The following is a 115,343-nucleotide window of genomic DNA, read 5'->3' as shown; positions in this document are numbered from 1 at the left end:
TTCTATGTATCATCAAGGTGCCAAGATAAATGATTCTGTATTTATCATATTTTTCGTAGCAATTATTTGTTTGCCTACCATTCATTCATTTATGCATATTTTACCATTAATCATTTTAAATAGAAAAATAAAAGTGAAGAGTCAGCGAAAGATTGGATTACCACCAATATTTACTTTTTATACGAATTCGCATTTAAGAAAGAAAACCTATATTCTAACTGCTATTTCACCTACTATATTCATTACGATACCAGGGATAGTAGCATCCTTTCTATTTCCAAGCATCTATGTATATTTTCTCTTGGCTACATCTTTAAACATCGGCATTTCATTTATTGATTTCTTATCTATACGTCACATTTTAAGCGCACCAAAGAATGCTTATGTTGAAAATGGTGATGAAGGATTTGATATATTACTAAAAGCAGAGTAATAGTAGAGGGAATTCCTCCCTCTGCTTTTTTAATTTTCACTATCCATATTGTGAATTTTTTGTTACAGTAAACTATAGTAATCTTACTTTAAATAGTTGGATAAGCTGACGGCATATAAGATAATATTGCATATGTGGGGAGGTTCAAGATATGATTATTATCTTCTTGTTCTATGCGTTAATTATTTTGTTCATTTTCAATACCATGACTGAAAAATTTTGTTCAAAATTAGAGATGAATGCTAAGAAACAAGCAAATGTATTTCGGGTAACAAATATTATGATTCTTATCTTACTCGTTTCCTCTTATGTTAGCGTGCTAAATGTTATGATGTAAACTAGAATTTTTTCGTGAAATGTGTAAAATGTTAGTAATTCCACTTTTAGCTATTATTTTTAGTACAAACTATGGTATATTAATCAATGCAAGAGAAGTAACCATAAGATTAGGAGTGTAATTTGATGAAAAAATTAACAATCGCAGCTACAATTACAGCTGGCGTACTACTATTATCCGGATGCTCAAATGACAAAGCAGAGGTTGTTGTAAAAACTGATGCTGGTAACATTACCAAAGAAGACTTCTTTAACGAAATGAATGAATATATTGGTCAAGATGTTCTATACAACTTGGTTCTTATAAAATTACTAGAAGAAAAATATGATGTGTCTGATAAAGAAGTAGATCAAGCTGTTCAAGAAGTAAAAGAACAGCAAGGTGACATGTTCCAATATTCCCTAATGCAACAAGGCTTAACGGAGGATACTTTCCGCGAACAAACCTATCGTCGATTATTACAAGAGAAATTTGCATTTGAAGGTATTAAAATAAGTGATGAAGAATTACAAAAGAAATTTGATGAAATGAAGGAAAACAAAGAAATTGCTATTCGTGCAAGCCATATTCTTGTAGAAGATGAAGCAAAGGCAAAAGAACTTAAAAAACAGTTGGATGAAGGAGCTGACTTTGCGAAATTAGCTAAGGAAAATTCAACTGATGAGGGTTCTGCAGCAAATGGTGGAGATTTAGGTTATTTTACAGCTGGAAAAATGGTAAAAGAATTTGAGGATGCTGCATTTAGCCTAAAAGAAGGCGAAATTAGCGAACCGGTAAAATCTAAATTTGGCTACCACATTATTAAAGTAACAGATGTTCCAACCTTTGATGAGAAAAAAGAAGAAATTCGCAAACAGCTTGCATCTGAAAAAATCGATAATGAAAAGGTTCAAGAAAGACTTAATAAACTAATTAAAGATGCTGATATTGACGTGAAAATGGACGAGTATAAGGATTTATTTACTATTCCTGAAGCTAACACAAATACAAATTCAGACAAGTCCACTGACACCAAAACAGATAAAGAAAAGGCTTCTGACAAAGACACTACTAAGTCAGAAGATAATAAATAAGAAGTTATTCACTTAGAACAATAAAAAGGCCAATCTCCCTATAATGATTCTTCATTTGGAGATTGGCCTTTTTTTAATTCACTTCCTCAGCCTGCTTATGTCGACGTTCACGTTCTTCTTCCATTCGCTGTAGAAAAACTTGACCATCTTGCTCAATATAGTGATTTTCCAGCCTTCTTTCGGCTCGCATTGCTCGGAAAGACATATAACCACTAAAGAAAATAAACAGAATGATCATAAAAACCCACCAAGGCATTCCAAAGATCATGTCATTACCCCCTTGTCCAGCATGTCTAACACATATATATGTACAAGTGGTTAAAATAATGACGAGTTTCTCTTATTCCTCGAAGGTAGGCTTATAAAAAGCACGATTATCCATAGCAAAAAGTTTCTCTGTAAATTCACCTGGTTTTACCTTATCAAGTGCCCGATTTAACATATTCATCTTCGCATCAATTAAATCAATAAAATGAAGTATTTCTGCCTCCCGCACTAAAGGTGGAGTCGGACTACCCCACTCCGCTTTCCCATGATGGCTTAATACTAAATGCTGTAAGATTAGTACCTCTTCACCATCTATCTTTAATTCTTTCGCAATATGACCAATTTCTTCTACCATCATAGGGATATGACCTAATAATTTTCCCTGAAGGGTGTATGAGGTTGAAACCACACCAGACAATTCCTTTACCTTTCCAATATCATGAAGAATAATCCCGGCATATAATAAATCCTTATTTAGCTGAGGATATAATTCACATAACTCTTTGGCGATTTTTAACATACTAGTGATATGATGTGCAAGTCCTGATGCATATTCATGGTGATTCTTAGTTGCAGCTGGGTATAACAATAAGGGCTCTTGATATTTTTTAACAACTGCACGAACAATGCGCTGAATGGTAGGATTTTTCATTTCAAAAATGGCTTCCGTTAATTTTTCCATTAATTCCTCTCGATCAACGGGAGCCTTTTCAATAAAATCCGAAACCTGAACGCCATCCGTAGTTTGAGCAATTCGTATGGCATTAATTCGCATCTGTGCTTTACCACGAAACTGATTTAATTCACCTGTAATGTGAATAATTTGTTCCTGGATAAAAATACTTTCATCTTCCTGTGTTATATCCCATAGCTTGGCTTCAATTTCGCCGGTTGCATCTCTTAATACTAATGTTAAAAACGGTTTTCCATTGCTAGCTGTTCCCTTGGTTGATTCTTTTATCAAGACAAAGCCTTCAAAGGTATCACCAATTTGATAATGCCCAATTCCCCGCTTCATACAATATCCTCCCCTTTAATAGAAATGAGATTGACAAGGTTTACTATTTCTCACTGTCAATCTCTGTCGTAATGTTTCTTATTCGTTTTTGGGAATATATTCAAATATCTTCCCGGATTCGATAATCTGAATAAATTTCATTAGCCAATCATAATAATTTTTCGCATATTTCAATCGTTCTAAATCATGATTGATTTTTTCTTTTAATTCCTCATCATCAGTACTACTTTGAAGCTCGCTTAAAACTTCTATTGCTTCATCCGCTTCCTCTATATTCGATTCAGTGTACTTTCTCCAACGACTTCCAAACAGGGAAGTAAATGACTTATACCAGTCCTCCTCCGATTGGTATAAGTCCTTTCGTATCCCTTTTTTATATGTAGATTCCACCATCTTCATATCGGATAGTGCTCTCACACCTGTTGACATACTTGTCTTACTCATCTCTAGAGCATCACGCATATCATCCAATGTCATCGGCTCGTCTGAAAAATAAAGTACACCATATAACCTTCCAATAGAAGAAGTTAATCCATATAGATTCATATTCTTCGCGATTGTTTGGATGAATTTTTCTATTGTTTCCTCGTACTTATCCCATTCTTTTCGATGCTTTTCCTCAGGCAATGGATGTCCCTCCATAAAGTGAAACATTCTATTTGTTTGAAACATGGCATTCATCAAAGCTTTAGGCAATGTATCTTTCATGATGCATTCCTATAACCTAAAAATCAGTTTACCACTAATTTTCCATTATTGGAACTGGATTTGTCAACTTGATTCTATTCTTTTCTCCAAATTCTTCTAATACTTCTTGCTTACAAGTAAATAAAAGTATTTGATGATTCTTGGATATGCCTTCTAGAATCCCTATCATGCGATTTAAACGAGCTTTATCGAAATGAACAAAAGCATCATCCATAATAAATGGAACACGTAATTCTTCCCCCATCACTTCGCTAATTGCAAGCCGGAGTGAAATATAGAGCTGGTTAATTGTACCCTGTGATAACTCCTTTACCGAATATCGAATATGATTTCGATCTTCCACAATAAATGGCTTCCCATTTGCTGGTGGATAGATCATTTGATAGGTTCCATCTGTAAGTATTTCAAAGAATGTCAGCGTCTTTTCAATCACTCTTGATAAATATTTCTCCTTATATCGGTCTTTCGTTGCGGATAATAATTCCTTAGCTGCTTTATAAACGGCCCATTCCTTTGCAAGCTTTTTAAGTCTCTCCTGTTCCTGCTGGAATTTATGTAAAGTAAGAGAATAGTTTTCAGAGGATTCTAATCGGTTAAACTCCGCTCTTTCTTCAGCTAATAATTGAAGCGTCCTCTCTTTAATTGCTTCATTTTGTTTCATTGATTCCTTTACTTCATTTATCTTTAACTCGATGGTACTTCTTTTGGGTGGAGAAATAACTAATTCTTCCCATTTATCCTTAGGAAAGTATGAAGCAGTTTGTATTTTAATTCTTTCACAAGCTAAAATAAGCTCCGATCGCTCTATTCCTTCCTTATTCCTTTGGTAAAATTCTTCCTCACTATCTACGTTTGCCATTTTCCATAGCTCTATTATTTCCCGTTCAATCGTTACATATTGCAGCTTATTTGTCTGTAGTTGTTCTTTAATAGTTTCTAGTAAATCCTTTTTCTGCTGTATTTCTCTTTCAATATCTTTAAATTTCTCTAATTCTTGAGCCAACATATCAAGTTTACCAGAGAAGGTCTTTGGAACTGTCTCGTAAGCATTAATTTCAAAATGAGTATTTACTAATGTTTGAAATTGTAGTATATTCCTTTGAAGCTCTTCCTCATCATGCTGAAGCAAAGGTAGTTTTTTCATTTCTTGTATAATTGCCTTTAATGAATGATAGAGATCCGGCCAATAGGTTACATCTATGTGTTGAAGAAATGGATAAAGTTCCTCCTGATGGAATAGCTCCTTAGAAAAACTCGCTTCTTGATTATCAAGTAATATTTTCTGTTCCTGTAAACTATTCTCCTGTAATTCACAGTCTTTTAATTTTTCCTCGAGTAATTGTAGCTCTTGTTTGCATTTAGCATCATTCTCTAATAGCTCTTCGGCATCACGGATTTCTTCTGGAGAAGCAGACGAAACAAGCTGCATTGGAAAAGCTTGCTGTAACATCCATTCCATTTTTTCAGCAGATTTTTTATTCCAAAGCCATTGAACACAACCAAAAACGATACTAATTAGCGTTATATTGAGAAATAATTGATATTTCGTAAAGAACGTCAATACGAGAAAAAAAGCCGCTACCAAAGAGCTCATTCCCAATAGAACGTTGGCGATTTTTGCTGATTTCTTTTTTCTTTTCTCCCATGATTGTTGTTCTTGCTCAGCCTCAAGCTGCAGACCTTCTAACACCTTATTTTCCTTAGCAGTATCTATTAAATCTTCAAGCTCTCTCCGTTGAGAAATGGGTAACAACTTAGAGGAAATACTCTCCTTTTGTTCCTCCAATACCATTTTCCGAGATTTTATAAGCTGTAGACTTTTGGCTAATGCTTCATATTCTCGGGAAAACTTCTCCGCCTCTGTTTTTAATCCACTCCAATGTTTCTCTAAGTGAAAGGGAAGATTTAACTGCTGTACCTCTTTCAAGCTTAGCCCAATATGTAAATCCGTTATTCTACTACTTAATTCATCCTGAAGCCTATTGATAGTTTCTTTTAACTTCTGTACCTCTGTTTCATTGCTATTATGCTTTGAAGCTTGTTGCAAAATTTGTCTTATTTCTTCATAAGGAAAATTAGTTATATGTTGCTCAAGCTCTAATATTTCTTGTTTTAATCGATCATGATTATTTTTTAGGACACTCATTTCACTTTGCAAGGGCAATTGCTTCTCTTTAAGTAATTCATATCGCTTCCTGCCATCCTCAGGAAACGGGATTTCCTCTGGCAATTTTGCGAGCTTTGCTTGATTTTCATTGTATTCTTCTAATTGTGGTAAAACTTGTACAATTTTTTCAAGCTGATATAGCTGTTCTCGTTCTTTTTTTATTGTATCTATCAATACATTGAGCTCGTCCTCTAGAGTCAAGAGAATATTTTTCTTTTCTCGATAGGCTGCCTCCTCATGCTGATGGTGAGATAATTCTTTTTGAATATGCTCAAGCTTAGCTAGTTGCTGATTAACTATCGGATTTCTCCCATTCGGTTTAAAATACTCATTCACTTTTTGTTCAAGACGCTTTTCTATATTCTGAATTTGTGCCGAACCTGTTAAACCTATACCGAGCAGTACTTCACTTAAATCATCCTCAGTCATTCCTTGAATTGTCATTAAATCCAGTGCTGAAAAAGAAAAAATTGCTTGATAGGTAGCTTTATCAATTCCCGATAAGCGTTCTTGTAGCCAGCCTTCATCAAATTCATTGCCATCAGGCGTATAACATTTAGCAGCACCATTTCGGTTCTCATGAAAACGTTCAATTGTAAATTCACCAATCTTAGGATCTCTCACTGTTAATATGCCACCCATTTTACTACTTGTCTTTGGCTGATAAAAATCTCGTTCCTTCGGTGGTAGCCCAAAAAGCATGAACATGAGAAAGCGTTGAACAGTTGTTTTTCCTGATTCATTTTCCCCATAAATGGTAACAAAGGATTCATCTGTAAAGTCCAAATGGAAGTCTACCCATTTTCCAAATCCATATATGGTTGCCTGTAAAAATTTCATTCTCTCACCTCACATTTTCTGAAGTTCATAAGCAAGGAGTTGATAGGCATCTAGCTTAATTTCCTCTTCTTCTTCCTTCGTTAATGAATCTAAATATTTTCGTGCTTCTCGATGTTGAAAAAGCTCCCCCATATAGTCTGATATTGAAACATCATCTACGTTTTTCATTAATTCTCCAATAAAGTGCTCCCCCATGATGATATTATTTTGTCGATTTCTTTGCTTTGTGGTGAGACGAAATACGTATAGCCAATTCCGCTGATAGCTTAATTCCTCATTTACTACACCGATAATTTCTTCTAATAAATGTTCATTTTTCCAAATAAATAAATTATCCTGTCCACTAGTTAAGGATAGATCTATAAGTTGAGGTACGTAGGAATGGTTTTGTATTAAATTATTTTTTAATTCTGCCACAAAATCATGAATCTGTTCACAATCAGATACATCTAGTTCTATATTTGTAAATTGAATAGCCTGAAGAGGAATGAACTCGGTACTTGTTCCTAGACTAGTCATCTCAACGTAATAGCAACCCTTTTCACCTGTTTCCTTTCTGTTTCTTCCTTGTATATTGCCAGGATATAAAATAGTAGGGTTCTCCTTTAAAACTTCCCGTTTATGAATATGACCAAGTGCCCAATAATGGAAGTCCTTTTCAATTAAATCACGAAGCAGAAAAGGTGCATATAAATCATGCTCTGTATTGCTTTCAATACTGCCATGTAACATAGCAATCCGAAAAGGAATGTTGGAATTATTAACTGTAAATTCCTCAGCCTTTCTTTCTATAACTGCTCGGTTCTCATAGCTGAAACCAGTAACGGAAGCAAGCTCTATATTGTCTTTTTCAAAAATAAATGTTCGTACCTGTTCATCTGGGAAAACATAAACATTTTCTGGATAAGTAATCGGAAAAATATTGCCCTTTATGTAATCATGATTCCCATAAGAAAGGTATACCTTTATATCATGTTGAGCTAATAACTCAAACGCATGACGAAGCTTTATCTGTGCTTTTAAACTTGGTTTGTCATTGTCAAATAAATCTCCTACAAGTACAACGAAATCTACCTTTCTTTTAATCGCAGCTTCTACTAAATGATCAAGTGCGTGAAAAGTACTTTGACGCACCTCCTGTAAAATAGTTTCATTAGCAATAGATAATCCTTTAAATGGACTATCTAAATGTAAATCCGCAGCATGGATAAAGGAGATCTTTTGTTCCATATTCCATACCTCCTTCCTTCGTATCTATTTTATCAAAAAGGCAAAACGAATGCACGTTCGTAACAACAGGATAAAAATACTACTTCCTTAGGATAAAGAATGTATAACCAATAAATCGCTATTTGGTTGAAAAAACAAAAAGATAAGTGCATTAACTAAAAACGATTAAAATGAAAAATCCGAACTATTTCTAATTCTTTTTAAAGAATTATGAACTATAGTTCGGATTTTCAATTCACTTTTTCAGATTTTTGGAGATTACAGTCTATTTTACATTCGTTTCGCTAGTATTAACCAAGAAGTCCAAATAGAAATAATAATAAAAGATATCATCATCCGTATTATTGTAATAGCATCCATCTCTATAACCTCAAACCGTATAAGAGCTAACAATGAAACAAGTACAAATAAAACAATAAATACCGAATAATACATTCCTTTTTGCTTTATTTGTTTTGTACGTTCATCCTCCTCTTTAAATTGGGGATATAGATATGCAATTACAAAAGCCATATATGCTATCGATCCCCAATTTAATATTTCCACAAAAGAAATGTCATGGGTGATAACAGATAGAGTCAATCTCGTTAGAAAAATAATTGTTAGTAAAGCACCTACAAAGACAAAATTCTTATTAATAGCCATACCTTTGCCCTCTTTTCTACGTAATTACATATTCCCTATTCACGTTTTGTTAACTGTAATGCCTTCTTAATATCCTTCAATGAACTTGATTTTCCATATAATAGTACCCCGCCTTTATACACCCTAGCACCAATAACAGCGAATATAAGAATAGTAGCAATCAATATACCAATCGATAGTAGAACCTCCCATATAGCTATATCTAGAAGACCTACACGAATAAACATTAGCATTGGTGAGAAAAATGGGATATAGGATGTTATCGTTACGATGGTTGCTTCTGGCGCTCCCATTCCAAACATAGCTAATAAGAACGCGATAACAATTAAGAAGGTCATCGGTATAATCATTTGATTAACCTCTTCCACTCTACTTACTAAAGAGCCAAGCATTGCTGCTAGTGTTGCGTAAAGGAAATAACCTAAAATAAAGAAGAGAACACCGTATAGAAGAATACTTACGGATACATTTTGTAAGCCGAGGGATTCCAGCATCCCACCCATTTCCTCTTGCTTCGCTTGTAGCATGAAGAAACCAACTAAAATAAATATAGCAACCTGTGTCAAACCTAATAAAGCTATCCCCACAATCTTTGCAAACATATGAATAACTGGAGATACACTGGAAACTAATACTTCCATTACCCGTGAAGACTTTTCTGTCGCAACATCTGTAGCTATTAGTGTGCCATACAGTAACACAGCAAAATATAATAGCATTAACATGACATAAACTATCCCGCGAGCATGGTTTAATTCCTCCTCTGATTTACTACTTTCATCTAATGCTACAGCTTTCATTGATACAGGAGAAAAGATCTCCATTACTTGAGCTTGCTCAATTCCTAATTTTTCAGTCGCTAGACGCCCTTTTAGTTGCTGTAAATGTTGCTGTATATCTGATTGCAAATTTGTGTTCGATATGTTCTTCGCATAGTATGTTGCCTCTAGAACTCTGTTTTCATCTAATCCAAGTGTTAGGAGTGCAACATATTTTTCATCCTTAACTGCAGCTTTCCCTTCCGCTACAGAACCAGAGAACGGTTCTAGTTTTAACTCTGTCTCACTAGCTTGCAAACTAGAATTCAATGGAGCTAATAGTTCACCAGTTTCATCAATGACCGCTACCTTCCCTTCATCTTCTCCAGAAAGTACACCTATGATAGAATCAAAATTTGTCATGAGAACAATAAAAACTAGAATTAGAATGGTACTTATATAAAACATTTTTGATTTTATTCTAGATAAATACGTATGTGATGAAATAATCCAAAACTTATTCATAGGTTGCACCAACTTTCTCAATAAAAATATCTTGTAAGGAAGGCTCTTCTAATGCAAACTTGCGAACAAATCCCTTTCCTTGTAGTGCTTGAAAAATTTCTTGTGAAACAGCTTCACTTGTAATCTGTAATAAACATCCCTCTGTAGTTTGTTTATAACGGACTACCCCTTGAAAGTCTTTTAAAAAATCTAATGCTATATCTGCATGTATGGCGAGATTCTTTTTCCCAAAGGATCGTTTAATCTGTCGGAGTGATCCTTGAACAACTGGATTGCCCTTTTGTAAAATACACAAATTCTCACATAACTCTTCCACATGCTCCATTCTGTGTGATGAAAATACGATAGATGTACCTTCATTTTTCAACTCAATAACGGCTTCCTTCAACATTTCTACATTAATTGGATCCAACCCTGAAAAAGGTTCATCCAAAATTAGTAGTTTTGGCTTATGAATAACAGAGGAAATAAACTGGATTTTTTGCTGATTTCCTTTTGATAGCTCCTCTACCTTTTGGTTGAGATAATCTGGAACTTTAAACCGCTCTAACCAGTATTCTAACTCCTTCAATGCTTCATTTTTTCCCATTCCACGTAAGCGAGCTAAATAGACAATTTGTTCCTTTACCCTTAACTTTGGATAAAGTCCTCTTTCTTCTGGCAAATAACCAATAGAACTACTAGTTTCATAATTTATTGGACTTCCATTCCAAGTAATCTCACCAGCTGTACGGTCAAGTAATCCTAATATCATACGAAAGGTTGTTGTCTTTCCTGCACCATTCCCCCCTAGAAATCCAAACATTTCATTAGCCGGTATTTCTAGTGATAGATTGTTAACTGCAACATGTTTTCCAAAGCGTTTTGTAACCTGATTTAATAGTAATGTCATATGTTTACCTCTATTCCTTTGATTGATAAAAAGCAGCCGCAACGCCAAAAATGATACAATGAAGCATATATAATATCGTTAATAGAAAGAAAGCAAATGATATTCCGTCAAAAATAATGACAATGGGCCAAGTAATCAACATGATGACAAGCATAATATCCCATGTTCGACCCTTCGCTCGGTTATTTACTTGATAATATCGTTCATCATAACGATGCTTTTTCTTTCCTACATTTCGTTGCACAAAAAATATAGTAAGCATCAACAAATAATTAGCGATTAAAAGCAAAATGACCCATGGTGACTGTAAAAACTCTTGGCTAAGCATCATATTCCTCCAATGTTATCGTTCAATTTTCTTTAAAATGATAATAAAGTGCCGATACCCCCATAGTAATACCGTGAAGAAACAGTATTGCCATTAAGAAAAAATAGCTAAAGGATACCCCATCAAACATTACAACCACTGGCATAGCTATCAGCATCACTATTAACATGAAATTCCATGATCCACTCTTTGCCCGATTAAATATATACTTAGAGCGTTCATCATCTGCATATGTTTTTTTAATTATCCTTCGTTGGTACATATATCCAATTATTAGGGCAACAAATGTCCAAGCAAAAATTAGCAAAATCCACGGATTTTTCAGAAACTCATCACTAAACATTTTCATCCCCCTCAAAGATAAATAAATCTTCAATCGTACATTCAAAGATCTGTGCTAGTTTATGTGCTAATACAAGAGATGGCTTATATTTTCCCTTTTCCAACGAAATGATTGTCTGTCTAGATACCTTCAATGCCTCCGATAATTCTTCTTGTGTCATATTCCGTTCTGTCCGTTTTTCACGAATTAACGTTTTCATTTTATCTCCTACTTTTTTGTAAAGTAAACTTTACGTAAAGCGTACTATACATCTCCGTTTATGTCAAGGGTACTTTACATATATTTTTATTTTTATTTCTAGCAGGATTTTTCAGAAAAAAGTCGAATATTATGGTACGGAGTATACTTCAGGAGGTTAACGATATGAAGAAATACGTTTTAACAGTATTTGATAAAACAGGGGAAAAATTATTGGATGAGTCCTTTGAGGCAGCAAATGATGAGGAAGCTAAAATCCTTGGTGAAGAGCGATTAGCGAAAGATGGATATTTAGAGTATACACATCGTTGTGTGTCTCCAGAGGCAAAATTAGTTTTATTTCATCGGTAAGTAAGTATCGATTAACTAGTAACAAACTTACTGAAATTTTTGTAGAACTTTAATCCAAATAAAGCTGTCTATTAAGCACAATCAATTGCTATTAGACAGCTTATTTTAATAAGTAGTGGTTCCTATTTTCTTAGAAAGCACTATCCCGCCATTCTCTATTTCCCGATGAACGTAGGCTTTCTTTTTTCCAAAAAAGCCTGAACCCCTTCTTGATGATCTAATGTACTTCTAAGCTCCCATTGATTTTGCTTTTCCTTCTTCAAATAGTCATTTAGAGTTTCCAAATGGCTTTCATGATAAGTCAGCTTAGTTTTTAACATTGCTTCTAATGGTGATGTGAGGAGGGTATGAGCTAACTTTTGTGCCCCAACTAGAATATCTCCTTCTACTAACAAATCAGCTAATCCCAGATTTTTTGCTTCGTCACCAGTAACTTGTTTTGGGTTTCCCCAAATAAATTGCTTTGCTTGTTGAGTACCGAGACGCTGCTCTGCCCAAAAATGGCCACCACCATCTGGAGCAAGGCCAACGCCGGCAAATAACATTCCGAACTTTGCTTCTTTGTTCGTTACAACATAGTCTGCTGTTAATGCTAAGCTTAAGCCTAAACCAGCAGCTGATCCCTGAACAGCCGAAATAACTATCTTCGGCATCATATAAAGCTTCCGTACGATATCAGAAATCGTATCCATCACATCATCAAAAAATTCCTTATTGGAAAAATCCTTCATCATCGCGATGTCACCGCCAGCACAAAAAGCATTACCTTCTCCTCTTAGTATGACGACTTTATCAGCCCTTTTTTCTACTTCCTTTACAACCTGTAATAATTCCTCAAGCATTTCCAAATTCAATGCATTGTAGCGATCCGGCCGATTTAATTGAATATAGGATATATTTAGTTTGCTTTCACAAGAAACATAATTCATTAAGTACTCCCCCTTGTCTATCGTGCATATTCAACATATTCGATATCGATAGCAATAATTCCTGCAAGAACGAGTATAATGAATACTCCTTAAAGTAAAATAATTTCGGCAACTGGAAGCTACTCAGTTTGATAAAACATAAAGAACGCAAGAATATACTCCTTGCGTTCTAAGAATAAATAATTTTAAAGTTATGGATAATTATTGACCACCATAAAGCTCTTCTAATGGCTTCGTAATAATTTGACTAAGTTCATTTATAACCACGTTTAAGCGTTGTTCCTTTTCCATCAAGTTAGCAATTCCTTCATGCTGCTGGACAAGCTCAACTATTTTACGTGCATTTTCTACCTCTTGTTCTGTAATATTTAAACCCTGCATCTGTTTTTGTTGCAATTCCATTTGTGTATTACGAAAATCCTCGAACATTTTACGAGAGGTTGGATCATTCATAACCGCTTGAAACGCAGTTTTTAGCTCATTAAATTCCACACTTTCACGAATTGCTTTTTCTAAATCATAGGCACTATCATACAAATTTGCCAAAACAAATTCCTCCTTGCTGTCGGTTACACCCACTATAACAAACCCATAATCTAATGTATACCAATAACTATCCATTTGTGACACACAAAAAAAGCTTAAAGTTTTCAACTATTGGTATAATGGAGAAAAGACTAAAGTAAATGAGGTTTTACTATTGATTGAGCAATTAAAAAAACTATTTCCATCACTTCAATATTATGAAACTATTCCAAATAAACTTGATAATCGATTCGTATGGTATGTAACAAATAATTCACATGTCATAAGCATTGATCCAAAGGAGTTAGATAGTAAAAACGAACAATTGCTTAACTTATTTCTAATACCGTTTGAACATCTTTTCCCACCAAAATCGAAGGAAGAAATAAAATGGGAAATGTATCTTCAGGAAACAGAAATAAACACGGATATCATTAGCAAGTACCGTTTAGTTTACTTTTCTATTGAATCCAATCATATAAAACCAGTTGATTTTAAAGAAGCAGTAAACCAAATCTTCGAAAAGGAAACAATTATACTTTGGGAAAATGAACGAGAAGGGATTCTAGTTGATATCATGAAGGATCATGAAGAGGAATCCATTTCATATAAAGAAATTATTGATATATTGATTACCGATTTATATGGAAATATCAAATTTTTCATTGGGCCATACCGTGAGAATTTAATAGGAATTAAACAACATTATGAATTCTTGAAAAAAGGTGCAACAATTGCCTTACCAATAGCGGAAGAAAATGTAGTAACATACCTTGACGGAATTCCAATCATTTTAATGAACCATGCAGATTATCAATACAAAAATGAGATACAAAAGATGATACTGCAGGAATTTCTTAACGATAGAGAATTTTTAAATATGATAAAAGTATTATTTGATAGTAATCTCAACATTTCTGTCGCTGCGAAACGACTTTATATGCATCGAAATAGTCTGCAATATCGTATCGAAAAATTTCATGAAAAAACAAAGTTAGATATTCGTGAATTTCATCATGCCTTAATAGTTTACTTGGCTATTTTAGCCAAAAATGAGTAAACAGGATTAGTATTTGTAAACCTGCACAAAGTTGTACATATTCTTTGTGCAGGTTTACCATTTTGCTTAATAAAGTTATCTACTATAATAAAAACAAATAGATTAAACGCTTTCATTATAGAGGGGGACTTTACTATGGCAGAATTGCGATTAGAGCATATTCAAAAGAAATATGATAAGGATGTTGTTGCAGTAAGTGATTTTAATCTTCACATTGAAGATAAGGAGTTCATTGTTTTTGTCGGACCTTCTGGCTGTGGTAAATCAACTACGTTACGTATGATTGCTGGACTGGAAGAAATTACAGAGGGTGAACTATATATTGATGATAAAAAAATGAATGATGTTGCCCCAAAAGATCGCGATATTGCGATGGTTTTCCAAAACTATGCGCTTTATCCACATATGAATGTATATGATAATATGGCTTTTGGACTTAAATTACGTAAATTTAAAAAAGATGAAATCGATAAGCGCGTACAGAACGCTGCCAAAATCTTAGGTTTGGAAGCGTATTTAGATCGTAAACCAAAAGCACTTTCTGGTGGTCAACGTCAGCGTGTTGCGCTTGGACGTGCCATTGTCCGTGATGCAAAAGTATTCTTGATGGACGAACCTTTATCAAACTTAGATGCAAAGCTTCGGGTACAGATGCGTGCAGAAATCCAAAAACTGCACAAACGTCTCCAGACAACAACTATTTATGTGACACACGATCAAACAGAGGCAATGACAATGGCCACTCGTTTAGTTGTTATGAAGGATGGCGTTATTCAACAAGTGGGAGCACCAAAGGAAGTATATGACAATCCAAATAATGTTTTCGTTGGTGGATTTATTGGTTCTCCGGCAATGAACTTCCTAAGAGGAGTCATTAAGGATGACGGAATTGTCATGGATGATGTAAAAATTAAGGTTCCTGAAGGTAAATTAAAACTGTTAAAAGAGAAAGGCTATATTAATCAAGAAGTCATTCTTGGAATTCGCCCTGAAGACATTCATGATGAATTAATATTTATTGAGTCTTCCCCAGAGACAAATATATCTGCTTTCATTGATGTTGCTGAATTAATGGGTGCAGAAACATATTTATATTCCAAAATTAATGACCAAGACTTTATAGCACGTGTCGATTCCCGATCTGATATAAATAGTGGAGAAACCATTAAACTAGCATTAGATATGAATAAAGCTCATTTCTTTGATGCAAATACAGAAGAACGAATTAAGTAAGAGGGCCTAATGCTCTCTTTCTTTTTTTATCTTGATTGATTTAAGCTGTTTCCATTCCGACCTAACACATACATACATATCTTAGCTTAAATCTTATAGAAACTTTTTTGCAAAGAAGGGAATTATTTCTATAAATTAGTAAATAATACAATTAACTTTCGAGGAACAATGTAAAGGGAAAGCCTAGAAGACTTTCCCTTAAAGAGGTTTACACCTCGATGCCATTATTATTGAATTTTACCAGATAATTGTTGTTGAGCAGTTTGTACTAGACGCTTCGTGATTTCTCCACCAACAGAACCGTTAGCACGAGAAGTAGTGTCAGCACCTAGGTTTACACCAAACTCAGAAGCGATTTCATATTTCATTTGATCTAGAGCTTCTTGTACACCGGGAACAAGTAGTTGGTTTGAATTGTTGTTGTTAGCCATGTTTATCACCTCCTGTAACTATATTGTTAGCAGAAGAGAAAATCTTATCACAAAAAAGCGTTGGTAAATTGTGGTTTGCTTATGGTTTTCTTGAAATATTGGTGGCTCTATACGCCATACTTTTTTCCAGAATGAATAGCTTATCTATTCCCTAATTACCGTATTTCATGCTCCTCAAGAATTGATTACTACTTCTCAGCTTAATCGAAAAAAATCCTGCCTCATCATAAGGCAGGATTTTCTATTTTATTTTGGATGTGTCATTTCTCTTGGATTCACATATTGATCAAATTCTTCAGAAGTTAGTAGGCCTAGTTCAATAGCAGTCTCTTTCAGTGTTGAATTATCTGCAAATGCTTTTTTAGCAATCTTTGCTGCATTTTCGTAGCCAATATAAGGGTTCAATGCTGTCACAAGCATTAAAGAGTCATTTAAATACTTTTCAATTTGATCATGGTTTGGTTCAATACCCACAGCACAACGATCATTGAAGGAAAGTATGCTATCTGCTAATAACTGACAGGATTGTAGGAAGTTCATCGCAATTACAGGTTTAAATACATTAAGCTCGAAATTCCCTTGACTTGCTGCAAAACCAATTGTTGCATCATTACCCATTACTTGAGCGGCAACCATTGTTACTGCTTCACTCTGTGTTGGATTCACTTTACCTGGCATAATAGAGCTACCAGGCTCGTTTTCTGGTATTGTAATTTCGCCAATTCCACAGCGTGGGCCGCTGGCTAACCAACGAACATCATTTGCTATCTTCATCATATCTGCAGCTAAGCCCTTTAATGCACCATGAGCAAATACCGTTTCGTCATGACTTGTTAATGCATGGAATTTATTCGGTGCAGAAACAAATTCTCTACCAGTAAATCGGCTAATTTCTGCGCATACACGCTCTGAAAATTCAGGGTGAGCATTCAAACCAGTACCAACTGCAGTACCACCAATAGCTAATTCCTTTAGATAAGGAAGGCTGGCTTCTATCATGCTTTCTGATTTTTCCAGCATTCGGTGCCATCCACTAATCTCTTGTCCAAGTGTTAAAGGTGTTGCATCCTGTAAGTGTGTACGACCAATCTTTACGATATCCTGGAATGCATCCATTTTGTTTTTAAAGGTGCTTTTAAGTGTACGTAAAGCAGGTAATACAACATCCTCAAGCATTAAAACTTCAGCTACATGCATGGCTGTAGGATATGTGTCATTAGAGCTTTGGGATTTATTAACATCATCATTTGGATGTAATGTTAGATCACTGCCTTGCTCCTTTAACCACTCATTTCCAACATGAGCAATCACTTCGTTTACATTCATATTGGATTGTGTTCCACTACCAGTTTGCCAAACAACTAGCGGAAAATGTGCATCTAAATTTCCATTAATAACTTGTGTCGCTGCATATTCAATGGCTTCTGCTTTTTTCGCATCAAGCAGGCCTAGATCACTATTTGCTTTTGCAGCACTCATTTTCAAAACTGCAAACGCTTTTATAATTTCTGTTGGCATTTTCTCATGACCAATTGGAAAGTTTTCCTTACTGCGCTGTGTCTGTGCACCCCAATATTTATCAGCAGGTACCTTCACTTCCCCAAGGGTATCGTGCTCTATACGAAATTCCATATGTATTTCCTCCCAATTTGATTTTCAAATCCCTCTCTATTGTACCAAATTTTTTAAAAATGAAAATCATATTCATTGCACGCGTATAAAAAAATTATTATGGTAGAACTATGAATTATTCACAAAATTGTAATCCTTACATAGTTAATTTAGCCTTATACTTATTAATGTATTAATTAGTTGTTTAGGAGGGCTCTCCATGCCTAACATTTGGACACATATGCTCTTTTGTGAAGATATGCTTGATGCTATAAGTAAACCAGAGAACATACCAAGCCGTAGTTATATATTAAATTTAGGTGCACAAGGACCTGATCCTTTTTTCTATTATAATTTTTGGCCATGGATAAAGGATACATCCATTCCAAACATAGGGAATCTTCTTCACAGGAAAAAATGTGGAGATTTTCTTATGGATATAATTGTATCTGCAAAGGACAGCTCCACAGAAATAAAATCGTATGTATTTGGGTTTGTAACCCATCATATATTGGACCGAATCGCACATCCTTTTATCAACTATTATGCAGGATATGAAGGGAATAATCACTCGAAATACGAAATCATTATTGACACCTTAATGATGGAACGCTATAAGAATCTAAAAACCTGGAAAACACCTGTCTATAAAGAAATCCTTTTAAATAAACAGCAAAAAAATGAAATCGCTAATTTTCTTTATCAAGCAATTCGTAAGCACTATCCTGAGGTCACAGAATCTTCTTCAAGCTATATTAAAAAAGCTTTAAAAGATATGAAATTAGCTTTAATGATACTATCTGATCCATATGGTTGGAAAAACAAATTATTGAAAAAGGTTATTTCTGCTTTCTCCCACCAACCGATTACCAACCATAAGGATTATTTAAACTTAGAACACCATACCTGGTATCACCCTGCGACGAAAAAACCTAGTACAAAAAGCTTCATTGATTTATACGAGCAGGCTCGAATTGAGGGTATAGAAATTATGAAGAAAGTGATTGATTATTGGTATAACAACGGTACTAGTAGGGAAGATTTAGAGGGATTAATTGGAGATATTTCGTATGATACTGGATTGCCACTCAAGCTAAAATTAGAGAACCAGTATAGTGAGCCTATTCTGTAATAAAAGCCGCAAAACCAGTGAGGGTTTGCGGCTTTTGTGCATACTTCTTTTGTATCTAAGCAGTCTTTTTCCTAGCAGCTTCTACTCCCTTTTCCACATTTACAAAGCTTAAAATGAGTATTCCAGCAATAAAGAATACGATTAACGATAAAATACCAAACCGATTATTACCCGTTATTTGCCCGATAAATCCAAATACAAACGGGCCAAATACTGCCGAGAACTTGGATGAAATCCCGTAGAATCCAAAGAATTCACCCTTTTTATTCTCTGGTACCATACGACCAAAAATAGATCTACTCAAGGCCTGTGCACCACCTTGGACCAGTCCCACACATGTTGCCAATAAGTAAAAATGCAAGGCTGACTTCATGAAGTAACCTAAAATAACAATCCCTAAATAAACAAATAATGTAATCATAAGTGCCTTTTTGGGCTTTATTTTTCCAGCTAACCAACCAAAAAAGAAGGTACAGGGTATGCCAACAAATTGTGTAATAAGAAGAGCGATGATTAAATCATTTTGTCCAATGCCGATTTCAGTTCCATAAATAGTTGCCATCCTGATAATTGTAGAAATTCCATCGTTATATAACCAAAAGGCAAATAAGAAAATTAATAAATGCTTAAACTGACTTATTTCCTTAAAGGTATTACCGACTCTCGAAAAGCCGATTGCCACATATGACCTATCTCGTTTTATCGGACTTTTCTTCTCATCATGAATATTTTTCAATAAAGGAATGGAAAAAATAAACCACCATATTCCAACCATTGCGAAGGAAACCTTCATTGCCATTACTACATCTGATAATCCAAACCACTCAAATTTAAGAATCATTAAAACATTTATTAATAATAAAATTCCTCCACCAACATACCCCAGGGCAAATCCTTTTGAGGATACCTTATCCATATCCTTTTCCTCTGCTACCTCAGGTAAAAAGGCGTCATAAAAAATATTACCTCCTGAAAAACCAATGGAACCAACGATGAATAATAACGCAACAAAGAGGTAGTCTCCTTCTCCAGTAAATGCAAGTAGGATACTTGCTATCATTCCCATAAAGGCAAAGAACCGCAAAAACTTTTTCTTGGCTGCAGAGAAATCACTAATAGCACCAAGAATAGGAGCTAGAATTGCCACAATTAGTACTGCAATGGAGTTAGCATAACCCCAATAACTAGTTGCTAGGCTAGATTCTATTCCTTTTGATGCCACGTTGGAATAGAAAATCGGTAGAACTGCCGCTAGCATCGTTGTAGCAAAAGCAGAATTTCCAAAATCATAAAGTGCCCAGCTTAGCTGGGTCTTCTTATCCTTTTTCAACTAATAAACACTCCCCTCAACATAAGAATAGCAGATCAATGTACTCCAATTGTAAATTTACAGTAAATATTACATTTTTTCTAAAGATGCAGCTACTTCATTTGTTTCCTCAATCACTCCTGCTAAATTAACCATACGATTGACTTGTTCATCTACGATTGCTTCAAGCTCTTCAATTGTTGCAGTAGTTACTTCGATAATTGATGCAAGATTATCCACGGATTGTTCAATAGACAGGGAGGATCCTTTTATCTCCTTTGCCTGTTTGTTTAGGTATTGCAAATAATGAATAAAGTTATTTAATTGTTCTGTAATAGTTTCAAAGTTCTGCTTAGCCATTAATGTAACTTCTGTACTGGCCACTAATTTTTGCTTGTTGTTATTCAATTCTATTTGTGTATACCTAGCATCTTTATCAATCATCTGTAGGTCTTCACGAATTTGTTTTGCTGTGTTCTGGGAAACCTCTGCAAGCTTACGGATTTCCGATGCTACAACAGAGAATCCCTTTCCAAATTCGCCCGCACGTGCAGCCTCGATACTTGCGTTCAAGGCAAGCAAATTAGTTTGCTCAGCAATATCTTGTATCTTCTCTGCATTTGCATTATTTACATCTATTCGATTAACAAGTACCTCCATATTATTTGTTAAACCATCAAAGGAAACGTGAAAGTCATTTATCGTTTCATATAAATTTCCCATAGAGATTTTTCCTTTATTTGATAAATTAACAAGCTCCTCACCATCCGCCATACTACGGGAAAAAGATACAATCATTTTTTCCAGTAATCGGTGGGTTGAATTAACCGTTTCAGTTATACCAAAAGCAGTTTCAGACTGGGCTTGACTTGCTTTTGAAATTTCTCGAAAGCTAGTAAGCATTTCTTTCATTTGCTCCTGGTTAAGACTACTATCCCCTTCAATAACTTCCATCTGCTTCCGAACCTTTTCGGCACCACTTTGAATTAGTAGAGTACGATTAGCCTCTTCTTTGGACTTCTCTTCTATTTCACCCATTGTTTGAAATAGAGTTAACAGAAAACCACGTGATACTTTAATTTGTATATATAAAACAATAAAAACTAGAGTAAAAAAAACCATTGTAATTGCTATAGATCGGGTATTAAATCCCACTGCCTGTCCGTTGAATATAATAAATAATACTAATAAACCAATTCCTAGGATACCACCAGTGGTTAATACAGCACGGGATAAGGATATAGCGGCGACCGCTAATAAAAAGAAGGTAAATAATATATTCGTCACATAACTAGAACCTAGCATTACAATTAGTGATACTCCAGCTAAACAAAAAATAGCAATATAAGGCACTGCAAAACTATATATCCTCTTAACATTAAAAATGGCAATTAACAAAATTCCAATGCCACCGCCAATTGATATTGCTATCATATTTATTGCTGGTGCTCCGACAATGAATTCAGCACCTAATCCGAGAAACAATGAGAATAATAGTATGTATAGTAATAGCTTATTTTGTTTTTGCAAAATGGTAACATCTAACTTCATAAGCTCCCCCCAACTTATTTTTTATTCTATTTCTTCCATAAAAATAGCCTTACCATACTCAGTGTGGGCAAGGCTGGTCTATTACTTTTCCGATTTTATTCCCAAATATATTGTAGATATCTTTCTCGAACTTTCACAAAATCTTCTTTATTACCCTTTTGAATCGAAGAATTAATTTTTTCCTCAAGCATTTTCTTATTCCAATTAAAACAGATTTCATCTAAAATCATCCGTGAAGATAATTTAATTTCAAAGGATATCTCTCTTTTAGCGTTAAGGACATTTCCTTCGTACGGATAAAAGTGGTAAACTACCCTTTCCTTTTTCATGAAGTACGCCCCTCCTGCTCCTTTATGTTTATTATCCTAAATTTTTAGAATAATTGCAATGGGATTTAATAAAAAAGCATTAAAAACTTAGGTCTATTTCTTGTACGAAGGAAACAAACTTAAAACATACCAATTGATATTGACAAACGCTTATTAGTTGCTCTAGACCCACCCATTTCCTATCTGATATAGTGATAAAGTTAATGAAATTAGCTGGAGGCATTATCATGAATCATACACCAGATTTAAGAGAAGGAGAAAAAGGTGCATGGATTAGTATCATTGCTTACCTATTTCTTTCCGGAACAAAATTAATTATTGCCTATATAGGGAATTCAGAAGCATTATGGGCCGATGGATTAAATAACTCTACGGATGTTATTGCCTCCATTGCTATCCTTATAGGACTTCGAATATCTCAAAAGCCACCAGATCAAAATCATCGATATGGCCATTATCGCGCAGAAACAATTTCTTCCTTACTAGCAGCATTTATTATGGCAGCTGTCGGCATACAAGTAATATTCTCTACCATTACAAAGATATTAGATAAAGGAAGTACCGCACCAGATATGGTAACGGCCTGGACTGCCTTGGGTGCTTCTGTAATCATGTTTATTGTCCATCGCTATAATTTAGCTCTATCGAAGAAAATAAATAGTAGTGCCCTATATGCTGCTGCTCAAGACAATCGTTCAGATGCACTTGTTAGTATTGGTGCATTTATTGGTATAATAGGAGCTAAATTTGGCATTGGCTGGCTAGATCCATTAGCTGGGCTTGTAGTGGGAGTCGTCATCTGTAGGACTGCTTGGGAAATTTTCAAGGATTCTACCCTTGCACTTACCGATGGTTTTGATGAGAAAAGGTTAACGGAGATAAAACAAACGATTACAAAATATCCTGAAGTTAAATTAGTTGCGGATATAAAAGGACGTGTGTTAGGAAATCAACCAATCCTTGATGTTACGATAAAGGTTAATCCAGAGCTAAATGTTCATCAAAGTCACGATATTACGGTTATGATTGAAAAAGAATTGGTTGAAAAGCATGGGATTTTGTATACTCATATTCATATAGAACCTTATATTGAATGAAACAATGGCCAGCACAGTATTTAGAATTAAACTGTGACTGGCCATTTTTCAGAAAGTAGTTAATAAAAATACAGACAGGATTGCCCCTACCACTACAAAAATTACATTTAATCCGATATAAGCTAATCCAATAGCAACTAATCCACCTACAAGTCCAATATAAGGTTTATCAGGATTGACAGAAAGAATCCCTGGAAAAATCAATGCCCCTAAGGCAGCATATGGAATCGCATTTAACCAGCGATTAACCCAATCTTTAAACTGTAATTTATCTACGATGAAAGCAGGAATAATTCTAGGGAGCATGGTCACAAGAGTCATTCCAATAATAATAAGGAATATCATGCCTGTTCCTCCTTCAGTAACAATACACCACTTAATCCGCCTAATACTGTACCTGAAACTATCGCCCAGCCGCTACTCATAAATTGCAAACAAATAACATTTATGAACATAGCAATAATAGCAATTAATCCAACTTTAAGCTCTTTTTTTACGGATGGGATTAATAATCCAATAAACATCGCATAAAGTGCTATACCCATACTTTGACTTAATGTCTCGGGTATAATTTCTCCTACTAAACCCCCTAGAAGCGAACCGAATACCCATGAAAAATATGCCGTTAACGTAAGGGCACCATAAAACCAGTGGCCATTTTTCTCTTTAGCCTCCTTAATATGTAAAGAAGAAACTGCGAAGGTTTCATCCGTTAACCCTAGTGCTAATGGTACTTTCCATCTAATAGGAACAGACCTAAGCTTATTCATAAAGGAAAAGCTCATTACAAAGTGACGGAAGTTTAAAACAAAAGTTGCAATTATAATTTCTACTGCCCCTGCACCTAAAGCAATCATATTTGCACCCATAAATTGACTTGCCCCAGCAAATACGAGCACACTCATTAATGTCAACTCCAATAACGATAGTCCTGATTGCTTTGCTAAAACTCCATATGTAACTGCTATCGGAAGATACCCAAGCATGATAGGAAAGCCAACTGTCATCCCTCGTTTAATCAAAATAGCACGTGTTGTAAATTCTTTCTTGTTTCCATTTACTGTCTCCACTTTTTCTTCCCCCCTTAGTTAAATTTCTACCATTATAACTGATTTTTCTAATATAAGAATGATAAATGCCTATAAAAACACACGGGATTCTTAACAAAAGAATCCCGTGTGTTATTTCTTCTTACCGATCTTGTTCTGTCAAAATTATCGGATCCCCATCGGTAATAACAATTGTGTGCTCATATTGAGCGGAACGTCCTCCATCAATTGTCCTTGCTGTCCAATTATTGCTATCTACCTTACTTCGCCAATCACCTTCATTTAACATTGGTTCAATGGTTATTACCATTCCCGGCTTTAAGCGAAGGCCTTTATTAGGAAGGCCGAAATGTGGAACATGTGGGTCCTCATGGATTGATGGACCAATGCCGTGACCCGTGAAATCTCTTACTACAGAAAAGCCTTCTCCCTCTGCATACGTTTGAATTGCATGACCGATGTCGCCAATACGATTTCCCGCTCTCGCCTGCTCAATTCCAATATAAAGTGATCTCTTAGTAACCTCCATCAAACGTAGACCCTTTTCATCCACATTTCCGACTGCGTACGTCCATGCAGAATCCGCTAATCCTCCATTAAGATTGACAACCATATCGATTGTCACGATATCCCCGTCCTGTAGTAAATCTTCACGTGGAAAACCATGACAAATTTCATCATTTATTGATGCACAGGTTGCAAAAGGAAAACCATTATATCCCTTCTGCTCTGGTATAGCTCCGTGCTCTTCTAAAAACTTATCAACAAAAGCATCAATTTCCAATGTTGAAATACCTGGTCTAATCATCTTAGCGATTTCCTTGTGTACCTCCACTAGCAAATCTGCAGCTTTCTGCATTTGTTCAATCTCACGTTTGCTTTTTCTGTTTATCATGTAATCGCCCTTTCTATTTATTCAGCATACGCCGTTAACTAATTTAGTTTCCATTAAATAAGTGTATCACAATTTAGGATCACTTACATTAAATCAACCAGTTGTATAGTATGTTAAAGCTAATACATTATAAACCACTTTAGCCTAGTTTTCTGTACATTCGCCCTGTCATATCTGGGGAAATATCATACATTATAAGTGAGGAGGTGGAAAGATATGAGTAATGTAGTAGGTGGCTACGGCTCTGGCTTTGCTTTACTAGTAGTGTTATTTATTCTACTAATTATCGTTGGAGCGAGTGGTTATCATCGAGGCTATGGATATGGTGATGGCTGGTACTACTAGTCATCATAAATATATGAATTTAGTAATATGGAGGTGACTTATTAATGAGTCGCGGATATGGCGGTGGATTTGCATTTATCGTTGTCCTCTTTATCCTATTAATTATTGTTGGAGCAGGTGGATATGGTAGGGGGTACTATTACTAGTATAGAGAATAAGGTCTGCATATTTGCAGACCTTTTCCTCCTTTTCATAACACCACAATAGGCTCTCCGTGTTCAATTCTTCTTCTTATTTGTTCCATACTTTCCTGTAAGCCTTGGTTTCGATCCTCCGGTGCAATCTTTTTATTTAAGGCCGCATACAGTGTAATATCACGTACCTTTAAAAATAATGTTAGTTGTTCCTTCCATCTTTCCGGAGGCATAAATTCTTTTTGATAGCCAATCATAAAATTATCAATAAATCGATTGGCAAATACTCGCTTTTCATCTAAACGCTCTTCATTCTTAAATAATGAGTAACAAGCATAGTATAGTGGAATTGCAATATCGGAAACATACCAAAAATAACAGGCATCATCAAAATCAAAAATATAAATATTATCATTATCGTAAAAGAAGTTGCCATTATGCACATCATTATGGATTAATCCATAGTTTGTTTCTGGTAATTCATTTAATTGCTTAATAATTTCATTCTTCCGTTGAATAACCTTTAATTCGGTTGGTACATATTTTTCTAACGCAAACAAGTCATCCTCAAACCAATGTTTTCGATATCCATGCTTAGATTCGTATTGATCAGTCAAACGATGTATTTTGCCTATTTCTCTTCCCCAGCTTTGGAAAAGCGTATCATTAAATTGTTCATCCGTTGAACGTACCCCTATTCCTTCAACCTTGGAAAAAAGACAGGCAAAAAAACTTGTTTGATCGGTAGCGGTTTGTTCCTCTATTATTTGGTTATTTTGCGATGGAAAAACAGTAGGAACATTTGAACCATGATGAGACAAATAATTAACCCAGTCAATTTCCCCAAGAATTTCTTCCATTGATCGGTGAGAGCTATGAGTTACCCTAAGTATGAAAGGTTTGTTCCCTTTATATACTTCATATACATAATTCTCAAAGTCTCCTAGCAACTTATATTTCTGTTCCAGCCCGAATGCTTCAAAAAATTTATTCAATATTCCCTTTTGATAAACATTATCAACAGCTTTTTCCATTTCTTTTCCCCCATTAAAAGTGACCAATATCCCTCTATATTTTGCATTAGAATCAAAACATCTAACCGTTTGTTATCTCATGCCAATAGTAAACTAATGTCTCCATCCCCTTATCAAAACTATCTAATGGAAAGCTTTCATTTGGTGAATGTAGTCGATCCTCAGGTGTACCGAATCCTAATAAGACAATTGGAATAGTATAAAGATGATCAATCCATTCCACAACTGGAATAGATCCACCCATTCTAACATAGACCGCCTCTTTACCGAATGCTTTTGTATAACTCGTTGCCGCTTTTTGGATTAATGGATGATTCGGCTCAACCTTGTAGGCTTTAGCAGAGAGCTTTTCTTTTTTCACTTCTACAGTAACACCCTTTGGAGCAACCTTTTTAATATGGGCTTCTAATAAACGTTGAATCGTTTCTGGGTCTTGACCTGGCACTAGTCTGCACGTAATCTTCGCAGTTGCCGACGTTGGAATAATCGTCTTCGTACCTTCTCCCTGATACCCACCAAATATCCCGTTCACTTCAAATGTAGGTCTAGCCATCGTATGTTCTTTTGCTGTATACCCTTTTTCCGAAACAGTCTCTGTAATACCAGTTGCCTTAACAAAATCCTCACTTGGAACTTGTTTAATTAATTCCTTCTCCTCACTAGTCAAAGCTTCTACACCATCATAGAAACCTTCGACTGTTACAACTTCATCGTCATTTTTCATTGAAGCGAGAATATGGGATAAGGCCATAATGGGGTTACGTACTGCCCCACCATACATACCAGAATGCAAGTCATGATCTGGTCCCGTAACTGTAATTTCAATACCTGTAAATCCCTTTAATCCATAAAGTATGGTTGGTTGATTTTTCGCTACCATACCTGAGTCTGATATCACAGCAAAATCTGCCTGAAATAGCTCTTTTTTCACTTGGAGCATGGTATATAGGTTTTCACTACCAATTTCCTCTTCCCCTTCAAGACAGATCTTCACATTTAATGGGAGCTTTCCTTCCGTTTTCATTAATGCTTCAAATACAGCTAGATGCATGAACACTTGCCCCTTATCATCACTTGAACCGCGTGCATACAATCTACCTTCTCTTATCTCTGGCTTAAACGGATCACTATCCCATAATTCGATCGGATCGACCGGTTGAACATCATAATGCCCATATAATAGTACAGTAGGAGAATCAGGACCCGCTTCCATATATTCCGCATATACAATTGGATGTTTATTTGTTTCAATTTGTTGAACTTGTTGAAAACCAATCTCTGTTAAGTAAGTTTGTAGATACGTTGCTGCTCTTTGGACATCATTTTTATGTACACTATCTGTACTAACACTAGGTATTGACAAGAATTCTTGTAACCTTTCTAATAATCTTTCTCGATTGTCAGACAGATACTTCAATGCTCTTTCACTCATTTTTTGCCATTCCTTCCATTTTAATATTGTGTTCATTTTAGCATATTTGGATTAAAAGTAACTATACTGTGTTTCCTGAAAAATAAAAAAGCAGCTAAAAGCTGCCTGTCACTTAAGCATCCCCTAAAGCCTGTGCCAAATCTTCAATGAGGTCTTCTACATCCTCAATCCCAACCGACAATCGTATTAACCCATCAGAAATACCAAGTTCTAGCCTTCTTTCGGATGGTATAGATGCATGAGTCATTTTTGCCGGTAAGGAGATTAGACTTTCTACTGCACCTAGGCTTTCTGCTAGTGTAAAATAGTTAACTCGCTTAAGGATCTCTTCGGCATAGTTTCCATCCCCGACATCGAATGATATCATTCCACCAAAACCTCTAGTTTGACTTTTAGCCAATACATGGCCCGGATGAGTAGGCAATCCTGGATAATACACCTTCATAACCCTTTTATGCTTTAACAAGAAATCGACTATCTTCTTAGTACTTGCTTCTATAGCCTCCATTCGCAGAGCTAGTGTCTTAATTCCACGCATTAATAACCAAGAATCCTGTGGACCCAATACAGCTCCCACTGAGTTCTGTAGAAAATGAATTTTCTCTGCTAGTTGCTCAGATTTAACAGATACTAACCCGCCAATCACATCACTATGTCCGCCAATATATTTTGTTGCACTGTGAAGTACAATATCTGCTCCTAAATCTAACGGGTTTTGCCAATACGGTGAAGCAAAGGTATTATCTACTATGAGCAGCTTATCATTATTGGATGTTATCGCCGCCATTTTCCTTATATCCGTTATTTTCAGTAAAGGATTGGTTGGGGTTTCGATAAGGATTGCTTTCGTATTTTCTTTTACAGCATTCTCCACATTTTCAATGTTACTTGTATCAACAAATGTATACTCCAAATTAAATCGTTTTAATACCTTTGTTATTAATCGGTAGGATCCACCGTACACATCATCTGTTAGAATTATATGGTCTCCCGCACTGAATAACAGTAAGATTGTCGTAATTGCGGACATACCGGAACTAAAGGCAAAACCATGTGTTCCATTCTCCAATTCGGCAATTACCGATTCTAATGCAGTACGGGTTGGATTCCCAGTTCGGGAATATTCATAGCCCCTCAGCTTTCCTATACCATCTTGCTTAAAAGTACTAACCTGATAAATTGGAACAGAGACAGCACCAGTTTGCTCGTCACGCGTAATTCCACCGTGGACCATCTTTGTTTTTGAACGCATTTATATCTCCCCGCCTTTTACCTTAGAATAAATATCTTTACTTAAATAACGATCGCTGCCGTCAGGAAAAATCGTAACAATATTCGTGCCCTCAGGTGCAACTTTTGCCTCTTCTAGCGCTGCATACATAACGGCACCGGAAGAACTCCCTACCAGTAAGCCTTCTCTGTTAGCAAGCTCTTCTACTAGTGCGAAGGCTTGCTGATCTTGGACGGTATATATTTGATCAAAATAGGACGAATCTAAAAATGGAGGAAAAAACTCCATGCCAATCCCCTCTGTTCGATGTGAACCAGGCTTACCTCCTGCAATAATGGAACCCTCGGGCTCGACAATAATTGTCTTTATCGTTGAATCTCTTTCCTTGAAAAATTGTGCACACCCCATAAATGTCCCACCTGAACCTGCTCCTGCGATAAAAATATCGACATCCCCCTTTAAATCCCTCCAAATTTCAGGCGCTAACGTGCTGTAATATGTTTTCGGGTTTGCTGGATTCTTAAATTGCTGGGGTGAGTAACTACCTGAAATTTGCTGAAGTAGTTCATTGGTCTTCTCAACGGCACCAGTCATACCAGCCTCCTTCGGTGTATGAATTATTTTTGCACCTAATGCCTGCATAATAAGCTGCTTTTCCTGACTAAAATGCTCTGGAACGACAAATATTGCCTTTAGCCCAATCTTTTTTGCGGCTAGTGCCAAGCCAATACCCGTATTACCAGCTGTAGGTTCAATGATAGTGTCACCTGGAGACAGCTTGCCTCTACGTATTGCATCCTGAATAAGCTCGACACCTAGCCTGTCTTTTACACTTCCACCTGGATTGTAATATTCTAGCTTTGCAAAAATATGAACATTTTCTGGAAGATGGAAATGGTTTATCTTAAGAAGTGGTGTATTCCCAACTAATTCATGTATGGAATTATAAACCACCTGTCTCCCCCCATTGTTAAAAGACTTCTCGCCATTCATCCTTTTTTAAAAGCATTTCCCTTGCGATTTCCTGTGCTCCCTTTAAACTGTGATTATGGGCCCAGCCACACTGAACCTCATTACATGCCGGTACCTCATCAGCTTCTAGAACATCCTGTAAGGTCTTCTCTAACGCTTTTAAAACCTCCTCATAGGAATCATGATTTAGGATCGATAGATAAAATCCCGTTTGACATCCCATTGGACTAATATCCAATACTTGATCCATATGATTTCGAATATTCTCTGCCATTAAATGCTCTAATGAATGGAGACCTGCCATTTCCATATGCTCTTTATTAGGCTGTTTAAATCGAATATCATACTTATAAACCTGATCCCCATTCTCCCCAACTGTTACACCTACTAATCGTACATAAGGAGCTTTTACCTTTGTATGATCCAAATTAAAACTTTCAACGTTCATCTTCTTCAAAATGATTCCCTCCTCTTTTTTCCCTTTATAATCTGCTATGACAAACCAAACGAAATCATTCATTTGCTTCGTATAAAAAGTAAAATTTTGTTTTGTAAACATATTCTTTACGTTGTTAATTATAGGATAATACTCTCGTTCTAAATCCTCTGAAAGTGTAAAAAAGCCAGCATCTTTTGCTTCGTTTATTTTTCTGTTCTTTTCAAACTCTGATGCAAACATTGTATCCGCATAGACAACTTTTCCTCCAGGTGATAAAATCTCTGAAAACCGTTTTATAACTTTAGCTTTTTCTTCATCTGTCAAATGATGAAAAGCATACGTATTTACAATCGTGTTAATTGGTCTCGTGATTTGAGGATAGATTAGAAAATCCCCATCCAGTATTGTCATATGAGGTAGTTTGGACTCAGCAATTATCCGCATTGCCTCTGATGGCTCAATACCAATTACATCCAACCCTTTTTCAAATAGCTTCTCCGATAAATTACCAGTTCCTACACCAAATTCCAGTACTGTTCCAGAAGAATTATCAGCAACTAATGATAAGATTTCCTCATAGTTACGGAAGACCTCCTGATACTCTGGATTCTCTCCTGCAACAGTCCGATCATAACCTTCTGCCCAATCCTCAAATATCTCTACAAACTCCCGTCCCATTTGTAACAACTCCAATTTCTTATTACATAGTAATCAACTATGTTTAATAAGAATTATATGTCTAAGATTAAATAAGTTGAAAACTTTTATTTCGCTCATAAAAAATAGTGCTTCCAAATTAGTGGAAGCACTATACAATTATCTACCTTTATTCTGTGGGAAAATACGCTCAATCATATTTCCCATCTCTTCAAAGAAACCTTCAACAGGTTGCCCCTGATCAACATCATTAACATAATTATTTGTCAAATTCATAAAATCTGGATTGGTTGAGACATATACATTGTCAATATCATTATCAACAGATTTGACGATAGTAGAAATTTTATTTTTGACATCGTCTGTTAATGCATCCCCATTATCGCTTAGACGGTTTCTGTTATTATTATCATCTAGCTGTGCAGCAACATAAGCATTATTATCTGTTGTTAGAACATAAGCACGCTCAATGACATCAATTTGATCGACGATTTTGTCTGCCGCCTCATTAGCAACATCATATCGATTCCCATTGTTATTATCGGTGCGATTGTCATTTGTCCTGTTGTTGACATTATTGATATTTCTGGTATTGACATTATTCGGCTCTTCTAAATCACGTTGAAGCGTGTAATTTCGATTATTATCATTGGCATCATCATGGTCTTGATAACGGACAGGATCTACATTTTGATTAGTGGTTCCTCGTTGACTTTCTGCATCATCATTATTACCATTTCCACAACCTGCCAAAACAATTAGAGCTGACGCCGCAATACCAAACAAGCTCTTTTTCATGGTTGTTTCCCTCCCTTTTTCACTTTTTAGTATGTACCTCGTCATTTTGATTATGCTAAGGAAGGCAATCCTTAATATGGAATCAACACCAATATGATTGTCATAGTTCATTAAAAAACCCATCCTTTAATTGGAAGCCACACCAAACTGTTATTAGAAAATATATATATATTAGGGGAAAGCTAGTAATACCCTTTAGTTAAAAAGGAGGGGAATTTCATGGATATACCTGACTATGATAAGGCACTATATTACACACTTTGGGGACAATGGGATGATTTACTTGTGCTCATGGTGCGGACAAAGGATGACTTACTTTCTAAAAAGATACAGAATTTTCTCCATGCCTACCATTATTCTTTAGATGAACAAAAAATTGTACAATCACATGAAAACCTTCTATATTATATTGACCATGCAATGAAATATACTCCCACTGCTATTTTGGAAATGTAAGTAAAAAAGGAAGGGAAATACATTCCCTTCCTAATATAAATATGGATGAAGATAGGAAAAACCGTCTTGCCTATTTTTTCCTTTTTGATTTCCATTATTATGTTGATGATGACCATTCTTTCCATTATTATGTTGGTGATGATCATTCTTTCCATTATTACCTTTGTTTTTCCCATTATTTCGATTATCTTTCTGTTTTCCATGATCCTTATTATGTTGCTTCCCTTTATTCTTATCTTGCTTTTTGTGCCCATCTTTTCCATGATTACGATTTTTATTATGGTCTTCTTGATTGTTTCCTTTTCCTTTATGTATGGAATTATTTATATCAATATTGTGAGGCTTACCTTGATTCTTTGCTTTATTCTGATTTTCTTTTCCGTTATTTTTGGGATGGTTATCTCGATTTTTGTCTTTTAGCTCACTAGGATGTAATTGTTCTTTTAAATCTTTATCAGTTCTTTTCTTCCCCTTATTTAATGGTTTTTCTTCAGCAGTATCTTTTTCCTTGGACGTTCCAAGAGAGTTTTTACGATTATAAAATGATTGCAATACTTCCTTTTCGTCTTCCGTAAGTACTTGTTTGTCTTTTTGATCTGTAACAACCTGTTTTGCTAAAACCTCGTTCATTGATTGCTTTGCCTTTTCAGCTTTCATCCTAACTTCATCGGGAATCTCTAAGGTGACCACTTGCCATTCTGTATTTTTCTTGGAAAAGTGATCATGGATCTTAGTTATTAATGGATTGCCCGCATCCGCTTTATCCACATAGTGGACCCCAACTAATACATTCTTAGCTGTATTCGTGTAACCATTTTCTTCACTCAAATGAATAATTTCATCAATTGCTTCCTCTACTTTTTTACCTTTCAAATCTTTTACTTTTTGTAATAAACGTGATGCATCTTCATTTAATGCTTTTACATCAGCTACTTTGAAATTATCACTTATCTCTAGCTCGATACTTGGATTAATATCGATATCAACATATGCATACGCTTCATTCTTATTTGTAATAAAATATAAGGGCAATAATGCAATTAAAATTATACAAGCTAACGCAGCAGTACGTATAGAGAAAAAATTCCTTCGAAAAACAGAAGTAGAGGTTTTTTCAATAATGGGTTCATATATTACTTCAAACCCGATATCTACACCTTTTATAGTAGCCGCTTTTTCAAATGAGCCATCTGGTGTCAGCACTACCATATATTTTTGGTGCCGCTCCATTACAATACCCTTTTTCACTGGCCCACCCCTTTCAAATAATCCTTGAGAAAAACAAAATCTTCACTAAGAACAATAAAAATGGCCAATATAAACTTTCGATTACGTTCTAATGTCTTCTTACTTACATCAACTTTTTTAGCTAAATCCTTAATCGGTAATTTTTTCTTCTTATTTACATAGGCACTCATCTCCTGGTCATCTTGAATTATTCTTGCGATACGAACTGCAGTATCACGAGCATCACGGTGTTTTGGTGCAATCTCTGTTAGCTCATGAAGGGATAGCTTAAACGTCGCAAGCCTTTCTTTAAATTCAAGGATTTCTTGTCTGCGATACCATGCTTCTTGTTCTTGTTGATAAATTTCCTTTACGGCTTCAATTTCAGTCGGACTTTCCATATATTCTTCGTCAAACGTCTCATCCAATGAGATAGCTACTTTATTTTTGCTATTAAATCGGATATAGTCAATGACTTTACGTTTTATAACTAAATTAGCAAACGTTAAAAAAGAACTCCCTTTGTGTGGTGAATACTGTCTAATTGCCTCATGAAACGCTAATAAGCCTATACTGTACTCATCATCACGCTCCGGGTCAATATATCGTTTACATACCTCTGAGACAGATTTAGCTATAAATGGTTGATAATTTTTTAATAAAAAATTAAGAGCAGCCTCATCATCCTTTTGCGCTTTCATTATTAGTTTATCTAAGGGGATGTCTTTTAATGAATTGCGTATGGTCATAGTAGACCACCCCATTCTTTCATATATTTCGATTGTATTACAAACTTTATGGGCGTTGCCAAATTAAAAACTATTCTAATTATTTCATTAAGGGTCATAAATACCACCATAATCTTCTATATTTTTCTATTAAGAATATGAATATCTTACCGTACAAGTATTACAATGCCCATCACAGAATTTTACATTTAGATTAAAAAAAGTTAATGCCCCTCATTATTGTGTCCCATCTATAAAAAAATAGAAGAGAAGGACAGCCTCTCTCCTATTGTATCGGTTATTTTTGATAAATAATAAGAATCACTTATTATTTCGTTGAAAGAAGTATTCTATTGGAATAAACAAGCCAACCTCTCCGTGTATATCATGGTCGAGTGTGGCAAAGATTACACCGATTACCTCGCCTTCATCATTAATAATAGGACTTCCACTATTGCCACGGTATACCGGAGCTTCAATCATTAAAACAGGCTGATCCCAATCTTTTAAATCGGTGTATCCAATGATTGTTCCTTCATTTGCAATCCCATTAAATGCAAGCGGGTTTCCAATAAATGAAATATGTTCATTTTCCTCGAAGCTAAAGCTCTCTGCAAGGGTTAAATATGGTAATTCCTGTTCAGACGGAACCTTTAATAAAGCTAAATCCACATCTGGAAAGGCAGCCTCGATTGTACCTTGAATAAGACCTTCATTTGGAAAGGCTACTGTAATTGGGGCACCATTATCGACTACATGATAATTAGTAAGAATATAACCATCTGGGGAAATAGAAAATCCTGTTCCCTTGCTTTCCCCTGTTTCTATGACAACAACTGCTTCTTTATACGTTTTTATATCTTCTTGGATAGAAAGTCTCGCCGAGGTTATAAGGAAGTCTATTGCTGGAATGGAGAAAGTATACGGTAATATTGCTATTATGTTAATTACCATTGTAATAGCAATAAGCCAGAACATCCATTTAGAAAATGGACGTTTTGGCTTTTTTTGTTTATCTTGTGATGCTTTTAAGAGTGCCTCTTGTCTTGCTTGCTGGACAAGCTCATAAAGCTCCTCATCTTCAAATTCTTCATACAGGTCTTCATCAATGATGTCTGGTTGTATACCTTTCTCCTCTTCCATGAGTACACCCCACATCTGTACCATTCTAGACTGCTCTTTGCGAGATACCTTGTTGCATCTTGTACATTTGATAGTACGTGCCTTTTTCTGCAATTAACTCCTCATGATTACCTTGTTCTATAATTTTACCATGATCCAACACAAATATGGTATTTGCTTGCTGAATGGTTGACAAGCGATGGGCAATAACTAAAGTTGTTCTACCTTGTTTTAAAACCTCTAGTGCATGCTGAATTACATTTTCAGTCTCTGTATCAATGTTAGCAGTCGCTTCATCTAGAATAAGAATTGCTGGATCAAAAGCAAGAGCACGAGCAAAGGATATTAACTGTCTTTCACCTAATGAATACGTTGTTCCACCCTCAGATACTTTTTCATCGTATTTCTTCGGCAGCTTCTCAATGAATCGATCCGCACCGACCGTTCGTAATGCTTGAATAGCTTTTTCCCGTGTTATTTTCGGATCATTCATGGTGACATTGGAAATAATAGTCCCTGAGAATAAAAATGGATCCTGTAACACAATCCCCATATGACTACGTACTTGTTGTCTGGACCATTCCATTGTGTTATGACCGTCAATAGTTATTGTTCCTTTTTGCGGATCATAAAACCTAAATAATAAATTCATAATCGAGCTTTTTCCAGAGCCGGTATGTCCCACAAATGCTACTGTTTCTCCCGATTTAATCGACAATGATATATCTTTTAAAACATAATCCGCATTATTATAAGCAAATGAAATATGATCAAATTCAATGTTACCTTTATAACGTTTTATTTTCTCTTGGTTAACCTCTTCGCCTTCTTTATCCATTAGTTCAAACACACGGCTTCCAGCAACCCTTGCTTGTTCTAGTAATGGCAATTGATTCACGATATCATTTACTGGCTCAAATAATCGGTTTAATAAGTCCACTATTGCATAGAGCATCCCAATAGAGATAATGTTTTGAATGTCTAAAGAAGCAGAACCAAAATACCAAATAAAAGCGACAAATGAAATATTTCGAAAGACCGTAACTAAATTATACGATGTCAATGCACTTAATTTTAATAATTTTCGTTGATACGTAAAATGTCTTTTATTTAATACTTCAAATTCTTCCTTCGTCTTTTTTTCACGACGAAATGCCTGTATGATGGTCATTCCTTGAATAGCTTCATTTATTTTTCCATTTATTTCACTGATTGTTGAACGGATTACTTTATTGTATTTAGTTCCGAAAAACTTATAAAACTTCATCCATACAATGATTAGTGGTATTAATAATAAAAACCATACAGCTAGTTTTGCATTCAAGATAAATAATGCGACAAAGATTCCCGCCATATAAATTGCACTTGTAATGATGATACTTAGAACCCTTTCATACAAATCACGTATAGCTTCCGTATCATTGGTAATACGAGCAACAATTTTACCTGCAGGCTGATCAACATAATAGTTTATTGGAATTCGCTGCGTGTGTTCAAAAATGTCATTACGCATCTTTTTCACTATTTGATTGGAAGCTTTTTGAAGCATAAATGTCTTATAGAACTGAAAAATACCAGCAATGATAAGCAAACCAACATATAACGCTAATAAGAGGAGAATTGGTCTTTGTTCAGGCTTGAAAAACGAATAGATATCACTTGCAGAAATTTTCTCACCTGTAAACGTAATACTCTCTGTCTGTGATTTGATTGTAACCGTATTACCATTTACACTTCTTTCCCCCTGTAAAGGTACTTCCTCCCCTTGAACTAGGAAGTATTCACTCCCAATTTGTAGGATAGTATTCGTATTTACAATCTCATCTTTTTCATTGATGCGATCTTCGCGTTTATAGTAGTTGTTTTCAAATTCAACAGTAGTACGATCATCTTTTACAGGAACGCTATACCATGTCCCTTCAATTCCTACAACATGTTCATCTATAATTGTTTTCGCAATAAGTGGCCCCGCTAATTCCAATGAAGTAGCAATCATCAGGCAGATGATACCAATAATAATTCGCTTTTTAAATTGTAAGGCATATTGAAATAGTCTTCTCTCAGTAGATCTCTTCTTCATTAGGAGATCACCTCCTCATCATCCAGCTGCTGTTGTTCATACTGTTCCTTATACCATCCAGCATTTTGCATGAGCTCTTCATGGGTTCCTTCTTCTACAATTTTCCCGTCTTCGAGCACAATAATATGATCCGCATGGGTAACAGCAGATAGGCGGTGTGCTGCAATAAAGGTAGTTTTATTCTTTCGCTCTTTACGTAAGTGTTCGATAATCTTAGATTCTGTTTTCCCATCTACTGCTGATAGAGAATCATCTAAAATCAGAATCTCGGGATCTTTAATAAATGCTCTCGCTAAAGCAACCCGCTGCTTTTGACCGCCAGATAATGTTACACCGCTTTCCCCTACCATTGTGTCAAGGCCTTGTGGTAACTGCTTAATATCTTCTACAAAATGTGCAAGCTCCATAACGCGGAAAATCTCATCATCAGATGCATCATTTTTCCCAAACTGAATATTCTCTCGAACACTTTTCGAGAACATAATTTGGTCTTGAGGAACATAACCAATCCAAGAACGAATTTGTTCTAATTTAATCATTTCCATGTCGGTGTTTGAGAACTTAAGTTGTCCACGTACTCCTGGATACTGGCGTAGCATGATTTTAAATAAAGTAGTCTTACCTGATCCTGTCTTTCCTACGATTCCAATAGTTTGCCCCTTTTGGATATGCAGATTGATATTCTCTAATTGATTTATTTTTGTTCCTGGATATGAGAATGAGACATTAATAAAATCTATCGAATCAACATGGTCAACTTCTACGGGATGTTCTGGATTTTGGACATCTGCCTTATAATTAATTGTCTCATTCACTCGGTCTAAGGAAGCATTACCACGCTGCAAGACATTAATTAATTCTCCAACCGCAAACATTGGCCAGATTAGCATTCCTAAATATACGTTAAAGGAAACTAAATCTCCTAAAGAAATAACATTTTCAAAAACTAGCATCGTTCCATATCCGAGGCCTATTGTATAAGAAAGCCCAACAAGAATTTTCATTGTTGGTTCAAACATAGCATCGATTTTTGCAACCGCAATGTTTTTTTGATACACTTCCTCTGTCATCGTTTCGAAACGGTCTTTATCCTGTTTTTCCTGAACGAATGCACGAATAACACGAATTCCACGAATAGATTCAAGTACCTCATTATTCATATTTCCAAAAGCTGCTTGTGCATCGGTAAATCTAGCATGAATTGCCGCACCATACTTATTCATGATGATAGCCATGATTGGTAATGGAATTAATGCTGCTAGGGTTAACTTCCAGCTAATAGAGAATCCCATCATAGCAATTAGCATGAACATAAATGTTGTGGAATCCACTAGTGTTAACACTCCAAAACCAGCAGTCTGAGCAATCGCCTTTAAATCATTCGTGCTCCTTGCCATTAGGTCACCAGTTTTGTATTTCCCATAAAATGTTGGTGTCATTTTTAAAAAGTGGTCAATTAGCTTCGAACGAGTCCAACGCTCCAATATAACGGCACCACTAAATAGCGTGTAATCCCATAGAAATGATATACAGTAATGAATTACTAATAGTACTACATAGCCAACGACGATAATAGTTAATAATTTTGCTGTCAGCGTACTAAATTGGATTTGATCAATTGCATATCCAATTAACCTCGGCGGAATTAGACCAATTGCACTTGCGATAATTAAAGAAACAATCGCAAAGGTATACCGTTTCCAATAATGTTTGAAAAACCAATCTAGTTTCTTAAAAACCTGAAACATCTATATCACCTTCTCTTTCTTTCTAGTTGCTTTATATATGAACCTCCACTACCTATAGATTTTTAACATTCATTCATGTGGTTATTTAGGTTACAAGGCTAACCTCCAATGAGGAATATTCAGTTACTCAAAAAACAAAAAAATGCATGTGCTAAGTGGCACATGCATGTATCTATAATAGGAATATAAGACCAAAACAGACGTATAATCCCCTTAAATATCATAAAAAGGCCATAGCACATAAATGACCTTTACATAAACGAATGAAACAAAGCATACCTATGTACATTGAGGTTAAGGCATAATTTCCCGCTTACCAGAGGTCACAAGATATATTAAATTATGAACGATTAGGTTTACTTTAATGTTATTCATCTTCCATGACCTCCTTTTCTTAAAATTTTAGTACCTCATCATTATAGATTGGCAAAATTAAATAGTCAACACTTTTCTTAAATAAACTATTTTCAAACTTTTTTACGCACTTTATAACATCTAGGATTAAAATTGATGATCTTTTGGACACTTTCCTTCGATAAATTAGTTCCCTGTGAGATTTCTTCTATACTAGAATAAGGGTTCCTTCTCACATAACCACTAACCTTTTCAAGCTCTAATAAGCAGTCAATACACATATAAAATACACTATAGCTCATTTGCCTTTGACATAATTTACAATGACGGACATGCCCATCCATCCAATTCACCCCTTTATAGTTTTCATTTTGTATAATGTTCGAAAACTGCTATAGTTTTAATGGGGTAACCCAAACTGTTCATTTTAGAAGGAGTGTGAAACAATGCATCTAGACGATATGCTTGCATTTAACAAAAAATTTGTAGAGGGCAAACAATACGAAAAATATGTAACCGATAGCATTCCCAATAAGAAAATGGTTATTTTTACTTGTATGGAATCGCGATTAGTAGAGCTTCTGCAAAAGGCATTAAATATTCAGAACGGCGATGTCAAAATGGTTAAAAATGCTGGTGCCATTATTCGTAAACCATTTGATAGTATTATGAAGAGTATCTTAGTTGCTATTTACGAATTAAAGGCAGAAGAAGTAACTGTGATTGGGCACCATGATTGTGGGATGTCACGAGTTGATACGAAGGCATTAACCGATAAAATGGTGGAAAAAGGTATTCCAGAAGAAACGATCCGGACATTGGAAAATGCAGGAATAGATTTCGAAGATGAGTTTCACGGCTTCGAAACAGTAGAAGAATCTGTCATTCAAAGTGTTAACTTAATACGAAATCATCCATTACTACCATCCTATGTAAAGGTTCATGGATTAGTAATTGATCCAGGAACCGGGAAAGTGGATGTTGTTACGAGAGAAGATTAAAAAAGTCCCTTGGGAAGGAATTCCCCTGGGACTTTCTTTTTCCCTAAATCCCATTCCCATTCCTTCATACATAAAATCAAGCATTTTAGACATACTAATCTCTGACCGTTAGACAACCTGGAGGTTTCTATGTGGAAAAAACAAAAGCCTAAGAATAAAGGAATTTCAATATTCCCAATAAAGATTAATACTTTAGAAAAAATTCTTATCGATAAATTCGAAGGAAATCCAGATCTAAAGTTTTCTAGATATACGGTAAGCAATCGTAATGTTGTCGTGTTTTTTATTGACTATCAAATCGATATGGCTAGCATTCAACAATCTTTACTTCAACCATTAGTAGAGTTTGACAAAAATGGAAAAAAGCTTACCAATGAAACTCTTATGAATACTATACCAGTTAATTCGCCTTCAACTAGTGTTGACATAGAGGAAATTCTTAATGGTTTACTTATCGGTAAAGTATATATTTACATTGAAGATGAAAAAACTGCGGTTGACTATATTTTTGCTAAAAAAGAAAGCCGTTCACTAGAAAAAGCAGAGACAGAATCAATTGTACTTGGCCCACAAATATCTTTTACCGAATCATTATCAAAGAATATGAACATCGTACGTTGGCTAATTAAATCACCTGATCTAGTCTTAGAAGAATATAAGATTGGAAAAGTTTCGCCCAAAGATGTCCGTCTCGTTTATATGAAAAGTCTTGCCAACGATGATGATGTACAGACGATGAGACAGCGATTAAAGGAACTCGATGTTGATGAAGTAGAAGATGCAATCGTATTAAAACAATATTTAGAGGACTCGCAGAATAACTTATTCCCGCAATTTGATATTACAGAAAGACCCGATCGTTTCGCTTATAATATTACGAAAGGAAAACTTGGTGTTCTGGTCGAAAATAGTCCTTCTGGATTTACAGCACCAGCAACATTATTTAGCTTCTTAGAATCTACCGAAGATTTATATATGAGATGGCAGGCCGGGTCTTTTTTACGAATACTACGCTTTGTCGCCATGTTTATTTCGATTTTACTAACACCTACCTATGTTGCGGCACTGACATATCAATATGCAATTATTCCTACACAAATTCTGATATCGATTGGGCAATCACGCGTTTCCGTTCCCTTTCCACCAATTTTTGAAGCACTATTACTAGAGTTTCTTCTTGAACTATTACGAGAAGCAGGGGCTAGATTGCCTACTAAGGTGGGGCAAACAATGGGTATTGTTGGTGGTATTGTTATCGGTCAGGCTGCTGTAGAAGCTGGATTAACTAGTAATATCCTCATTATTTTTGTGGCAATGAGTGCCCTTGCTTCTTTTACTACGCCTAGCTATTTATTCGGAACTACCATACGATTAATTCGTTTTCCATTAATTATTTTGGCTGCATTTTTTGGATTAATTGGTATTGTATTTGGCATTACTTTTTTAATAATACACACTCTTCGATTAAAGTCTCTAGGTCGCCCTTATTTGGTTCCTTTGTATCCACTACAAATCAAGGACTTTAATAAGGTGTTTTTCCGTACTCCCTTTAACCATAGTAGTAAACGAGCACGATCTTATCGTCCAAAATTTATTAAACGCTTTAGCTCTAAGGATGCAGATCAGATACGGGATATTGATGAGTAGGTGAGGTATGAATATTAATGTTTCAATAAAACCAGGAAACCGAATTCGAGCATTCTACCTATTCTTTATTATTTTTGATATACAAATGGGGGTAGGAGTCATTGGTGTTCCACGTTTTATCTATATGGAAGCAGGTCGTGATTCCTGGATAGCGATTCTTATTGCTTATTTGTATATCGCGTTAGTTATCTATGTTATGTTTGTGATCTTAAAAAAATATGAAAATACAGATTTATTTGGAATCCATGCAGATATTTTTGGAACTTGGATTGGAAAATTAATTAGTACAATCTTCATCATTCATTTTGGGACAAGCTTCCTCTCCATCTTATTAACGTACACAGAGGTTGTTCAGCTTTTTGCCTATCACGAACTACCAAACTTTGCTATAGCCTTCTTAATCATGCTACTAGTCCTTTATGCTGTATTTGGCGGAATAAGGGTTGTGGTTGGGTTATCCTTACTACTTTTCATTTCAACCTTTTGGCTTTATTTCATCCTCTATGACCCGATAATGAGAATGGATTGGCATAATTTTTTACCCATGTTTCAAACTTCAATTCCCGAATTATTAAAAGGGGCTAAAGAGACCTCCTATACACTGGTGGGATTTGAAATATTAATGATCATTTATCCATTTATAACAAATAAAAATAAAGCAAAACTACCAGCTTTTCTTGGACTTACACTATCCATTTTTACAGTTCTATTAGTCACTACAATTTCTATTGGTTATTTCGCTGCAGAAGGTTTAAAACATATTGACTGGGCATTACTAATCCTATTTAAAAGTGCTTCTCTCACTTTTTTAGAGAGATTAGATTATATCGTTGTTATGGTTTGGCTGATGGTCATTTTACCAAATCTTGTGTTTTTGCTCTGGGCAATATCATATGGAGTGAAACGAGTATATAAAGTCCCTGAAAAAATTACCATATGGGTTTTGGCAATCTTTTATTTAACCATTGTCAATTTTTTTCATTATGATTACCAAATTGGTAAATTGACTGATTTAATTGCAAGATATAGTTTCTGGCTAATTTATGTTTATCCATTCATTCTACTCATATTCGTGTTAATAAAAAAGAGGAAGAGACGTCAAGGAAGTGAAGAAGCATGAAAACTATGAAGATATGTTTGATATTGGTTAGTTTATTGTTGCTTCTTTCAAGTTGTATGGAATCATTTCAGCTAGAGAATTTAGGAGTCATACTCACCCGAGGAACAGATATCACGGATGATGGTGAGATAGAGGTTACCCTGAGTCTTTTGCAATTTGTAAAGGATTCCCCAAACGTCAATACAACAATTAAAGGAAAAGGAAAAACTGTAAAAGGTGCAGTCAGGAACGCAAATACCAAGACCAATCAAGAAATAGTGGTTGGGAAGCAGGAATTAGAAATTTACGGAAGGAGTGCAGCCGAAAAAGGTATAAAACCGCTCCTTGATACGTTAAGAAGAGATGCAAATGTCCCAAATACATTATTTTTAGCGGTTAGCGAATCTGACGCAAGTAGTTTATTCAATGTTCAGGATCCAGGCATTAGTGCTAATCTGGGAGAATTTTTACATGGTCTCATCAGACTTGGGGAAGAAAAACGAATTTTTCCCGAGCGCTCCTTACCAAAGGTTGCAGCATTAATTAACACACCAGGAATAGAGCCAACTCTACCAATATTAGGGATGAAGAAAGGGATCCCTTCTAAATACGGTATCGCCTTATTTAAGGAGGATAAAATGGTAGGACAGCTTCCCTTAAAGGATGAAGTGTTAGTTCAAGTCATGGAGGGCACCCTCAGGGAGCATTATTATGAGATGACCATTCCGATTGATATGGTAGCAGATTACCTATCAGATAAAAGCCACGCCAAAAAAGATAAGAATGTCAATATGGTCTATATTGTAGAGAAAGGGAAAGGCAATATCAAATTGAAAAACAAAGAAAAATTACAATTCAAGACTACTATTAATATGCTATTAAACCTATTAGAAATATCAGAAAGTCTAAAGCTTGATAATCCCGAAGCAATTCATGGTCTTGAAAAAGAAATTGAAAATAATATTAAAAAGCGATTTGAAGAAATTCTTTCCATTATACAAGAATTAAATGCAGATATTTTTGGATACGGGGTTCAGTACAGAATTCATAAGAAAGGAGGAGAACTCTCGACGGAAGAATGGAATAGACTCTTCCCTAAAATTGATGTTGAAATTGATGTAAACGTTAAAATCATCCGACATGGTGAAGTCCATCGATAATATTAGAAGAAATGTGGAAATGCATAAGTGGAAATTGAAATGCATTTCCTTTCTTTTGTACATTAAATGTTCATAATAATTGGATTGCCATATTCTAATTAACTTGCTATGATAATATAGTTCAATAAGTGAACTATTTAACCTATGAACCTTTTTAAGGGAGGTGTAACGTATTTGGAATTAAAGGAATTAGTAGATCGGTATCAGGCAGCCATAAATCTGGTCTATCGAAAGGTTAGTATTTTATTAAAGGAAAAAATAAATGTTGATATCACATCAGATCAATTTCCAACGCTTCAATACATTGCTAATAATAAAAAATGCACGAGTACTGATATTGCCTATACTTTTGGAATAGGAAAAAGTGCTGTAACTGCACAAGTAAACCGTTTATTTGATAAAGGCCTTATTATTCGAGAACGCGATGAAAGAGACCGTAGAGTAGTATATCTTCTCGCTACAGAAAAAGGAAGAGAATTTGTCACACATACGGAGAAGATTTTATTTGAAGTATTAGGAAAATACTTATCAAACTTTGAAGATGAAGAAATAAGTACGTTTATTCAATTATTAGAAAAGCTAGCCAGAATTATGGATGAGGGGGAAGTAGATGAATGAAACATATAATTCATTTTAGATGGATAATTGCATTGGTCTGGATTGCGAGTGCTATAGCACTTTTTATATTTGCTCCCAATTTACAAGACCTTGTACGTGAAAAAGGACAAATAGCAGCGCCAGAGGATTCACCTTCCGTTCAAGCACAAAAATTAATCGATTCCATGCAAACGGATAAAGAAGCGAATCGTACAAGTGCGGTACTTGTATTTCATGAAAAAGATGGGTTTAATACAACAGAAAAAGATAGTGTTGGAGAAGCAATCGAACGATTAGAAGAACAAGCAGATCATTTAGGTATTTCAAATATACTCTCTTTTAAAGAAGATCCACAAATAGAAGAGCAAACCGTTTCAGAGGATGGGAAAACGATTATCGTTCCATTGGAAGTTTCACTAAAAGACCGTGAAATAGCTGATGCGAGCGATGCTATCTATGCTTCACTTGAAGATGTTACGATTGATCATTACTTAACTGGAGAGGCTTTTATTTCACAGGATATAATTACCAACTCTGAAGAAGGTTTAAAGAAAACAGAAGTTATTACAGTAGTATTAATCCTGATTATATTATTTGCAGTATTTAAATCCTTTGTTGCTCCTTTTATTCCATTATTAACAGTTGGAATATCTTATTTAGCAGCACAAGGGGTTGTCTCTATATTAGCAGATAAAATTAATTTCCCATTATCAACCTTTACACAAATTTTCATGGTTGCAGTTATGTTTGGTATAGGTACAGATTATTGCATCCTGCTAATTAGTAGATTTAAAGAAGAAATTTCTAATGGAGAATCGATAAAGGATGCTGTATTAAACACTTATAAAACTAGTGGTAAGACCATCGCCTTTGCAGGAATAGCTGTACTTATTGGTTTCTCCACTATTGGACTTTCCACCTTCTCCTTGTATCAATCAGCTGTTGCAGTAGCAGTCGGAGTTGCCGTCGTCCTTATTGCACTTGGTACATTAGTTCCTTTCTTTCTCGTTGTACTCGGAAAAAAATTATTCTGGCCATTTGATAAAGCTGTATCCCATAAAGAAAGTAAGCTTTGGGGGATAGTAGGAACCTTTGCATGGGCAAGGCCTTTCATTGCATTAATCATCGTTGCAATCATCGTTGTCCCTGCACTAGTATCCTACGATGGCAGTAAATCCTATAACTCTTTAGAAGAAATCGGGGATTCCTACCAATCTGTTAAAGGCTTTAATTATATTGCTGATAGCTTTGGTCCAGGTCAAACGATGCCAATGTCTGTCGTCTATAAATTAGATACATCCATTGATACAGCTTCAGACTTTCAGCAAATTGAACGAATTTCTGAGTCATTATCAAAATTGGAAGGTGTCGATCAGGTAAGAAGTGCGACTAGACCAACAGGTACCATCATTGAAGACTTCTTAGTAGGAAACTTTACAGGTCAATTATCGGATGGAATAGGAAAAAGCACGGATGGCATAACCGAAATCCAAAGCGGATTACAAGAAGCATCCTCTGAGCTTGAAAAGGCTAGCCCTAAATTAGTCGATGCCCAGGATGGCGTTGACCAATTATTACAGGGAACTCAGGTTGCGAACAATGGCATTGGAGATATTCAATCTGCCTTAGGTCAAATTGAACAAGGTATTGAATCAGGCGCTATCGGTGCTGGTGAAATAAAAACAAACCTTCAAACAATTAAAGAAAAGCTTGACCAAACCATTTCTGGTAATAAAGAATTACTGAATGGATATCAACAGCTAGCACAAGGTATTACCGATTTAAACAATCAACAATTTAGTAGTTTGAGCCAATTACCGAATACTATTACACACGTATATAATAGTCTAGAAATCGTTCTTCAAAAACATGCAGAATTACAAGAGGATACTGATTTTATGACAGCATATATGACTCTTGAAAAACTAATAGACCAGGTAAAACCATTAGGAAGTATCCAACAACTTATGGAATCTAAGGTTATTGAACCATTAAATCAGTTAAACGATAAAAATAACCAATATAATCTAAGCATGTCCATCGCTGCACAAGAGCAGATTTCATCAGGGATTGGACAATTAATAAATGGAGTTGACCAGCTCCAAGCAGGGTTAGACAAAGCTGCGAGTGGTCAAGGCCAAGTAGTTGGTAATATTCCAAATTTACAGGATGGGCTATCTCAACTATATGGTGGTCAAGAACAATTGAAAACTGCCTTTCAAGACATGCAAGATCAGCTTGGTCAATTAGCAGCAGGATTGTCTGACGGTGCCGATGGACTTCAACAAATTGGTGATGGTCTAACAGACGTACAAGGATATCTTGCTGATATCAAAACAGATGAAGATAATCCAATGGTCATGATCCCTGAAGAGGCGCTCGAAAATGAAGCATTCATGGAAGGCGCTAATATGTATCTTTCAGACGATAAAACGATTGTCAAATTTGATATTGTATTGAAATATAATCCATATTCAACGGAAGCCATTCATATGGTAGATAACGTAACTACTAAGGCCGAGGAAGCTAAACAAGGAACCATTTTTGCGGATAGCGAAGCCTTAATCGGTGGAATCAGTAGTACAAACAACGACCTGCAAAATGTTTCTGATGAAGACTACTCTAGAACGGTAATATTCATGATAATTGGTATTCTCATCGTATTAATCATTTTACTACGTTCGATTTTTATGCCAATATATCTAATCGGGTCTTTAGTTTTAACATACTTTACTTCTATGGCATTTACTGAAATTATCTTTGTCAATATTCTTGGCTATGATGGTTTAACATGGGCAGTACCATTCTTTGCTTTTGTTATGCTTACCGCATTAGGTATAGATTACAGTATCTTCTTAATGGACAGATTCAATGAGTATCGTGACGGCAATCTAAAAGAAGCTATGCTAACGGCAATGAAGAAAATGGGTACAGTTATTATTTCTGCAGCAGTAATACTAGGTGGAACATTCGCTGCGATGCTACCTTCTGGAGTGTTATCTATTTTACAAATAGCCACTGTCGTGTTGATCGGTTTATTCCTTTATGCATTAGTCATGTTACCACTGTTTGTACCAGTGATGGTTAAATTATTTGGAAATGTTAATTGGTGGCCATTTACAAAGAAAAATTAAAGTAGCATGTACAGAAAAAAGCTGGAATATATTTTGTTTCAGCTTTTTTCCTTATCTCTTGCTAATTTCTTACGTAATTTAATCCCAGGGGGCTGTTCCAACCAATTATACTGAATCATTATATCTGCTCCGCTTTTCGCTAACTTAGCCACCTCTAGTGATAGACGCTCATAATTCAGCATTAAATCACTGCGCTGACTTGCTGCAGATGCAGTACCGTAATTACCAATGCCAGCTTGCATCATTAAAGAGATATGAAACATATTTAATTTATCGGAAAAAGTCCACGTGGTAGAATTGCTAATACTGATATCTGGGACTTCTGGAACCTCTATATCCTCTTCCTTTAATATGTCCGTAAAAATTTTCACATGCTTTTTCGCTACGTCACTACATCTTAATATATATTCCTGTATATCCTTTGAAGGAGATGTTTGTGCAAATGCTAAACAAAGCTTATTGCCTATAGAGTTTGTCATAATATTCATATACAAATATGAAATTTCAATAGCGTTAAGTGGCCTCTTGTCTTGAAACGGATTAAGCCCGCTTAAATAATCTTTACTATCTACAAAATCTGTCTCTTTAGGTACAGAAATATATGGGTGTCTTGAATTGACTCCTTTTTCAAGCGCTATATCTAAAGATGTATTGTAAAGTATCGTAGTTTCATGAATAACCTCTGTAAAATAATCACGAATATCCTTCCTAGTACTCATGGAAAGAAGACCACCATATGTTACAGAACCTATTTTTGCCATAAAATTAACATAGGTTAAACAAAAGACATCTGTGAAAAGCCAAGGAGCATTAGGATTTACATCTAGTTCTGCAAATCCGTTAGGTATGGCATAGTTTTCTTTTTTAAAGATAGCTGTTAGCTTCTCAATATGTGAACATGACAAATCATAAGCATGTTGGATAACTGGTTTTATTTCTTCATCCTTTAAATCCTTCAACATAAAACTCAGTACCTGCAATGACATACTATCATTCATATAAACTGTCCATAGTGATGCTATTTCACCTGATGTTAAATTGATATGCTTATTCACATTTTGCCTCCTTAGAACGGATATCTTTTGCTTTATTATTTCCTATTCAGAAAAAAATATTTGTTTTGGAAGCAACGTTTAAATCATTCGAAGTTGTATCTATAAGAATTAAAAAGACTATTCTCTGTCACCAAGAACAAAGAATAGCCTTTTTACCTATTTTGCCGATTCTTTTATTATTTCAATAACCCGATCACGTGATTTTTCACTATGATATTCTTTCATCTTATCCCGCATAACCGGTGCCTGCGATACTAACTGATTAAGCTGTCTAGCTAAGGATTCCTCTGTTAAATCTTCCTCTTCTAATACTCTTGCATAGGATTTTTCCTGGAAGGACTTTGCATTGATAATTTGGTCGCCTCTGCTTGCCTCTTTTGATAAGGGGATAAGTAGCATAGGGATTTGTAATGCTAAAAATTCATATATTGCATTAGAGCCTGCTCGTGACAAAACATAATCCGTTGCAGCAAATATATCCTTTAATTCGTCATGCACATATTCAAATTGCATATAGCCCTCTTGACTAAAACTAGAATCTGTTTTTCCTTCTCCACAAATATGAATAATTTGAAAATGCGGGAGTAAGTTTTCTAAGGAAGACCTTACTGTTTCATTTATTTTGGCAGCTCCTCCACTTCCACCCATAATTAGTAGAACTGGTTTTTGGTGATGAAAGCCACATAATTCAAGTCCTCTTTCTTTATCCCCTTGGAATAATTCTTCACGAATAACTGCACCAACATATTCTGCCTTTTCCTTTGGTAGAAAGTTAACTGTCTCAGGAAAGGTTGCCAACACTTTCTTAGCAAAAGGGATAGCAAGCTTATTAGCAAGTCCAGGTGTGTAGTCCGATTCATGAATCACTGCTGAAACACCTCGCATTTTTGCAGCTAGAACTACCGGAACTGATACAAAGCCCCCTTTAGAGAAGATTACAGCAGGCTTTTGTTTACCAATTATTCTCCATGCTTGCAGGGTTCCTTTTAATACTTTGAATGGATCTTTAATATTTTCTAGAGACATATATCGTCGTAATTTCCCTGTTGAAATTGAATAATAAGTAACACCATCTAATTGTTCAATTAATTTTCTTTCAATACCGTCTTTTGAACCAATATAATCAATTTTCCATCCTTCACGTTTAAAAACAGGGATCAATGCTAGATTTACAATTACATGTCCTGCTGATCCTCCGCCTGTGAATAGAATACGTTTATTTTTCATATGATTTGGTAATCCCCTCTTTCCAATTACACATGCAAGCCTTATAATAGCATTTATGTAATCACTATCGTTCCTTCTCTATCCTATAAGAAAAATATGAAAAAAGGAAGCATTATAAATGTATGAAACCAAAACCATCAAAGAAAAGATCAAGTTATTTTTCATCATCTTTTTTCCCATTCTTATTACACAAGTAAGTCTAAATCTAATGACCTTTTTTGACACGGTCATGTCTGGGCAGGCTGGAGCAGTCGATTTAGCTGGTGTTGCAATCGGATCGAGTCTCTGGGTCCCGGTTTTCACTGGAATAAATGGTATATTACTAGCCATTACACCGATAATATCCCAGCTTTTAGGTGCTAGATCTTATGACTCACTCGCAAAAAAGGTGCAGCAAGCTATCTATTTATCTATGATCCTAGCAATTATAATAATTATACTAGGTGGCCTTTTTATTAACCCTATCCTAAATATGATGAATTTAGAGAGTGAAGTTAGATTTATTTCCAAATACTATCTTATTTCATTAGGGCTTGGAATTATTCCTTTATTCATTTTTAATACATTGCGTTGCTTTATGGATGCCTTAGGTCAAACGAGAGTTTCTATGATTATCATTCTTATCGCATTACCAATAAATATCATCCTTAACTACTTATTTATCTTCGGTAAATTTGGTTTTCCTGAGCTTGGTGGAATTGGTGCTGGCATTGCCACATCACTTACGTATTGGTTAACAAGTATACTTGCTATACTCATTATCCACAAAATGAAGCCGTTTAAAGAATATCAAGTCTTCTCAGCTTGGGTTAAACCAAAGACAAAACACTGGAAGGAACAACTTAAGATTGGTATCCCAATCGGCTTTGCTATCTTCTTTGAAACGAGTATCTTTGCTGCAATTACATTATTAATGAGTGAATATAATACCAATACAATTGCAGCCCATCAAGCCGCAATGAGCTTCTCTTCATTATTGTATATGATTCCACTAAGTGTTGGTATGGCACTGACAATTACTGTCGGCTATGAGGTAGGAGCAAAACGACTAAATGATGCGAAAGCTTACGGTTATATCGGTATAAGTGGTGGTATTTTTATTGCGTTACTTAACGGAATGATTTTATTCCTATTTAACGATTATGTTGCCAGCTTATATAATAGCGACCCAGATGTCATTGCATTAACAGTACAATTTATAAGCTTTGCCATTGTCTACCAACTGGCAGACGCATTCGGTGCACCGATTCAAGGAGCACTTCGTGGATATAAGGATGTTAATATGACACTAATTATCGCACTCGTATCTTATTGGGGTATTGGATTACCAACTGGCTGGCTATTAGCAAACTTCACTTCACTTGAACCATTTGGCTATTGGGTAGGCATTATCGTTGGACTAAGCACTGGTGCTGGAGCATTATTAGTTAGGTTACGCTATGTTCAGAAAAAATACGACAAACAGCAAAACCCATCTGTTGATTAACAAATGGGTTTTGTTTTGTTAAATAGAAGTAACTCATATGAACAAACCAGCAATAGTTGCTGACAGAATGGATGCTAATGTTGCCCCGAGTAAAAGCTTTAATCCAAACCTTGATACTTGTCCCCCTTTTTCACGATCAATCCCTTGAACTGTTCCAGCTATAATCCCAATGGATGAAAAATTAGCAAAGCTTGTTAAAAACACCGTTACAATTCCGATTGTTTTTTCCGAGACTGTTTCAAGCATCGGTTGAAACTCAAGCATCGCTACAAACTCATTCGTTACGATTTTCGTTCCCATGATTGCACCAGATTCTAGTACTTCATTCGCTGGTATACCCATTAAATAACCAATTGGTGCTAATACATAGCCGAGTATTTGCTGTAAAGTAACACCAGCAAAAATAGCTTGAATAATCCAGTTCACTAATTCAAGTGATGCTATAAAAGCTACTAACATGGTAGCGACTATTAATGCTATTTTCCCTCCTTCTAGAGCACCATTACCCATTGCTTCAAAAATACTATTTTCGTTGGAAACATCCGTAATGTCGACTTTATCATCCTGTTTGGAAACGTAAACAGGTGCAATAATTGATGCAACAATTAATGCGCTAAACATATTAAGAGGTAAAGCAACAAGAACATATTCTGCTGGAAGCATTTGAATGTAGGCACCAATAATTGATGCTGATACAGATCCCATCGCTGAAGCACTAACAATATATAATCGGTTAGCATTTAAATGATGAAATTGTGACCGAATTGCAATTAAAGCTTCAGACTGACCAAAGAAAATACTATTAACCGCATTGAAGGATTCTACCCTCGGTAATCCTGTTATTTTTGAGATAATCCCACCAATATATTTAATAATGATTGGCAAAATCTTCAAATAGGTAAGGACTGATAAGAGTGTAGCAAAGAATACAATTAATAAGAGAACATCAAAGAAAAAGACGCCGCCTTCTTTTTCTACTACACCACCAAGAATAAAATCAATTCCTGCCTTTCCAAATGCAATTAGTTTATTAAAAACTGCAGATATACCATTGATTATGCTTTGACCAATTGTTGTTGAAAACATAAACCAAGTAATAAGTAGTTGTACTAGAATCATTATACCTATACCACGGTAATTTATTTTGCTTCGGTCATTGGAGAGTAAGTATGAAAGCCCAAGGACAACTATTATTGCTAAAATTCCAAGAAGAATATCCATAAAGTTTCCCCCTATACAAATATAGTTTCGGTTTTAGTTGTCCCCAAGTATTGCTGAAATAACAGGAACTTAGAAAATTTTTTACTAAGTTCCTGGAAATTTAGTCCCCCACTAAACAAATATTCATATTCATCGCAGCAATATTTGCATAAAAAAACCTGCCATAACATATTGTCATGGCAGGTTTTTTTATATTATCCTTCTAATAATAAATCATATGGATCTTCTAATAACTGTTTCACTCGTACTAAGAACTGTACTGCTTCTTTACCATCAACTATTCTGTGGTCATAGGATAAAGCAAGATACATCATAGGACGAACTTCGATAGAATTATCTGGCATTGCGATTGGACGCTTAATGATGTTGTGCATCCCTAAAATACCAACCTGTGGTGCATTCAAGATAGGAGTAGATAGCATAGATCCAAATGTACCACCGTTTGTTATGGTAAATGTTCCACCTTGAAGATCGCTTAGCCCTAATTGTTTGTCACGAGCTTTCTTACCTAGATTTGCAATTTCACGCTCAACACCAGCAAAATCTAATCGATCAGCATCACGTACAACAGGTACGACTAAACCATCGTCAGTAGATACAGCAATACCAATATCATAGAACTTTTTAATAACAAGATCTGTTCCTTGGATTTCTGCATTAAGCAGTGGGAAGTCCTTTAATGCTCCAACTACTGCTTTCGTAAAGAATGACATAAAACCAAGTTTAACGCCGTGCTTTTCCATGAATTTATCCTTACGCTCACTACGAAGCTTCATAACATTCGTAAGGTCTACTTCATTGAAAGTAGTTAGCATAGCAGCAGTATGCTGCGCTTCAACAAGACGATTAGCAATTGTTTGACGGCGACGTGACATTTTCACACGCTCTACAGGCTTTGTAAATTCTGTTACTTCTGCCTTAGGAGCAGCTTGTTTAGCAGGTGCTGGTGCTTGTTTTGGTGCACTTGCAGCAGCTTCGACATCCTCAGAACGTACACGACCAAGTGGATCACGCGTTACTACTGTACTTAAATCAATATTTAATTCACGAGCTCGTTTTCTTGCTGCAGGTGATGCAACTACATCATGCTTCGAAGCTGATTGTTCCTCTACCTTTGGCGCTGGATCAGCCTTTGGAGTTTCACTTTTTACAGCAGGTGCTGGTGCTTCTTCTTGCACAGGTTCAGCAGTAGCTCCACCTTCTTCACTAACCTTTGCAATTACATCCCCAACTACGACGTCATCTCCTTCTTCTTTAACGAATTCAGTGATAACACCGGATACTTCGGAATTAACCTCCACGTTTACTTTATCTGTCTCCAATTCGACGACTGGATCGCCTTTTTCAACGCGATCTCCTACTTTAATAAGCCACTGAGCGATTGTTCCTTCTGTAATGGATTCGGCAAGTTCGGGTACAATAATTTCTTTCACTGGAATCTCCTCCTAAAGTCGGTTAATTGCTTGTTGCACAATGTTTTCTTGTTCTGCCTTATGCACGTTTGGATCACCAACAGCTGGTGCTGAACGATCTGGACGACCGATATAGCGTAGCGTTTGCCCTTGCTTTAATAATTCGCGTAAACGTTCCTCTACAAAGCTCCAAGCGCCCATATTCTTAGGCTCTTCTTGAACCCAGACAATTTCTTCAAGATTTGGAAGTTCACTTACAATCTTCTCTAATTCCTTTTTAGGGAAAGGATAAATTTGCTCTAGTCGAACAGCACGTAACCAATCAAATTTTTCCCCTGATTGATCAATCGTTTCTTCAATATCTATCATTACTTTTCCAGAACCAATTAGTAAGCGTTTAGCATTCTTTTTACTTACTTTTAGATTTGGTTGATTACGTAATGGTTGGAATTTACCTTCAGTAAATTCTACCGCGTCTGATGCAACTCTTTGATTGCGAAGTAAGCTACTCTTTGGTGTCATTAAGACTAATGGACGAGCTTCCTCCTTATCACGTAATGCTGCCTGCCTACGTATTAAGTGGAAGAATTGTGCTGATGATGTTACATACGCTACAATCCAGTTATTCTCTGCCGCCATTTGTAAGAAGCGCTCTAGTCTTGCACTTGAGTGTTCTGGACCTTGACCTTCATATCCATGAGGAAGCAATAAAACCATGTTAGATTTTTCTCCCCATTTTGCACGTGCAGCAGAAATAAATTGATCAAAAATAACTTGTGCTGCATTAGCAAAGTCTCCGAATTGAGCTTCCCAAAGTACTAGTGTATTAGGTGACTGAACACTGTAACCATATTCAAATCCTAATACTGCTGCCTCAGATAATGGGCTGTTACGAATATCAAAGGACGCCTTAGCATCTAAGCCGTGAAATATACTATATTTTTCATTCGTGACAGCATCGTTCAATACAGCATGTCTGTGTGCGAAAGTACCACGTTCAGAGTCTTGACCGGTTAAACGAATTGGAATACCATCTTTAAGAATAGAACCGTAGGCTAAAGCCTCACCAGCTCCCCAGTCTACCGTGTTTCCTTCTTGTAAAGCCTCTCTGCGACGTTTAAATATTCTCGCCAGCTTCTTATTTTCAGTAAATCCCTCTGGACGATTAAATAATCCTTCATTAAGAACTACAAGTTCATCCATTGAAACAGCTGTCTCGTATTTTTCTAAATCAGTATTTAAGGCGTCTGGCATGTCCTTACATTCAACCTTAGCAAGCTCAGTTTCACTCATGCCATCATAAATAGCCTTTAGATTCGTCTCTACTTCGGCAACCATTTTATCAAATTCTTCACGATTGATAATACCTTTTTCTACTAGGTTATGAGCAAAAACATTGGCAACAGTTGGATGCTTGTCAATGATACTGTATAGCTTAGGCTGTGTTACCCTTGGCTCATCCATTTCATTATGTCCGTAGCGACGGTAACCGACTAAATCAATGAGGATATCCTTATGAAATTCCTTACGATAATCATAAGCAAGCTTAATTGCAGATACACAAGCAATTGGATCATCTGCATTTACATGAATTACTGGAATTTCAAATCCTTTTGCTAGGTCACTAGCATATCTAGTTGAACGTCCGTCCTTTTGATCAGTGGTGTATCCTAATAAGTTATTGGCAATGATGTGTAAGGTTCCTCCAGTTGAATATCCAGGTAAATTTGCTAGGTTAAGTGTTTCTGCAACTACACCCTCACCAATAAATGCTGCATCCCCATGAATTAATACTGGAATTGCCTTTGTAACATCTTGTTCAGGATAGCCACTTTGGGAACGATTATCCTGTGCTGCACGAGCATAACCTTCAACAACTGGATTGACAAATTCTAAATGAGAAGGATTATGAGCTAGAGTAATTTTTATTTTCGTTTCTTCCCCATCTTTAACATCCTTCACAGCACCAAAGTGATATTTAACGTCTCCTGTCCATCCGTAATTAATCCCCCTTGAACCTTCTGAAGGAATTAATTCTTTATTCGGTGAATGGTGAAACTCGGAAAAGATTTTATCAATAGGTTTTCCGAGAACATGAGCTAGAACACTTAAACGACCACGGTGTGCCATACCCATCATTATATGTTCCACTTTGTCCGCTATTGCATGCTTAACAACATGATCAAGCATTGGAACCATAGATTCAAGTCCCTCAATGGAGAATCGTTTTTGACCAACGAATGTCTTCTGTAAAAACCCTTCAAATCCTTCTACGTTTGCAAGACGATCTAATAGTTGTTTTTTCTCATCATTCGACAGATTTAAATATGCCTTACCAGATTCGATATAGTTTGATAACCATTCACGCTCTTCATCACTATCTACATGATCATATTCAAACGTAATGGAACCCGTATAATATTTTCTTAATTCACGTACTACATCTAAAGCATTATCCACACCTGCTGGGGCTTTATCCCATACCCAAGATGCAGGAATATCCTTTAATTCTGCTTCTGTCAAACCATATTTTTCTGGATGTAATAGCTCAGACTTTCTTTCTTCTTGAACACTAACTGGATAAATATTTGCTTCTAAATGACCGAAACGACGAATAGCCTCAACCAATTTAACCGTTGAGGTGATTTTCTTAACATCATTTATGGAAGTGCTAGCGTTTTCGTAAACGATATCATTTGAAGCCTGTAACCAAATAGGTGCTCCATGTTGATCGAAAATTTCCTTTAGAGATGGATCAACTGCTTGAGGATCCTCTTTGTAAAGATCATATTGTTCTTCAACATAACCTATATTAGGACCATAAAACTCTCCCCAGAATCTTTGTGAAGATTCATCATTTTGTGCCACGACTTATACCCCCATTAGAAGTTAACTTTCTCCGCATAATTTACGGCTTTTTTACACAATTCTAATTATAGAACTGAGTTATGACTTCATCAACTAATATACCTTATTTTGTCAAGGGAAACAATACATCTTATGCGTACTAAAACAAAATTGAGATAAAATAAAAAGATAGGGAATTTTCTTACTTTTCATTTCGGAAATTTGTAACCATTCTTAGTTCACATTCTGGAATTTATTCGATATAATGAGGACAGCAAATAATGTCTTTTCATACATATTGAAAAACTTGAAGGAGGCCACTCTCATGAAATTAGCACTACTTTTAGGTGTAATAGTTGTATTTTTAACTTCTATTTTTACTGCAGGATACGAAGCAAAACCAGGGGTACCAAAGAAAAATCAATAATGTTGAGAGCTAGCCCAGGACATGAGCTAGCTCTTTTATTTTTTGGGCTTATAAAATTACTTAAACGCCATTTCCTATATTTAGAACAGAAGGCGCTCTTGTAATCGCCCTTAAGTTAAAAGTGGAAAACCTTGTTGCCTCAATACCTCATAGACAATAATTGCTGCTGTGTTTGATAGATTTAATGATCTTACCTTATCGTTCATATGAATTCGTAGGCACTGATCTTCTTTACCTATCAGTAAATCCTTTGGAATTCCAGTCGACTCTTTCCCAAAAACAAAAAATAACTCCTCATCCTTGTTACTAAAGTCAAAATCGGTATAATGTTTTGTTCCAAAGTTTTCTATATAATAAAACTTTCCGCTTGGATATTTTTCATATAACTCAAAGATAGAATTATGCTCCTCTAAGTCAACTTGTTCCCAATAGTCAAGTCCAGCTCTTCGAACCATTTTACTATCCGTAGAAAATCCTAGTGGATGGATTAAATGTAACTTAGTATCTGTTGCTAGACAGGTTCTTCCAATATTTCCCGTATTAGATGGGATTTCTGGTTCATATAATACGACATGTAAACTCACACTTCATATCTCCTTAAGCTTCTATTGTACAACTCTATCATTATAGCATTAATCACCAATACGGAAAAATTTATATTGTATATTTGGCGTATAAGCAGAAGAGTCCTCATATGACCAATAGCGGTGGCGGCTATTTTGTGTATGAGCATTGACTAGTGGCATTCCATCGGCGTCCTTTTCAACCACAATGGTATTATGATTCCATCTACCGTCCCCTTCAAAATCGTAGCAAATAACGTCACCTGGTATTAATTCACTAGGTGACTCAACCTCTGTTCCTTTTAGACCATGTGTTGAACCAGAAAGAAACCATCTCAAAGCATGGGCAACCGCCCAACTATTGCTCCAATTATTCCCTTGATACCACCAGCCTTGATTTCGATTTGGTGCCCCTCGCATTGGAGCTCCTCCGGCTCTCAAGCACTGTGAGATATAATTAGTGCAGTCTACTTCAAATTTCCGATAAGCTGGATTATAACTATTCCACCATCTCTCCGCATATTGGACGGCTGCTCTTCGGTCATAAGTAAATCGTATAGTTCTATCTACTGCTTCCGATTCAAGCTCTAACTTCTCCAGATGTTGTTTTGGTACATATTCTTCCATTTGACGATGTTCAATAATTTGGTCAGATTTTAATATAAATCGATGTGGAATAATTCTCTCTTCCTGAAAAAAATGATTCCCTTGCTTCATTAACATCGATATATGCAGTTGATAATACAATTTTTCTTCATTGCCTAAATTAATCCTCTGGAAAATATGTCCTTTCCCCTTGATTCTGGCAATCTTAACCCTTCGAGATTCATTTAAAGTCTTTAGACGATTCCACCAATCAAATTCCTCATTTTCATTGTTAAAAAAGTTTTCCCAAAACATTTCTAGCTGTCGCACAAAAATCCCCTCCCATAGAATGTATATGGAGGGAATGCGGTCTAAATTAGTATTAATTTTATATCTTGGAATATATAGTGGTACTCCCTTCTCAATGGTTAAATAACAAGTAGCATAGGAATCGGTTATTTGCTGGGATATTAGGAAATGCAATATACAATCAGCGTATCAACAAATATACATATTAAATTTTTATCTTGCCCTAACGTTAACGTTAGGGTTTATTATCTAATTATAAATTAAAATGGAATAAAGGATGATATTTATGTATTTAGTAGGGCAACTTTCCAAAGCGACAAATATTAGCATACGGACCCTTCACTATTATGATGAGATTGGTTTATTAAAACCTTCCACAAAATCTGATGCAGGCTACCGTTACTATACAAAAGACGACCTAATCATACTCCAACAAATTATAGCTTTAAAAAAATTGGGTTTTAGACTAACTCATATCAAAGAAATAATTCAAGAAAATAGCGTTAATTCAAAAATAGAACGTTGGAAACAAGTATTTGAAATGGAATTAGACAAAATTGAGGAAGAGAAAAGACGACTAGAGCATATGGAGCGAAGTTTGCATGCAATAATAAGTTCTCTTCACTTAACAGGTGATCTTAGTGCAGATGATATATTACTAATTATTCAGTCCATACAAAATGGAAACGGAGAAAAATTTCTTGAACGGCAATTTACTAAAGATGAGCAATCAATAATTAAGGAGCAATTACCTGATTTAACGAGCGAAGATGAAAAAACGAAAAAATGGATTGAATTACTAAAGGACGTACATGAAATGGTTGATGAACCTATTGAATCATATCAGTCACAAGAACTTGCAAGGAGAATTATGCAATATATATCCGATTACCTTGAAATGGAGGATTCGTTAATAGATAAATATTGGGAGAAAATAAAACCAGACCAAGAACAATCTGAAAAAGTAGTAGGTTTAAATCAGAAAACAATGAATTATATAGAGACAATTCTGTATTGGTATGAAAATTTTGGTGCTGGGAGTAGAACCAATGACAAACAAGATTAAACGAGATGGTGCAAGATGGGACATTTTCCTTTATCATGTAATCTTATTTGTTTGTATTCATCTACTTTTTGTACGACTTTTTGGGCTAGTGCCACTTTCTGAATTAGGAAGTGTGGATTATAAGGAATATATAAAGGATAACTATTTGAACCACGGAGTAAATATTTACAAAAATAGCATGGCTAACACCATTAGTACTATATGGAAAACGATTCTAATTATTCATCTAATAGTAGAGTTAATAGAAACGATATTTCCAAAGAAGATAAAAGTAGGTACAGAAGGTAAAAAAGAGTTAGTAGCCAAAGAGATTTCAGACAAAAAGGAAGAAGGTAGAGCAAGCCGTGCATGGATATATTTAATAATAGCAGGATCATTAGAAATCATTTGGGCATCTGCTTTAAAAATGGATATGCTTGCAGGTCCATTTATTATTGTGCTGATTATTAGTTTTGATTTGCTCATTAAATCCGTAAAGGGATTAGGTGTCGGAACCTCCTATGCAGTATTTACGGGTATTGGTGTAGTTGGGATGGTAGTTGTTGATAACGTATTGTTTCAAGAAACAATTAGCCTTTTGAAGGGTCTATTAGTCGTACTACTAGTTGTATTTATTATCGGATTGAAAATAACCTCTAATGAACAGGAGGACATGAAATAAATGAGTTGGGTATATTTGATTCTAGCAGGCTTAATTGAAATTGTTGGAATTGTTGGATTAAAGAAGGTATCAGAAAAGGGTAGCTGGTTTATCTACATCATTCTAATTGGAGGCTTTATCATTAGTTTGTCGTTCTTACGTTTGTCCCTAGAACAAATCCCATTGTCCATTGCTTACGCAGTATGGACTGGAATAGGGACAGTAGGTGCAACAGTAATCGGCATATTGTTTTATAAGGAATCGAAAAATCCCTTGCGTATAGTATGCATTTTCGGGATTATAGTTACAATTATAGGGTTAAGGATAGTTAAATAGACTTACAGACTTTAATTTATTATACAGATATGATGTTTAAAGTGGAAGCAAACCAGACACCAGTAACGTTTTCCGTATGGCTAACCAAGAATTAAACAGTGTTAGAAGGCTCTCAAAGCTAAATTGACAGCCAAGTAAGGCGTACCGTAATGCGTGAGAGGTTTATCCTTCTCAAACGTAAACAAGACCTAAACGAATGAGAAGCATATCTCTCAGTCAACTTTGGTGTCGATTTACCACACATAATAAAAAATTGGATGAAGGAGACTTATAAGACCTTTTCCACCATAAAATCCAACTACCTTTAATTTATGTCCATAATAGATCTCCGTATTATCTAGAGTGCTGTACCTCGCGAAATGCTAATCCTTTTTCCATCTCATATAGAACGTCTTTATCCTTCTCCAATTCCATTGCATTTTCAATGGCGATAAACGCTTCCTCCGTGCCAATTTTCCCTAGTGACCATGCTGCAGTTCCTCGAATAACAGGCCGAGGATCATTTTTCATAACCTGAATTAAGTCCTGAACTGCAGTAGTGTCACGGTAATGTCCAAGTCCGATGATAGCATTTCGTTGGATTGGCTTTTTACCACGCCAAGACCCAGCAATATGTCCAAACGTTTCTTTAAATTCACGGTTCGTAATGGTCAGCATTGGTTTTAGCTTCGGCTTGGCAATATCATCCTCAGGCTCAAATTCCGAATGTAAATGAAAATCTATTTTTTTATTTTTGGGGCATACAAGCTGGCATGTGTCACAGCCATATACCCTATTACCAATTTTTGAGCGAAATTCATCTGGTAGGAAATCCTTTGTTTGCGTAAGAAATGCAATACATCGTTGTGCATTTAATTGCCCGCCTTGGACGATTGCTCCAGTTGGACAAGCATCGATACATATTCGGCAATCCCCACACCCATCTTCTGCAGGGGTATCAGGTACAAAAGGAATATTCGTCATGATTTCTCCTAGATATACAAAAGATCCAAATTCTTCTGTTATTAAGAGCGTATTCTTACCAACGAATCCGACCCCAGCACGTTCAGCCACTGCTTTATCAGACAATTCACCAGTATCGACCATTATTTTAGTAATCGCATTATCAATTCTTTCATGTATAAAGCTTTCTATTTTTTTTAGTCGTTCTCTTAGGACATGATGATAGTCCGTTCCCCAAGATGCTCTACAAAAAAATCCCCTTCGTTCTTCTTTTGTACTTTTTGGTGCATCTTTTCTCATTCGTGAAGGGTAAGCGACTGCAATTGAAATTATTGACTTTGCTTCGGGAAGTAGTCGTCTTGGTTCTGTTCTTTCCTCATTGGTTCCTTTTTCAAAACCAGATTGATAACCAAGCTCCTGCTGACGAATTAGTCGTTCCTTTAATTCACTAAACACATCTGCTGTTGTAAAACCAATTTTATCAATACCGATCTCCTTACTATAGGCAATAATTTCTTCCTTTAATTGATTTGTATTCATGGCAGTGCCTCCCTTCTTTTATTGAACTATTCTTAAGATACATTATGTCCGTAAAAAGTAAAAACGCAACGCTTCGTAAGTTTTTACGAAACACTGCGTTAAGACATATGTATGGAGCGGGTGAAGGGAATCGAACCCTCGACATCAGCTTGGAAGGCTGGAGTTTTACCATTAAACTACACCCGCATTTAATGTGTAGACTAAATATTTAATTGTAATTACGCAAGACATGCCCCTGCATCTACTAGCCTATTCGAAGAAGTTTATCCTTCGGGGCAACTCGGAGCGGATTCGGCAGTAGTAAAGCTCGTGGCTGGAGTTTTACCATTAAACTACACCCGCATTTAAAATGCTTATTTTAACTTGAGCATTTTTGAATGCAGAAATTATTATAGCAGGTATATGGACAACATGCAAGATTTTTTTATTCCCATTAAAAACATTCATTACGTAAGCCTAGCCAACCCATTTTGTAGTTTGGCATTATAAATTATCCTCTGGCTAAAATAGGCTTAACTTCAGTTAAACCAATCTCCTCCCATCTTAACCCATTATCAAAGTTAAGAATATTATATAAAAACAATCATTTACATCATTGATGGGAAGTAATAAAATAGTCACTATACGAAGGGAGCGATAAGGTTTGTCAATTTTTCCAGTAATTTTGTCTCAAACAAAGTTTATTCATCAAGATAGCTTAAAATTTCCTTTAGAGGAGCGTGCTCTTCAATTTGGAGATGGTATATATGAAGTAATTCGAATATATAGTGGTACCTATTACTTATTTGATGAGCATATTGATCGGCTATACCGGTCAGCTGAAGCTATAAAAATTAAACTCTTATATCCAAAAAAAGAACTTAAGGAATTATTACTAGAATTATTAAAACGAAATGAAATGACAGAAGATGGAAAGCTGTATATGCAAGTGTCTCGAGGTTCTGCACCTCGTGATCACGTTTTTCCAAAGGATGTCGATCCGAACATTTATGCTTATATTGGCTCCCAGCCTCGCAATCTAGAAAACTTAAAAAATGGTGTAGCAGTTATTACACAGCCTGATATTCGTTGGCAAAATTGCTACATAAAAAGCTTAAACCTGTTGCCGAATGTCATGGCAAAGCAAGAGGCCTATGAACATGGCTGTTATGAAGCAATTCTGCACCGTGATGGACTTGTTACAGAATGTTCTTCCTCGAATGTATATTTTGTAAAGGATGGGAAAATATACACACATCCTGCAACTCGGAATATTTTACACGGATGTGTACGAATGGCCATTGAGCGTTTCGCACGTGACCTTCATATCCCTTTTATTGAAGAAGCATTCATGCTAGAGGAAATTCAAGAAGCAGACGAAATCTTCTTATCTAGTAGTACTTCTGAGGTTACTCCTATTATCACGGTTGATGGTAAGCAAATAAGTGATGGGAAACCTGGCGCTATTACAAGAAAATTGCAAGCAGCATATGAAAAAGATGCAGCTATATTAGAAAATTCAATTAGTAGTTTAGTATAAAATCACTATATGAGAGCGGGTCTATTTCCTTAGTTACATGTGTTAACAAGGATATTGACCCCCTTTCTATTTACTAGAAAATTTTATTAAAGGAGCCTCTTATGAAAAAAATTACTATTTTAGGCAACCCTGGTGCTGGGAAATCAACGCTTGCTAAAAAATTAGGAAATATGCTAAATATCCCTGTATACCATATGGACACCTTTTATTGGAAACCCGGCTGGGTAGCTCGTGATGAGCAGGAACTCCTTCAGCTACATGACGAAGTATTAACACAGGAAAGGTGGATTATTGATGGAAACTATAGTGTAACCCTTCCGAAACGATTGGAAGAAGCTGACACCGTAATATTTTTACACTACTCCACAATAAAATGCTTATACGGTATAACGAAAAGGCGAATACAGTACCGTAATAAATCCCGACCTGATATTGGGAAGGATTGTCCTGAAAGACTTAATGTAGACTTCATTCTCTGGACGAAAAACTTTAACAAAAACAAGGCAGCTAAAATCTATGAAAAACTTGCGAGAATACCGCATGCCGAGTTACATATCTTTAGAAATCGGAAACAGTTAAAAAACTTTTTAAAGGAGTTAGAACAAAATCTAGCAAATTAATAATTCACAATTGCTTCGCAAACCGAAATAGTTTAGAATAAGGAATATTAGAAAGATATTTTCAATATTTTAATATTAAAATTCAAGCACAGGATGAAAAGGACGATTAATTTTCGCAATTTTCCGCACAAAGAAATGGAGGTTTTAAAATGGCAAAACGAGCTATTCAAGTAGACGACTTTCTAAATTTCGAGGTGTATAGTGATCCACAGTTTTCACCAGATGGATCTAAATACGCATACGTATCAACAACTATAAATGAAAATAAGGATTATGAATCGAATTTATTTATCCAAAACATGAACGAAGCGGATGCAAGACAGTGGACATTTGGACACAATAAGAATAGTAGCCCACGGTTCTCTCCTGATAACAAATCCGTTGTATTTCAATCCAACCGAAGTGGCATGCCACAGCTTTGGCTACTACCACTGGACGGTGGTGAAGCTAAACAGCTTACTACATTTAAAAATGGCGCTGTAGATCCTGTATGGTCGAAGGATGGTAAATTTATTATTTTTACCGCTCTACTAGAAGAGGGTGATGATGTTCTTGACCAAAAGGAGCTGTCCAAGGAAGAAAGACAGAAAGAAAACGAAGAGACAAATAAAAAACCTCTAGTTGTTAAAAAGCTGAATTATAAGTCAGATTCCTTAGGGTTTCTAGATGATAAAAAGTCCCAAATTATCTTGTACGATGTGGAAAAAGAAAACTTTATACAGCTTACCAATGGTGATTATCATTATGCTTACCAAGATATTTCTCCAAATGGTACTACAGTTTTATTCTCAGGAAATATTAGTGAAAATGCTGAATATGAGCTGAAAAGTGATATTTATGCACTAGATATAGCCTCCAGAGAGATAACAAGACTTACAGATGGAAAAGGTTCCTATTATTCAGCAGTATTTTCTCCAAGTGGTAACAAGATTGCTTATTTAGGTCATAAGCAAGAATATCTCAATGCAACTTTAACAAAGCTATATATTTATGATTTAGAGACAAAAGAACATACATGTCTTAGCACGGAATGGGACTTCCCTATTGGCGACCTAATTGCTGGTGATACTCGCTTAGGCAGCTCGGAAAACGGTCCAGTTTGGTCTAATGATGAAAATCGATTATTTTTCATTGGTTCGATTTACGGTGCTACCAACCTATATGAAGTTAGCCTGCAAGGAGAACTTAAAGAATTATATAATGTAGATAGTCATGTGTTCGGATTTTCTTATAATAGATTAAAGGATTCCTTCATAATTGGTGTAAGCACTCCTACGAACCCTTGTAATTTTTATCTATTAGATGCCAATTCTCAAGTAAAACAGTTAACGGATGCTAATAGAAAGTTTTTAGATGAGGTAGAGATCGGAACGCCAGAAAGAATCTCCTTTAAGGCAAAGGATGGCTGGGATGTTCATGGATGGATCCTTCGTCCTTATGATTATAAAGAAGGGGCTAAATATCCACTCATTCTCGAAATTCATGGTGGGCCACATGTCATGTATGGGCAAACATTTTTCCATGAAATGCAATTACTAGCTGCAAAAGGATATGTTGTTCTTTACATTAATCCACGTGGAAGCCATGGATATGGCCAAACATATGTAAATGCTTGTCGTGGTGATTATGGTGGTGGAGATTATCAGGATCTTATGTCTGCTGTAGATTATGTACTTGAAACATATGAATTCATTGACAAGGAACGTCTAGGTGTAACAGGTGGAAGCTATGGGGGCTTCATGACAAACTGGATTGTAGGACATACAAACCGCTTCAAAGCAGCCATTACACAACGCTCTATTAGTAACTGGCTAAGCTTCTATGGAGTTAGTGATATCGGTTACTTCTTCAATAAATGGCAGCATGGCTTTGATCTTTTAGATGACCCAAAAGCACTTTGGGATATATCTCCATTAAAATATGCGAGTAATGTGGATACACCACTACTAATCCTGCATAGTGAACAAGATTATCGCTGCCCAATTGAGCAAGGAGAACAGTTATATGTAACATTAAAGCATTTGAAGAAGGAAGTAGAATTTGTCCGCTTCCCTGGTGCAAACCACGAATTAAGTCGTAGTGGCAAACCAGAACTTCGGATTGAACGATTAAATCATATTTGTTCATGGTTTGAAAAGTACTTATAAGAACATATAAGAAAACGAGGCTGGGACATTACAAAGAGATTTATTCTAAAAACGAACAATGGCCAAATTAGCTTCGGAAATATACGTAGACTCCTTGAAAAAGAGAACCACTTTTTCTGCGTGCGATGTATCGCTGCCGGAGCATTCCTTGTCCTGCGGGAGGAGAGGCTCACCAGCCGCCCGCGGAACGCGAAGTATATTTCCGAAGCGGGTTTACGCTGTAACTATATGAATTGTTCGATTTTTATTTTCAAATAAATTCTTTTGTCTCAGCCTCTTCTATTCCACATTTGGTCCAAACACACGATTTTCTCCTGATGAAGCTTTTCCTGCTAAGCGTTTCGATAATGTATTCTTCCAACTTTCTGCAAGTAACTCACAATTGGCTAATTCTTTTATTAGCTTCAGCTCAGCTTTTTTATCATACATCACTCGGTTACAAACCGTAATTGTCCAATTCGGATATGGTCGGTCGATGAGGTTTAATTCCATCCCTTCCTGAACGCTTCCTTCCCTCAATACTCTGAAATACCAGCCAGTCTTTCCCGATTCTTGGATTCGCAGTGCAAAATCCATAGTCCGAAACCGACGGGCAGGCTTCCAGCATGGTCTTCTCGGTTGGGAAACTTGGATAATCGCCGTTCCAAGCTGATATGTATCACCGATACAAACAGTATCTTCATCCAAGAATAGTAGGGCGAGGTTCTCACCAAAAGCTCCTATTCCAATATCCTTATTTATCAGTTCCTGTTGCCAATATTCATAATGTCCTACATTATAGGCAAATATAGCTTTTTCTGGACCACCATGATTCTTCTTGTCAGCAACTTCATCTCCAACTAGCCCCGTCTTGCCCAGCCAAACTTTTTCATTCGTACTTTTCTTGAACATGCCACTCTCCCATTGTTTATCCATTGGTTCTTTGGCATCTGGATCTCCAACCTTTTTTACCTTTCCTACTAATAATTTTGCAACATACGGTTTAGTCAATCATTCTCCCCCCTCTCCTAAAAGCCGATTAGTAGCATATCTTTTTTCATAGTAAAGTCTAGAAATCTAATAAGCAAATATAAAATAAGGGTACTAATATTTATCTCTTAGTACCCAATACAACCTCAACATATTAATTCATATTTTCTTGTAAAAAATCATTTAATACTTTTATATATTTTTCCTTATCCATCACAAATGATTCACCATGGTTTGCGCCATGAAACGTGACTATTTTAGCTTTACTGTTTGTATTTTCATAGAGTTTGTGAGCCATTTCTTTCGGTACAAATGTATCTGCATCACCAGTTATATATAATATTGGGATAGTGGTTTTTTTTACTTGTTTTAGAGCAGAAGCTTCTGTGAAAGAATAGCCCGCCTTTGCTTTTGTTACCAGACTAGTCGTGTGAATAAATGGAAATGGTGGAAGATGAAACATCCTCTTTATCTGGTAGGAGAATAAATCCTGTACACTCGTATATGGACTATCTGCGATGATCACTTTTACATTTGGTGGTAGCTCTTCTCCACTAGTCATTAATACAGTAGCAGCACCCATGGATAAACCATGTAATATAATCTCGGTATCTGGTCCAAGCTTATCGACTAATAAATTAATCCAGTCGAGATAATCTAAACGATCTTGCCAACCAAATCCGATATAATCTCCTTCACTTCTACCGTGTCCACGTGCATCAGCTGTAAAGAAGTTATAGCCTAATGCTTCATAATAATATTGACCAAATAGCCCCATATCACTTCCACGACCTAAATACCCATGTGCTGCAACCACAACTACATTGGATGGTTTCTTTGCCTTGAGAAAGTAACCCTGTAAGGTTAATCCATCTCTTGAAGTCATTTCCAAATGCTCAAATTCCTGGTTTTCTACCCATTCTCTCCATCCACCCTCTAGTAATACATTCATGGTTTCGGCTGATACCTCGAGGTCTTTATTTCCTTGTAAAAAATCCTTTGGCCCACGGTTTATTGCTAAATCATAAAAATAGAAACTAGCTACAATATCTATAATAATCAAAACGACAACAAGTCCCGTTATAATCTTAATGATTCTTTTCTTCACTTAACTACCCCCTACCGGAAATGCCAGTTAATTTCTATGATACTATTATACTAGAGATTTCCATTACATTCCTTTGGTAGATATTTGTAAACTCCCCAACTAAAAATGGATTGACTGAATTACAGTCAACCCATTTGAATTTTAAACATGCCTACTTTCCATTAAATGAATGCCAATCCCCATCATGATAACACCCATTAGGACTAGTACACTAATTGGGAAGAGTAACTCATGAAATGAATAACCGTAGACAGTTGCACCATTTAAAATTTCCATTCCGTATTTTATCGGATTAATTTTTGATAAGGTTAGTAAGACCTTCGAGGATACAATCTCTAGAGGCCAATATGCTCCTCCAATCATTGCCATACTAACCGATACAATTGGAAGAACTGCATTAAATTGTTGCGCTTTTTTTACAACTGCAGTAATTAAAATGCTAAGTGATACAATGGAAAAGACATATGGAATTAATAATAATAAACTCTCTATGAATCTCCCATAAAAATTTACTCCCATCAGAAAACGAAAAGTTAAGAAGATAACAACCACCTGTAAATAACCTGTTAAAAAGCTATAAATCAAGTTTGCTACATACATCTCCCATTTTTTTACTGGTGATAAGATAATCCGATCCCATACACCATCTTGTTTCTCCGTTAATATTGGAAGTACATTATAGGCGATGGTGTAAATAACAAAAAATAATGTAAAGCCAAATAAACTATGCAATGAGTTATCATAAACAAATGAATCTTCATTTTGAAAACTGGAGGTTTTCATTTTAAATACTGGTGAATGCCTCAGATTTGTAAATTCTTCTAATATATTATCTTTATCACTTCTTGTAGATATATTATCAATTAATTGTTCTTGTTGGAGTTTCTTGGTATAAGCAGCTTGGACGGTCTGTTGGACTAGTCCTTTGTTAGGTGAATCCACACCGACTAAAACTTCAAAGTTATTTTCATGTAGAATAATACCCAATTCTGCTTTTCCAGATTCTATTTTATCTTTTAATGCTTTCTCGCTCATCCAACTAAAAGAATATGCCTCTTCCTTTGCCAACTCTCTTCCAATTATAGAATCACGAATAGTCTCATTTTCACTGTGAATCGGAACGTAGATTGACGACCCTCCCATTTCAGAGCTACCAATAATAAATGCAAAGAAAATAGACATACCGGTAAAAATTAGGAACGTCCATGGATTCCGAACAAACAATTTCAGTCTTGCTAATAGTATTCCTATCACTTTGATATCCTCCTTTTCGGAAAGCATAGCGCTGCAACAATAACCAGACTAAAAGCAAATAATAGTAAGAAGATTAAATGATCACCAATATCTAATAGGCTATCCCCTCTTAAGATACTTATATATGCAGACATACTAGCACCGTTTGGTGTTATGTTTCCTATTGCTTGAACAAATGGTAAGAAGTCGCCAATAGGAAAAAAGCTACCACCTAATACCGATAATAAGGTAACTACGACACTGCTAAAAAAACTAGTAATAGATACAGAGTTAATTCGATAGCTAATTGCAGATAATAGTACGGCTAACCCTCCTACAGAAAAAGAAAATGCTAGTGTAGTAGCGAAGAATGCAATTAAATCTGGCCAAACAATGCCAAATACAAGCCACGAAAAGGTGAATACAATAATTGTTTGCATAAATGCAAAAATAGTACCAGACATTAATACGCCGATAAAATAAACCCAACCTGAGACATCGGAAATGATGATTCGATCAAATACATTTGATCTTTTTTCTCGAAATGCATGGCTACCTATGGAACCAGCGATATAAAGAACATTCATCACTACCATCCCAATTGAATAATATGCTTGGGAGGATATAGAACCTTTCTCATCAATGGTAGTCATTTTTCCTACCACTGTCTGATTACTTACAGCTATGACCGACGGGTCAATTCCATTTTTATCCAGGAATACACCAAGTGATAACTGATCCTGAAACTGGGTTAGAATATTGTTCACAATACCTGCCCCTACATGACTTCCTTCATTTAAGTTTATCTTTAGGCTAGGCTGTTCAGATTCTCCGAGAACTATATACTTCAATAGCTCGTAGGTAAAATTTTTCGGAACTTCAATAATACAGGTATATGTGTTATCCTTTAAAACTTTATCTCTATCTGAAGGATTCACATAATCAAGCTCAACAAAATCCTTCATGCTTTCATCTGTAAAAATTTCCTTTAATGCAGTAATTGGCATTGACTGATTAATGTTCTCTTCTATTCCAACTAGTACATTTGGTGGAAGTTCCTTCTCTATTTCATGAAGAAATCGGTCTACTTGTTCCGGTTCTGATTCATTTTCGATTAAGGCAATTTTTACTGTAATTGGACTACTTCCTGCTTCCATAAAACCACTTAATGCTGTTCCTAGTATGGTTATTAAAACCATTGGTAAAGCAATAAGTAATAATAATTCCTGTGGATTCCGGAAAAAAATTAAACCTTGTTTTTTGATGATGTTCCATAGCATCATATCCACCTCTAATCCCTTAAAGCTCGGCCAGTAAGATGTAAAAAGACATCTTCCAAAGTAGGGGCCTTATTATCCACTGAACTCAATTCAATATGGAATTGCTCTGCAATTCTTATTACCTCTGAAAACATATTGACAGCTCTTGGAACGATAATTAGAATCTCTTTTTCCCCTACAGTTATTCTGTTTACAGAAGGATGATTCTTTATGGACTCAATAAAATCGGTACTAAACCGCTCGGCTTTGATCGAAATAGTATTTTCAGAGGATAATATTCGTTTAATTTCCTCCTTAGTACCTGAAGCAATCAAATTTCCCTTATCCATGATATAGATTCGGTCACATAAGAACTCTACCTCCTCCATGTAATGACTAGTGTAAAGAACAGTCATTTTCCTTTCTTCATTAAATCGTTTTACGGTTTCTAAAATATAGTTTCGAGATTGTGGATCTATCCCCACTGTCGGTTCATCCATGATGATAACTTCCGGATCATGCAATAATGCAACCCCAATATTTAACCTTCGTTTCATACCTCCTGAATACTTTTTTACTACCTCTTTCCTTCGATCTGTCAGTCCTATTTGTTCTAATACTTCGTCTATTTTTCTATTTAACTCCTTCCCTCTCAGCTGGTATATCCTACCGAAAAAGCGCAGATTTTCTTCTGCTGTAAGATCCTCATATAATGCAATCTCTTGTGGTACCATTCCTACCACCTTCCGAAATGCTGACGGACTTTTGATAATGCTTTTATTGTCATAACGAACATCTCCACCTGTTGGGTCCAATAAGGAAGATAGCATAGAAATAGCTGTTGATTTTCCAGCACCGTTAGGTCCTAATAACCCAACAATTTCTCCCTTTTCAATGAACATATTTAAATTCTTAACCGCATAGGCATCTTTAAATTTCTTCGTTAGATCTACTAATTCAATCACTTGAATCCCCTCCTAATCAAAGAATACGTTTATAATAACCGAAAGAATACTACCGTAAGTCATTAGATTGGTCACTTCGAACATGACTAAAGTCATTTTATTATAAAAAAAGAACAGTACTTTTATGGTAAGTACTGCTCCTCGACTTATTATTATTTATTTTTCATGGATATGTTCTTCAAAAATAATGATATCGAAAAAATGACCAGGCCAACCACTAGCCATATAACTCCACCAATATGCTGCTCTCTAACTGGTTCAAATGGTAGTAATAGTAGTACATCCTCCGAAGTTAGCTTATATCCTGCAGGCAAACATACCTCTAGGGCTTGTGTAAAAGTTGTCAAATCTGTATATGCCTCATATAAGACCCCATTTGATACCATTAGTACAATAGAAAGTGGAATAAGCAATAGAATGCACAAAAGATGGTAAAGAACAATATACTTCATACGATGAGCAAGACGATAGATGATTGGGGTCCATAATAACGTGGCTGTAAGCAATAAACCCAGTAAATAAAAATAGTTTAAATATAAATCAATTCTTGCTTGATCAAAAATTGGTGGATGATGATAAGCATATAAAAACAAAAAGAATGCCCCAATAGTAAAGTATGGCTTAGTTATAAAATGAACACTACTTTTAATGATGCTTATATTCAGTAGACGATAAATTAGTTTGCGCTTCATCCCAATTAAAAGCATAGGCGGAGCCACGAAACATAGTAATATAATCTGTATAATATGTGAGCTAAACTGAATTCTACCAATAATATTTAATGGACTTCCAGCTGCAATAAAAATAATAATTAGTCCAACTAAAAAAATAACTGTTTTCCAAATAGAATGCTTTTTTTCCTGTGGGAGCAAAAACAAATAAATAATTGCAGTAAACCCTAAAAAGAGAAATATCCCCGCATTCCAAAGCGAAGAAAATTGAAATTCTTCTAGAATAACATCAAGCATTTCAAACACCACCTAGCCAGGATTGCTGTCTAATTACCCTCATTATAATAGAAAGGTTCCTGTTAGGTTATTCCTAGTTTTTACAAATTCATGAATACTGAACATCCCTAAGTGGTAGAGATCTAGTCTAAAGTTCATGCTTTATAGCAAAAATTGCAAGCTGTGTTCGATCTCTTAGTCCTGTTTTTTGAAGGATTTGTGTAATATGATTTTTGACCGTTCCAATAGAAAGAAACAACTCTTCTGATATTTCTTTGTTGGTTTTACCCTCTCCTACAAGCTTGGTTATTGACAGTTCGCGAGGAGATAAATCAATAGTCACAGCCTCTCTCCGTGCACTTTGAAGTAATTTTGGCATTACCTTTGCAGCTACTTCATCATGGATAGTTAATCCACCATGCATACAGCTATGTACCGCTTCTATTAGTTTAGTAGAATCAGATGTCTTTAGTAAGAAACCATTTGCCCCTTCCTTTAAAGCAGTCATCGCATAATCGTCATCATTAAACGTTGTGAGGATCAGTATTTTAACCTCTGGCCACCGCTTCTTAATCATCCTAGTAGCTTCAATACCGTTCATAACTGGCATCCGAACATCCATCATAATAAAATCGATGGTGTACTTTTCTAAAATCTCTATGGCCTGTAAGCCATTTTCCGCTTCATGCGTGACTTTTATATTTTTATCCTGCTCCAAAATCACCTTTAACCCTTGTCTAACAATGGCTTGGTCTTCAACCAATAACACTCGCCACATCATTATTCACCTCCAATGCAGGAATGGTACCCGTCACAAAAAACTGGTTATTAGTTTGGTATACTTCTAAACGACCATTAATCTCTTCTAGTCTACTTTTCATATTCGTTAATCCAAAGCCATATTCAAAAGATTTAGCTTTATGAACCATATTCGAAACTTCAAATGTGACATCTCCTATTGCTGACTTACCGATAATTACTTGCACCTCTTTAGAATGTCCGTGCCGCATGGCATTTGTCAATGCCTCCTGAATCACTCGAAATAATACAACACTTTTCTCATTTGACAGGGGAATCGATAAGACACCTTGCTTTATCGTAAACTGCACGAAAAGATGACTCTCTGCTTCAAGTTTTCGGATAAGATGTACAACTGTTGCTATGCCTTCATTTTCTTCATTTTGAAGCGCTTTTACTGCATGCCTTGTTTCTTCTAAACTTTCCTCTGCCATTTTCTTCAATTCACGATATCCTTCATTCTTTGATTGGATGGCCAACACTTCTAGCTGCATAATTAATGCAGTTAAACGATGCCCTACAGAATCATGTATATCACGAGCAATTCGATTGCGTTCCTCAACTCTTGCATTTTGCTCTGCAGATAAATTTAACCGTTTCAGCTTCCTATATTCCCCAAGTAATTTCTCATATAAATTTTTTTGTTCTTTAAAATAGTTCTGGTAAACACTTGTCATAATCATTAAAGAATAGAAAAGCACTGCCATAATGGTTAATTCTATAGTCAGTAGCTGCTGTACAAAACTGACAATCAATGACAGCGAAACATTTAATATGATGTAGAACCTAAGTTTATTTTCACTTAAGCGCAGGGAAGAGATCATAGTCACATATAGTAATAGAATTATTGTTAACAGATTACCTTCCACAAAGAATATACCATGTAACACAATAACGACGGATAAGCCTAGATATAAAATGATAGATACCCGTTGTAAAGATAGGAAAAAGAAGGCTCCCACAGCAGCAGCTAAAAATAACATGCTAATTCCTTTATTAAGACTATATTCAACAATCATATAAGCCCAAAGTAAAAGAAATATAAAAAAACGCAACCAAAACTGATACATAATGACCTCTTTCATCTCTAATAGTATTTAGCATTATTTTATCATAAGAGATGCATTTGAAATATAAGGATTTTTCATACTACTTCATATTATGATTAACATAAATATCGAAAGAGGAGGTGCTTTGGGAGCTTCAAAAAAATACTCACAGAGGCATATTTAGGAAGAACACCTAATGGAAGAATTCCACTATCTATTACAAAAGCAGCTTTAGGTGTAAGACAAATTCGAAAATGGCTTAAAGCAGAAAAAGAAGCAATGGATTATTTCATGATTCATTCCTCATATGATTGTAGCCAAGCATTACGTGATTTAGATGGATCTAAAATACGTTGCCCAGATTTAATGGAATCGGTAGAACCGATGATTGACTTTTATCGAAATATAAGATGATGAGAAGAAACAAATTGAGATACTTTAAGAATCAAAGCTTCAATTAGGTTAGGAAATTTTCAATAGAAGGAATTAAAGTTATTTACTTTTACTACTTAATAAAAGCAGGAGACCTAATCCCTGCCTATTTAAACTCAAATAATATCTTCTAAAGCTTGTTCAATCGTTTCAAACATAAAGTGGTACCCAGCCTTCGATAATCTCTCCGGAACGACCCAACGACTTTTTAATACTAATTCTGTTTCGGTCCGAATCATGATAGCACCGGTTTCCAACATCCATTTGGGTGTAGGTAGACCAATTTTAACCCCCATCCTGTCTCGCAATGCCATCATAAACTCCCTATTACTGATTGGATTAGGAGAAGAGCAATTGAACACACCTTGAAGTTCCACGTGTTCATTTAAAAAAAGCACGATTTGAAATAAATCCGCGACATGAATCCAACTAAATTTTTGTTTACCACTTCCTTGTATTCCACCTAGACCAAATCTTACTAGATTGCGATATGGTGTCATTACACCACCATCTTTTCCAAGTACAATCGCTGTTCGTAATGCAATCTGTCTTGTTTTAGGTAACTCAAATTGAAAAAATTCACTTTCCCATGTTGTCGCCACATCAACGGAAAATCCCGTTCCAATCTCACCGTTCTCTTCAGTCATTGGGCGATCTTCTGCATGACGATAGATAGTTGCTGTACTTGAATTCATCCATACCTTTGGTGGACTTTTGCATGCTAAGATACAATTTCCAAGGATATTAGTGGTAGTTATCCGAGACTGCATAATTTCTACTTTATTCTTTTTGTTGTATCGACAATTTACCGACTTTCCTGCCAAATTGATGACGTATTCCGCATTCTCTAAAGCAGCAATAATTGCTGCTTCATTCTCCCATGGTATATGTCCAGAGCTCCTCGAAATGATAAATACCTTATAGCCCATTTCTTTAAATCTTTCTTCAAAGTACTTACCTATAAAGCCTGTACCGCCTGGAAGAACTACCTTCTTCATTATACAATCCCTCTACTTTCTAATTGAACTTCCACATTCATTTATGTAATATTTCAAACTACAATTTAAATCGTACATTATATAAAAATTGTTCAACCAAGTAACATTATTCGAGGAAACAGTAATAGTCCTATAGGACTCAAAGCGACAAAATACTAAAAAAACGCGTGGTATAGGTATTTTGCAGCAAGAAATTAAATACTAAGAATATTTTACCATTTCGCAATAATCACGATACTATACCCTTATTTTTATAGTATAATGATGGGGACAGAACATAGGTCATCATCGACTATCCTTATTGGAGTTACTCGGCGGCTTCAAAAAATCCCCAGGAAAGGGGCTGAAGCTTGTGATTCCAATTGACAAGACCCTTGAGTTAATGTTAGCGTTCTCAACACTTGTGTTGTTGGTTGTGAACACCCGTGAAAAAAAGTAATCACCCTGACTCTGCATAAGAAACAGGATAATTACCTTTTTCACCATGTACGGAAGTCGCCGAAGCCTATGTAACTGTTCGAGTCGTAAGTTGCTGCTTACGACTCGCCTCTTCCATGCTACAAGCCTTCGGACACTCCCAAAGTTTATTATACAGAATGGGATATGCCCGGCACAACACTTTTTTGAAAATTGCATCACTTTATTGCGTTTTCGTTTCGTCAGTTACTCATTTATGCCTCTCCTTTAGAAAAAAGCAATGCACCATTACGCTGATCTTCATCCTTCCATAATCCCAATTTATCAATGACTGCTATCGTAAATTCTGGAAATGCAGCCCCTTTTGCAGTAATAATATTATCCAATACTTCAACTCGATTGCCCGTATATTCTGCACCTTCGAAATGGCTCTTAAATTTTTCAAAAGTTATCGCATTACATGTAAAGCTTTTCCCTTTTAAAAGTCCTGCTTGAGCGAGAAATACAGAAGAACCACACATTGCGGCAATTGGCATTTGTAATGAATTTGCTTTGCACAAAAAATCCTGAACAGTATGATCTTCCATAACTTCTCCTACGTTATCTCCTCCAGAGATTAATAGTAAATCATAATCAGCTAGTGTAACTTCTGGTAGTGATAAATGCGCCTTTGTGATAAGCCCTCCAAGGCTTTCTACTTCATGACCATCAATAGTTGCTGTTGTTATTAATGCTTTACCAAGCTTTCTTAAGAAGAATAATGTATGTGCAATTTCAAAATCAACATAGGTTGGATATGCAAAAAACAAGACTTTTTTCATAATACTCTCCCCCTAATTATGTATCACCCACTCATTGCTTCACATGATAGTGAAGCCTTACTAAATTAGTCTCTAGTATATTTAATCAATACGTTTGTATTTCATGGACTACATAATGATTTATGTTCATCACCCGCAAAAAGTGCGGTGATTCCGATCCACTTATCAATAGTGGTGCTTTTAAAAATACTTCCCTAATCAATCAGTGTTTCACAACCGGAAATAATTCCGTCACCGTTTAATAGATGAAATAGACGGTTAGCATGGTCCTACCTCTCTTTCTACCTTTCCAAACGTCCAATATGTAACATTGCCCACACTTGTTGTTGTATTACTCCACCAACTGATAAAAGCATGTTTAATTAATTTTCTTAATAATGCTAATTATACATCAAGAAAACTAATTGCACCAATTAGAGCAGAATAAGAATTATACATTCAATAAACTCCTAATAAATAGGAATGCCAGGCTCCAATATTCTGATACCTGGCATTCCTATTTATTAATAGTAAAAAGAGAATATTACTACAAAAATTAGTACTAGTAATAAAAATACTCCATACAGAGACAGACAAATAATACTAGTCACACGTCCCGCAATGGCAAGACCTCTTCCGGATTGTCCCGATAATGTAATTTCTTTTACACTAATATTCGCAAGTACAAGGCCAATAATTCCAAAAATAAATCCAATATAAGGTATTACTAATGATAGAATTCCTAAAACTAATGCTGCAACAGCCTTACCATTTGTTTCTTGTGGTGCCTCCACAATATTCCCCCCTTTACTACTCATTGATTATGTATATACAACAAAATATCAGATATATCCCATAAAGTATAGGGTTAAAATCTTAGTGACAGAAAAAATTCCCTTTTAACATTCGGATTTAGTATACTTATCATAGGATTTTTTTATGACTTTATTCGGAGGTAATTTCATGGTTCCTAAGCTTATTTTAGCTTCTTCTTCACCGAGAAGAAGAGAGCTTCTAGAACTCGTCAATCTAGCGTTTACTGTTCGTAAGCAAGAGTTTGACGAATCCACCATTACTACGGTAGAACCAGCTCAAAAAGTAGAACAGCTTGCGATTAACAAAGCTAAAAGTATAACTATCTATGAAGACGAGGTTATCCTTGCAGCAGATACAGTCGTATCGTTTCAAGGACGCATTTATGGAAAACCCAAAAATAGTGATGAAGCCCTCACAATGCTTAGAAGCCTAAGCGGGAACGTGCATGAAGTATATACCGGAGTCATGATCCGTTCCCTAACAAAAGAAATTTCTTTTGTTGAAAGGACGATGGTGGAGTTTTGGCCATTGGAGATCGAAGAAATCAAAGAATATATTGCAACAAAGGATCCTTTTGATAAAGCTGGGGCATATGGTATCCAGAGCCAAGGTGCTGTATTAGTAAAAAACATTATAGGTGACTATTTTAATGTGATGGGTTTACCGATCTCTCGTGTAGTTCGAGAACTAAAACAATTTCAAATAGTACCTAATCCTACTAGATGCTAAGGAGACAATCTACATGCTTAAAAGTGAACAAGATATCCTAAAAGTAATCCAAAACGATTCCGAGATGATGGCAATTATTAACGCTGCGCAAACAATGCAGCTTCCTGATTGGTGGATTTGCGCTGGATTTGTTCGTTCAAAAATTTGGGATGTACTACATGAATTTAAGGAACCGACAATCATTGATGATGTAGATGTCGTCTATTTTGACCCAAATAATTTGGAGGAATCGATTGAAAAAGACTACGAACAAAGACTAAAAAAGCTCATGCCTTCTGTCCCCTGGTCTGTTAAGAATGAAGCACGTATGCATCATATCAATAATCTCGAACCTTATAAAAGTACCGTGGATGCCATCGCTAAGTTCCCCGAGACGGTTACTTCGTTAGGAGTAAAGCGAACTGAAGATGGAGAAATCCTCCTCGTTTGTCCACATGGTGTTACAGATGTATTATCCTTAACCGTTCGACCAACACCTTTTTTTAAACAATCGGAGGATAGAATGAAAATCTACCATTCTCGAATACATAAGAAAAATTGGAAATCCAAATGGTACAAGGTTACTTATTTCACAGAATAGGAGAATTAAATCGTGAGGATTAAAATAACCCAAATAACAAAGGAAAATATCCGGGAATGTGTGCGACTTGAAGTTACGGAAGAACAAAAGAATTTTATTGCCAGGAATATCGCTACCATAGCATGGGCTTATGTGGATGAAACTTTTACACCATATGCTATTTATCATGAAGACAACGTTATTGGTGTTGCAGCTGTGGAATATATTCCAGAAAACGATTCTGAAGACAAGCACTGGATTCCTCGTTTTATGATTGGTAGAGAATACCAGGGTAAGGGGTATGGATTAAAAGCAATGGAAGCACTGATTGGAATGATTGCTAAGCATGAAGACTGTGAACGGATTCGGTTATCCGTCGTACCAGAAAATAAAGGGGCTATTGCCTTTTATGAAAAAGTGGGCTTTCATATGACGGAAGAGACAATAGAAGGGGAATTAGTTATGGAGTATCTCTTAAGGAGCTAAAAGTTACTCAAGATTAAGCAAAACAAAGCTCCAAAAAAAGTATGAAAGGAAGATAATTTTTAAAAATTACCTTCCCTTTTTAAACGATTTCAGTTTTTCCGCTAATCTAGAATTTCATCTAAAAAGTTTACTAATCTTTCTTGAAACTCTTCCGTAGCAACTGTATAGGCCTTTGTATGACCAGCATTCGGTACAATCCATAATTGTTTGTCCCCTCCCGCTGCTTCGAAAAGCTCATGTGCCATTTCTGTAGGTACTAATTCATCAGCATCCCCATGTATAATAAAGAGTGGTTTTGTATTCTTTTTTACTTGTTCTAAAGCAGATGCCTCTCCGAAATAGTAACCAGCCCTAACCTTAGTAATGACACTTGTCACATCTAATATCGGGAATGATGGGAGATGATACAAGTATTTAAGCTGATGTCGAAGCTCCTCTTTAACTGTTGTATAACCACTATCAGCCACAATCCCTTTGACTTCATCAGGAAGCACTTCCCCACTCGTCATTAAAACAAGTGCAGCTCCCATCGAATTTCCATGTAGTACTATTTGGTCTTCATCATACGTCTGAATGAGAAGGTCAATCCAACGTAAGTAATCTAGTCGATCATGCCATCCATAGCCTATGTATTCCCCTTCACTCTCACCGTGTCCTCTTGCATCTGGTAGTAGCACATCAAAACCATTGTCATAATAAAATTTTACCAAATCATCCATTGTTTCCCTTGTACCACGATATCCATGTGCAAGTATTACTGCTTTTCCTGTATTTGCCTCATTCTTTAAAAATCCTGCCTTTAGGGTTAAATCATCATATGAAGTAATTTCGATAACCTCGGGTACCTGCTCACTATACCACTTTTCAGCCTCTTCAATTATTGATAAAGCAGTTTCAGTAGCTTGAGCATTGACACTTGCAGGCTCACTATGTAGCTCTACTTCTGTTCCTCTCTTTATACCTACCCCATAAAAATAATTCCCACCAATTACTAATCCAACAACGATGATACCAATTAATATACCACCTATTATACGTAGCTTCTTTTTCAATTTATTTCCCCCTGTTGACTACCTAACTTATTTTTCTAATAATTCTACCATAAAAAAAGGATTTCTCATAAGCTTTGAGAAATCCCTAATTACATTAGTCCCATTCTAAAAATTCCAAACGATTTCCAAATGGATCTGCTAAATAAAAACGCTGTGCTCCAGGTAAATTTTCATCAACAGTATAGCTTACTTTTTTTGTATCTAGATAATCCATAAAGCCCTTAAGGTTGTTTACTAAAATCGCCGGATGTGCCTTTTTCGCAGGATAAAATGGCTCTTCTATTCCTACGTGGATGTGAATATTACCAGCACTAAACCACGCTCCACCGCGTTTCTGTAAATTTGCAGGCTTTTCCACTTCCGCAAATTTTAATATCCCTTGATAAAATTCTCTAGCAATTTCTTCGCTTCCTTTTGGAGCAGCTATCTGTACATGATCAAATTTTTCATAATAAAAATTCATCTACTTCTCCCCCTTTTATTTCTAGCATAATGGAAAGAGCGAAACATTAATAATACAAATAGCAAATAATATCTGAAAACTTTTACTTATAGCTTCGTTGTAATGGTCCTGTTTGTCCATTTCATGAATGTACTCATACAAAAATGACCAGCCTCCCTAGGGAAACTGGTCGCTTCATTAACTATTCAATAGCCACATATGCCGTATTTGAAATAAAAAGTTTTAAACCACCACTTCACCAAGTGGGTGTTTGCAGAAGCTTTCCTGCCTTCCGCTCTACCATGGCGGCTCGACATTAGAGCTCCGATATAAAACTCCCTATATTTCATTTAGAGGTTAAAACTTAATGAAATACGAACATCGTAGCTTGTATTCTTATCGTACTACTTATAATCTGAAATAGCAATGTTAATATCATCCAATCGAGGAAATTGGGCTATTCTGACTATAGTTTACCTCAAAAAATTAGTTCATATACCTCACACAATTGTTGTATTCGTAAATCATCCTGCACGTTCTCTGCATAATGAATTTCTCGCTCAAGTATATGATTCAAGTATTGCATTTCCTTATCATTTAGATCTTCAACAAAGTCCGCTTCACTTGAATAGGAGTTGTGCACCAATTTGTTGTAAATGGATTGACTTAATTCATTATTCTCGTAATTGGATAGTGATTCTCTTAAATACATTAATGTATGATCGATTATGCTCACCCACTTTAAATCCTTGTATTCTTTTTCTTCGCTCGATCTTCTAATTGTGACTTTGGTCGGTGGTTAGCTGTTTCTTCCGTTAAACCCTGAGGATTAACACTAGAAATAATTCGTTTTTTACTCCAATTATCGCTTTTCTCTGCCATAAAAACACCTCCTCTAACTAGTATTTCAAAAATAGAGGTGTTTATCCTTTTGATATCTTACAGACCAGCTATTATTTTTGTCTAATATATCCAAATTTTAGAAGGATATTGTTGCATCTATACATCTCCTAATCCTTCATATTCTTTACGTAATTCTCGTTTCAATACTTTTCCACTTGGGTTCTTTGGTAAGAAGTCTGTGAAGGCAATATACTTTGGTACTTTGAATGTTGATAGGACTTTTCTGCAGAAATGCATTACCTTTTCTTCGGTCAAACTAGCCCCTTCCTTTGGAACGATAATTGCAGTTACTGCTTCAATCCAATATTTGTCGGGTATGCCGATTACTGCAACTTCTGACACTCCATCTAATTGGTAGATTGTTTCTTCCACTTCCCGACTCGAAACATTTACACCACCAGTATTTATCATATCTTTCTTCCGATCAATAATTGTAATATATCCTTCTTCATCCATAACACCTAAATCACCACTATGAAACCATCCACCACGAAAGGCTTCTGCAGTCTTTATAGGATCGTGTAAATATCCCTTCATTGCATGAGGAGTACGGTGAACTATTTCACCAACTTCTCCTCGTGCTACCTCTTGATCATGCTCATCCACAATTCTTGTTTGCAAATTCAATGTTGGCTTACCTGCTGAGCCGAGCTTCCGTAGTTGATCCTCTGGCTGTAATGCGGTTGCTAACGGAGAAACCTCGGTTTGCCCATAAAAATTCCAAAACCGGGCATTTGGTAACCTTTCAGATAATTCCTTTAACACCTCTCGTGGCATAATGGCTGCACCATAATAACATTTTTCTAATGTAGACAAATCACGAGTATCAAATTCTGGATGTCTTAATAATGCAATCCACACGGTTGGTGGGCAAAACAGTTGTGTTGCTCCCTCTTTTTCAATCGTACGTAGTATCATTTCCGGACTTGCACCATCCAAAATAATTCCACTTGAGCCTAAATAAATACTCGGTCCCAAAAAGCAGTGGAGCTGGGCACTATGGTACATAGGAAGGGCATGAATAAGTACGTCCTCTTCAGACATTTTCCCATCTACAATACAGCTAACATACTCACTTATAATACTCTTATGAGTTAGCATTACTCCCTTGGGCCTTGATTCTGTACCACTAGTGTATAACACATGAGCTAGATCATCATCAGATATTTCCGCATCTACATAATGGAATGGTTGATCCTGACGTCCAATATGTAACGGTATCCATTCTTCGAGAAATTCTGCCTGCCTTTCTCCCTCATCCATATCCATTAAATAGCGAAACTGAATATCCATTCCCATAGCTGCTAGTTCTAACACTGGAGCATATTCCTCAGAAGCGATTAACCCAATTACACCAGCATGCTTTAATATGAAGGTAACATCATCTTTTGTTAGCATGTAATTAATGGGAATCATTACTGCACCTATTCGAGATAGGGCGAAATTAACGATAACAAAATCCAGACTATTTTTAGACATGACCGTAATCATATCTCCTTTTTTCATTCCGCTTCCAAGAAAAGCATGTGCAGTTTGATTGACCAAATCATCCAGTTCCTCATAATTTAACCGCTTATCACGGTAGGCTAAGGCAAACTTCTCAGGAACCCGTTCCCTTGTTCTTACTAGGAGATCACCTAATGTGTTTCTCCGTGCACGTTCCAATAAACCAGAAAGTCCATCAACTACATTTGAATCTGAATTCATTTAACAATCCCCTTCCAATGTTATATGATGACTGTTCTGTTACAATATTCTATTAATTATTTTAATTCAGTTAATTTGCAATGGCAATATACCTGTCAAAACTACATGATATTCGCCTAATTTCGACCTAACAAGCTTCTTTCCATAAGAACCGAGAATATAGTTAAAATGACTACTTACTAGGGGGAAATATGATGGAAGAATCAATGGACAGAAGACCAAGGCACCTCGCTTATCACGAGACACTCGAAATTCACGAATTAGTAGCTTCTCAATCCAATGGATTAATGAAGCTGAAGAAATCAATCGTGGACGTTCAAGATCAAAGACTGCGTTCACTTTATCAAAACACGATTATGGATTTAGAAGCCAATATTAGGGAGCTACTTCAATTTTATGGAATGGCACCTAGAGCAGATATTGCCAATCCATTAGAATTAGGGACTGGCTTCTATGCAGGAGACTTATTGGCACTAGCTAAAACAAGTGTACGTAACTATGCTAATGCTATCACAGAAACTGCTACCCCTGCAGTCCGTGAGACATTGACAAACCACTTGCAAAAAGCGATAAAATGCCATGCAAATGTGTTCAATTATATGTACGAAAATAATATGTATCCAGCATATGACTTAAAGAAGCTATTAGAGCATGATGTCATGAACGCGAACAACGCTTTAGAAATGAATTATTAAAAGGTATAGTTAAACTTTATTCCTTTCAACTGAACGAAAAAAGACACGGACTCTTTTCATATGAATCCGTGTCTTACTTCATTATCTATCAAATACAACCCTTGTGTTTCCAATCATATCATGTAATCCTTGTTTCTGTTCTGTAAAGCCAACAACGACATACAGTAACATGAGAATAGTAAAGACACGATAAATAAACCTGCCAACTACTTCTCTAAAAATTAAGTCACTCCACCGAAGAGGTTTTTCATCTTCACGAATTACTCTGATTCCTAATATCATTTTACCTATTGTTTGTCCTAAGAACTTAGTCATCAATAAAAAGTATGCGTAAAAGACGATAGAGCCTACAATACCAGTCACAGTCCAAAAGCCAATACTTATTGCAATACCATCATTAATAAACTTAAATGGAGATAGCAATATACCATTTAGACTAAAGATGACCAATACATCGATAAAGTAAGCCCAAAAGCGCATCCAAAAACCAGCATAGCGCTGATTAGTATCAGGGACATCATTTTCATATGCTACACTAATTTCACTCATAAATGGTCCTCCTTAATTGGAATATAAGTACATTGCTCTTGGTGCATTTGATTCACGAATTATATCCAGCATATTGATTAGCTCTTCATCTTTACCGATAAAGCTCTGCATTGACATGCCAAAAAACTTCTCAAAGCCTAATGGACTATTATATTTTACAACCTGTGCATTCTTTAGCTTCAAATCGTTTTTCATCAAATCAATCGTGTCATCCAAAGAGCCAAGTTCATCCACTAATCCATTTTCTTTTGCCTGGCTTCCTGTATAAACACGGCCATCACCCAGCTCTCGCACCTTCTCTTCAGACAATCCTCTACCTTCAACAATAACTTGAACAAAGTCACCGTACATGTCATCAATCATGGTTTGCAGAATTTGACGTTCCTCATCTGTCATTTCACGAAATGTTGACATAATATCTTTATGCTCGCCACTTTTTATGGTATTCACTTCAATTCCCAGCTTATCGGTCAGCTCTGAAAGATTATATCCCTCCATAATCACTCCAATAGACCCCGTCAATGTTGCAGGATGTGCTACTATTTTATCAGCAGGTGCAGAAATATAATATCCACCTGAAGCAGCAGTATTACCCATGGACACATAGATAGGTTTTTTATACTCTTGTTGAATATCTACAATTTTGTCGTGGACCTCTGCACTTTCTACAACACCACCCCCAGGAGTATTGATTCGTAATATGATTCCATCCACACTAGAATCCCTTGCCGCTACATCCAGCATCTTTAAAAACTGCTTATGATTATAAGAAGTTGTATTCAGTAATGTACTTGGAGCGGTATCCTGAATAACTCCATCTAAATGCAGCACAACAATTTTCCCATTTGTTCCTTTTTCAATGAGCTCTTCTGGAAATTTATTTTCAGGAAAAGTAAATATTTGTTCAAAATTTGCACTTGCTATGCTTGTGGCAACTTGAAATCCGATCGAAACAACAAATAAAACTACTGCTATAAGCAGTGCAAGCCAACGTTTCTTATTCATGAAAAATCCTCCTATATTTCCAAAAATATATACATTATGAGGATACACTATTTAAGTAAGGATTCCTAATTATTACCTAAAAAGTTATTGACCTTGCAAATCCAAATTTTACAAGAAATGGATTCCTTAACTTATCCAAAAAGAAGATGCAACTCAATTGTTGCATCTTCAGACGTATTATTTAAATATACAATGTAGTATGTTTCTTTGTACGCTTCACCTTTGGTGGCTGGTATCCTCGTTCAAATATTTTCCCCTTTACTAGGCTACACCGCTCCAAGAATCCTTCTAGTGAATCTACGCTTAATTCTTCTATAGCCTTTTGCATCACCATTGCTGCTACACGTGCATCTTCTAATGCATTATGGTGTTGAAAGGTAATCCCATGCCGTGCTGCAAGTGTATTAAGTTTATGGTTTTCCATATCTGGCCATACTTGCCTGGAAATAGTTGCCGTACATAAATACTCCATTTCAGGATATGTAATATTATCACGATCTAAGGTCTGTCTAATAACACTCATATCAAAACTAGCATTATGTGCCACTACAAGATTACCTGATAAGTAATTCTCCATTATTGGCCAAATTTCAGAGAATGTCATGGCATCTAGAACATCCTCTTCACGTATACCATGTACACGAATATTAAATGGATTAAAATAGGTTTCAGGATTAATTAGGCTATAATATTCATCAATGACTTCCTTATCATTTGCTACTACAATTCCTACCGCACAGGGACTATTACGCTTTTCATTGGCTGTTTCAAAATCAATGGCTACAAAATTCATCTTTTTCCATTCCCTTATGAGTACTTTAATCACATCATAACATGTCAATTCCCTGATTGTAAGCAAAAAAGCGCCACTGTTAACTGAACAGTGACACTTTTTATTATAGTAGCCCTACCATTTTTAACCCGTGTAAAATACCGTCCTCATCAACGGGCTTTGTTATATATTTCGCAACCTCTTTCACTTCATCGACACCGTTCCCCATGGCAACACTATTCTCTATAGTTGACAGCATCTCCAAATCATTTAATCCATCACCAAAGGCATAAATTCTATCATTTGGTATGTGTAATTTCTCCATCACCTTTTCAATTCCCTTTGCCTTCGATCCCCCTTTGGGTAGAACATCGACAGATACTTCATGCCAACGGACAAAATCAAATGCAGGAAATTCTTCTTCATATTGTTTTTCCTTCCCTTCCTCACAGAAAAGAAGGGATTGAAAAATATCATTTTCTTGATAGTACAATGGATCTACAGTTGGAGTACCTACCTTCAAAGAGGAGAAACCTGCTGTAATATATGGATGCTCTGGAACATTTGCCTTCATCTTATTAGGATCCATAAATACAATTGGATGGTCGTTCTTTACCGATGCTTGAATCAGCTTTTCTAGAGAAGCTAATTCCATAGGATTTTTATAAACAACCTCACCCTTTACTACTACATATTGTCCGTTATAACTGACAAAGGTATCAATACCTAACTCATCACCTATTTTTTTAAACATAAATGGACCACGCCCAGTAGCTATTGCCACGAAATGTCCACGCCTTTTAAGTTCGTGAATAGCCTCTTTCGTAGAAACTGGCAACTCTTTATTATGATCTAATAATGTTCCATCAATATCAAAAAAGATAACACTTTGCTCGTTCATATTAAATTGCTCCCTCAATACCTATTTTGTACCTTTTCTCATTCTATCCTATGAAAGCACTTACAAGTCAAATAATAAAGAAAAGTTTTAGATATAGTCAATATAAGAACAAATAAAGAAGGTGCTGGAAACATTCCAGTACCTCCCTTATCAATCCCATTTCTTAATCCGTTCAATCACATTTTTTCTAAATCTTGAAACCAATGTTTCTTTCCCTTCCGAGCTCTTCTGCTTCTGCCATTCATTATAACTAGCTATGGCTATCAAAATGGATCCAGCAATTAGTAGGTAACCCCACCATGGTAGCTTTCCCCAATAAGGTCGTGTTTGCATAAAGACATTGAATAACAGTACACCTGCTCCAATAAAGAAGAATGACTTAGTTTGGTAAATCATCCCTGCAATTAGTGATACTAACGACAATACTCCGATGATTAAAGCATCGTAGATCGTATTACTTTGTAGGCCATCTTGAACAAGTAAGATCGCCACAATAACTAAAACAGCCCATTGAATATAATTGGTAATTGTTTTTTTATCTTTCATTACATAACATCTGAGTACAATAACAACTATAATCCATGGTAATACATAAAATTCCCTTACGAATAAATCTGGTAACTCAACATGGCCTAGGAGTACATAATATGGTTGTAGCAAAAAGACGGAAGCAGCAAATACCATCCATTTTGATGGAATATCGGTTATCCTATTGCGATTCATAAATAATAATATAACAATTAAAATTCCTGGTAATATCTTGTACACTAACATTTCATTCCCAAAGCTATACTGGTAGCTATTTAGAAAAGTAATGAATGCCATCAGAGTGTACCAATCAAGTCTAGTATTATTCTTTTTATGCTCGTATAGATGGCTATATAATATCCTACCAACAACAACAAGAATAATACCAAAACCTGCATGTACAACTAACTCATAGTCAACCAAATAATCATTCTCTGCAAATTTCATTACTGCTGCATACATAAATAATAATGGAATAATAGAAATTACATCCCATTTCATTCGATGTAATACCAGTAATACTAATGAACCGTAAAGCAATGTAATCATAAACAAATCTATTTCATACGGATAGGAAATATAGAAGCTTGCTATACCCACACTTGAGAAAGGAAGAAAGTAGTATACGATACGCTTTTTCCACACCTCATTGCAAATAAACCAACTAACTAGAAGAAGTACACTTATAATTAAGTACGTGTAAGGTATCCCTTCCCACCATTCTAATTTGGAAAATAGAAGAACCAATGAAATCCAAGCTGTTGTAAAACCTGCATACAGATACGTTTTAATTTGCCACTCAGTTCTTACCATTTTTACTGTTATGCCATATATCACAGTGGTGAGAAGAAAAGCCCACAATGAATCCGTACCAAGTAAGAATAAACTTATAAATAATGATATTGGAAGATAAATCTGTCCAACCCAATAATAAGCTTTCATTAGGCGCTGCTCTTGGTTTCTTATCGTTAGCCCTAAACCTAGTAGTGCAATAGCTCCAATTACAAATTCAAACCATTCGAATAGTGTTGGTATTTGGGTTAATTCTGTATGAAGTACCACTAACACACTAAAGTAAAATATTACCGAAATGCTACTCATGATATAGGGAATAGCAGCCCAATTTGTTTTCCGATAAAGAAGATAGGCCATTCCAATTCCACCTAAATAAATGAAAGCCCTAGTGATTGATTCTAACCCAAAACTTAAGCTGAATATAATGCCTAAACCATAAAAAATTTGTGCTGTATAAAAACTACTAGATGAAAAGTTTATCCACGAGCTCTTCTTCCATATGTAGCTTGCAGTAAGTACGAATAAACTACCAAATATTACGCCAACCACTTGAATAGGCTCTTCTATAAACATCGCATTAGTCGGTTTCATAAAATGAGCATGTATAGTGATAATAAACAGAGCTATTGAAACCGGATGAAGCCAAGGTGCAATTTTCTTCATTGCAACTCGATTTTCATAATGGTTCATGACAATTGCAGTCAATCCTAGAATGAAAAACATCAGACTCTGTATAAATTTTGTTGAATCCAGTAGTGCGATAAATAATGTGATGATTAGCATCAGTCCGCTAATGTCACGAGAACTTTCTTTTATAGGCTTCCATAGTGCTATATTAACAAAACACCCACCTACCAGATAGAAAAGAAATACAAATAGATAGAATGGAAATGTAATAGAATCATAATTAAACCAAAGCTTTCCTAATAACGCTAATTCGTATATGGCACTTACTAGAAAAATCGGACTTAAATACGTAAACAGCTTATTCTTAACGGTTGACGCAAGATAAGTAAAATTAAGAGCGATAATAATATAGGCTATCATTAATATGATGGAACCTACTCCAGCCCTTAGTAAAATTCCTTCCAAACTAATATACAAAAATGCCATTGCTGATACGACAGCACTTGTTATACGAAATATCTTATGCAAAGATCCAGAATCCTTGATAAGCTTCGGTAGTGCTAAAAAGATTACTCCAAGTAATGCATATGCAATCTCCCCTACCCCTTCAAGGATAGAGTTTTCTACAAGCTGATATGCTCCATAAATTAGCATTGCAGTAAAAACGAAATGGTAGGATCTATGATTACTAACAAAAATCATTGCAAAATAAATTACGGCTGTTAATAGCAAATTAAAACTATACATGACTTCAGAATCATAGAATACTAACATCAGCAAAGTAGAAAGGATAAGATTTGCTTGAATAAAAGGGATAAACTCCTTTAAAAATAATGTTAGTTTATGATGATTCTTAAATGTACGATAACCAAGAATTAGTAGTGCATTGTACAGCATAATACTGAAATAAAAACCATCAATTGGTAAATGTAGAGCAGCAATTACTAGTCCTACTAATACGCTCAGTGTGACATAGGAAAACCAAACGAACAATCGAGATGCTAGTTTTATTGCCAAGAAAGCATAAATCGGTAAGATCACTAATGTTCCGATCGCTCCGAATAGGTATTTACCCTCTCCAGAAAAAGACAAATAGCTACCAAATAGCTCGAAGTAACCTGCCGAAACTACGATTATTGGTAAAAACAAACTACCTAATACGATAAAAGCAAAGCCTGTTTTTTTAATATGCAATACCCTACTCGTTAACCATGCTAAGGTGTAAAATAAAACAGATACTGCTGCAATTAACCCTGTCTTTGTCCAATTCCCTAGCATTTCCCAAGTACTAGTTGCTAATACCAATCCGCCTAATAGTAGTAAAATTACACCAAGATTTAGCCCCCATGTAATGTTACGCTCTCTAACCTGTTTCGCAGTTAATTCTTTTTTAGACTTTATTACTGGTTGAGAAGGAACAGTTTGTTTTACTTCTTTCTGAAGTTCTTCCTTAGTCTGCGTAATACTATTCATCTGTGGCTTAGGTGCTTCCTTGGTCTGCCTAATACTATTCATCTGTGGCTTAGGTGCTTCCTGCTTTGGTATTTTCGTGTCCTGTTCAATCTGATTTCCTTTTGGCAGATTACTATAATATTTTGTATGTGAATTAACTACCTTTGCAGCAATATTTAATGATAAATATCTAGCTTTTACTAGTTTATTTAATTCTTCACGTACAATCTCCCTTTTCTCCTCTGGGCTCAGTTGTGTCATTGTTTCACCAACCTTATGTAAAAATTTTCTACATCCATCATAACAGTATATTGATTCTGATTCATCAACATTTTTATAATTTGCGAACTATAGGGTATTGACAATATAATAAAACATGTGTAAATTGATTTTAACAATTTTATATCGAAATATTTCTTATCCAGAGAGGTGGAGGGACTGGCCCTTTGAAGCCTCGGCAGCGGACTCATACGAGTACTGTGCCAATTCCAGAAGTGTAACGCTTGAAGATAAGAAGAGATAGATTCATGAAGTTTATTCACCTCTTCTTATTTTTAAGAAGAGGTTTTTTGTTTTAAAAAATATAGGATGAGGTGGTTAAGATGAGCTTTCAAGCTACAAATGAATTATTAAAAGTAATTGAAGTACTGAAAGAAAAAGAATGGGTAGATTTGACTCATACGTTTGGTCCTGAATCCCCACACTTCTCAGCTTTTGAATCAGCAGAGTTTAAAACTTTATTCACACATGATGAAGGATTCTTTGCCCAACAATTTACGTTTCCAGGTCAATATGGTACACATCTAGATGCACCTATACATTTTGTCCGAAATAAACGCTATCTTGAAGACCTGGAATTGAAGGAGCTTGTTTTACCACTCGTTGTCATTGATAGGTCAAAAGAAGCTTCTATGGATAATGATTACACACTTTCCGTAGCTGATGTTCTTGAATTCGAATCAACATACGGGCAAATTGAAGCAGGTAGCTTTGTTGCCTTAAGAACCGACTGGAGCAAGCGGTGGCCAAACCATGATTTGTTCAATAACAAAGACGAAAGTGGTGTTGCTCATGCACCAGGATGGGGACTAGATGCACTAAAGTTTCTATTCGAGGAAAGGAATATTAAAGCTGTTGGACATGAAACATTTGATACTGACTCTGCAATAGATTACAGAAAGAATGGTGCACTTTTAGGAGAGTATTATGTTCTAGAACAGGATACATATCAAGTGGAGCTACTAACTAACTTGGACAAATTACCTGCAAAAGGTGCAGTTATTTTTAATATTGTACCAAAGGCTAAAGAAGCATCAGGATTTCCTGTACGATCATTTGCTTTATTACCATAACATATAGAGAGAAGGAAAAAGAATGAGTGATAGATTAGTTAAAGTACCATTTCGGGCTGATCATGTTGGTAGTTTACTCCGTCCTGCAAATCTATTAAAGGCAAGAGAAGAGTTTAAAAATGGGATTATTACCAAAGATGAACTGCGAGAAATAGAGACTCAGGAGCTTAAACGAATTGTAGCAAAACAAATCGAGGTAGGACTCGAGCTTGTAACAGATGGTGAATTTCGCCGTTCTTGGTGGCATATTGATTTTCTTGAAAATTTAAATGGCCTGGAGGGGTATGTTCCTGAACGCGGAATACCCTTCCAAGGAATAGAAACCGAACCCTACGATGTCCGTAATATTGGAAAAATATCCTTTAACCATGAACACCCATTTTTAGAGGATTTCAAGGTTTTTAATGAAATTGTTGCAGGGCGAGCAGTGGCAAAACAAACAATACCTAGCCCGAACCAACTATTTCACCGAGGAATAAGAAATACAGCAATCTATCCTACAGTCGAAGAATATGCTAATGACATTATCCTAGCTTATCGTGATGCACTAAAAGCTTTCTATGATATTGGTGTACGTTACCTACAGTTAGATGATGTTTATATTGCAGGCTTAAATGCTGAAAGTTTAGTAGCTTATGAGCCCGGTCTCACACGTGAAGAATTAATTGATTTAGCGCTCCGAGTCGTCAATGGCGTATTAGAGGGTAAGCCTGACGATCTTTACGTGACCACCCATTTATGTCGGGGAAATTATGAATCCAGGTGGGCGTTCGAAGGAAGCTATGCACATATTGCCCCTACTTTGTTTGCTAAAGAAAGGGTAAGTGGATTTTTCTTAGAATATGATGACCATCGCTCGGGTGATTTTAAGCCATTAGAGCATATCCCAGCTGGCGGTGCTCAAGTAGTATTAGGACTTGTTACTTCAAAGTTTGGAGAATTAGAGGATAAAGAGACGATTAAAAAACGCATCCTAGAAGCAGCCCAATATGTTCCGCTAGAGCAATTATCACTTAGTCCGCAATGTGGATTCTCTTCCACACATCATGGAAATAAATTAACCGAGGAACAGCAATGGAATAAATTAAAGTTTATTGCTGAAATTGCCAAGGAAGTTTGGGGATAGACATTAGATTCATTATAAAAATACCAGGTCAAGAGAAATTGACCTGGTATTTAACAATCGTTATTTTGTTACTAATTCAAGCTCAACAGGAATAAACTCTTCTACTGTATCACCATTAATGATTTTGCCTGCAGCTTCAATTCCTTTTTCTCCAATTAATTTTGGTTGTTGAGCAATTGTTGCATCTAATCTTCCTTCTTCAACTGCTGCTACAGCGTCGTCCGTTGCATCAAAACCAACAACTACTACATTTTCAAGTAATCCTTTTGCTTCTAACGCCTCAAGTGCTCCAAGTGCCATTTCATCATTATGCGCAAATACGGCATGAATATCTTTTGTACTTTGAATAATATTTTCCATTACAGTTAAACCTTCTGTTCGATCAAAATTTGCTGTTTGATTAGCCACTACTTGTAGTCCTTCTGCATTATCCACAATATTATGGAAGCCCTCTCCACGTTCACGAGTAGCAGATGCTCCAGGAATACCCTCTAGTTCTACAATATTACCTGCATCACCTAGTTTTTCAGTGATGAATTTTCCTGCCATTTCTCCTCCAGCAACGTTATCAGAAGCAATGTGTGTAACCACCTCTCCACCATTTGCACTTCTATCAACCGTAATTACTGGAACACCCTTTTCATTGGCTAGTTCAACAGCAGATGCAATCGCATCAGAGTCAACTGGATTTACTAATAACACATCGATATCTTGTTGTAATAAATCCTCTATATCACCTAGCTGGGTAGATGGATCATCTTGTGCATCGGAAACAATGAGCTTATATCCTGCTTCATCTGCAGCAGCCTGTGCTCCATCACGAAGTGTAACGAAAAATGGGTTGTTTAATGTTGATACAGAAAGTCCAATTTTCACCTCTTTGTCACCTTTATCACTTGCTTTGTTAGAGCTTGAATCATCTGAGCCCGGCTTGTCTGTAGAACATGCAGCTAATGCTACTACTAAGATTGCAACTAAACCAAACATTTTAAGCATTTTCTTCATTAGAAATTCCTCCTAAAAATGACTTTTTTATTATTTTTGGATGTTATTCATCCATTACTAACGAATTATTTTGAACGTCTATCTAGTAAAACTGCTAGTAATATAATTCCCCCTTTCACAATCTGTTGATAGAAGGATGACACATTTAATAGGTTTAAACCATTGTCAATTACACCAATGATTAGAGCACCTATTAATGTACCTACTATTTTTCCTTTCCCTCCCATCAAGCTTGTACCACCAATAACTACAGCTGCAATAGCATCAAGCTCGAAGCTCGATCCAGCTGTTGGCTGAGCTGAATTTAAGCGACTTGTTAAGATGATTCCAGCAAGTACAGACAGCATACCAGTAATAGAATATACCCATATTTTTACACGGTCTGCCTTAATTCCTGATAATATCGCCGCTTCCTCATTTCCACCTATTGCATAGACTTGCCTTCCAAATACGGTCTTCCGTAAGATAAAGTACAAAATAGCAAATGCGATTAACATAAGTATTACAGGAAAAGGAATGCCGAACACATACCCCTTACCAATCATTTGAAAACTAAAGCTATCCGATAACCCAGTAATAGGTCGACCATCTGTATACACTAATGTTGCTCCACGATAAATTGTCATCGTAGCGAGTGTAGCAATAAAGGGTGCAACCTTACCTTTGGTGATGACTAGCCCATTGATCGCCCCTAGAACAAATCCGATTAATAATCCAATAATAATAGCTAAAATTGGATCCATTCCACTCGTTAACAGCCCAGCTGTCAACGCACTACCTAACGCCAGGATAGAACCAACTGATAAGTCAATCCCAGCAGTAAGAATGACAAATGTCATACCAAAGGCAATTAGAGCGTTAACTGAAATTTGTCGTAATAAGTTTAATAGGTTATCAAATGTAAAAAAACTATCACTAAAGATTCCTAGAATAATAGAAAAGAAAATTAATCCGATAAAAGGACCTAAAATGGAAATATTATTCGTTATGAATCGCTTCATTTTCTATTTCCCCCCCAGTAGCTGCCAGCATAATAATCTCCTGATCAGCGTCTTCCCGATCTATGAAGGCGGTTACACTTCCTTCATGCAAAACCATGATTCGGTCACTAACACCAAGAATCTCAGGTAATTCCGAAGAAACCATGATGATTGCTACACCATGCTCTGTTAGTTCATTAATAATAGAATAAATTTCTTTCTTGGCACCAATATCAACACCCCTAGTTGGTTCGTCCAATATAAGAACCTTTGGATTGATACCAAGCCATTTTGCTATAACTACCTTCTGTTGGTTTCCACCACTTAGTGACTTGACCTCTTGTTCTTTTCCAGTTGTTCTAACATGTAAACGTTCGATAAGCTTTTCTACTAAATCTCTTTCTTTTTTATTAGAGATTACTCCTTTTTGCGATACGGTTTTTAAGTTAACAAGTGCAATATTTTCACGAATAGATGATCCTAAAACTAATCCTTTTGATTTTCGATCCTCGGTAATAAATCCTACCCCAGCGTTAATTAGATCATTAGGATGTCTCATCTTTAATTCCTTACCATTTAGTTTTACAGATCCTGAATCTTTTTTACGGTAACCAAAAATGGTTTCCATTACTTCCGTACGACCAGCACCCATCAGGCCTGCAACTCCAAGAATCTCTCCTTCTTTAACAGTAAAACTTACATTATGAAATGTACCATCCTTGCTTGATAAGTTATCTACCTCAAAGACAATATTACCTATCTTACTTTTCCTTGCAGGAAAGCGCTCGCCAAGTTCACGTCCAACCATCATTTTGACAACTTGCTCAAAGGAAGTATCGCTTATATTTTCTGTGCCGATATACTCCCCATCTCGAAGTATAGTAATTCGATCACAAATTTGGAAAATCTCTTCCATTCTGTGGGAAATATAGACGAAAGCTACACCCTTCCTTTTTAAATCTGTTACTACCTCAAACAAGCTAGCAATTTCCCTCTCTGTCAGTGCGGCTGTCGGCTCATCCATAATAATTAATTCTGCATTTGTTGCTAGAGCTCTAGCAATTTCAATCATTTGCTGCTTTCCGACTGATAGGTCTCCAGCAATGTCATCTGGAGAAATATTAGTAACTCCTAATTTCTGCAGGCTCTCCTCTGTTAGGGCTTTCATTTTCCTGTGGTTTAGGATACCACTACGTCCATAAGTAAGCTCTTTGCCAAGAAACATGTTTTGCGAAACTGTTAAATGTGGAATAATATTTAATTCCTGATGGATGACGACAATTCCTCTAGCCTCTGCCTGCTTGGGATTGGTGAAATGAACCTCCCCACCATTTACTTTTATTTGTCCACTATCACGTTCATGGATTCCTGTTAATACCTTAACAAGTGTTGATTTTCCCGCTCCGTTCTCTCCCATAAGTGCATGAATCTCACCTTTTTTTACTTCGAATTGCACATTATGAAGGACTTGATTACCAGAAAAAGATTTACTCACCCCAACCATTTCAACTAAAGGTGTAACCGTCATAAGACCCTTGCTCCTTTCATTTAAAATAAAACGCCAGATTGGAGAATCACATTTGCGTATGGGGTTGCTTCACCAGTACGAATGATGGCTTTTACATGACTTAATTGCTGTTTTAATTCTTCGTGGGTGATATAGTCAATATTGATAGCTGAATAATTATTTGTTAAGTTATCATGTAAAGCGCTATTGTTTATTTTGATTTCTTGTGCTAGCGTCATTTTCTCGACTACCATATCCTCAAGGACTACTTCTAGAACATTTGTAAAGCTTGGCTCCCCAAGCTTTAACGATAGATCAATGCAAGGTACCTGGTCTGGAATTGGTAATCCACAATCAGCTATTACAATCCTATCGGTATGCCCCATACGAGCAAGTATTGTGGCAATGTCACGATTTATAATTCCTGCTTTCTTCATTTTGCTAAATCCCTTTCCTTTAAAAAGTCGTTAACCTGTTGTTCTGTTGGCATACCAGCCTGCGCACCAAATTTTGTCACGGAAAGAGCTGCAGCTGCATTGGCAAAGAGAATTGCATCATCTAATGAAGCGCCACTTCCAATCTTTGTTGCAAATGCTCCATTAAAGGTATCTCCTGCACCAGTTGTATCTTCTACTTCTACGATGAATCCAGGAACAGTAGCTTCTTCATTACCTTGATAAAACACAACTCCATCTGCGCCTTTCGTAATAATTAACTTCTCTTGAATGGTATGAAGCATCGTATCCATGGTAATTGCTTCTGCCTCGATGTCATTAGGCGTTAAATATGTTGCTAAATTTATTACTTTAGATGGTAATGCTTGATATGGTGCTGGGTTAATAATCACTGGGATATTATTCTCGTTACAAAGCTCTGTAGTATATACAACCGTATCCAACGGAATTTCTAATTGAAGTAATACGACATCACTCTCTAATATTAACTCCTTATGTGAAGCTACTACGGAAGGAGTTACACCCCGATTTGCTCCTGGTGCCACGATTATTCGATTATCATTCTCTGAAATAATAATCGTTGCAATCCCAGTCGCTTCCTCTTCGGAAATAGAAATACCTTTCGTGTTAATTCCTTCTTCTTTCAGAATATTTATCAGGATTTTACCAAATTCATCGTTACCAACGGAACCAATCATGCTTACATAGGATCCTAGTCGGGCTGCAGCTACTGCCTGGTTCGCACCTTTCCCACCAGGAAGAGTAGAAAAGCTGTCCCCAAGAACCGTCTCACCTTGATTAGGAACTTTACCCGTTTTTACAATTAAATCCATATTGATACTTCCTACCACTGTCACTTTCGGTTTCTTAACCACTGTCATTACCACCTTTATTTAGTTGATTCTCGTTTGACTAAGGTAACTTCATATTTTTCATGTTGAACCTGTTGATTAGGTTCATTTATTTGTTGTATTAATAGTTGTGCAGCGCGAGTACCCATTTCATATATTGGCTGTTTCATCGTAGTGATTGATGGTGTAATTTTTTCTCCTAAAGAAATACCGTCAAACCCGATGATTTGTATATCCTCTGGAACCTTAAGTCCTAATTCTTGGGCTGCCTTTAGTACACCAACTCCCATTAGATCGTTAGCTACGAATATACCATCAACTTCAGGATGACTCTTTAATAGATTTTTCGTTGCATCCATAGCTTTATCATATTGGTAATCCCCAGATACTACGTAACTAGATAAAAACCACTCTTCATTTTTAACTTCATCTATATAGCCACCCAGTCGTTCCTTCGTATTGCTAACATTGTCTGGACCACAAATATGAGCAATCCTTTTACACCCTAATTGCTTCAAATATTTCACTGCCTGTCTAGCGCCATCCCTGTTTTTCACCGTAATTGAAGGAAGCTTCGCGCTAACAATTCGGTCAAGTGCAACTATTGGAACATGGATTCCCTGTAAACTTTTTTCTGTAACGGTACTTGATACAACAATTATTCCATCTACAGATTTTTGCTCTAATGCGTAAATATAGTGCATTTCCTTTTCTGGATCATCATCTGTGTTACAGAGTACAAATGTATAATCATTGAGCTTTGCAAAATCCTCAACTGCCCTTGCTAGCTCTGGGAAAAAAGGGTTCATTATATCTGGAACTAAAAGTGCAATCATTTGAGAACGACCATGAAAAAGACTACGAGCTACATTATTAGGACGATAATTTAATTGAGAGATGGCTTGTTCTACACGCTTTTTCGTTACTTCGTTTACATAGCCACTATTATTAATTACTCGAGACACAGTAGCTACAGAAACCCCAGCCATCTTAGCTACATCTTTTATTGTAGGCATTTTAAATCAACCGCCTTTTTTCATTAGTAAAGAACTACACTATATGTAACGGGTTACATATAGGTGAATAAATAAACACAAATTAAAAAGTAATTTCAATTTGTGTAACCCGTTACACCTATAATAAAGCGCTTTCTTTTAGAAGTCAATAACAATAATTTACAGGTTCAACATTCTTAACAAGTACTATACGATTGTTTTATGTTGGAAGTTTCACTTTATTTCCCTCCATCTTTTGGTAAAATAAAGAAAACTAACGAATCATTTTATATTCAGTAAGGAGAGCTTTATATGTGGTATTGGCTAATTATTTTAGGTATTATATTAATCATTTTATTAGAGGAAGGATTATATTATATTTCGAACCGCATCGCCTTTAACAGCCAGAAAAAAGAACAGATAGAAGAAAATACAGAAGAAAAGTCCAATTCAAGAAGACGAAGAAAACTACGGCTAAAACAATAATCCTATGCGATATAGTTCTGAAGAGGAAGTAATAGCATGATATTAGCATACGTATAGCTTTAGTCTAAATTCAGACTGCCATGCCTAGCACGCTATGCACTCTCCGATGTTAGGATGTCGTGAACAAAGGCTTATTCATAATTTAACTCACCGTTTAGATGCTTTTCCATGACAAGTAAGTACCTCTAGCTATAGTAACAGCAGTTGCAGTGTATGTATTAAAAGGGTTTGATACATGATTTAACTATATAACTAAAAGAACGACTGCTCCAGAAATGGACGCAGTCGCATATAAATTATTTTAATTGAATGATTATCTTCGTTCCTTTCCCTTCCCTACTTATTAGCTCAAATGTAGCATTTTTAATTAACCGAATCTTTTCAAATGGGTTTTTAAACCCTAATCTAGAACCATTACCTTTCAGCAGTTCCTCCTGCTTCTTCTTTGGAATTCCTGTTCCATTATCTTCTATTGTAATTAGCACAGTTCCTGCGACTCTTTTAACGGTCATTTTCAAAATGCCACCGTTATCCATCTTTGCTATACCGTGCTGTATCGCGTTTTCAACTAGTGGTTGCAGCGTCATGGTTGGGATCAGTACGTTTATATCATCCTCTATATCATAAACCACCTTTAGTCTATCTCTACATAGGACTGAACAAATTCAATCTCATTAGCTAACGGAATCAGTTCTTGATGTAATTGGGAATCTAATTTAGATCGAAAATAGATAGATAGATGTTCAAGTGCTTTACGAGATTTTTCTGGATCATAATAAATCAATGCAATGATTGTATTTAACGTATTATAAAGAAAATGTGGGGCAATTTGTCCACTATAATATATCAATTCATTTCGGATTGAGTCACGAAACGATTCTTTTATTAATAATAATGATTGAATATGAGAAATAAATTCCTTTACATCTATAGGCTTTGTGATAACATCATTAGCACCTAATTGAATGTAATAAGGCATGTTATGACCTGTAGCAGATAACAATAAAATAGGTAATTCAGCTAAGGCATACTCTTCTCTTATTTGTTTTAACAAATTAAACCCTATCTCATCTTGTGCCTTAACATCAATAATTGCCAAATCAACAGCCACTTCCTGTAATAAATCATAGGCATCAGAAGAACTATTGCATGCTAATACGGAATACCCATATTCGATTAATAATTTAGTCATATAATCAAGGTGTTGGTAATCTTGATCTAATAATAGGATAACTTTGGAATCACTAGCTTGATAATGTTTTATAGGATATGAGTTTTCTTCTAAAAACTCTGTTTCATCAAGGGAGGAAGCTATTTCCTTCTCATGAGAAACTGGTAACGTAAATGTAAAACACGAACCTTCTCCTGGTACAGATTGAACCCAGATCTGACCATTCATTAATTCGATAATTTTTTTCGTGATACTTAACCCTAGTCCTAAATTACCTTTCTTGTCATCATTAGGACGTGATACTTAGAAGAAGGTATTAAATATTTGCTCCTGATATTGTTCTTCTATTCCAATACCGGTATCTTCAACTGATACATAAACTTTTTCTTGATCATAAGAAGCAGAAACTGTAATCTTTCCTTCTTTCGTGTATGCAATAGCATTCTGGACTATTTGATAAATGATTTGCCTTAGACCATTTTCATCTGCTAAAACATACGGTAAATCTCCCGGAATCTGATTCTCAATTTTAATGGTATTAGAATCCCTTAAAATAAAGCTATGCTCCTTGATTACCTCATCAATTATTGCTAACTGAACCGGTTTTATATCAAGCTGTAAATGATCATGTTCCCCTCTTACAAAGTTTAAGTCTTCTACTAAGCTAGATAATCTTTTACTAGAATAATGCATTCGATAAGCTAAATCGTATTGTTCTTTTTTTAATGGCCCTTTGCTCCCTTGCATTAAAGCATTGGTATACTCAGTAATTTGATGAATGGGCTTTTTTAATTCTTCTGTTGTTTTTTGTAAAAAATGATTTCTAAAATTCCCTAGAACAAGTAACTCCTTGGATAAATTATCAATTCTTTCATACGATAACTTCCTACGGTATCCGATAAAAAATGAAAAGATCATGGTCATCATTAAAAATAAAAATAATGGAATTTGCTCCGTATTTATCTGAAAGAGCAGTTCAAGACCTAAAATAGTCACATATGCAGTAAAGCAGGTAGTTGCAACTAATAAATAATCGGATCCATCGACTTTCTGCTTAAAAGCTTTCATAATCATTACTATAATGTAGATAAAGGCTAATGCTAATACGCTAACAAATACATATTGCACGAATGATAAATACCTTAATAGAAGACTATTTGATTTTGGTATACCAAAATAGATAGCTTGAAATAGCAGAATCCATTTAATCCATTTGGCTAACTTATTCGAAGTATTATTACGAAATGTCTCATAAATAAAAAGAAAGAAAAATAAAACAGCTAAGCTGATAAAGGATAATTGGATACTTAATAACCACTTCATCGGTATTTCTGGATAAAGTAAATAGATAAGCTTCTCATTTTGCGTATAAACATAAATACCTTGTACAAAACAAAATAGTGAAAAATATAATTCATTTAAGGTATTTTTTTGAAGTACAAAATAAAAAAGAAAGATAATACCTAATAGGATATATCCGCCAACGATAACTCCATCAATAAACTTACTTCTATCTGATACCAAGCTTATTTGATCGGACTTACCAAACAAAACAGGCTTTACAATTCCACCGTTCGTATTCTCTGACGCATTTGCTACATGGACTATTATTTCTAATTGTTTCTCTACACTATGTCCTCTTACAATATATTTTCCTTCACGGTAGCTATATTCATCACGACTAGAAGAAGGAACCCCAAGACCACCAACTAACTCTCCGTTTATATAGATTTCACTAGCATGTCGAATAGAATCAATTCGTAAAGCATACTCGTCATCTTCAGGAACTACGATAAGTAATCGATATGTACCTACTTGTATATCTGACATACTCCTGTTAAACTCATCATCCCAATTAGTAGGGACGCTAATAAATTCAGGGGATAGGTTAGTATGTTCATTAGGATCTACGAAGACGTCCCGATAAAACTCCCACTCTCCATCTAATTGGACAGTACTGCTTCCATCCCAATTGCTTAAGTTTAATGTTCCATCCTTCACTTGGTGATAATTACCATTTGGTAAATTCAATAAAAGTAAGATAATGGTGACGATAACAACAATAATTGATATGATAATCGAAGCTATTTGCCTCATAAGCTACTTCCTTTTATATAATATTTCATTTTTTTACATTTTTTATGTATATTTAACAATATACAACATTTTTCTTCGTTGCATGATTAACTAATAAAGGATGATTTTTGTTGATTCAAACCATTTTAGTTGATGATGAAAAATTGTCACTAATCCCTATGATAGAAAAACTAAAGCAATATAATGAAATCGACATTGTAAAAGCTTATTCTGATCCAAATCAAGTCCTTTCCGATATGAAGGATATCCACTTTAATGTCGCATTTCTAGATATAGAAATGAAAAAAATTGATGGGCTAACCCTTGCTAAGGAAATCCATTTGATTAATCCTAATGTACAAATAGTGTTTGTCACTGCACATTCAGAATATGCAATCCATGCATTTGAGCTTGACTCAACTGACTACTTGTTAAAACCCGTAACTACAAGACGACTTGATAAAACCATCCATCGACTAAAACAAAATCTAAATCGTATAGCTAATCAACCATTAGATTCTACTCCAACGAATGAACTTATAGTAAAAACCTTTGGTGAGCTTCTACTTTATTACAACGACAAACCCGTATCGTTTAAAACTGCTAAAGTGAAAGAACTATTTGCATTTTTCATCACATATCGAAATACGTATATACATCGCGATATCATCATCGAAAAACTTTGGCCTAATCATGATTATAAAAAAGCAAAAATACATTTACATACATGCCTTTCTCACCTAAGAAAGCTATTAGAGCAAATGAATCAAGCAGGTACAATTGAATTTAAAGACCAGCATTATTGCTTAAACTTACAGATTTCTTTTTGTGATTCATTCGAAATAGATGATGTGCTGGAGGGATTAGACAGTGTCAATGACGCGAACATAAGTATTTTCGAAAAAATCGCTAATTTATATAAAGATCCTTATCTTGAATTGAATGGTTATGAATGGGCTTATGAAAAATCACAGGAATATCATCAGAAAATCATGCTTGTATTGAACAAAATAATCAACTATTACCAAGGAAAAGATTTACATAAATCATTATTTTATTTATCGATGCAACGTAAGGTAGAACCCTATTTAGATGAGAATATAAAGAAGAGCATGGAAATCCTAACGAAACAAAATAATCGATCGGAAGCAATTAAAATCTACTTAGACTATTGTAATTTAATTTCGAATGATTTAGGTCTTGAACCATCTATTTCCATTAGAAAAATCTATGACTCTTTAGTTTCTGGTTAATAGCAAATTGCTAGAGAACAGATTTACTCCTAGCAATTTGCTATTTGCATTTTTAAAATTATAGATGATTATCTCTTTAATTTATTGTCTGGATGAAACTTTTTCCTTCTCTTCATGTAATAAATAATAAGTAGGAACATCGCAATTATTAATACTCCAAACCCAATTGACCAATATAAAATGTTACGCTTATCACTAATTTCCTTTTTCTCTTCCATACTATCTAAGTTCGTTTTTTCTAACTGCTGTGTATTCGTAAAGAATTGGTCGGGTCCTGTTTGAACTGCAATTGATGAATTATTTTCCGAGTACTGTAAATAAGATAGGAAATCTCTAGTATAATATTGTTTGCTATCATCTAGATTATCTAGTACCAGCATAGAATACGATTGATTCCAAGGATTAGACTGCATAAAACCATAGTAGTTTACCTCTGTCTGCAAAAATCCATGTTCACTTAATTGTGGAACATTTTCTTTATAATTTACCAGTAAGTCATCTTTCATTGCTGTTAACAAATCGTGTTCTGCCAAAGAACCGATAAAGATTATGTTTCCATTTTTCAGGTCTTCCTCTTTTATTTCGGATGTTTGTTTTAGCTTAATTTCAGGTAGCCTATTATTAGTCGTTAACACATTAAACAAAGAAAGCATATCTTTACTAGATATTCCTTGTTCAGGAAGGACAATTGTTAATTCTTCCGCTTTATTGGAGAATGGATAAGGAAAATTGTTAAAGTACATATCAGACTTTTCGCCATTCCCACTCGTCGGAAAAATTAGCTTACTATCATTAAATAGTTGAATCCATCTATTTTGATCAAGTGCCACACATGATTGATCCATACGCAAACCACTTGTCTCTATTTGCAGTGTCATTAACGGTTTATCCTTTAGAGTTGCTGGATCAATAGGAATAACCGCCTTTATATTTCCGTTTTCATCTTCCTCTAGAGAACGAACATCTACAGGATAAGGAACATCATTTATGTTTACAATCAACTCAATTTCAGCTAATGCTACTTCTTCTTTATCATCTAGTGTTTCTTTATTTGAATGAATAGTAGCAGAGCGCTTAAATTTTAGTTCCATGGTTGGATTTTGAATAGCACCTGTTTCCATCGGTAAAGAATAATAATATGTTTCTGTTTTCGTATGTTGACTATCTAGTTGAATATTGGGCATCCCTATCTCTTTAAACGTAATTTCCTGTTCATTCGCGTCTCCCTCAATCGGCTTAGGAAGCTCACTTACTTGTATAACATCTCCAGAAAATTGTTCATAGTATTGACTAGAGGTCAATAGATCAGTATTATGTAGAATATTTTCCGGTTTTTTTGCTAGAACTACCAATGCACGGGCAGCCTGGTTATTTTGTTTTAGTTGAATTTGGGAAAGATATAAGGAATCTTCCTTTACATTCGCTATTTCATCTTGAATTAACTGCTTAACCCAAGATGTTTTAAATTCCTCAGTCCCCCCAACTACGATACTATTTCCAAGCATCTTCTTTACTTCTTGCTCTTGCACTACGGATACCGTGTTTTCAATTGATTGGTTCGATAAGAAATTCGCAATTATATATGCACTCTGCAATGTCTCCATTGATGGATTTTGCGGAGTGATCACGGATACTTGATTCTCTAGTGAACCAATATAAAATCTAGGGTAGTCATATAATGCCATATCCTCCGAATTGTTCGGTAAAGCATCGATGTGTAAATAAGAATTCGGTTGGATGGACATCCAATTACCTGTTGTATACTGTGGAACACAGATCCCCTCTTTAACAAAGCCATCAAAGCTTACTGTAATCGTATGACTTCCTTCTAACAACGCTGCGCCAACTAATGGCACCTTTATTATATTAGTCGATTCACCTGCTAGAGTAGTTGAATAAATAGGCTCCTCGTCAACCTTAATCGTGATTGAAGACGGGTCAATGAGTAACTCTGACTTTGCCACCTCCAATTGTAAATATTGATCCTTGGTGGTAACATTCGAGTGTAGTTCATAGTAAAATTGAGCTTCTGCATACGGGCCATATAATTCTATTGGCTCATTAGTCAATGATTGTTCTGTTACTTCTTGACGAACAATTTGTATGTTTTTGTCGTTAATTTCTACTACCTTTTCTGCATATACCTCCAGGGGTAAAGCATTAATAAAATAGAATAAAATAATAATTGATAAAATAGATAACCTTCTTTTCTTCAAGGTTATTTGCCTCCTTCGCCTACTTTGAAACGTTCGGTTTTATACCAAACTTGTTCCTCTTTTCTTAAAACTCTTTTGATTTCCAAAAACAAGGCATATACAACAAGGACAATCCACATTTGCGAATAGGTAAAGTACATGCCTATCACATACAAAATATTTTTTATTGAAAGCTGATTGCTTTCAATGCTTAAGCTAATCATAATCTCAGTTATAAACAGTAAAAACGCCATTCCCCATAGCACTAAAGCTACATTTCCAATTTGCAGGTCCAAGTCAAAAAATAAATTACATATAAATATCATGTTGGACAAAATAACGCCGAAGAAAAATAAGAAGTAGGTAAAAAAGAAATAAAAGATATCAAACATAATTTTTTTATGTTTAAGACTAAACATTTTACCTAAGAACTTTAAAACAACATATTGATTTCCTCTTGCCCATCTCGTCCGTTGTTTCCACCATACCTTAAATGTTTCTGGTTCTTGTTCCCATGTAATAGCAGCTGGAAAAAAGCGAATATAATAGCCCAGATTGTAAACGCGAATCGTGAGTTCTGTATCCTCTGCTAATGCGGACGTATCCCAGCCTCCTAATTGCTCCATAATTTCACGTCTTATAGCAAAATTCGTGCCAGGTATTGTTGTAATATTAAACCAGTAGTAGCGCCCGGCTTGTGCCATCCACTGAAAACAAATTGTTTCAATATTAATAAACTTTGTCAGCCATGTATGATTCGCATTTATAACCCTAAATTTCCCCACCATGGCTCCTGCATTTGGATCATTTACCAATCCCATCACTAAATTCCAAACTGCTCTTCTCTCTGGCGTGTTATCAGCATCATATACCACGATAACTTCAGCATTTGAATGTTGTAAGGCATAATTTAAAGCACTAGATTTACCTTTTCCTTTAAATTCGCCTTCCGTTTCCATGATGCGAATAAACGGGAATTGCTTAGCAAATTGTTCTCCAATATCCTTTGTCCCATCACTACAATTATCGCAAATTAAAATTACCTCTAATTTATCCTTCGGGTAATAAAGACGAGACATAGCGGTCAATGTTTGTTTAATTACCACTTCTTCATTATGTGCTGGAATAAAGATGCTTACGGTTGGAAGTTCTACCTTTTTCATTTTCTCCTCCCATGAAGGGATAACTTTCTCATATCGCTTAAAATGTAGATATCCACCTTGGGCGAGAAACATATGGTAGATTAGCATGATCCAAATGATAATTAGTGAAACATAGAATAATAGATTAGCCATGCTTTGTCTCCTTAAATAATCGTTTACGATAACGCATCCGAAGCGTTACAATATGGATGATAAATAACATTACGAATATCGCAGTTACGATTACAATAATCCATAAATATTTTTCTAATGAATCTTCAGCGAACTTATCCTTTATGATTGTTAACCAAGATAATTCACTTTTTACTTCTATCTCACCATTCCCAGAGGTAACAATCTCAACAAGATCTGTCTTAACAACATGTTTTTCATTTTTCAATTCAATCCATTCGACATTCGGCACGTTTTCAATTAGTGCTACCATCTGCTTTAGATAATCTAATCCATACTCCTTCCCTAAATACGGATGATAGAATCCACCAATTACCGAACCAGGAACTTGTAATACTTGGTTTAGTGATTTTTCTATGTCGAGAATTGGATTCGCAGAGGCTGGATCAACAAAGCCAATCGTCTCTGGATAAAGTATCATTCCATTTAGTAAGGAGGGTTTGCTAATAAACAGGGGACTAAACATAACCTGCCAGTCTTTATCGGAAGCCTGAATTTGACCAAAGATTGCTGAAAAATAATGAGATGTGACTTGGTAGCCGTTAGAGCTCATCGTATAATGTGGAGCTTCAAAAGATGTGGGAGCAAGTCCCAATCTAGTAAGGGAATGAATGGAATTCTCTAATTTTCCATTTATATATTCTGTCTCTACCCTTTCAACCCCTTGAATATATTGCTCATATTCTTTCTTATTTAAGAATTGATCTTCTGTCATTATTTTCTCTGGCTTATCTTTTGGATTTATGGTTGTTATTGGCTGATTTAATATCGAATCCCAAAATTCGAATCCCTCTCCAGTTTCTTGTTCATTTCCATACATATGGGTGTAACCATGGGAAATAACGTAAGCCCCTCGATCAACTAATTCCTTTAACACCTTAGTAAGCTTCGGTTTATCTGATAACGTAACAATTTCATCTGATTCTGGATTTACATAGACAGGGATAACTGCCAAATAGACAGGAATATCTCTATCTAATAAATAATCGGCAGCTTCATATACATATTCGGGATCAGACATAGGAGAAATATCCTCTAATCGTATATATGCCGGATGAGTATTTGGCTTCGACAGCTGAAATAAGTCAAAAAATGCTGCTGATATAACATTTCTCCCCTCTGCAAACAGGCTGGAAATAGTTATAAATGAATTTCTACCATCTTGTATCATAACAGGATATTCCTTACTAAATTGTTGACCTTGGACAAGTACTCTTGCAGTAGCTGATGGTTTCACAGACAACAGGTCAATTGGGTAGTTCAATTCAAAATCTCCTATACGATGAATTGATTTCATCCCTAAAAACTCCCAATCTCGAAATTGTGGAAGGGTTTTAGCTTCTTTTCCTACACCAAGTACTTCACCTTTAAAGTCTGTAAATAAATTTAGCTTCTCAATATTTGCTCCTTCTTTAGTAGCGTAATAGATAATAATATCCTGCTTCTCGATGTCAGCTTTTCGTACACTCTTTAAGTCAATTATTTCTACATGTTCAAACAATCCACTTAATGTACTATCAAGAAAATAAACGTTCGCTAGGGTTTCATCATTTGTACCATAATATGTTATAAGGACGTTTCTATCGTCCAACCCATTAACTGATGTAGCTGCTGCAATGTCTATAGGAACAAGCAGTAGGAATAAGAATAGACCGCACAAGACGCCCAATCTTTTATAAATCATAAAACACAGTCTCCTTATCCACTTCTTGAACAAATTCCAAATAATTAATATCCTTCATTTGTTCGTTATATTCCTCAAAACTTATATGAAAAGTTAACGTCACCATTCTTCCATTCAATAATTGATGTGTTTTTAACTGTTCGGCTAACTTATCTGCAACAATCTCAACATTGTCTTTAGTTGTCTCAATTAATAAAAAGGCAAACTTATTATTACGATACCTATATTTTTTATCTGAGAAACGTAAAGAATTACTTACCTTTTCCCCTATGCCTTTCAACAAATGATCTAACTCTTTCTGACCATATGCCTTGAGAAACTCTTTATAGTAATCTAATTCCAACAGTAGAATCGTAAACTTACCGCCATAACGATTTATTCGATTCATTTCCCGCTTAATTTCTATTTCCATTCTTTCAGCATTATCGAATGATGTATCAGGATCTACAGCAACAAAATGCTTTACTTCCTGTCTTAATCTATTTCTTTCTAGAGCAACTTTTCGATGTTGTTCTTGAATGGATCCACCAATTAAATCCGTTACCAATAAGCCCACACCAAAAAAGACAAAATGCTCCATCGTTAAGAATTCATTATAGAATCCGCCATACTCTATGTTTTGAAGTCCTAAATATAAAAGGACCGAACCAATCGCAAATAAAAAGAGTAAGCTTATAATTAAACTTAGAAGCGTACCAAAGAACAATGCCATTACCGTAATAACACCATATAATAGAAATAATAATTTACCTACTTGTCCATTTGACCATAAAAAGTCAAACATCAAGATATAACTAGCAACTAGTAGACATATTTTAAAAAGCAGATGCTTTTCTTCATTCAAAAACTCCTTCATCTATTCCTTTCCTTTCTGCTAATAATGGAAGCAAGTTATCAAAAGCATGTGTTTCTAAACTAGGTAAATCGATATAACCACCATAATACTTGCTTGATTCATCATTAATTTGATGTTTTTTCATACTTTCATAAAGCTGCTTCGCTAATTCGTGTTCCTTTATTTCCAAACACATTAAAATAGCAAGTGCATATACGGAAGCTCCTTCATATTGGACAATTGGCTGCTTCGTTTGATTAGAAAACCGACCATATAACACCCCATCGTATTCGTCTAAAGCCTCTTTTGTAAACTCTACTAAGGCAGATACATCTCCGCCCCACAGTGCTCTATGATAACCAATATAATATTGATCAATTAAGTTAATATCCTTATCATATTCATACCGTTTTTCATTCGGATAATAGTTCTGCGGGAAAAACCCATTTTCAGACAAAGGAGCAGATAAAAGGATGTTTCGATTTCTTTCATACTGGTCCTTCTGTAAAATATTTTCTTCATACATATAATCCAACGTATCTGGAACCAAATAACTTAGCGTGAGGAAGTTTCCTTTATATTGACTTTTTATATCGACATGATTGATAAAGACTCCGTCTAGCATATTCACCTTAACGAGTTCTTCACTCATTTTCTTTGCCATGTTCAAATAAGTGTTATTGTTCCAATTTTCCCCGGCAATTTGTAATGCATGGATAATTCTTAAATCATCTATTAATGCATTTGCCGGTGCTGGCTCATTCTTCTCGATTAACCACGGAATCAGGGTACTCTTATTCATAAAATATTTTTTTAAAACGTTAACCTGCTTATCGAATTCAGCTTGATCATTTTTTTCTACTAAATATTCCATCCATAACCCGATTGACTCTGACAAATAAATATCAGATTGGGTTGTTAAATCTGTTTTTATTAAGCCATTTTTTTCATAGAGCTGATTCTTCACAAAGGCTTCTCCGGAAAGCGTATCTTTCATCTTAACTACTGAGCTGGATCCGCTTCTTATACTCAAGATTGTCAAAAAGATTAGAAGAATGATGATTAGAAGAAATACTGTTAAAATGAGCGATTTTTTTACGTTCAACTATGCCACCTCTTACACAGATAGTTCCGTACCTATATTACCCAGTCGGAGATTATTATTTTGGCTTTCTTTTATTTTCGTACATAACTTGATCAGCATAGCTCAGCAAGTCTTCTTCAGATTCACCATGAATTGGGTAGATACTATAGCCCATGCTAAAATTTAAAGGTATTTTAATCTTGTCGACTAATACGACTTTAGTAAGCAACCCTTCAAAAGCTTTCATTATTGTCTCTAATAAATTTGGGTTCTCCACAATAATTAAAAACTCGTCACCTGATTTACGAAAAACATTATGCTTAGCAACATTTAGAATTTGTTTAGAGCACTCGATTAAAAATTTGTCCCCAACGATATGGCCATACTCATCATTAATATTTTTGAAATTATTAAAGTCCATAAATACGATTGCAAATGAATTGTTCATTGATTTAGAATGGTTAATTTGGTCCTGAAGACATAATCGAAAGCTACGCAAATTAGGAAGTCCAGTTAATTCGTCTGTAAATGCCAATTTTAATAACTTTTCATAAGGAATGGGTTCATCCAACTTGAAGTTATACGATAAATTCATGTGATATCACCCTTTCGTCTTTTATTCTCACTTTAAGGAAAATAATCTATATCGATTTTTATTACATGTTGTCTTAACCAGAAGAACAAAATTGTACCCAAGGAGATATAATAGTTTTAACCTCTTACAAATCACTTAATTTTTATGACGAAATGTTCTTTTTTTTAGTAAAAGCATAAAAAATAATGAATTATTAATAGGTATTTTGTTATAAAAATTATAACACTCTTCTAGTACTATTTAATTATATTTTTCAAGAACAAAAAGAAGCAACCATACCTCGATACATGATTGCTTCTTCACTATAGAGTTTTTTACCCTTTACATGCACTTCTTCTATACAATTTTGTAAAATAGGTTCTAAGTCCCATTTTCTTCTTGTACAGCAATTATCAATATATTTTCTTTAGTCCGTTTCCCTACCTCTATTTTTTTCAAATTACCTCTTGGATTAATAATCGCTATCATTCAATGTCATACCTAATGCATTATCCTCCTTTTCTCTGAAATTCTCAACAACCAATTCTTGTATCCGTGAATGGAATTATTCTTTTACTTTAACCAATTTTCATTATTATTATTGAAATAAATTTAATAGGATTATAGAATTATTTTAAAAACTTGTTAGGCTCAGATTTTTAAGTATGTGTACATCCTATGGGGATATGTGCACATACATGTTCCCTATAACAAAAATCAACGTCAAAGCAAGCTTCTAACTTACTTGCTTTGACGTTACCAATCCATTTCTTTAATAAACCTCATAATTTTGCCCTGTCTGCGCACCTTCTACACTTTTCTTATAGGCGAGTGCTACACGGCTTGCGGGTACTGGTGTAAAACCGACAAAATAACTCCCGAGTCTATCCCAAGACTCCTGAACGATATTCGGACTGACACTGTTGATCCGGATACCACGAGGCATCTCAATCGCTGCAGCTTTCACAAAGGCTTTTACACCTCCATTTGCCATAGCAGCTGATGCTCCCTTCCTTATTGGATCATCCATCATGACACCAGTAGTTAATGTAAAGCTTCCTCCATCGTTCACATAGTTGTGGCCGAGTAAAACTAAATTAATTTGCCCTTTCAGCTTACTCAATATTCCTCGTTCATTTAACGAAGGGGTTAATTCCGTTATGGAAGCAAAGTTTGCCCCACCAGCAGCATTAATTACAGCATCTACTTTCCCAATCTTCTCATACATTTCCTTAATACTTTGTTCAGAAGTATTATCAACTGAAACATCCAAACCATTTCTTCCAGCTCGAATAAGATCATGATGCTCAAGTGCTTTACATATTTCACTTCCAATTGTTCCAGCTGCACCAACCACTAAAATCCTCATCAACATATCTCCTTTGGATTCTCTGTAATCATATCCATAATAAATATGTATGATACACAGTTTGTAAACTATTCCACATAAATTGTTCAGGCACTATATAGTATTTGGAAAAAAGGTTTAGAAAGCCCCTGTGATTCATTTCGTCCCCATGGCGACCTTTTCGTTCATCCTTATGAATCATTTCATCTCCTAGTCAATCTCGAATTGATGTTTAGAACCCCTCTATGTTTCATTTCACCCAAAAGTTAACCTTGAAATGACGCTTAGAGCACTCCTATGCTTCATTTCGTCTCCTAGTCGACCTCAGAATGATGTTTAGAGCCCCTCTATGTTTCATTTCACCCAAAAGTTAACCTTGAAATGACGCTTAGAGCACTCCTATGCTTCATTTCGTCTCCTAGTCGACCTCAGAATGAT

General features: G+C 35.6%; 108 protein-coding genes, 1 tRNA gene, 1 other RNA gene, 4 pseudogenes and 1 riboswitch (1 of these 115 running past the window's edge). Of the genes and pseudogenes, 34 read left to right on the top strand and 80 right to left on the bottom strand.

Annotated elements, in window-relative coordinates; genetic code table 11:
* The 3 genes from HNR27_RS05450 to HNR27_RS05440 all read left to right on the top strand — a co-directional run.
* Positions 1-433: the 3' portion of a DUF3267 domain-containing protein gene (locus tag HNR27_RS05450; RefSeq protein WP_429339039.1), read on the top strand. Its footprint begins 110 nt before the window's first position; only the last 433 of its 543 coding nucleotides appear in the window; its start codon lies beyond the left edge, outside the window; its stop codon occupies positions 431-433.
* A 151-nt stretch (positions 434-584) separates the two neighbouring features.
* On the top strand, positions 585-770 hold the full coding sequence (locus HNR27_RS05445; protein ID WP_429339038.1) for a hypothetical protein: 186 nt from the start codon (positions 585-587) through the stop codon (positions 768-770).
* 125 nt (positions 771-895) lie between these two features.
* Complete coding sequence (locus HNR27_RS05440) at positions 896-1,843, top strand: peptidylprolyl isomerase (protein WP_429339037.1); 948 nt, start codon at positions 896-898, stop codon at positions 1,841-1,843.
* 73 nt (positions 1,844-1,916) lie between these two features.
* On the opposite strand, the gene HNR27_RS05435 is transcribed toward HNR27_RS05440, so the two are convergent.
* The 11 genes from HNR27_RS05435 to HNR27_RS05385 form a co-directional block, all read right to left on the bottom strand.
* Positions 1,917-2,111, bottom strand: coding sequence for a sporulation YhaL family protein (locus tag HNR27_RS05435; protein WP_212919208.1), 195 nt, complete (start codon positions 2,109-2,111; stop codon positions 1,917-1,919).
* A 72-nt stretch (positions 2,112-2,183) separates the two neighbouring features.
* On the bottom strand, positions 2,184-3,128 hold the full coding sequence (yhaM, locus tag HNR27_RS05430; RefSeq protein WP_429339036.1) for a 3'-5' exoribonuclease YhaM: 945 nt from the start codon (positions 3,126-3,128) through the stop codon (positions 2,184-2,186).
* Between the two features lie 78 nt (positions 3,129-3,206).
* On the bottom strand, positions 3,207-3,770 hold the full coding sequence (locus HNR27_RS05425) for a GbsR/MarR family transcriptional regulator (protein ID WP_429339200.1): 564 nt from the start codon (positions 3,768-3,770) through the stop codon (positions 3,207-3,209).
* 100 nt (positions 3,771-3,870) lie between these two features.
* Positions 3,871-6,843, bottom strand: a complete 2,973-nt coding sequence (locus tag HNR27_RS05420; RefSeq protein ID WP_429339035.1) for an ATP-binding protein — start codon at positions 6,841-6,843, stop codon at positions 3,871-3,873.
* 9 nt (positions 6,844-6,852) lie between these two features.
* Entirely contained in the window at positions 6,853-8,073 is a 1,221-nt protein-coding gene (locus tag HNR27_RS05415) for a metallophosphoesterase family protein (protein WP_429339034.1), read from the bottom strand.
* 270 nt (positions 8,074-8,343) lie between these two features.
* Positions 8,344-8,718, bottom strand: a complete 375-nt coding sequence (locus HNR27_RS05410) for a hypothetical protein (RefSeq protein ID WP_212919203.1) — start codon at positions 8,716-8,718, stop codon at positions 8,344-8,346.
* A gap of 35 nt (positions 8,719-8,753) precedes the next feature.
* On the bottom strand, positions 8,754-10,001 hold the full coding sequence (locus HNR27_RS05405) for an ABC transporter permease (RefSeq protein ID WP_212919202.1): 1,248 nt from the start codon (positions 9,999-10,001) through the stop codon (positions 8,754-8,756).
* On the bottom strand, positions 9,994-10,893 hold the full coding sequence (locus HNR27_RS05400) for an ABC transporter ATP-binding protein (protein ID WP_429339033.1): 900 nt from the start codon (positions 10,891-10,893) through the stop codon (positions 9,994-9,996). Before HNR27_RS05400 ends, HNR27_RS05405 begins: the two co-directional genes overlap by 8 nt.
* A gap of 10 nt (positions 10,894-10,903) precedes the next feature.
* Complete coding sequence (locus tag HNR27_RS05395; RefSeq protein ID WP_429339032.1) at positions 10,904-11,221, bottom strand: DUF2178 domain-containing protein; 318 nt, start codon at positions 11,219-11,221, stop codon at positions 10,904-10,906.
* Between the two features lie 22 nt (positions 11,222-11,243).
* Positions 11,244-11,564 (bottom strand): DUF2178 domain-containing protein, encoded by a 321-nt coding sequence (locus tag HNR27_RS05390; RefSeq protein ID WP_429339031.1) that lies wholly within the window; start codon positions 11,562-11,564, stop codon positions 11,244-11,246.
* Positions 11,557-11,763 carry a helix-turn-helix transcriptional regulator gene (locus tag HNR27_RS05385; protein ID WP_429339030.1) on the bottom strand — a complete coding sequence of 69 codons (207 nt, stop codon included), beginning with the start codon at positions 11,761-11,763 and terminating at the stop codon, positions 11,557-11,559. The genes HNR27_RS05390 and HNR27_RS05385 overlap by 8 nt, the downstream gene beginning before the upstream one ends.
* 164 nt (positions 11,764-11,927) lie before the next feature.
* On the opposite strand from HNR27_RS05385, the gene HNR27_RS05380 reads away from it, so the two are divergent.
* Positions 11,928-12,113: a YhzD family protein gene (locus HNR27_RS05380; protein WP_212919197.1), complete on the top strand. Its 186-nt coding sequence runs from the start codon at positions 11,928-11,930 to the stop codon at positions 12,111-12,113.
* 155 nt (positions 12,114-12,268) lie between these two features.
* Here the strand turns inward: HNR27_RS05380 and HNR27_RS05375 are convergent, their stop codons facing one another.
* Together HNR27_RS05375 and HNR27_RS05370 are read right to left on the bottom strand one after the other, a co-directional pair.
* Positions 12,269-13,042 carry an enoyl-CoA hydratase-related protein gene (locus HNR27_RS05375; RefSeq protein WP_429339029.1) on the bottom strand — a complete coding sequence of 258 codons (774 nt, stop codon included), beginning with the start codon at positions 13,040-13,042 and terminating at the stop codon, positions 12,269-12,271.
* Between the two features lie 201 nt (positions 13,043-13,243).
* Positions 13,244-13,588, bottom strand: coding sequence for a YlbF/YmcA family competence regulator (locus tag HNR27_RS05370; protein WP_429339028.1), 345 nt, complete (start codon positions 13,586-13,588; stop codon positions 13,244-13,246).
* Between the two features lie 154 nt (positions 13,589-13,742).
* Here HNR27_RS05370 and HNR27_RS05365 point away from each other — a divergent pair, with 154 nt between their 5' ends.
* Together HNR27_RS05365 and HNR27_RS05360 are read left to right on the top strand one after the other, a co-directional pair.
* Positions 13,743-14,627, top strand: coding sequence for a PucR family transcriptional regulator (locus tag HNR27_RS05365; protein WP_429339027.1), 885 nt, complete (start codon positions 13,743-13,745; stop codon positions 14,625-14,627).
* A gap of 135 nt (positions 14,628-14,762) precedes the next feature.
* Entirely contained in the window at positions 14,763-15,860 is a 1,098-nt protein-coding gene (locus HNR27_RS05360) for an ABC transporter ATP-binding protein (RefSeq protein ID WP_429339026.1), read from the top strand.
* A gap of 227 nt (positions 15,861-16,087) precedes the next feature.
* Here the strand turns inward: HNR27_RS05360 and HNR27_RS05355 are convergent, their stop codons facing one another.
* Together HNR27_RS05355 and fumC are read right to left on the bottom strand one after the other, a co-directional pair.
* Positions 16,088-16,291: an alpha/beta-type small acid-soluble spore protein gene (locus HNR27_RS05355; RefSeq protein ID WP_212919192.1), complete on the bottom strand. Its 204-nt coding sequence runs from the start codon at positions 16,289-16,291 to the stop codon at positions 16,088-16,090.
* Between the two features lie 246 nt (positions 16,292-16,537).
* Complete coding sequence (gene fumC, locus HNR27_RS05350; protein WP_429339025.1) at positions 16,538-17,923, bottom strand: class II fumarate hydratase; 1,386 nt, start codon at positions 17,921-17,923, stop codon at positions 16,538-16,540.
* A 199-nt stretch (positions 17,924-18,122) separates the two neighbouring features.
* On the opposite strand from fumC, the gene HNR27_RS05345 reads away from it, so the two are divergent.
* Entirely contained in the window at positions 18,123-19,034 is a 912-nt protein-coding gene (locus HNR27_RS05345) for a zinc dependent phospholipase C family protein (RefSeq protein ID WP_429339024.1), read from the top strand.
* A 55-nt stretch (positions 19,035-19,089) separates the two neighbouring features.
* On the opposite strand, the gene HNR27_RS05340 is transcribed toward HNR27_RS05345, so the two are convergent.
* From HNR27_RS05340 to HNR27_RS05330, 3 genes are all read right to left on the bottom strand, one after another.
* On the bottom strand, positions 19,090-20,364 hold the full coding sequence (locus HNR27_RS05340) for an MFS transporter (protein ID WP_429339023.1): 1,275 nt from the start codon (positions 20,362-20,364) through the stop codon (positions 19,090-19,092).
* Positions 20,365-20,433: 69 nt separating this feature from the next.
* Positions 20,434-21,894 (bottom strand): methyl-accepting chemotaxis protein, encoded by a 1,461-nt coding sequence (locus HNR27_RS05335; protein WP_429339022.1) that lies wholly within the window; start codon positions 21,892-21,894, stop codon positions 20,434-20,436.
* Between the two features lie 95 nt (positions 21,895-21,989).
* Positions 21,990-22,223, bottom strand: coding sequence for a hypothetical protein (locus HNR27_RS05330; protein ID WP_429339021.1), 234 nt, complete (start codon positions 22,221-22,223; stop codon positions 21,990-21,992).
* A 227-nt stretch (positions 22,224-22,450) separates the two neighbouring features.
* Between HNR27_RS05330 and HNR27_RS05325 the strand changes: the two genes are divergently transcribed.
* Positions 22,451-23,320, top strand: a complete 870-nt coding sequence (locus HNR27_RS05325; protein ID WP_429339020.1) for a cation diffusion facilitator family transporter — start codon at positions 22,451-22,453, stop codon at positions 23,318-23,320.
* A 48-nt stretch (positions 23,321-23,368) separates the two neighbouring features.
* Here HNR27_RS05325 and HNR27_RS05320 read toward each other — a convergent pair whose 3' ends face one another.
* The 3 genes from HNR27_RS05320 to map all read right to left on the bottom strand — a co-directional run bounded on the left by HNR27_RS05320 (position 23,369) and on the right by map (position 25,264).
* Entirely contained in the window at positions 23,369-23,665 is a 297-nt protein-coding gene (locus HNR27_RS05320; RefSeq protein ID WP_212919185.1) for an AzlD domain-containing protein, read from the bottom strand.
* Positions 23,662-24,327: an AzlC family ABC transporter permease gene (locus tag HNR27_RS05315; protein ID WP_429339199.1), complete on the bottom strand. Its 666-nt coding sequence runs from the start codon at positions 24,325-24,327 to the stop codon at positions 23,662-23,664. Before HNR27_RS05315 ends, HNR27_RS05320 begins: the two co-directional genes overlap by 4 nt.
* 184 nt (positions 24,328-24,511) lie before the next feature.
* Entirely contained in the window at positions 24,512-25,264 is a 753-nt protein-coding gene (map, locus tag HNR27_RS05310) for a type I methionyl aminopeptidase (protein WP_212919184.1), read from the bottom strand.
* A gap of 216 nt (positions 25,265-25,480) precedes the next feature.
* On the opposite strand from map, the gene HNR27_RS05305 reads away from it, so the two are divergent.
* Both HNR27_RS05305 and HNR27_RS05300 read left to right on the top strand, forming a co-directional pair.
* Positions 25,481-25,609: a YjcZ family sporulation protein gene (locus HNR27_RS05305; RefSeq protein WP_212919183.1), complete on the top strand. Its 129-nt coding sequence runs from the start codon at positions 25,481-25,483 to the stop codon at positions 25,607-25,609.
* Positions 25,610-25,653: 44 nt separating this feature from the next.
* Positions 25,654-25,755 (top strand): YjcZ family sporulation protein, encoded by a 102-nt coding sequence (locus HNR27_RS05300; protein WP_429339019.1) that lies wholly within the window; start codon positions 25,654-25,656, stop codon positions 25,753-25,755.
* A gap of 44 nt (positions 25,756-25,799) precedes the next feature.
* Here the strand turns inward: HNR27_RS05300 and HNR27_RS05295 are convergent, their stop codons facing one another.
* The 7 genes and pseudogenes from HNR27_RS05295 to HNR27_RS05265 form a co-directional block, all read right to left on the bottom strand.
* Complete coding sequence (locus HNR27_RS05295) at positions 25,800-26,777, bottom strand: phosphotransferase enzyme family protein (protein ID WP_429339018.1); 978 nt, start codon at positions 26,775-26,777, stop codon at positions 25,800-25,802.
* Between the two features lie 61 nt (positions 26,778-26,838).
* Positions 26,839-28,209: a dipeptidase gene (locus tag HNR27_RS05290; protein WP_429339017.1), complete on the bottom strand. Its 1,371-nt coding sequence runs from the start codon at positions 28,207-28,209 to the stop codon at positions 26,839-26,841.
* 112 nt (positions 28,210-28,321) lie between these two features.
* Positions 28,322-29,461, bottom strand: a complete 1,140-nt coding sequence (locus tag HNR27_RS05285) for a bifunctional cystathionine gamma-lyase/homocysteine desulfhydrase (RefSeq protein ID WP_429339016.1) — start codon at positions 29,459-29,461, stop codon at positions 28,322-28,324.
* On the bottom strand, positions 29,462-30,394 hold the full coding sequence (locus tag HNR27_RS05280; RefSeq protein ID WP_488168368.1) for a PLP-dependent cysteine synthase family protein: 933 nt from the start codon (positions 30,392-30,394) through the stop codon (positions 29,462-29,464). It abuts the gene before it with no gap.
* A 16-nt stretch (positions 30,395-30,410) separates the two neighbouring features.
* Positions 30,411-30,872 carry an S-ribosylhomocysteine lyase gene (locus tag HNR27_RS05275; RefSeq protein WP_429339198.1) on the bottom strand — a complete coding sequence of 154 codons (462 nt, stop codon included), beginning with the start codon at positions 30,870-30,872 and terminating at the stop codon, positions 30,411-30,413.
* A 189-nt stretch (positions 30,873-31,061) separates the two neighbouring features.
* A pseudogene (locus HNR27_RS05270) lies at positions 31,062-31,529 on the bottom strand (class I SAM-dependent DNA methyltransferase); the annotation flags it as partial.
* A gap of 138 nt (positions 31,530-31,667) precedes the next feature.
* The gene (locus tag HNR27_RS05265; RefSeq protein WP_429339014.1) at positions 31,668-32,417 is read right to left on the bottom strand and encodes a YhcN/YlaJ family sporulation lipoprotein; all 750 of its coding nucleotides are present in this window, start codon (positions 32,415-32,417) and stop codon (positions 31,668-31,670) included.
* Between the two features lie 108 nt (positions 32,418-32,525).
* Here HNR27_RS05265 and HNR27_RS05260 point away from each other — a divergent pair, with 108 nt between their 5' ends.
* Entirely contained in the window at positions 32,526-32,762 is a 237-nt protein-coding gene (locus HNR27_RS05260; protein ID WP_212919176.1) for a YhdB family protein, read from the top strand.
* Positions 32,763-32,792: 30 nt separating this feature from the next.
* Here HNR27_RS05260 and HNR27_RS05255 read toward each other — a convergent pair whose 3' ends face one another.
* The 5 genes from HNR27_RS05255 to HNR27_RS05235 all read right to left on the bottom strand — a co-directional run bounded on the left by HNR27_RS05255 (position 32,793) and on the right by HNR27_RS05235 (position 39,667).
* Positions 32,793-34,010, bottom strand: a complete 1,218-nt coding sequence (locus HNR27_RS05255; RefSeq protein ID WP_429339013.1) for an anti-sigma factor domain-containing protein — start codon at positions 34,008-34,010, stop codon at positions 32,793-32,795.
* Complete coding sequence (sigI, locus tag HNR27_RS05250) at positions 34,007-34,738, bottom strand: RNA polymerase sigma-I factor (RefSeq protein WP_429339012.1); 732 nt, start codon at positions 34,736-34,738, stop codon at positions 34,007-34,009. The genes HNR27_RS05255 and sigI overlap by 4 nt, the downstream gene beginning before the upstream one ends.
* Positions 34,739-35,038: 300 nt before the next feature.
* On the bottom strand, positions 35,039-35,884 hold the full coding sequence (locus HNR27_RS05245; protein ID WP_429339011.1) for a S1 family peptidase: 846 nt from the start codon (positions 35,882-35,884) through the stop codon (positions 35,039-35,041).
* 1 nt (position 35,885) lies between these two features.
* Positions 35,886-37,919 carry an ABC transporter ATP-binding protein gene (locus HNR27_RS05240; RefSeq protein WP_429339010.1) on the bottom strand — a complete coding sequence of 678 codons (2,034 nt, stop codon included), beginning with the start codon at positions 37,917-37,919 and terminating at the stop codon, positions 35,886-35,888.
* Entirely contained in the window at positions 37,919-39,667 is a 1,749-nt protein-coding gene (locus HNR27_RS05235) for an ABC transporter ATP-binding protein (protein WP_429339009.1), read from the bottom strand. The genes HNR27_RS05240 and HNR27_RS05235 overlap by 1 nt, the downstream gene beginning before the upstream one ends.
* An 800-nt stretch (positions 39,668-40,467) precedes the next feature.
* Between HNR27_RS05235 and HNR27_RS05230 the strand changes: the two genes are divergently transcribed.
* The 6 genes from HNR27_RS05230 to HNR27_RS05205 all read left to right on the top strand — a co-directional run bounded on the left by HNR27_RS05230 (position 40,468) and on the right by HNR27_RS05205 (position 48,659).
* Complete coding sequence (locus tag HNR27_RS05230; protein ID WP_212919171.1) at positions 40,468-41,022, top strand: beta-class carbonic anhydrase; 555 nt, start codon at positions 40,468-40,470, stop codon at positions 41,020-41,022.
* A 129-nt stretch (positions 41,023-41,151) separates the two neighbouring features.
* On the top strand, positions 41,152-42,669 hold the full coding sequence (locus HNR27_RS05225; protein ID WP_429339008.1) for a spore germination protein: 1,518 nt from the start codon (positions 41,152-41,154) through the stop codon (positions 42,667-42,669).
* A 7-nt stretch (positions 42,670-42,676) separates the two neighbouring features.
* Positions 42,677-43,789: a GerAB/ArcD/ProY family transporter gene (locus tag HNR27_RS05220; protein ID WP_429339007.1), complete on the top strand. Its 1,113-nt coding sequence runs from the start codon at positions 42,677-42,679 to the stop codon at positions 43,787-43,789.
* On the top strand, positions 43,786-44,928 hold the full coding sequence (locus HNR27_RS05215; protein WP_429339006.1) for a Ger(x)C family spore germination protein: 1,143 nt from the start codon (positions 43,786-43,788) through the stop codon (positions 44,926-44,928). Before HNR27_RS05220 ends, HNR27_RS05215 begins: the two co-directional genes overlap by 4 nt.
* Before the next feature lie 174 nt (positions 44,929-45,102).
* Positions 45,103-45,546, top strand: a complete 444-nt coding sequence (locus tag HNR27_RS05210) for a MarR family winged helix-turn-helix transcriptional regulator (protein WP_429339005.1) — start codon at positions 45,103-45,105, stop codon at positions 45,544-45,546.
* The gene (locus tag HNR27_RS05205) at positions 45,543-48,659 is read left to right on the top strand and encodes an MMPL family transporter (protein ID WP_429339004.1); all 3,117 of its coding nucleotides are present in this window, start codon (positions 45,543-45,545) and stop codon (positions 48,657-48,659) included. The genes HNR27_RS05210 and HNR27_RS05205 overlap by 4 nt, the downstream gene beginning before the upstream one ends.
* A 38-nt stretch (positions 48,660-48,697) precedes the next feature.
* Here the strand turns inward: HNR27_RS05205 and HNR27_RS05200 are convergent, their stop codons facing one another.
* Together HNR27_RS05200 and murG are read right to left on the bottom strand one after the other, a co-directional pair.
* On the bottom strand, positions 48,698-49,714 hold the full coding sequence (locus HNR27_RS05200; RefSeq protein WP_429339003.1) for a DUF3231 family protein: 1,017 nt from the start codon (positions 49,712-49,714) through the stop codon (positions 48,698-48,700).
* 156 nt (positions 49,715-49,870) lie between these two features.
* Positions 49,871-50,941: an undecaprenyldiphospho-muramoylpentapeptide beta-N-acetylglucosaminyltransferase gene (gene murG / locus HNR27_RS05195; RefSeq protein WP_429339002.1), complete on the bottom strand. Its 1,071-nt coding sequence runs from the start codon at positions 50,939-50,941 to the stop codon at positions 49,871-49,873.
* A 118-nt stretch (positions 50,942-51,059) separates the two neighbouring features.
* Here murG and HNR27_RS05190 point away from each other — a divergent pair, with 118 nt between their 5' ends.
* A complete protein-coding gene (locus HNR27_RS05190; RefSeq protein ID WP_429339001.1) occupies positions 51,060-52,427 on the top strand; it encodes an MATE family efflux transporter in 1,368 nt (455 codons plus the stop codon).
* A 33-nt stretch (positions 52,428-52,460) separates the two neighbouring features.
* Here HNR27_RS05190 and HNR27_RS05185 read toward each other — a convergent pair whose 3' ends face one another.
* The 5 genes and pseudogenes from HNR27_RS05185 to HNR27_RS05165 all read right to left on the bottom strand — a co-directional run bounded on the left by HNR27_RS05185 (position 52,461) and on the right by HNR27_RS05165 (position 59,812).
* Complete coding sequence (locus HNR27_RS05185; RefSeq protein WP_212919162.1) at positions 52,461-53,648, bottom strand: NupC/NupG family nucleoside CNT transporter; 1,188 nt, start codon at positions 53,646-53,648, stop codon at positions 52,461-52,463.
* 194 nt (positions 53,649-53,842) lie between these two features.
* Positions 53,843-55,081: a 2-oxoglutarate dehydrogenase complex dihydrolipoyllysine-residue succinyltransferase gene (gene odhB, locus HNR27_RS05180; RefSeq protein ID WP_429339000.1), complete on the bottom strand. Its 1,239-nt coding sequence runs from the start codon at positions 55,079-55,081 to the stop codon at positions 53,843-53,845.
* Positions 55,011-57,928 (bottom strand): annotated as a pseudogene (locus HNR27_RS05175) (2-oxoglutarate dehydrogenase E1 component). Before HNR27_RS05175 ends, odhB begins: the two are co-directional and overlap by 71 nt.
* A 516-nt stretch (positions 57,929-58,444) precedes the next feature.
* Positions 58,445-58,918 carry a tRNA (cytidine(34)-2'-O)-methyltransferase gene (locus HNR27_RS05170; RefSeq protein WP_429338999.1) on the bottom strand — a complete coding sequence of 158 codons (474 nt, stop codon included), beginning with the start codon at positions 58,916-58,918 and terminating at the stop codon, positions 58,445-58,447.
* A 48-nt stretch (positions 58,919-58,966) separates the two neighbouring features.
* Positions 58,967-59,812: an amidase domain-containing protein gene (locus HNR27_RS05165; protein ID WP_429338998.1), complete on the bottom strand. Its 846-nt coding sequence runs from the start codon at positions 59,810-59,812 to the stop codon at positions 58,967-58,969.
* A 265-nt stretch (positions 59,813-60,077) separates the two neighbouring features.
* Here HNR27_RS05165 and HNR27_RS05160 point away from each other — a divergent pair, with 265 nt between their 5' ends.
* The 4 genes and pseudogenes from HNR27_RS05160 to HNR27_RS05145 form a co-directional block, all read left to right on the top strand.
* A complete protein-coding gene (locus tag HNR27_RS05160; protein WP_429338997.1) occupies positions 60,078-60,857 on the top strand; it encodes a MerR family transcriptional regulator in 780 nt (259 codons plus the stop codon).
* Positions 60,841-61,518 carry a DMT family transporter gene (locus HNR27_RS05155; protein ID WP_429338996.1) on the top strand — a complete coding sequence of 226 codons (678 nt, stop codon included), beginning with the start codon at positions 60,841-60,843 and terminating at the stop codon, positions 61,516-61,518. Before HNR27_RS05160 ends, HNR27_RS05155 begins: the two co-directional genes overlap by 17 nt.
* On the top strand, positions 61,519-61,833 hold the full coding sequence (locus HNR27_RS05150; RefSeq protein ID WP_429338995.1) for a DMT family transporter: 315 nt from the start codon (positions 61,519-61,521) through the stop codon (positions 61,831-61,833). It abuts the gene before it with no gap.
* A 55-nt stretch (positions 61,834-61,888) separates the two neighbouring features.
* Positions 61,889-62,030, top strand: a pseudogene (locus HNR27_RS05145) (ISL3 family transposase); the annotation flags it as partial.
* A gap of 136 nt (positions 62,031-62,166) precedes the next feature.
* Here HNR27_RS05145 and queG read toward each other — a convergent pair.
* Complete coding sequence (gene queG / locus HNR27_RS05140) at positions 62,167-63,315, bottom strand: tRNA epoxyqueuosine(34) reductase QueG (protein WP_429338994.1); 1,149 nt, start codon at positions 63,313-63,315, stop codon at positions 62,167-62,169.
* A gap of 112 nt (positions 63,316-63,427) precedes the next feature.
* Positions 63,428-63,501 (bottom strand) — tRNA-Gly (locus HNR27_RS05135).
* A gap of 457 nt (positions 63,502-63,958) precedes the next feature.
* Here HNR27_RS05135 and dat point away from each other — a divergent pair.
* The 3 genes from dat to HNR27_RS05120 all read left to right on the top strand — a co-directional run bounded on the left by dat (position 63,959) and on the right by HNR27_RS05120 (position 67,601).
* Complete coding sequence (gene dat / locus HNR27_RS05130) at positions 63,959-64,834, top strand: D-amino-acid transaminase (RefSeq protein ID WP_429338993.1); 876 nt, start codon at positions 63,959-63,961, stop codon at positions 64,832-64,834.
* A gap of 101 nt (positions 64,835-64,935) precedes the next feature.
* Positions 64,936-65,454 (top strand): P-loop NTPase family protein, encoded by a 519-nt coding sequence (locus tag HNR27_RS05125; protein WP_429338992.1) that lies wholly within the window; start codon positions 64,936-64,938, stop codon positions 65,452-65,454.
* Positions 65,455-65,603: 149 nt separating this feature from the next.
* Complete coding sequence (locus tag HNR27_RS05120; RefSeq protein WP_429338991.1) at positions 65,604-67,601, top strand: S9 family peptidase; 1,998 nt, start codon at positions 65,604-65,606, stop codon at positions 67,599-67,601.
* 279 nt (positions 67,602-67,880) lie between these two features.
* On the opposite strand, the gene HNR27_RS05115 is transcribed toward HNR27_RS05120, so the two are convergent.
* The 8 genes from HNR27_RS05115 to HNR27_RS05080 all read right to left on the bottom strand — a co-directional run bounded on the left by HNR27_RS05115 (position 67,881) and on the right by HNR27_RS05080 (position 75,950).
* On the bottom strand, positions 67,881-68,591 hold the full coding sequence (locus HNR27_RS05115) for an MOSC domain-containing protein (RefSeq protein WP_429338990.1): 711 nt from the start codon (positions 68,589-68,591) through the stop codon (positions 67,881-67,883).
* Positions 68,592-68,724: 133 nt separating this feature from the next.
* Positions 68,725-69,678 (bottom strand): alpha/beta hydrolase, encoded by a 954-nt coding sequence (locus HNR27_RS05110; protein WP_429338989.1) that lies wholly within the window; start codon positions 69,676-69,678, stop codon positions 68,725-68,727.
* Positions 69,679-69,819: 141 nt separating this feature from the next.
* Entirely contained in the window at positions 69,820-70,932 is a 1,113-nt protein-coding gene (locus tag HNR27_RS05105; protein WP_429338988.1) for an ABC transporter permease, read from the bottom strand.
* Positions 70,929-72,194 (bottom strand): ABC transporter permease, encoded by a 1,266-nt coding sequence (locus HNR27_RS05100; RefSeq protein ID WP_429338987.1) that lies wholly within the window; start codon positions 72,192-72,194, stop codon positions 70,929-70,931. Before HNR27_RS05100 ends, HNR27_RS05105 begins: the two co-directional genes overlap by 4 nt.
* An 8-nt stretch (positions 72,195-72,202) precedes the next feature.
* Complete coding sequence (locus tag HNR27_RS05095) at positions 72,203-73,135, bottom strand: ABC transporter ATP-binding protein (protein WP_244853264.1); 933 nt, start codon at positions 73,133-73,135, stop codon at positions 72,203-72,205.
* 152 nt (positions 73,136-73,287) lie between these two features.
* Positions 73,288-74,103, bottom strand: a complete 816-nt coding sequence (locus tag HNR27_RS05090; RefSeq protein ID WP_429338986.1) for a cytochrome c oxidase assembly protein — start codon at positions 74,101-74,103, stop codon at positions 73,288-73,290.
* A 127-nt stretch (positions 74,104-74,230) separates the two neighbouring features.
* Positions 74,231-74,860: a response regulator transcription factor gene (locus HNR27_RS05085; RefSeq protein WP_429339197.1), complete on the bottom strand. Its 630-nt coding sequence runs from the start codon at positions 74,858-74,860 to the stop codon at positions 74,231-74,233.
* Positions 74,838-75,950 (bottom strand): sensor histidine kinase, encoded by a 1,113-nt coding sequence (locus tag HNR27_RS05080; protein ID WP_429338985.1) that lies wholly within the window; start codon positions 75,948-75,950, stop codon positions 74,838-74,840. The genes HNR27_RS05085 and HNR27_RS05080 overlap by 23 nt, the downstream gene beginning before the upstream one ends.
* Positions 75,951-76,208: 258 nt before the next feature.
* On the opposite strand from HNR27_RS05080, the gene HNR27_RS05075 reads away from it, so the two are divergent.
* Positions 76,209-76,343 carry a hypothetical protein gene (locus tag HNR27_RS05075; protein WP_429338984.1) on the top strand — a complete coding sequence of 45 codons (135 nt, stop codon included), beginning with the start codon at positions 76,209-76,211 and terminating at the stop codon, positions 76,341-76,343.
* A gap of 134 nt (positions 76,344-76,477) precedes the next feature.
* Here the strand turns inward: HNR27_RS05075 and HNR27_RS05070 are convergent, their stop codons facing one another.
* From HNR27_RS05070 to HNR27_RS05060, 3 genes are all read right to left on the bottom strand, one after another.
* A complete protein-coding gene (locus tag HNR27_RS05070) occupies positions 76,478-77,362 on the bottom strand; it encodes a TIGR01777 family oxidoreductase (RefSeq protein WP_429339196.1) in 885 nt (294 codons plus the stop codon).
* A gap of 668 nt (positions 77,363-78,030) precedes the next feature.
* Positions 78,031-78,597, bottom strand: coding sequence for a DJ-1/PfpI family protein (locus HNR27_RS05065; protein ID WP_212919149.1), 567 nt, complete (start codon positions 78,595-78,597; stop codon positions 78,031-78,033).
* A gap of 503 nt (positions 78,598-79,100) precedes the next feature.
* Positions 79,101-79,370 (bottom strand): DUF4190 domain-containing protein, encoded by a 270-nt coding sequence (locus HNR27_RS05060; RefSeq protein ID WP_244853262.1) that lies wholly within the window; start codon positions 79,368-79,370, stop codon positions 79,101-79,103.
* A gap of 169 nt (positions 79,371-79,539) precedes the next feature.
* Here HNR27_RS05060 and HNR27_RS05055 point away from each other — a divergent pair, with 169 nt between their 5' ends.
* Genes HNR27_RS05055 through HNR27_RS05045 form a run of 3 tightly spaced genes read left to right on the top strand, consistent with a single transcriptional unit; the run spans position 79,540 to position 81,166 of the window.
* Entirely contained in the window at positions 79,540-80,121 is a 582-nt protein-coding gene (locus tag HNR27_RS05055; protein WP_212919147.1) for a Maf family protein, read from the top strand.
* A gap of 13 nt (positions 80,122-80,134) precedes the next feature.
* Positions 80,135-80,701, top strand: coding sequence for a nucleotidyltransferase family protein (locus HNR27_RS05050; protein ID WP_212919146.1), 567 nt, complete (start codon positions 80,135-80,137; stop codon positions 80,699-80,701).
* A gap of 12 nt (positions 80,702-80,713) precedes the next feature.
* Positions 80,714-81,166, top strand: a complete 453-nt coding sequence (locus HNR27_RS05045) for a GNAT family N-acetyltransferase (protein ID WP_429338983.1) — start codon at positions 80,714-80,716, stop codon at positions 81,164-81,166.
* Positions 81,167-81,267: 101 nt separating this feature from the next.
* Here the strand turns inward: HNR27_RS05045 and HNR27_RS05040 are convergent, their stop codons facing one another.
* From HNR27_RS05040 to HNR27_RS05015, 6 genes are all read right to left on the bottom strand, one after another.
* Positions 81,268-82,218 (bottom strand): alpha/beta hydrolase, encoded by a 951-nt coding sequence (locus tag HNR27_RS05040; RefSeq protein ID WP_212919144.1) that lies wholly within the window; start codon positions 82,216-82,218, stop codon positions 81,268-81,270.
* Between the two features lie 94 nt (positions 82,219-82,312).
* The gene (locus tag HNR27_RS05035; protein WP_212919143.1) at positions 82,313-82,681 is read right to left on the bottom strand and encodes a VOC family protein; all 369 of its coding nucleotides are present in this window, start codon (positions 82,679-82,681) and stop codon (positions 82,313-82,315) included.
* Between the two features lie 185 nt (positions 82,682-82,866).
* Positions 82,867-83,053, bottom strand: a non-coding RNA gene (ssrS, locus tag HNR27_RS05030) — 6S RNA.
* 85 nt (positions 83,054-83,138) lie between these two features.
* Complete coding sequence (locus HNR27_RS05025) at positions 83,139-83,387, bottom strand: sporulation protein (RefSeq protein ID WP_429339195.1); 249 nt, start codon at positions 83,385-83,387, stop codon at positions 83,139-83,141.
* A 14-nt stretch (positions 83,388-83,401) separates the two neighbouring features.
* Entirely contained in the window at positions 83,402-83,542 is a 141-nt protein-coding gene (gene sspL, locus HNR27_RS05020; protein ID WP_212919142.1) for a small, acid-soluble spore protein L, read from the bottom strand.
* Between the two features lie 117 nt (positions 83,543-83,659).
* A complete protein-coding gene (locus HNR27_RS05015) occupies positions 83,660-85,270 on the bottom strand; it encodes an acyl-CoA synthetase (RefSeq protein WP_429338982.1) in 1,611 nt (536 codons plus the stop codon).
* Between the two features lie 194 nt (positions 85,271-85,464).
* On the opposite strand from HNR27_RS05015, the gene HNR27_RS05010 reads away from it, so the two are divergent.
* Positions 85,465-85,965, top strand: a complete 501-nt coding sequence (locus HNR27_RS05010; protein WP_280530722.1) for a spore coat protein — start codon at positions 85,465-85,467, stop codon at positions 85,963-85,965.
* An 81-nt stretch (positions 85,966-86,046) separates the two neighbouring features.
* Here the strand turns inward: HNR27_RS05010 and HNR27_RS05005 are convergent, their stop codons facing one another.
* The 5 genes from HNR27_RS05005 to HNR27_RS04985 form a co-directional block, all read right to left on the bottom strand.
* Positions 86,047-86,514, bottom strand: coding sequence for an RDD family protein (locus HNR27_RS05005; RefSeq protein WP_212919140.1), 468 nt, complete (start codon positions 86,512-86,514; stop codon positions 86,047-86,049).
* A 12-nt stretch (positions 86,515-86,526) separates the two neighbouring features.
* Entirely contained in the window at positions 86,527-87,519 is a 993-nt protein-coding gene (sppA, locus tag HNR27_RS05000; protein ID WP_429338981.1) for a signal peptide peptidase SppA, read from the bottom strand.
* A gap of 181 nt (positions 87,520-87,700) precedes the next feature.
* Positions 87,701-88,312 (bottom strand): 3'-5' exonuclease, encoded by a 612-nt coding sequence (locus tag HNR27_RS04995; protein ID WP_429338980.1) that lies wholly within the window; start codon positions 88,310-88,312, stop codon positions 87,701-87,703.
* Positions 88,313-88,415: 103 nt separating this feature from the next.
* Positions 88,416-89,192 (bottom strand): Cof-type HAD-IIB family hydrolase, encoded by a 777-nt coding sequence (locus HNR27_RS04990; RefSeq protein ID WP_429338979.1) that lies wholly within the window; start codon positions 89,190-89,192, stop codon positions 88,416-88,418.
* A 150-nt stretch (positions 89,193-89,342) separates the two neighbouring features.
* Entirely contained in the window at positions 89,343-92,855 is a 3,513-nt protein-coding gene (locus HNR27_RS04985) for an SCO7613 C-terminal domain-containing membrane protein (protein ID WP_429338978.1), read from the bottom strand.
* A 153-nt stretch (positions 92,856-93,008) separates the two neighbouring features.
* Positions 93,009-93,110, top strand: a riboswitch (SAM riboswitch).
* Positions 93,111-93,196: 86 nt separating this feature from the next.
* Between HNR27_RS04985 and HNR27_RS04980 the strand changes: the two genes are divergently transcribed.
* Both HNR27_RS04980 and HNR27_RS04975 read left to right on the top strand, forming a co-directional pair.
* Complete coding sequence (locus tag HNR27_RS04980) at positions 93,197-93,946, top strand: cyclase family protein (RefSeq protein ID WP_429338977.1); 750 nt, start codon at positions 93,197-93,199, stop codon at positions 93,944-93,946.
* Positions 93,947-93,968: 22 nt separating this feature from the next.
* Positions 93,969-95,072, top strand: a complete 1,104-nt coding sequence (locus tag HNR27_RS04975; protein ID WP_429338976.1) for a 5-methyltetrahydropteroyltriglutamate--homocysteine S-methyltransferase — start codon at positions 93,969-93,971, stop codon at positions 95,070-95,072.
* Between the two features lie 60 nt (positions 95,073-95,132).
* Here HNR27_RS04975 and rbsB read toward each other — a convergent pair whose 3' ends face one another.
* The 6 genes from rbsB to HNR27_RS04945 form a co-directional block, all read right to left on the bottom strand.
* Entirely contained in the window at positions 95,133-96,077 is a 945-nt protein-coding gene (gene rbsB, locus HNR27_RS04970) for a ribose ABC transporter substrate-binding protein RbsB (protein ID WP_212919134.1), read from the bottom strand.
* Positions 96,078-96,142: 65 nt separating this feature from the next.
* A complete protein-coding gene (locus tag HNR27_RS04965) occupies positions 96,143-97,078 on the bottom strand; it encodes an ABC transporter permease subunit (RefSeq protein WP_429338975.1) in 936 nt (311 codons plus the stop codon).
* Positions 97,056-98,585, bottom strand: a complete 1,530-nt coding sequence (locus HNR27_RS04960) for a sugar ABC transporter ATP-binding protein (protein WP_429338974.1) — start codon at positions 98,583-98,585, stop codon at positions 97,056-97,058. Before HNR27_RS04960 ends, HNR27_RS04965 begins: the two co-directional genes overlap by 23 nt.
* Before the next feature lie 20 nt (positions 98,586-98,605).
* Positions 98,606-99,001, bottom strand: a complete 396-nt coding sequence (gene rbsD / locus HNR27_RS04955; RefSeq protein WP_429338973.1) for a D-ribose pyranase — start codon at positions 98,999-99,001, stop codon at positions 98,606-98,608.
* A complete protein-coding gene (rbsK, locus tag HNR27_RS04950; RefSeq protein WP_429338972.1) occupies positions 98,998-99,900 on the bottom strand; it encodes a ribokinase in 903 nt (300 codons plus the stop codon). The genes rbsD and rbsK overlap by 4 nt, the downstream gene beginning before the upstream one ends.
* An 8-nt stretch (positions 99,901-99,908) precedes the next feature.
* Positions 99,909-100,886, bottom strand: a complete 978-nt coding sequence (locus HNR27_RS04945; RefSeq protein ID WP_429338971.1) for a LacI family DNA-binding transcriptional regulator — start codon at positions 100,884-100,886, stop codon at positions 99,909-99,911.
* 291 nt (positions 100,887-101,177) lie between these two features.
* Here HNR27_RS04945 and HNR27_RS04940 point away from each other — a divergent pair, with 291 nt between their 5' ends.
* Positions 101,178-101,351 carry a hypothetical protein gene (locus tag HNR27_RS04940; protein ID WP_212919128.1) on the top strand — a complete coding sequence of 58 codons (174 nt, stop codon included), beginning with the start codon at positions 101,178-101,180 and terminating at the stop codon, positions 101,349-101,351.
* Positions 101,352-101,647: 296 nt separating this feature from the next.
* On the opposite strand, the gene HNR27_RS04935 is transcribed toward HNR27_RS04940, so the two are convergent.
* The 3 genes and pseudogenes from HNR27_RS04935 to HNR27_RS04925 all read right to left on the bottom strand — a co-directional run.
* Entirely contained in the window at positions 101,648-101,983 is a 336-nt protein-coding gene (locus tag HNR27_RS04935) for an ATP-binding protein (protein ID WP_429338970.1), read from the bottom strand.
* Between the two features lie 2 nt (positions 101,984-101,985).
* Positions 101,986-102,201 (bottom strand): histidine kinase, encoded by a 216-nt coding sequence (locus tag HNR27_RS04930; RefSeq protein WP_429339194.1) that lies wholly within the window; start codon positions 102,199-102,201, stop codon positions 101,986-101,988.
* Positions 102,202-102,264: 63 nt separating this feature from the next.
* Positions 102,265-104,352 (bottom strand): annotated as a pseudogene (locus HNR27_RS04925) (sensor histidine kinase); the annotation flags it as partial.
* 377 nt (positions 104,353-104,729) lie between these two features.
* Between HNR27_RS04925 and HNR27_RS04920 the strand changes: the two are divergent.
* Positions 104,730-105,851: a response regulator gene (locus tag HNR27_RS04920; protein ID WP_429338969.1), complete on the top strand. Its 1,122-nt coding sequence runs from the start codon at positions 104,730-104,732 to the stop codon at positions 105,849-105,851.
* A 68-nt stretch (positions 105,852-105,919) separates the two neighbouring features.
* On the opposite strand, the gene HNR27_RS04915 is transcribed toward HNR27_RS04920, so the two are convergent.
* The 7 genes from HNR27_RS04915 to HNR27_RS04885 form a co-directional block, all read right to left on the bottom strand.
* Positions 105,920-108,067: a cellulose biosynthesis cyclic di-GMP-binding regulatory protein BcsB gene (locus tag HNR27_RS04915; protein WP_429338968.1), complete on the bottom strand. Its 2,148-nt coding sequence runs from the start codon at positions 108,065-108,067 to the stop codon at positions 105,920-105,922.
* Positions 108,068-108,069: 2 nt separating this feature from the next.
* Entirely contained in the window at positions 108,070-109,341 is a 1,272-nt protein-coding gene (locus tag HNR27_RS04910; RefSeq protein WP_429338967.1) for a glycosyltransferase family 2 protein, read from the bottom strand.
* Complete coding sequence (locus HNR27_RS04905) at positions 109,334-111,064, bottom strand: DUF2334 domain-containing protein (RefSeq protein WP_429338966.1); 1,731 nt, start codon at positions 111,062-111,064, stop codon at positions 109,334-109,336. Before HNR27_RS04905 ends, HNR27_RS04910 begins: the two co-directional genes overlap by 8 nt.
* The gene (locus HNR27_RS04900) at positions 111,054-111,920 is read right to left on the bottom strand and encodes a GGDEF domain-containing protein (protein ID WP_429338965.1); all 867 of its coding nucleotides are present in this window, start codon (positions 111,918-111,920) and stop codon (positions 111,054-111,056) included. The genes HNR27_RS04905 and HNR27_RS04900 overlap by 11 nt, the downstream gene beginning before the upstream one ends.
* A complete protein-coding gene (locus HNR27_RS04895; protein WP_429338964.1) occupies positions 111,901-113,004 on the bottom strand; it encodes a glycosyl hydrolase family 8 in 1,104 nt (367 codons plus the stop codon). The genes HNR27_RS04900 and HNR27_RS04895 overlap by 20 nt, the downstream gene beginning before the upstream one ends.
* Positions 113,005-113,059: 55 nt before the next feature.
* Entirely contained in the window at positions 113,060-113,578 is a 519-nt protein-coding gene (locus tag HNR27_RS04890) for a GGDEF domain-containing protein (protein WP_429338963.1), read from the bottom strand.
* Positions 113,579-114,329: 751 nt separating this feature from the next.
* Positions 114,330-114,926, bottom strand: coding sequence for a short chain dehydrogenase (locus tag HNR27_RS04885; RefSeq protein ID WP_429338962.1), 597 nt, complete (start codon positions 114,924-114,926; stop codon positions 114,330-114,332).
* Positions 114,927-115,343 lie beyond the last annotated feature (417 nt).

It is taken from the genome of Ornithinibacillus bavariensis (assembly GCF_050433565.1).
Taxonomy (GTDB): domain Bacteria; phylum Bacillota; class Bacilli; order Bacillales; family Amphibacillaceae; genus Ornithinibacillus; species Ornithinibacillus bavariensis.
The sequence above is the reverse complement of the archived record's forward strand: the minus strand, read 5'-3'. Positions and strand labels throughout refer to the sequence as shown.

Bases quoted from the DNA above. Each gene is read 5' to 3' on its own strand.
- sppA (WP_429338981.1), bottom strand. From the start codon at position 87,519: ATGAATAAGAAACGTTGGCTTGCACTGCTTATAGCAGTAGTTTTATTT.
- HNR27_RS05185 (WP_212919162.1), bottom strand. From the start codon at position 53,648: ATGGATATTCTTCTTGGAATTTTAGCAATAATAGTTGTCCTTGGGCTT.
- rbsK (WP_429338972.1), bottom strand. From the start codon at position 99,900: ATGACAGTGGTTAAGAAACCGAAAGTGACAGTGGTAGGAAGTATCAAT.
- HNR27_RS05295 (WP_429339018.1), bottom strand. From the start codon at position 26,777: ATGGAAAAAGCTGTTGATAATGTTTATCAAAAGGGAATATTGAATAAA.
- map (WP_212919184.1), bottom strand. From the start codon at position 25,264: ATGATAAACAGAAAAAGCAAACGTGAGATTGAACAAATGCAGAAAGCT.
- HNR27_RS05435 (WP_212919208.1), bottom strand. From the start codon at position 2,111: ATGATCTTTGGAATGCCTTGGTGGGTTTTTATGATCATTCTGTTTATT.
- murG (WP_429339002.1), bottom strand. From the start codon at position 50,941: ATGAAAAATAAACGTATTCTATTCACAGGCGGAGGATCAGCAGGACAT.
- HNR27_RS05355 (WP_212919192.1), bottom strand. From the start codon at position 16,291: ATGGCTAACAACAACAATTCAAACCAACTACTTGTTCCCGGTGTACAA.
- HNR27_RS05225 (WP_429339008.1), top strand. From the start codon at position 41,152: ATGTGGAAAAAACAAAAGCCTAAGAATAAAGGAATTTCAATATTCCCA.
- HNR27_RS04995 (WP_429338980.1), bottom strand. From the start codon at position 88,312: ATGAATTTTGTAGCCATTGATTTTGAAACAGCCAATGAAAAGCGTAAT.
- HNR27_RS05380 (WP_212919197.1), top strand. From the start codon at position 11,928: ATGAAGAAATACGTTTTAACAGTATTTGATAAAACAGGGGAAAAATTA.
- HNR27_RS05395 (WP_429339032.1), bottom strand. From the start codon at position 11,221: ATGCTTAGCCAAGAGTTTTTACAGTCACCATGGGTCATTTTGCTTTTA.
- HNR27_RS05390 (WP_429339031.1), bottom strand. From the start codon at position 11,564: ATGTTTAGTGATGAGTTTCTGAAAAATCCGTGGATTTTGCTAATTTTT.
- HNR27_RS05410 (WP_212919203.1), bottom strand. From the start codon at position 8,718: ATGGCTATTAATAAGAATTTTGTCTTTGTAGGTGCTTTACTAACAATT.
- HNR27_RS05265 (WP_429339014.1), bottom strand. From the start codon at position 32,417: ATGAACTATGACAATCATATTGGTGTTGATTCCATATTAAGGATTGCC.
- HNR27_RS05080 (WP_429338985.1), bottom strand. From the start codon at position 75,950: ATGTATCAGTTTTGGTTGCGTTTTTTTATATTTCTTTTACTTTGGGCT.
- HNR27_RS05415 (WP_429339034.1), bottom strand. From the start codon at position 8,073: ATGGAACAAAAGATCTCCTTTATCCATGCTGCGGATTTACATTTAGAT.
- HNR27_RS04890 (WP_429338963.1), bottom strand. From the start codon at position 113,578: ATGAATTTATCGTATAACTTCAAGTTGGATGAACCCATTCCTTATGAA.
- HNR27_RS05055 (WP_212919147.1), top strand. From the start codon at position 79,540: ATGGTTCCTAAGCTTATTTTAGCTTCTTCTTCACCGAGAAGAAGAGAG.
- HNR27_RS05035 (WP_212919143.1), bottom strand. From the start codon at position 82,681: ATGAATTTTTATTATGAAAAATTTGATCATGTACAGATAGCTGCTCCA.
- HNR27_RS05300 (WP_429339019.1), top strand. From the start codon at position 25,654: ATGAGTCGCGGATATGGCGGTGGATTTGCATTTATCGTTGTCCTCTTT.
- HNR27_RS05220 (WP_429339007.1), top strand. From the start codon at position 42,677: ATGAATATTAATGTTTCAATAAAACCAGGAAACCGAATTCGAGCATTC.
- HNR27_RS05400 (WP_429339033.1), bottom strand. From the start codon at position 10,893: ATGACATTACTATTAAATCAGGTTACAAAACGCTTTGGAAAACATGTT.
- HNR27_RS05260 (WP_212919176.1), top strand. From the start codon at position 32,526: ATGGATATACCTGACTATGATAAGGCACTATATTACACACTTTGGGGA.
- rbsB (WP_212919134.1), bottom strand. From the start codon at position 96,077: ATGAAGAAAATGCTTAAAATGTTTGGTTTAGTTGCAATCTTAGTAGTA.
- HNR27_RS04965 (WP_429338975.1), bottom strand. From the start codon at position 97,078: ATGAAGCGATTCATAACGAATAATATTTCCATTTTAGGTCCTTTTATC.
- HNR27_RS05205 (WP_429339004.1), top strand. From the start codon at position 45,543: ATGAAACATATAATTCATTTTAGATGGATAATTGCATTGGTCTGGATT.
- HNR27_RS05420 (WP_429339035.1), bottom strand. From the start codon at position 6,843: ATGAAATTTTTACAGGCAACCATATATGGATTTGGAAAATGGGTAGAC.
- HNR27_RS05230 (WP_212919171.1), top strand. From the start codon at position 40,468: ATGCATCTAGACGATATGCTTGCATTTAACAAAAAATTTGTAGAGGGC.
- HNR27_RS05385 (WP_429339030.1), bottom strand. From the start codon at position 11,763: ATGAAAACGTTAATTCGTGAAAAACGGACAGAACGGAATATGACACAA.
- HNR27_RS05330 (WP_429339021.1), bottom strand. From the start codon at position 22,223: ATGAAAAAGGAAAGGGTAGTTTACCACTTTTATCCGTACGAAGGAAAT.
- HNR27_RS05010 (WP_280530722.1), top strand. From the start codon at position 85,465: ATGGAAGAATCAATGGACAGAAGACCAAGGCACCTCGCTTATCACGAG.
- HNR27_RS04945 (WP_429338971.1), bottom strand. From the start codon at position 100,886: ATGCCTACAATAAAAGATGTAGCTAAGATGGCTGGGGTTTCTGTAGCT.
- HNR27_RS04980 (WP_429338977.1), top strand. From the start codon at position 93,197: ATGAGCTTTCAAGCTACAAATGAATTATTAAAAGTAATTGAAGTACTG.
- HNR27_RS05125 (WP_429338992.1), top strand. From the start codon at position 64,936: ATGAAAAAAATTACTATTTTAGGCAACCCTGGTGCTGGGAAATCAACG.
- HNR27_RS05440 (WP_429339037.1), top strand. From the start codon at position 896: ATGAAAAAATTAACAATCGCAGCTACAATTACAGCTGGCGTACTACTA.
- HNR27_RS05150 (WP_429338995.1), top strand. From the start codon at position 61,519: ATGAGTTGGGTATATTTGATTCTAGCAGGCTTAATTGAAATTGTTGGA.
- sigI (WP_429339012.1), bottom strand. From the start codon at position 34,738: ATGACCATACGCAATTCATTAAAAGACATCCCCTTAGATAAACTAATA.
- HNR27_RS05190 (WP_429339001.1), top strand. From the start codon at position 51,060: ATGTATGAAACCAAAACCATCAAAGAAAAGATCAAGTTATTTTTCATC.
- HNR27_RS05405 (WP_212919202.1), bottom strand. From the start codon at position 10,001: ATGAATAAGTTTTGGATTATTTCATCACATACGTATTTATCTAGAATA.
- HNR27_RS05285 (WP_429339016.1), bottom strand. From the start codon at position 29,461: ATGCGTTCAAAAACAAAGATGGTCCACGGTGGAATTACGCGTGACGAG.
- HNR27_RS05320 (WP_212919185.1), bottom strand. From the start codon at position 23,665: ATGATATTCCTTATTATTATTGGAATGACTCTTGTGACCATGCTCCCT.
- HNR27_RS04985 (WP_429338978.1), bottom strand. From the start codon at position 92,855: ATGACACAACTGAGCCCAGAGGAGAAAAGGGAGATTGTACGTGAAGAA.
- HNR27_RS05085 (WP_429339197.1), bottom strand. From the start codon at position 74,860: ATGTGGCGAGTGTTATTGGTTGAAGACCAAGCCATTGTTAGACAAGGG.
- HNR27_RS04905 (WP_429338966.1), bottom strand. From the start codon at position 111,064: ATGATTTATAAAAGATTGGGCGTCTTGTGCGGTCTATTCTTATTCCTA.
- HNR27_RS05375 (WP_429339029.1), bottom strand. From the start codon at position 13,042: ATGAATTATGTTTCTTGTGAAAGCAAACTAAATATATCCTATATTCAA.
- HNR27_RS05050 (WP_212919146.1), top strand. From the start codon at position 80,135: ATGCTTAAAAGTGAACAAGATATCCTAAAAGTAATCCAAAACGATTCC.
- HNR27_RS04975 (WP_429338976.1), top strand. From the start codon at position 93,969: ATGAGTGATAGATTAGTTAAAGTACCATTTCGGGCTGATCATGTTGGT.
- HNR27_RS05315 (WP_429339199.1), bottom strand. From the start codon at position 24,327: ATGACAGTTGGCTTTCCTATCATGCTTGGGTATCTTCCGATAGCAGTT.
- HNR27_RS05005 (WP_212919140.1), bottom strand. From the start codon at position 86,514: ATGAGTGAAATTAGTGTAGCATATGAAAATGATGTCCCTGATACTAAT.
- HNR27_RS04900 (WP_429338965.1), bottom strand. From the start codon at position 111,920: ATGAAGGAGTTTTTGAATGAAGAAAAGCATCTGCTTTTTAAAATATGT.
- HNR27_RS05015 (WP_429338982.1), bottom strand. From the start codon at position 85,270: ATGAATTCAGATTCAAATGTAGTTGATGGACTTTCTGGTTTATTGGAA.
- HNR27_RS05100 (WP_429338987.1), bottom strand. From the start codon at position 72,194: ATGATGCTATGGAACATCATCAAAAAACAAGGTTTAATTTTTTTCCGG.
- yhaM (WP_429339036.1), bottom strand. From the start codon at position 3,128: ATGAAGCGGGGAATTGGGCATTATCAAATTGGTGATACCTTTGAAGGC.
- HNR27_RS04910 (WP_429338967.1), bottom strand. From the start codon at position 109,341: ATGGCTAATCTATTATTCTATGTTTCACTAATTATCATTTGGATCATG.
- HNR27_RS05075 (WP_429338984.1), top strand. From the start codon at position 76,209: ATGGATTATTTCATGATTCATTCCTCATATGATTGTAGCCAAGCATTA.
- HNR27_RS04940 (WP_212919128.1), top strand. From the start codon at position 101,178: ATGTGGTATTGGCTAATTATTTTAGGTATTATATTAATCATTTTATTA.
- HNR27_RS05240 (WP_429339010.1), bottom strand. From the start codon at position 37,919: ATGAAGAAGAGATCTACTGAGAGAAGACTATTTCAATATGCCTTACAA.
- HNR27_RS05120 (WP_429338991.1), top strand. From the start codon at position 65,604: ATGGCAAAACGAGCTATTCAAGTAGACGACTTTCTAAATTTCGAGGTG.
- sspL (WP_212919142.1), bottom strand. From the start codon at position 83,542: ATGGCAGAGAAAAGCGATAATTGGAGTAAAAAACGAATTATTTCTAGT.
- HNR27_RS05290 (WP_429339017.1), bottom strand. From the start codon at position 28,209: ATGAGTGAAAGAGCATTGAAGTATCTGTCTGACAATCGAGAAAGATTA.
- rbsD (WP_429338973.1), bottom strand. From the start codon at position 99,001: ATGAAGAAAGCAGGAATTATAAATCGTGACATTGCCACAATACTTGCT.
- HNR27_RS05335 (WP_429339022.1), bottom strand. From the start codon at position 21,894: ATGAAGTTAGATGTTACCATTTTGCAAAAACAAAATAAGCTATTACTA.
- HNR27_RS05305 (WP_212919183.1), top strand. From the start codon at position 25,481: ATGAGTAATGTAGTAGGTGGCTACGGCTCTGGCTTTGCTTTACTAGTA.
- HNR27_RS05445 (WP_429339038.1), top strand. From the start codon at position 585: ATGATTATTATCTTCTTGTTCTATGCGTTAATTATTTTGTTCATTTTC.
- HNR27_RS05245 (WP_429339011.1), bottom strand. From the start codon at position 35,884: ATGGTACAGATGTGGGGTGTACTCATGGAAGAGGAGAAAGGTATACAA.
- HNR27_RS05425 (WP_429339200.1), bottom strand. From the start codon at position 3,770: ATGGAGGGACATCCATTGCCTGAGGAAAAGCATCGAAAAGAATGGGAT.
- HNR27_RS05235 (WP_429339009.1), bottom strand. From the start codon at position 39,667: ATGTTTCAGGTTTTTAAGAAACTAGATTGGTTTTTCAAACATTATTGG.
- HNR27_RS05160 (WP_429338997.1), top strand. From the start codon at position 60,078: ATGTATTTAGTAGGGCAACTTTCCAAAGCGACAAATATTAGCATACGG.
- HNR27_RS05215 (WP_429339006.1), top strand. From the start codon at position 43,786: ATGAAAACTATGAAGATATGTTTGATATTGGTTAGTTTATTGTTGCTT.
- HNR27_RS04885 (WP_429338962.1), bottom strand. From the start codon at position 114,926: ATGAGGATTTTAGTGGTTGGTGCAGCTGGAACAATTGGAAGTGAAATA.
- fumC (WP_429339025.1), bottom strand. From the start codon at position 17,923: ATGGAATTTCGTATAGAGCACGATACCCTTGGGGAAGTGAAGGTACCT.
- HNR27_RS05325 (WP_429339020.1), top strand. From the start codon at position 22,451: ATGAATCATACACCAGATTTAAGAGAAGGAGAAAAAGGTGCATGGATT.
- HNR27_RS05155 (WP_429338996.1), top strand. From the start codon at position 60,841: ATGACAAACAAGATTAAACGAGATGGTGCAAGATGGGACATTTTCCTT.
- HNR27_RS04990 (WP_429338979.1), bottom strand. From the start codon at position 89,192: ATGAACGAGCAAAGTGTTATCTTTTTTGATATTGATGGAACATTATTA.
- HNR27_RS05360 (WP_429339026.1), top strand. From the start codon at position 14,763: ATGGCAGAATTGCGATTAGAGCATATTCAAAAGAAATATGATAAGGAT.
- HNR27_RS05345 (WP_429339024.1), top strand. From the start codon at position 18,123: ATGCCTAACATTTGGACACATATGCTCTTTTGTGAAGATATGCTTGAT.
- HNR27_RS04960 (WP_429338974.1), bottom strand. From the start codon at position 98,585: ATGACGGTTACACCTTTAGTTGAAATGGTTGGGGTGAGTAAATCTTTT.
- HNR27_RS05065 (WP_212919149.1), bottom strand. From the start codon at position 78,597: ATGAAAAAAGTCTTGTTTTTTGCATATCCAACCTATGTTGATTTTGAA.
- HNR27_RS05090 (WP_429338986.1), bottom strand. From the start codon at position 74,103: ATGCTTGATGTTATTCTAGAAGAATTTCAATTTTCTTCGCTTTGGAAT.
- queG (WP_429338994.1), bottom strand. From the start codon at position 63,315: ATGAATACAAATCAATTAAAGGAAGAAATTATTGCCTATAGTAAGGAG.